General features: G+C 70.4%; 81 protein-coding genes and 1 riboswitch (1 of these 82 only partly in view). Of the genes, 33 read left to right on the top strand and 48 right to left on the bottom strand.

The window, feature by feature from the left end; translation table 11 throughout:
- Positions 1-26: 26 nt before the first annotated feature.
- Complete coding sequence (locus tag POL72_RS33995) at positions 27-2,627, top strand: GAF domain-containing protein (RefSeq protein WP_272100943.1); 2,601 nt, start codon at positions 27-29, stop codon at positions 2,625-2,627.
- 746 nt (positions 2,628-3,373) lie between these two features.
- Here the strand turns inward: POL72_RS33995 and POL72_RS33990 are convergent.
- The 4 genes from POL72_RS33990 to POL72_RS33975 all read right to left on the bottom strand — a co-directional run bounded on the left by POL72_RS33990 (position 3,374) and on the right by POL72_RS33975 (position 9,786).
- The gene (locus tag POL72_RS33990; RefSeq protein ID WP_272100942.1) at positions 3,374-3,685 is read right to left on the bottom strand and encodes a hypothetical protein; all 312 of its coding nucleotides are present in this window, start codon (positions 3,683-3,685) and stop codon (positions 3,374-3,376) included.
- Between the two features lie 811 nt (positions 3,686-4,496).
- Positions 4,497-6,638: a hybrid sensor histidine kinase/response regulator gene (locus POL72_RS33985; RefSeq protein ID WP_272100941.1), complete on the bottom strand. Its 2,142-nt coding sequence runs from the start codon at positions 6,636-6,638 to the stop codon at positions 4,497-4,499.
- A 715-nt stretch (positions 6,639-7,353) separates the two neighbouring features.
- On the bottom strand, positions 7,354-8,469 hold the full coding sequence (locus tag POL72_RS33980) for a prephenate dehydrogenase/arogenate dehydrogenase family protein (RefSeq protein WP_272100940.1): 1,116 nt from the start codon (positions 8,467-8,469) through the stop codon (positions 7,354-7,356).
- A gap of 195 nt (positions 8,470-8,664) precedes the next feature.
- Entirely contained in the window at positions 8,665-9,786 is a 1,122-nt protein-coding gene (locus POL72_RS33975; protein ID WP_272100939.1) for a serine/threonine-protein kinase, read from the bottom strand.
- Between the two features lie 435 nt (positions 9,787-10,221).
- On the opposite strand from POL72_RS33975, the gene POL72_RS33970 reads away from it, so the two are divergent.
- Positions 10,222-15,306, top strand: a complete 5,085-nt coding sequence (locus POL72_RS33970; protein ID WP_272100938.1) for a GAF domain-containing sensor histidine kinase — start codon at positions 10,222-10,224, stop codon at positions 15,304-15,306.
- 23 nt (positions 15,307-15,329) lie between these two features.
- Here POL72_RS33970 and POL72_RS33965 read toward each other — a convergent pair whose 3' ends face one another.
- The 4 genes from POL72_RS33965 to POL72_RS33950 all read right to left on the bottom strand — a co-directional run bounded on the left by POL72_RS33965 (position 15,330) and on the right by POL72_RS33950 (position 19,036).
- Positions 15,330-15,899 carry a cytochrome C gene (locus POL72_RS33965; RefSeq protein ID WP_272100937.1) on the bottom strand — a complete coding sequence of 190 codons (570 nt, stop codon included), beginning with the start codon at positions 15,897-15,899 and terminating at the stop codon, positions 15,330-15,332.
- Between the two features lie 63 nt (positions 15,900-15,962).
- Complete coding sequence (locus tag POL72_RS33960) at positions 15,963-18,116, bottom strand: heavy metal translocating P-type ATPase (protein ID WP_272100936.1); 2,154 nt, start codon at positions 18,114-18,116, stop codon at positions 15,963-15,965.
- 2 nt (positions 18,117-18,118) lie between these two features.
- Entirely contained in the window at positions 18,119-18,727 is a 609-nt protein-coding gene (locus POL72_RS33955) for a hypothetical protein (RefSeq protein ID WP_272100935.1), read from the bottom strand.
- Between the two features lie 48 nt (positions 18,728-18,775).
- Complete coding sequence (locus POL72_RS33950) at positions 18,776-19,036, bottom strand: hypothetical protein (RefSeq protein WP_272100934.1); 261 nt, start codon at positions 19,034-19,036, stop codon at positions 18,776-18,778.
- Positions 19,037-19,619: 583 nt separating this feature from the next.
- Here POL72_RS33950 and tssC point away from each other — a divergent pair.
- Both tssC and POL72_RS33940 read left to right on the top strand, forming a co-directional pair.
- Positions 19,620-21,092, top strand: coding sequence for a type VI secretion system contractile sheath large subunit (gene tssC, locus POL72_RS33945; protein WP_272100933.1), 1,473 nt, complete (start codon positions 19,620-19,622; stop codon positions 21,090-21,092).
- A gap of 91 nt (positions 21,093-21,183) precedes the next feature.
- Positions 21,184-23,298, top strand: coding sequence for a M13 family metallopeptidase (locus POL72_RS33940; protein WP_272100932.1), 2,115 nt, complete (start codon positions 21,184-21,186; stop codon positions 23,296-23,298).
- A 76-nt stretch (positions 23,299-23,374) separates the two neighbouring features.
- On the opposite strand, the gene POL72_RS33935 is transcribed toward POL72_RS33940, so the two are convergent.
- From POL72_RS33935 to POL72_RS33925, 3 genes are all read right to left on the bottom strand, one after another.
- On the bottom strand, positions 23,375-24,550 hold the full coding sequence (locus POL72_RS33935) for a WD40/YVTN/BNR-like repeat-containing protein (RefSeq protein WP_272100931.1): 1,176 nt from the start codon (positions 24,548-24,550) through the stop codon (positions 23,375-23,377).
- Position 24,551: 1 nt separating this feature from the next.
- Complete coding sequence (locus POL72_RS33930; protein ID WP_272100930.1) at positions 24,552-24,830, bottom strand: MoaD/ThiS family protein; 279 nt, start codon at positions 24,828-24,830, stop codon at positions 24,552-24,554.
- 231 nt (positions 24,831-25,061) lie between these two features.
- Entirely contained in the window at positions 25,062-25,280 is a 219-nt protein-coding gene (locus POL72_RS33925) for a hypothetical protein (RefSeq protein ID WP_272100929.1), read from the bottom strand.
- A gap of 72 nt (positions 25,281-25,352) precedes the next feature.
- Between POL72_RS33925 and POL72_RS33920 the strand changes: the two genes are divergently transcribed.
- Positions 25,353-25,508: a hypothetical protein gene (locus tag POL72_RS33920; RefSeq protein ID WP_272100928.1), complete on the top strand. Its 156-nt coding sequence runs from the start codon at positions 25,353-25,355 to the stop codon at positions 25,506-25,508.
- A 27-nt stretch (positions 25,509-25,535) separates the two neighbouring features.
- Here POL72_RS33920 and POL72_RS33915 read toward each other — a convergent pair whose 3' ends face one another.
- Entirely contained in the window at positions 25,536-26,360 is an 825-nt protein-coding gene (locus POL72_RS33915) for a LamG domain-containing protein (protein ID WP_272100927.1), read from the bottom strand.
- A 423-nt stretch (positions 26,361-26,783) separates the two neighbouring features.
- Here POL72_RS33915 and POL72_RS33910 point away from each other — a divergent pair, with 423 nt between their 5' ends.
- The 4 genes from POL72_RS33910 (at position 26,784) to POL72_RS33895 (ending at position 32,834) form a co-directional block, all read left to right on the top strand.
- Positions 26,784-28,499 (top strand): DUF1592 domain-containing protein, encoded by a 1,716-nt coding sequence (locus POL72_RS33910; RefSeq protein WP_272100926.1) that lies wholly within the window; start codon positions 26,784-26,786, stop codon positions 28,497-28,499.
- Entirely contained in the window at positions 28,496-29,797 is a 1,302-nt protein-coding gene (locus POL72_RS33905; protein WP_272100925.1) for a DUF1552 domain-containing protein, read from the top strand. The genes POL72_RS33910 and POL72_RS33905 overlap by 4 nt, the downstream gene beginning before the upstream one ends.
- A 365-nt stretch (positions 29,798-30,162) precedes the next feature.
- Positions 30,163-31,161, top strand: a complete 999-nt coding sequence (locus POL72_RS33900; protein ID WP_272100924.1) for a hypothetical protein — start codon at positions 30,163-30,165, stop codon at positions 31,159-31,161.
- A gap of 185 nt (positions 31,162-31,346) precedes the next feature.
- Positions 31,347-32,834 carry a UxaA family hydrolase gene (locus POL72_RS33895; protein WP_272100923.1) on the top strand — a complete coding sequence of 496 codons (1,488 nt, stop codon included), beginning with the start codon at positions 31,347-31,349 and terminating at the stop codon, positions 32,832-32,834.
- A gap of 236 nt (positions 32,835-33,070) precedes the next feature.
- Here POL72_RS33895 and POL72_RS33890 read toward each other — a convergent pair whose 3' ends face one another.
- The 4 genes from POL72_RS33890 to POL72_RS33875 all read right to left on the bottom strand — a co-directional run bounded on the left by POL72_RS33890 (position 33,071) and on the right by POL72_RS33875 (position 37,956).
- A complete protein-coding gene (locus POL72_RS33890; RefSeq protein ID WP_272100922.1) occupies positions 33,071-34,384 on the bottom strand; it encodes an MFS transporter in 1,314 nt (437 codons plus the stop codon).
- 31 nt (positions 34,385-34,415) lie between these two features.
- The gene (locus POL72_RS33885; RefSeq protein ID WP_272100921.1) at positions 34,416-35,546 is read right to left on the bottom strand and encodes a mannitol dehydrogenase family protein; all 1,131 of its coding nucleotides are present in this window, start codon (positions 35,544-35,546) and stop codon (positions 34,416-34,418) included.
- Positions 35,547-35,715: 169 nt separating this feature from the next.
- The gene (locus tag POL72_RS33880) at positions 35,716-36,729 is read right to left on the bottom strand and encodes a zinc-binding alcohol dehydrogenase family protein (RefSeq protein WP_272100920.1); all 1,014 of its coding nucleotides are present in this window, start codon (positions 36,727-36,729) and stop codon (positions 35,716-35,718) included.
- 195 nt (positions 36,730-36,924) lie between these two features.
- Positions 36,925-37,956: an amidohydrolase family protein gene (locus POL72_RS33875; protein WP_272100919.1), complete on the bottom strand. Its 1,032-nt coding sequence runs from the start codon at positions 37,954-37,956 to the stop codon at positions 36,925-36,927.
- Positions 37,957-39,188: 1,232 nt separating this feature from the next.
- Here POL72_RS33875 and POL72_RS33870 point away from each other — a divergent pair.
- From POL72_RS33870 to POL72_RS33855, 4 genes are all read left to right on the top strand, one after another.
- Positions 39,189-40,277 (top strand): sugar kinase, encoded by a 1,089-nt coding sequence (locus POL72_RS33870; RefSeq protein ID WP_272100918.1) that lies wholly within the window; start codon positions 39,189-39,191, stop codon positions 40,275-40,277.
- Positions 40,274-40,945 carry a bifunctional 4-hydroxy-2-oxoglutarate aldolase/2-dehydro-3-deoxy-phosphogluconate aldolase gene (locus POL72_RS33865; RefSeq protein ID WP_272100917.1) on the top strand — a complete coding sequence of 224 codons (672 nt, stop codon included), beginning with the start codon at positions 40,274-40,276 and terminating at the stop codon, positions 40,943-40,945. The genes POL72_RS33870 and POL72_RS33865 overlap by 4 nt, the downstream gene beginning before the upstream one ends.
- Before the next feature lie 146 nt (positions 40,946-41,091).
- Complete coding sequence (locus tag POL72_RS33860) at positions 41,092-41,724, top strand: glutathione S-transferase family protein (protein WP_272100916.1); 633 nt, start codon at positions 41,092-41,094, stop codon at positions 41,722-41,724.
- 789 nt (positions 41,725-42,513) lie between these two features.
- On the top strand, positions 42,514-42,981 hold the full coding sequence (locus POL72_RS33855) for a nuclear transport factor 2 family protein (protein WP_272100915.1): 468 nt from the start codon (positions 42,514-42,516) through the stop codon (positions 42,979-42,981).
- Positions 42,982-43,037: 56 nt separating this feature from the next.
- On the opposite strand, the gene POL72_RS51390 is transcribed toward POL72_RS33855, so the two are convergent.
- The 4 genes from POL72_RS51390 to POL72_RS33835 all read right to left on the bottom strand — a co-directional run bounded on the left by POL72_RS51390 (position 43,038) and on the right by POL72_RS33835 (position 58,509).
- Entirely contained in the window at positions 43,038-47,228 is a 4,191-nt protein-coding gene (locus tag POL72_RS51390) for an ATP-binding protein (RefSeq protein WP_373372273.1), read from the bottom strand.
- A 137-nt stretch (positions 47,229-47,365) separates the two neighbouring features.
- Complete coding sequence (locus POL72_RS33845; RefSeq protein WP_148313982.1) at positions 47,366-47,764, bottom strand: YybH family protein; 399 nt, start codon at positions 47,762-47,764, stop codon at positions 47,366-47,368.
- A gap of 106 nt (positions 47,765-47,870) precedes the next feature.
- Positions 47,871-53,300, bottom strand: a complete 5,430-nt coding sequence (locus POL72_RS33840; protein ID WP_272100914.1) for a type I polyketide synthase — start codon at positions 53,298-53,300, stop codon at positions 47,871-47,873.
- On the bottom strand, positions 53,287-58,509 hold the full coding sequence (locus tag POL72_RS33835; protein ID WP_272100913.1) for a non-ribosomal peptide synthetase: 5,223 nt from the start codon (positions 58,507-58,509) through the stop codon (positions 53,287-53,289). The genes POL72_RS33840 and POL72_RS33835 overlap by 14 nt, the downstream gene beginning before the upstream one ends.
- A 593-nt stretch (positions 58,510-59,102) precedes the next feature.
- Between POL72_RS33835 and POL72_RS33830 the strand changes: the two genes are divergently transcribed.
- A complete protein-coding gene (locus POL72_RS33830; RefSeq protein WP_272100912.1) occupies positions 59,103-59,279 on the top strand; it encodes a hypothetical protein in 177 nt (58 codons plus the stop codon).
- Positions 59,269-59,625 carry a transposase gene (locus POL72_RS33825; protein ID WP_272100911.1) on the top strand — a complete coding sequence of 119 codons (357 nt, stop codon included), beginning with the start codon at positions 59,269-59,271 and terminating at the stop codon, positions 59,623-59,625. Before POL72_RS33830 ends, POL72_RS33825 begins: the two co-directional genes overlap by 11 nt.
- 3 nt (positions 59,626-59,628) lie before the next feature.
- Here POL72_RS33825 and POL72_RS51935 read toward each other — a convergent pair whose 3' ends face one another.
- Positions 59,629-60,123 (bottom strand): transposase, encoded by a 495-nt coding sequence (locus tag POL72_RS51935; protein WP_373372289.1) that lies wholly within the window; start codon positions 60,121-60,123, stop codon positions 59,629-59,631.
- A 71-nt stretch (positions 60,124-60,194) separates the two neighbouring features.
- Here POL72_RS51935 and POL72_RS33820 point away from each other — a divergent pair, with 71 nt between their 5' ends.
- Positions 60,195-60,332 (top strand): hypothetical protein, encoded by a 138-nt coding sequence (locus POL72_RS33820; RefSeq protein WP_272100910.1) that lies wholly within the window; start codon positions 60,195-60,197, stop codon positions 60,330-60,332.
- Between the two features lie 320 nt (positions 60,333-60,652).
- On the opposite strand, the gene POL72_RS33815 is transcribed toward POL72_RS33820, so the two are convergent.
- The 5 genes from POL72_RS33815 to POL72_RS33795 all read right to left on the bottom strand — a co-directional run bounded on the left by POL72_RS33815 (position 60,653) and on the right by POL72_RS33795 (position 65,955).
- On the bottom strand, positions 60,653-60,802 hold the full coding sequence (locus POL72_RS33815; protein WP_272100909.1) for a hypothetical protein: 150 nt from the start codon (positions 60,800-60,802) through the stop codon (positions 60,653-60,655).
- A gap of 601 nt (positions 60,803-61,403) precedes the next feature.
- On the bottom strand, positions 61,404-63,395 hold the full coding sequence (locus tag POL72_RS33810; protein ID WP_272100908.1) for an RCC1 domain-containing protein: 1,992 nt from the start codon (positions 63,393-63,395) through the stop codon (positions 61,404-61,406).
- Positions 63,396-63,911: 516 nt separating this feature from the next.
- Complete coding sequence (locus POL72_RS33805) at positions 63,912-64,061, bottom strand: hypothetical protein (protein WP_272100907.1); 150 nt, start codon at positions 64,059-64,061, stop codon at positions 63,912-63,914.
- A 404-nt stretch (positions 64,062-64,465) separates the two neighbouring features.
- A complete protein-coding gene (locus POL72_RS33800; protein WP_272100906.1) occupies positions 64,466-65,518 on the bottom strand; it encodes a LacI family DNA-binding transcriptional regulator in 1,053 nt (350 codons plus the stop codon).
- 263 nt (positions 65,519-65,781) lie between these two features.
- On the bottom strand, positions 65,782-65,955 hold the full coding sequence (locus POL72_RS33795) for an MYXO-CTERM sorting domain-containing protein (RefSeq protein ID WP_272101793.1): 174 nt from the start codon (positions 65,953-65,955) through the stop codon (positions 65,782-65,784).
- A gap of 1,226 nt (positions 65,956-67,181) precedes the next feature.
- Between POL72_RS33795 and POL72_RS33790 the strand changes: the two genes are divergently transcribed.
- Positions 67,182-68,783 carry a PAS domain-containing protein gene (locus POL72_RS33790; protein ID WP_272100905.1) on the top strand — a complete coding sequence of 534 codons (1,602 nt, stop codon included), beginning with the start codon at positions 67,182-67,184 and terminating at the stop codon, positions 68,781-68,783.
- A gap of 233 nt (positions 68,784-69,016) precedes the next feature.
- Here POL72_RS33790 and POL72_RS33780 read toward each other — a convergent pair whose 3' ends face one another.
- Both POL72_RS33780 and POL72_RS33775 read right to left on the bottom strand, forming a co-directional pair.
- Positions 69,017-69,610, bottom strand: a complete 594-nt coding sequence (locus POL72_RS33780) for a hypothetical protein (RefSeq protein WP_272100904.1) — start codon at positions 69,608-69,610, stop codon at positions 69,017-69,019.
- A gap of 14 nt (positions 69,611-69,624) precedes the next feature.
- Complete coding sequence (locus POL72_RS33775) at positions 69,625-71,064, bottom strand: PQQ-dependent sugar dehydrogenase (protein ID WP_272100903.1); 1,440 nt, start codon at positions 71,062-71,064, stop codon at positions 69,625-69,627.
- A gap of 536 nt (positions 71,065-71,600) precedes the next feature.
- Here POL72_RS33775 and POL72_RS33770 point away from each other — a divergent pair.
- From POL72_RS33770 to POL72_RS33750, 5 genes are all read left to right on the top strand, one after another.
- Positions 71,601-71,999, top strand: a complete 399-nt coding sequence (locus POL72_RS33770; RefSeq protein WP_272100902.1) for a hypothetical protein — start codon at positions 71,601-71,603, stop codon at positions 71,997-71,999.
- A 474-nt stretch (positions 72,000-72,473) separates the two neighbouring features.
- Positions 72,474-73,850 (top strand): MFS transporter, encoded by a 1,377-nt coding sequence (locus POL72_RS33765; protein WP_272100901.1) that lies wholly within the window; start codon positions 72,474-72,476, stop codon positions 73,848-73,850.
- A gap of 82 nt (positions 73,851-73,932) precedes the next feature.
- Positions 73,933-74,709 (top strand): YoaK family protein, encoded by a 777-nt coding sequence (locus POL72_RS33760; RefSeq protein ID WP_272100900.1) that lies wholly within the window; start codon positions 73,933-73,935, stop codon positions 74,707-74,709.
- Positions 74,709-75,935 (top strand): MFS transporter, encoded by a 1,227-nt coding sequence (locus POL72_RS33755; protein ID WP_272101792.1) that lies wholly within the window; start codon positions 74,709-74,711, stop codon positions 75,933-75,935. Before POL72_RS33760 ends, POL72_RS33755 begins: the two co-directional genes overlap by 1 nt.
- 263 nt (positions 75,936-76,198) lie before the next feature.
- Positions 76,199-77,134, top strand: a complete 936-nt coding sequence (locus tag POL72_RS33750) for a M35 family metalloendopeptidase (protein WP_272100899.1) — start codon at positions 76,199-76,201, stop codon at positions 77,132-77,134.
- A gap of 201 nt (positions 77,135-77,335) precedes the next feature.
- Here the strand turns inward: POL72_RS33750 and POL72_RS33745 are convergent, their stop codons facing one another.
- The 4 genes from POL72_RS33745 to POL72_RS33730 all read right to left on the bottom strand — a co-directional run bounded on the left by POL72_RS33745 (position 77,336) and on the right by POL72_RS33730 (position 82,145).
- A complete protein-coding gene (locus POL72_RS33745; protein WP_272100898.1) occupies positions 77,336-79,015 on the bottom strand; it encodes a methyl-accepting chemotaxis protein in 1,680 nt (559 codons plus the stop codon).
- Positions 78,994-79,548, bottom strand: a complete 555-nt coding sequence (locus tag POL72_RS33740; protein WP_272100897.1) for a chemotaxis protein CheW — start codon at positions 79,546-79,548, stop codon at positions 78,994-78,996. Before POL72_RS33740 ends, POL72_RS33745 begins: the two co-directional genes overlap by 22 nt.
- Positions 79,549-80,445: 897 nt before the next feature.
- The gene (locus POL72_RS33735; RefSeq protein WP_272100896.1) at positions 80,446-81,021 is read right to left on the bottom strand and encodes a YciI family protein; all 576 of its coding nucleotides are present in this window, start codon (positions 81,019-81,021) and stop codon (positions 80,446-80,448) included.
- A 191-nt stretch (positions 81,022-81,212) separates the two neighbouring features.
- The gene (locus POL72_RS33730; RefSeq protein WP_272100895.1) at positions 81,213-82,145 is read right to left on the bottom strand and encodes an AraC family transcriptional regulator; all 933 of its coding nucleotides are present in this window, start codon (positions 82,143-82,145) and stop codon (positions 81,213-81,215) included.
- Positions 82,146-82,287: 142 nt separating this feature from the next.
- Between POL72_RS33730 and POL72_RS33725 the strand changes: the two genes are divergently transcribed.
- The gene (locus POL72_RS33725) at positions 82,288-83,166 is read left to right on the top strand and encodes an NmrA family NAD(P)-binding protein (protein WP_272100894.1); all 879 of its coding nucleotides are present in this window, start codon (positions 82,288-82,290) and stop codon (positions 83,164-83,166) included.
- 233 nt (positions 83,167-83,399) lie between these two features.
- Here POL72_RS33725 and POL72_RS33720 read toward each other — a convergent pair whose 3' ends face one another.
- From POL72_RS33720 to POL72_RS33710, 3 genes are all read right to left on the bottom strand, one after another.
- Positions 83,400-83,825 (bottom strand): ester cyclase, encoded by a 426-nt coding sequence (locus tag POL72_RS33720; RefSeq protein ID WP_272100893.1) that lies wholly within the window; start codon positions 83,823-83,825, stop codon positions 83,400-83,402.
- A gap of 61 nt (positions 83,826-83,886) precedes the next feature.
- Entirely contained in the window at positions 83,887-85,128 is a 1,242-nt protein-coding gene (locus POL72_RS33715) for an MFS transporter (RefSeq protein ID WP_272100892.1), read from the bottom strand.
- Positions 85,129-85,267: 139 nt separating this feature from the next.
- Complete coding sequence (locus POL72_RS33710) at positions 85,268-86,299, bottom strand: AraC family transcriptional regulator (RefSeq protein WP_272100891.1); 1,032 nt, start codon at positions 86,297-86,299, stop codon at positions 85,268-85,270.
- Between the two features lie 258 nt (positions 86,300-86,557).
- Between POL72_RS33710 and POL72_RS33705 the strand changes: the two genes are divergently transcribed.
- Positions 86,558-87,436, top strand: a complete 879-nt coding sequence (locus POL72_RS33705; RefSeq protein ID WP_272100890.1) for an SDR family oxidoreductase — start codon at positions 86,558-86,560, stop codon at positions 87,434-87,436.
- 42 nt (positions 87,437-87,478) lie between these two features.
- Here POL72_RS33705 and POL72_RS33700 read toward each other — a convergent pair whose 3' ends face one another.
- Positions 87,479-89,335, bottom strand: coding sequence for a M20/M25/M40 family metallo-hydrolase (locus tag POL72_RS33700; RefSeq protein WP_272100889.1), 1,857 nt, complete (start codon positions 89,333-89,335; stop codon positions 87,479-87,481).
- Positions 89,336-89,583: 248 nt separating this feature from the next.
- On the opposite strand from POL72_RS33700, the gene POL72_RS33695 reads away from it, so the two are divergent.
- Positions 89,584-90,552, top strand: coding sequence for a methyltransferase (locus tag POL72_RS33695; RefSeq protein ID WP_506377478.1), 969 nt, complete (start codon positions 89,584-89,586; stop codon positions 90,550-90,552).
- A gap of 268 nt (positions 90,553-90,820) precedes the next feature.
- On the opposite strand, the gene POL72_RS33690 is transcribed toward POL72_RS33695, so the two are convergent.
- The 6 genes from POL72_RS33690 to POL72_RS33665 all read right to left on the bottom strand — a co-directional run bounded on the left by POL72_RS33690 (position 90,821) and on the right by POL72_RS33665 (position 99,461).
- On the bottom strand, positions 90,821-91,621 hold the full coding sequence (locus tag POL72_RS33690) for a hypothetical protein (protein WP_272100887.1): 801 nt from the start codon (positions 91,619-91,621) through the stop codon (positions 90,821-90,823).
- Positions 91,622-91,648: 27 nt separating this feature from the next.
- Positions 91,649-94,738: a TonB-dependent receptor gene (locus POL72_RS33685; protein WP_272100886.1), complete on the bottom strand. Its 3,090-nt coding sequence runs from the start codon at positions 94,736-94,738 to the stop codon at positions 91,649-91,651.
- Between the two features lie 182 nt (positions 94,739-94,920).
- On the bottom strand, positions 94,921-95,592 hold the full coding sequence (locus POL72_RS33680; protein WP_272100885.1) for a hypothetical protein: 672 nt from the start codon (positions 95,590-95,592) through the stop codon (positions 94,921-94,923).
- A gap of 96 nt (positions 95,593-95,688) precedes the next feature.
- Positions 95,689-96,450: a hypothetical protein gene (locus POL72_RS33675; protein ID WP_272100884.1), complete on the bottom strand. Its 762-nt coding sequence runs from the start codon at positions 96,448-96,450 to the stop codon at positions 95,689-95,691.
- 225 nt (positions 96,451-96,675) lie between these two features.
- Positions 96,676-98,433: a thiamine pyrophosphate-binding protein gene (locus POL72_RS33670; RefSeq protein WP_272100883.1), complete on the bottom strand. Its 1,758-nt coding sequence runs from the start codon at positions 98,431-98,433 to the stop codon at positions 96,676-96,678.
- Between the two features lie 35 nt (positions 98,434-98,468).
- Complete coding sequence (locus POL72_RS33665) at positions 98,469-99,461, bottom strand: 3-oxoacyl-ACP synthase III family protein (protein WP_272100882.1); 993 nt, start codon at positions 99,459-99,461, stop codon at positions 98,469-98,471.
- A 582-nt stretch (positions 99,462-100,043) separates the two neighbouring features.
- Here POL72_RS33665 and POL72_RS33660 point away from each other — a divergent pair.
- On the top strand, positions 100,044-100,514 hold the full coding sequence (locus POL72_RS33660; RefSeq protein WP_272100881.1) for an ester cyclase: 471 nt from the start codon (positions 100,044-100,046) through the stop codon (positions 100,512-100,514).
- A 75-nt stretch (positions 100,515-100,589) separates the two neighbouring features.
- Here POL72_RS33660 and ggt read toward each other — a convergent pair whose 3' ends face one another.
- Positions 100,590-102,521, bottom strand: a complete 1,932-nt coding sequence (gene ggt, locus POL72_RS33655; protein WP_272100880.1) for a gamma-glutamyltransferase — start codon at positions 102,519-102,521, stop codon at positions 100,590-100,592.
- 224 nt (positions 102,522-102,745) lie between these two features.
- A riboswitch (SAM riboswitch) is annotated at positions 102,746-102,860 on the top strand.
- Between the two features lie 54 nt (positions 102,861-102,914).
- Between ggt and POL72_RS33650 the strand changes: the two genes are divergently transcribed.
- Entirely contained in the window at positions 102,915-104,351 is a 1,437-nt protein-coding gene (locus POL72_RS33650; RefSeq protein ID WP_272100879.1) for an aminotransferase class V-fold PLP-dependent enzyme, read from the top strand.
- Positions 104,352-104,357: 6 nt separating this feature from the next.
- Here the strand turns inward: POL72_RS33650 and POL72_RS33645 are convergent, their stop codons facing one another.
- Positions 104,358-105,374: a lipoyl protein ligase domain-containing protein gene (locus POL72_RS33645; protein WP_272100878.1), complete on the bottom strand. Its 1,017-nt coding sequence runs from the start codon at positions 105,372-105,374 to the stop codon at positions 104,358-104,360.
- A 90-nt stretch (positions 105,375-105,464) separates the two neighbouring features.
- Between POL72_RS33645 and POL72_RS33640 the strand changes: the two genes are divergently transcribed.
- Together POL72_RS33640 and POL72_RS33635 are read left to right on the top strand one after the other, a co-directional pair.
- Positions 105,465-106,418, top strand: a complete 954-nt coding sequence (locus POL72_RS33640; RefSeq protein WP_272100877.1) for a serine/threonine-protein kinase — start codon at positions 105,465-105,467, stop codon at positions 106,416-106,418.
- A gap of 285 nt (positions 106,419-106,703) precedes the next feature.
- On the top strand, positions 106,704-107,177 hold the full coding sequence (locus POL72_RS33635) for a hypothetical protein (RefSeq protein WP_272100876.1): 474 nt from the start codon (positions 106,704-106,706) through the stop codon (positions 107,175-107,177).
- A 65-nt stretch (positions 107,178-107,242) separates the two neighbouring features.
- Here POL72_RS33635 and POL72_RS33630 read toward each other — a convergent pair whose 3' ends face one another.
- Complete coding sequence (locus POL72_RS33630; RefSeq protein WP_272100875.1) at positions 107,243-108,154, bottom strand: LysR family transcriptional regulator; 912 nt, start codon at positions 108,152-108,154, stop codon at positions 107,243-107,245.
- Positions 108,155-108,211: 57 nt separating this feature from the next.
- Between POL72_RS33630 and POL72_RS33625 the strand changes: the two genes are divergently transcribed.
- Positions 108,212-109,219: an aldo/keto reductase gene (locus tag POL72_RS33625; RefSeq protein ID WP_272100874.1), complete on the top strand. Its 1,008-nt coding sequence runs from the start codon at positions 108,212-108,214 to the stop codon at positions 109,217-109,219.
- Between the two features lie 29 nt (positions 109,220-109,248).
- On the opposite strand, the gene POL72_RS33620 is transcribed toward POL72_RS33625, so the two are convergent.
- Complete coding sequence (locus POL72_RS33620) at positions 109,249-109,626, bottom strand: response regulator (protein ID WP_272100873.1); 378 nt, start codon at positions 109,624-109,626, stop codon at positions 109,249-109,251.
- The gene (locus POL72_RS33615) at positions 109,610-111,625 is read right to left on the bottom strand and encodes a sensor histidine kinase (RefSeq protein ID WP_272100872.1); all 2,016 of its coding nucleotides are present in this window, start codon (positions 111,623-111,625) and stop codon (positions 109,610-109,612) included. Before POL72_RS33615 ends, POL72_RS33620 begins: the two co-directional genes overlap by 17 nt.
- 565 nt (positions 111,626-112,190) lie before the next feature.
- Here POL72_RS33615 and POL72_RS33610 point away from each other — a divergent pair.
- From POL72_RS33610 to POL72_RS33600, 3 genes are all read left to right on the top strand, one after another.
- On the top strand, positions 112,191-112,862 hold the full coding sequence (locus POL72_RS33610) for a glutathione S-transferase family protein (protein ID WP_272100871.1): 672 nt from the start codon (positions 112,191-112,193) through the stop codon (positions 112,860-112,862).
- A gap of 78 nt (positions 112,863-112,940) precedes the next feature.
- On the top strand, positions 112,941-114,068 hold the full coding sequence (locus POL72_RS33605) for a metallophosphoesterase (protein WP_272100870.1): 1,128 nt from the start codon (positions 112,941-112,943) through the stop codon (positions 114,066-114,068).
- A 406-nt stretch (positions 114,069-114,474) separates the two neighbouring features.
- Complete coding sequence (locus tag POL72_RS33600) at positions 114,475-114,912, top strand: cupin domain-containing protein (protein ID WP_272100869.1); 438 nt, start codon at positions 114,475-114,477, stop codon at positions 114,910-114,912.
- Between the two features lie 185 nt (positions 114,913-115,097).
- Here the strand turns inward: POL72_RS33600 and POL72_RS33595 are convergent, their stop codons facing one another.
- Positions 115,098-115,343 carry the end of an MBL fold metallo-hydrolase gene (locus POL72_RS33595; RefSeq protein WP_272100868.1) on the bottom strand. The gene runs 852 nt beyond the window's last position, so only the last 246 of its 1,098 coding nucleotides appear in the window; its start codon lies beyond the right edge, outside the window; its stop codon occupies positions 115,098-115,100.

The raw sequence follows: 115,343 nt of genomic DNA, 5'->3' as shown, positions 1-115,343 counted from the left end.
GCCCCGTGATCGCCTCGGAGATGGCGATGAAGTTGCTCTGCAAGCCCGCTGACGAGCGCACGCCGCGTGCGCAGGTGCTGAAGGTCGACATCGACGCCTACGCCGCCCTCCCTGACGCGGAGCGGCGCGCGGTCCACCTGCGCCTCGGGCGCATGGCCGAGGCGCGATCGCAGCGCGAGCGCTCGGACGAGGCGCTCTTCGAGGCCGCGCACCACCTGAACCTCGGCGCGCCCTTGATCGTAGAGCCGCGCGAGCGGGCGGCGCTCGCCGCGATGAACCTCGCCGCGGGCCGCAAGGCGAGGGAGCGGGGCGCGACCCCGGCGGCCGCCGATCTCTTCGAGGCCGGGATCGCGGCGCTGCCGGACGGGAGCTTCAAGCGAGACCACGAGATTGCCTTCTCGCTGCATGCGGAGGCGGCCGAGTGCGCGCACCTCGGCGGTCGGCTCGATCGCGCGGAGTCGCTGCTCGACGTGCTCGCCGCGGAGGCGCGCTCCGATCTCGAGCGGGCCAGGGCGTACGAGCTGCGCATCGCCGTGTACACCACCCAGGGCCGGCTGGATGAGGCGGTGGCGCTCGGAAAGACGGCCCTCGCGATGCTCGGCGTCCCCCTCCCCGAGGACGGGCCGGGGCGCAAGGCGGCCGCGGACGCAGAGCTCGCGGCCGCGCGCGTCGCGCTCGGCACGCGCCGGCTCAAGGATCTGCTCGACGAGCCGGAGGCGTCGGACGCCCGGACCCGCGCGGCGCTCCGGCTCCTCATGGCCCTCATGCTCCCCGCCGCGACGGTGAACCCGCCGCTCTGCACGTTCATCGCGGCCAGGCAGGTCAACCTGTCGTTGGAGCGCGGCCACGGCGGAGCTTCCTCGTACGGCTACATGGCCTACGCCTGGGTCGCGGCGCGGGTGCTCCGCCGTTACGACGAGGCGTACGAGCTCGGGCAGCTCGCGATCGAGATGAACGAGAGGTCCGGACAGCCCGAGCTCTCCTGCCGGCTGCGCGTCGTGCTCGGGGCCCACATCAGCGTCTTCACCGATCACCTCCTTTCGAGCCTCGATCTCTTCCAGGCCGCCCTCGAGGCGGGGCACAGGACGGGCGATCTCACCTACCTGTCCCAGGCGTGCGTCCACACCGCGCTCGTTCGATTCGGGCTCGGCGACGAGTGCGAGGCGGTGCGGGCCGAGGTCGACGGGTTTCTCTCGGTCGTGCGGCGCGCGCGGGAGGAGCTCGCCATCCTCGCGCTGGCCGGGGTGCGCCGCGCGCTCGACGACCTGATGGACGCGACGCGCGCCGGCACGTCACGCCCGCCCAGCCACGGCGATCTCGACGACGCAGGGGATGAAGCGAAGCTCTCGGCGCCAGCATACGGCGCCGCCGCGCGCGTCCACTACGCGCTGCGGCAGCAGATCTGCTTCCTGAACGAGGACCACGAGGGGGCGCTGCGGATGGGCTCGCTGGCCGAGGCGAAAATGCAGGGCGGCGTCGACGATCACCTCGCGACCGAGGTGTTCTTCTACACCTGCCTGACGCTGCTCTCGCCCACGCTGGCGCGCGGCCGGCAGCTGAGCACCGTCTCGGTGGCGAGCTACCGGGATCGGTTCTCGGAGTGGGCCGAGCGGTGCCCGGACAACTACCGTCACAAACACCTCCTCCTCCGCGCGGAGTCCGCGCGCGCCGCCGGCGAGGAGCTCGCGGCGATGAAGCTCTACGATCAAGCGATCGAGTCGGCGAAGGTGAACGGCTTCGTCCGGGACGAGGCGCTCGCCAGCGAGCTCTGCGCGAAGTTCCACCTGGCGAGCGGCAGGGAGAGGATCGCCCACGTCTACATGGCCGACGCCCACGAGGGCTATCTGCGGTGGGGCGCGGCGGCCAAAGCGCGACAGCTGTCGCGAAAATACCCGCACCTCGTCGCGCGCGCCGCGCTCCTCGGGCAGCAGAGCCGTCCGCCGGAGTCCGCGCTCCCGGCGAGCACGGAGCGCCCCACGCCGCTCGACGCGTTCGCCCTCCTCCGCGTCTCGCGCGCGATCTGCGGAGAGCTCGTCCCGGAGCGCCTCTTCGAGCGGCTCCTCCGGGCCCTGAGCGAGAGCGCGGGGGCGCAGCGCGCCGTGCTGCTCCTGGCGCGCGACGGCGCGCTGACCGTCGAGGCCGAGCTCGACGGCGACCGCGGAGGGGTCCGCGTCGGACCTCCGACGCCGCTCGAGGCCGCCGATCTCGCCGCCAGCGTCGTCCAGCACGTCGCCCTGACACAGCAGCCGGTCGCCCTCGCCAGCGCGGCCATGGACGAGCGGTTCGCGGACGACCCTTACCTGCTCGAGGGCGGCCTTCGATCGATCCTGTGCCTCGCCATGACGCATCAGGGCCGCCTCACGGGCGTGCTCTACGCGGAGAACGGCGCGAACGCTGGCGCGTTCCGCGCCGGCCAGGTCGAGCTCTGCGGCCTCCTCGCGTCGCAGGCGGCGGTAGCCGTGCACAACGCGCTGCGCTATCGCGACGCTCAGAGCACCTCGCGCGAGCTCCGTCGCTGCAACGAGGCCCTCGTCGAAGAGGTCGCTCGCCTCACCGAGGAGCTCCGCGCCTGCAACCGCGACGCTAGCCCCACGAGCGAGCTGCGGCGCTGCCACGAGGCGCGCTAGCCCCCCGCAAGCATGTCTTTATCCGGGCTCGTCCTGCCCGACAGGATTCCCCGCCAGGAACTCGCCCAGCAAGGATTCCCCGCCAGGAAGGGAAGGACTTCGGCGCGGCTTTGAGGAGGCGCTGTGGGCGAAGCTCACATCGCGGATCGGACATCTCCTCTGGAAAATCCATGACGTCGGCACCAGAGGGGCCGCAAAACATGCATAGCGTGCACGCGTCCGCGCCAGTGCTCCGTCCGAGATGCGTGCGAGCGCGAAGCGGAGCGCAGTCGTGCGAACAAGGCACGCTGCAGCGCGAAAGGCACGCAGCAGCGCGGTAGAGCGCGCGGCAGCAGCGCAGACGCCGCCCAGCACATAGCCTCTCGAGGCCGGCGCGACGGGCACATGTTCTGAAATCAAAATGCTCGGGACACCACGGGACGGAGGGAAGACACAAAGCATCTTCCGTCTTCGAGCCCACCCGTGATTCCCGAGCCCAGAGCGGGGCGTATCTTCGTACGCTACGGGCTCATCCGCGTCGTTCGGCTCGCTTCAGCGCACGTTCGTACGCCTCGCGCCGGCCTGGCGGCTGAGCCAGCATCGCACGAATCTGCGCATCACGATAGAGCGCCGAACAAAGCCAGACCGAGCCATGCAGCCGCGAAGGCGCATGGGGACGGGAGGTGATGAGTGGCGCTCCAACAGCCTATCCCCCGCCCGCCTTACCGCGGGCTCGGCGAGGGATAGGCGCTATCGACGCGCTCGTCTCAGGCGCCGCCCGCGCCGCCCTCACCCGCGCCGCCACTGCCGCCAGCGCCGCCGGCGCCACCCTCGCCCGCGCCGCCGGCGCCACCTGCGCCGCCCTCGCCCGCGCCGCCCGCGCCGCCCTCACCCGCGCCGCCGGTGCCGCCCGCGCCGCCGGTGCCGCCCGCGCCGCCACTGCCAGTCGTCGCCGAGCTCGTCGTCGTGGAGGAGGAGGTGGTGGTGGTCCCCTCGTCATCGCCGCATCCGGCGCCGATCATCATCATGGTCGCGCCTAGCAGCAGCGCGCTTGCAAAGATGCTCTTCGAAGCGTTCATGGTTCGTTCTCTCCGTTGGGTTGTCCCCCCCAAAGAATGACTCGGTAGAATCCCGCGCCGATCACCGCTCCACACCGCCAAGCGACTCAATCTACGCAAAATCGCGCAAAACGTGCGCCCCAGAGGCGCTATGAGCACGCCGCGTGCGATGGCCCTGTGTCAACTCCGTGGTGATTCCGTTATGGTGGACGATAGGCCACCATACTGGATTACGCAAGCTTTTTGTCTCACTGCATCATCGTTGCATGTGGGTGCCCCCCTGCGAACGCCCACCGGTCAAGCACATTCGCCTACGCGGGCGCGGGCGAACGTGGCGCGTGAAGAACGACGGTGCCTGACAGCACCTCCGCCATAGCGGATTGACCTCCAGAGGTGAGGGCCCCATGAGCCAAAGCCTGCTCGCGTGAGCGACCTGGAGGAGCGGCTCCGTCGCCGCGCAACAGGCGAACAGAGCCCGACTGCAGCGTGGACGCGACACGTCTGGCCCCCGATGGGGGTCGGCTCCCGGTCTGGCCATGAGGACACGTTCGCTTCATGAGTTGCAAGTCCCAGGCCCAATGCCCGTCGGACCTTGGTCCTCGTCCCTGCTCATGAGCGCAGGCCGCTGGGGAGAGACCCGATATCGCTCACGGGCCGGGCCGCGGGAGCGGGCGAGCTCAGGTGGAATGTGCGAGCGATAGATAACGCGAAGACGCCCCCGGTCAAGGAAGCTCACAGGCGCTCACTCACCGCACGGCGCCTCGCTCGCCGAGCGACCGGCGGCGATCACCCCGCTATGGAGCGCCCGAGGACCCTCGTCTCCGCGCGATCCTCACGGGTTGATCTCCTCGCTCGATCCTCGGTCCCGGGCGCAGGGGAGGTCGCCGGCGCGGGCCCGGGCCGCGAGGCTGGCCACGGCGGCCACGAGGGCGGCGGGCTCGATCGGCTTCGTGGCGTGCATGTGGAAGCCGGCGTCGAGCGCGCGCTTCTGGTCCTCCTTGCGAGCATAGGCCGTCAGGGCCAGCGCGGGCAGATCGCCGCCGGCCTGCGGCGGGCGCCGCCGGATGGCGCGGATGAGCTCATAGCCGTCCTCGCCCGGCATGGCGATATCACTCACGAGCACGTGCGGGAGAGCCACGCAGAACGCCGCGAGCGCCTCGTGAGCCGAAGCCACGGCCGTCACCTCGGCGTGGTGCTGGGACAGCACCTCCTGAAGGAGCTCCCTCGCGTCCGCGTCGTCCTCGACGAGCAGGACGCGCAGCCCGCCGAGATTGGACGCGGACTCCGAGCACACGAGCGAGCGCGACCGGCCCTCCCTCGTCAGCGTCGGGAGCGAGCTGGGCTCGACCCCGAGGAGCGGGAGCCGGATCACGAACGTCGATCCTTTGTGCAACCCAGGGCTGTCGGCCACGACCGAGCCGCCGTGGATCTCGACGATATGGCGCACAAGGGACAGCCCGATGCCGAGGCCCGCGTGCGTCCTGCGGCTCGTGCTGTCGGCCTGGCGGAAGCGCTCGAAGACGAGCGGGAGGAAATCCGGCGCGATGCCCTCCCCCGTGTCGCGCACCGTGAGCTCCGCCGTCGCGCCGGCCCGCCGGAGGGAGACGAGGATATGGTCCCCGGGACGCGTGAACTTGAGCGCGTTGGACGTGAGGTTCGAGACGACCTGCTGCAGCCGATCCGCGTCGCCGTTCACCTCGATGCCGGGGTCGAGCGAGACGTCGATCGTGAGCCCCTTCGCCTCGGCGGCGGGGCGGATCGCGTCGATGGCGGTCTCCACGACGGGCGCGAGCGCCATCGGCGCGGCGCTGATGCTCAGCTTGCCCGTCGTGACCCGCGAGACGTCGAGGAGATCCTCGATGAGCTTCGTCTGCGCGGCCACGTTGCGCTCGATCACCTCGAGCCCATGGGACACCCGCTGCTCATCGAACGGCTCGGACCGCAGGAGGTGCGTCCAGCCGAGGATCGCGTTGAGCGGGCTGCGCAGCTCGTGGGAGAGCGTGGCGAGGAACTCGTCCTTCAGGCGGTTCGCCTCGCGCGCCTCGGCGTGCACGCAGTTCTGGATGGCGATGGAAGCGAGCTGCGCGAGCTGCACGAGGACGGTCTCGTCGTCGTCGGAGAACTCGCCGTCGTGCCGATCCGAGAGCTGGATGCTCCCGATGTTCTGGCCGTCGGCCGCGGTGAGGGGCACCGCGAGGTACCCCCGCGGCGGCGGCCGCTGCCCGCCGTTGTCCAGCCACTCCGGGTGCAGCGAGAGCTCTCGCTGCGTCAAACGGAGAGGCCTGTTCCTGGCGCAGACGAGCGCGCACAGCTTGCCGGCGATCGGCGGAGGCGCCTCCTTCTGGAACGTCGTGTACCGCTCCGAGAGCGACACCGCGGTCCGCGCCCGCTCACCGGGTCGCTCCAGCTTCACGAGCGTCATCGCCTGATGGGCGCCGCCGACGTCGCGGGCCGCCTCCGTGATCGCCGCGACCATGGCGTCGAGCGACAGGGCCGAGTTGATCCTGAGCGCGGCGCGGTTGAGCCGCTGGAGCTGCTCCGCGTGCGCGCGCAGCGACTCCGCCTGGAGCTTGATCTTCTGTGTCTTCTTGAAGAGATCGACGAAGACAGACACCTTGGTGCGGAGGACCTCGGGGGCGAACGGGGTCATGATGTAATCGACCGCTCCGAGCGAATAGCTGCGCTCCACATAGACGCGCTCGGTGTGCGCCGTCAGGAAGATGATCGGCGTGTGCAGCGTACTCCTCCGCTTGCGGATGAGCGTCGCCGTCTCGAACCCATCTATCTCAGGCATCTTGATGTCGAGGAGGATGACCGCGAACTCCTCCTGAAGGAGATGGCGAAGCGCTTCCCGGCCGGACGCCGCCTTGACGAGGTTCTCGCCGAGCGGCGCGAGGACCGCCTCCAGGGAGAGGAGCTGCTCAGGCCTGTCGTCAACGATCAGGATGTTGACTCTGCCTACTTCTGCCCTCATCCCGCGTCTCCTTGCCCCCCTGCTCCGTTGTCAGCGCCGCGGCCAGCCTCGCAGCATCCTCAGGAATGGGGCTGTGTCCACCGCTTTCGGGCGGAGTCTGCCGCGTCCGCTCCAGCCCGCTCCAGCGCCCCGTGCGAGCAAGCTTGTGGAAACCACGTCGTCGCGAGGATGCAGCCCACGCCCACGGCGGAGGGTGAGCCCGCCCGCCCGCCGGGGCGACCGCCCAGGCGCCGGACGGCCTTCCCGCAGGCGGCCCTGCGCTGGGGCGCCGGCGCGCAGCTCGCACGCCGGCGACGCTCAGCCCCGGAACGCTTGGCCCCCCGGCATGGCCGCTCCGTAGATCCATTCCAGCCCTCCATGCGCTGCGCCGACGAGCCCGTATCGTAATCGAGGCGCTGTCTTACCTGCGACCCAGGGCTCGCCTGCAGTATCCACAAGGAGGCGCCTGACGCCGCTGCATGATTCCCGCACGCAAACCCTACACCGGAGCACGCCAGCGTGAAAAGAGGAATTCATAGCGCCACCGAGCGCCATCCCTCGAAGAGGCCGAGAGAGAGCGCGAGAATCGGAGAGATGACGAAGAAAGCCGACGCGAGCGACGCGGAGGGCGGTGTGGCGACGCTCTCCCGACCCTCTGGCGATACCCGCTCGACGCACTCGGAGCGCCGAGTGTTCCGATGGTGAAAAGTCCGCCGCCTGCGCCGCGCTCCGCGCGCTAGACGGCGGAGCGCCGCTCCTGGAGCGAGCGCGAGTGCCGGAGGATCACCTCGAAGACCTCGGCGACGCCGTCGGGGTCGAGGCCGAGCTCCTGGGCGCAGCGGCGGCGCGACTCCATCAGCCGCGCCTCGCGCACCGGATCCCGGACCGCCGCCCCGATCGTGGCCTTGGCGCGCCCGGCGCGCTGGACGAGCTCGGCCCTCCGCGCGAGCAGGCCGACGAGCTCCAGATCCAGGTCGTCGATGAGCTCCCGCGTCTCGCGGAGCTCGGGAGAGAGCGCGCCGAGATCGGGGATCGCGAGCGCGGCGAGGTCCTCGGGCGCGGCGTCCTTGGTCGGCACGTCGAGGCTTCGATCGACGGCGACGAGCGCGTCGATGAGGCGGCGGCGCGCCTCGCTCGCGAAGGGGTTCTCGCGGTGCAGCGCGGCGAACAGGTGCCCCGCGTCCACGCGCACCGTCTCGATCGTGTGAGCGATCCCCTGGAACGAGGGCGGCGCGTAGGGCGCGCCGGCGGGCACGCCCGCGTCCATCATGCCCTTCGCGATGAAGAACGCGAGCGCGTGCGTGAAGGCCATCACGCGGTCGTGGTCCTCCGGGGCCTGCTCCAGCACCTGACAGCCGATCCGCTCGAACAGCGCGACGACGCGGCGCACCGCGTCCGGGTGCGCAGGGTTCGGGCAGACGACGACGCGCAGCGGGCGCTCGCCGCGGGCGAGGCTCGCCGGACCGAACAGCGGGTGCGTCGCCACCCAGGGCCGGCTCTCGCCGAGCACCTCGGCCATGGCGCTCGCCGGCACGCTCTTCACGCTGCCCACGTCGGCCACGATCTGCCCCGGCGCGAGGTGCGGCCGCAGCGACAGGAGGGCCTCGCGCGCCGCTGGCACCGGGACGGCGACGATGACGAGGTCCGCGCCGTCCACGAGCTCCGGGAGCGAGGCGGCCCGCGCGGCGCCGCGGATCTCCGCAGAAGGGTCGAACGCGCGCACCGAGATCCCCGCGTCGCGGAGCAGCGACCCGAGCGCCGCACCGAAGCGGCCATACCCGAGGAACGCGACCTTGCCGATGCGCGCGGGCGGAGCGAGACCACCCCCGGAATTTGGGAGAGAATGCGGCATGCGGCGGATACTACGACAGCCGGTCTACGCGGATGTCACGTTTCTCGGCGCAGCCGCGAGGATCCGCGCCCCATCCGTGAGAGACAGGACGGCTCTCCGGCTTCTCCCATCCTGCCGCGCTCGCGGTGACGACGCTTCTCCGGCGAGGGCCGGAGGCGGTGCTCCTGCGCCCGCGGCGGCTCGGCCGGCGCCGGCTCACCTGAGCTGCGTCGCGGCCACGCCGAGGATCGCGAGCAGCGACGCGACGGCGGCGATCAGCGCGATGCGCGCCCTGTGGCGCCCCGTGTCCTGCGCGCCGTGCCGCAAGGTCTCCGGGGCCGCCTCCGAGCTCGGTCCAGCGCTCTCGGGCGGGCGCGGCCTCGCGCTGAGCCCGAGCCCGATCGTCGGGAGCGAGGCGCGGGGGCGCGACGGGAGCGTCGCGCCGAGGAGCCGCGCGGCCCGCTCCACGTGATCCTGGCCCTCCGCCGACGCATGAGGGGCGAGCGCGATCGCCAGCTCGGCCACGCTCGCGGGCCGCCGCGCTGGGTCCTTCTCGAGGCAGCAGAGGAGCACGCGGTCGACGCCGGGGGGAATGTCGGACCGCAGCGCGCTCGGGAGCACCGGCGCCGCGCTCGCGACGCGCGGCGCGAGATCGGCGAGCGAGCTCGCCTCGAACGGCGGCCGCCCGGTCAGGAGCCGGTACAGGATCGCGCCGAGCGACCAGACGTCGGCGCGCGCGTCGACGGCGACCGACGACCGCATCCGCTCCGGCGACATGTAGAGCGGCGCGCCGAGCTCCTCCCCCGTCGGCGCCGGCGCGCCGCCGTCGCTCGCGCAGGGCAGCTCCCTGGACGCGCCGAAGCCGAGCACCTTGAGGAGCGTCGCGCCGCCGGGGGTCGTCGCGAGGAACAGGCGCGCCGGCTCGAGGTCGCGGTGCACGATCCCCGCGGCGTGCGCCTCGGCCACCGCCACGCAGGCCTGCAGCACCCAATCGATGGCCTCCGAGAGCTCGATCCGGCCGCGGCCGCGCAGCAGCTCGGAGAGGTCCTGTCCGTCGAGGTGCTCCGTGACGATGTACGGGACACCCGAGGCGAGCTGACCGACGTCGAGCACCCGCGCGACGTGATCCCCCTTGAGCGCCACCGCCGCGCGCGCCTCCCGGAGCGAGCGCTCCACGCGCTCCGGGCTGCCGTCGGCGAGCAGGAGCTCGATCGCGACCCGCTGAGGAAGCACGAGGTGGCTCGCGAAGGCCACCGTCCCCAGCTCGCCGCTGCCCAAGATCCGGTCGACCCGGTACTTCTCGGCGATCACGTCCCCTGCGACGACAGGTGCGTTCATCAAAGCTCCCCGCAGCGCGCACCGGCGCGGGGGCAGCCGGCCGCCCCCCGTACATGCGCAGATTCATCCTAGCACCTTCGCTCGCCGGATTGGCGGTCGCCGGTCGTCGCCGGAGCTCGAGGCCAGCGCCGTGCTGCCCCTTTCACGCCCCATTCACCCCTTCCCGCGCAGCCAGACGGCCAGGCAAATGGCAGCTGGAGGGCGCCCTCGCGGCGAGGGGGAGGCCGCGCAGCGCGCGCGCCGTCGCGTCGTCGCGTCGTCGCGTCGTCGCGTCGTCGCGTCGTCGCGTCGAGAGGAGGAGGTGATGGCGCCGCGCGATAGCGCGAAGCGCACAACCCGACGTCTCTCCCATATCACGAGACCCGGGACTTCCCGGCTCGCACCAGCACACATCCTGCTTTATATTCTCGCGGCAACGCGCGAGGGGGAACGCGTATGACTCGGGCGGAAGCGACTGACGTCCACCGCTGCAGCCGATTTCTGCTCCGCAGACAGAGGTTTGCCGGGAGGATGGTGGTTCAGAAAACCGTTCGGGGGCGTCATCCAGCCCCGGGCGCGGCGGCCCTCCTTCTGCGCGAGCACGCCTTCCTGCGCCGGCTCGACGTGCCGGGGGTCGTGCGGCCGCTGGCGCTGGACGGCCCGGAGGGCACGCCGGCGCTGCTCCTCGAGGACGCAGGTCCCGAGGACCTCGAGCGCCGGCTCGCGCGAGGGCCGCTCGCGCTGGACGCGTTCTTCGATATCGCCATCGCGCTCGCCGAGACGTGCGCGCGCATTCACGGGAGCGGCGTCGTCCATCGCGCGATCGCCCCGAGCCGCGTCGTCCTCGGCGAGGACGGGCAGGTCACCCTGGTCCACTTCTCGGACGCGGCCGAGCTGACGAGCATGCCCCGAGCCGTGGAGCTCGAGAAGCTCGACGCGCTCCCCTTTCTGTCCCCCGAGCAGCTCGGGCGCACCTGCTGGTTCATCGACGCGCGATCGGACCTGTACGCGCTGGGAGCGACCTTCTACGCCATGCTCACCGGCGCGCCGCCCTTCAAGGACCTCGATCCGCTCGCGCTCGTGCACGCCCACATGGCGAGGAGCCCCGTGCCCGCGCACGTCGTGAGCCCCGGTGTCCCGGCGTCCCTCTCGGAGCTCGTACAGCGGCTCCTCGCGAAGATGCCGGACCTGCGATACCAGAGCGCCGAGTGCCTCGCCCAGGACCTCCACGAGGCGCGGAGGCGATGGCGCGCCACGGGCACCATCGCGCCGTTCGAGCTCGGCCGCATGGACCTCGCGCGGCGCCTCCCGCTGCCCGAGCGCCTGATCGACCGCGAGCGTGAGCTCGCCGTGCTGGGCGGCGCGCTCGCCCGCGCGTCGAACGGCGGGACGGAGCTCGTCTTGGTGACCGGGGAGGCAGGCGTCGGGAAGACCGCCCTCGTCGAGGCGCTGCAGGCCGCCGTCGCCGAGCGGGGCGGGCGGTTCATCGCGGGCAAGTTCGACCTGCGCGCCGCGAACGTGCCCTATGCGTCCCTGGCAGAGGCGCTCCGCGCCCTCGCTGCCGCGCTCCGCGCCGAGCCGGAGGACAGCCGCGCGCAGCTCAGGGAGGCGGTCAGCGAGCGGAGCCGCGCCCTCGGCGAGCTCTGCCCGGAGCTCACCGAGCTCCTCGGGGACGCGCCCGCGCTGCCGGCCGCGGATCCGATGCGCGCGGAGAACTGCTTCCTGCTCGCGATCCAGGACTTCGTGCGCGCTGTGGCCACCCAGCGGCCGCCGCTCGCGATCTTCCTCGACGACCTGCAGTGGACGGACGCCGCGTCGCTCCGCGTCCTCCGCGCCCTCGCCGCGGATCCGCGCAGCAAGCACGTGCTCCTGCTCGGCGCGTACCGGTCGAGGGAAGTCGGCGCCGCGCACCCGCTCCACCAGACCATCGAGGAGATCCGCGGCGCGCAGGTCCCTCCGATGACGCACCTCTCGCTCGGCCCGCTCGGCGTCGAGCCGGTCGTCGCGCTGCTCGCAGAGGCGCTCCGCTGCGAGCCGGAGCGGGCGCGCCCTCTCGCAGAGCTCTTCCTCGCCAAGACGGCGGGCAATCCGTTCTTCATCCGCCAGCTCCTCCGGTCCCTCCAGGAGAAAGGCCTGCTCCTCTTCGACGCGATCCGCTCGACATGGACGTGGGATCTCGGCCGGATCGAGCGGGTCGGGGTCACCGACAACGTGGTCCAGCTGATGTCGGAGTCCGTCCGCAGGCTGCCCCAGGCGGCGCAGGAGCTGCTGCAGGTCGCCGCGTGCATCGGCAGGCGCGCGGAGCTCAGGCTCATCGCGGCGGTGCTCGGCCGATCCGTCGACGAGACGACTGGGGCGCTCGTCCAGCCGCTCCGCGAGGGGCTCGTCGTGCCCGACGGCACGTGCGAGCGCGAGGCGGGGCTCGCGATCCGGTTCGTCCACGACCGGGTCCAGCAGACGGCCTACGAGCTCGGGCCGGAGCAGCTGCGGATGCAGCTGCACCTGCAGATCGGCCGCTTCCTCGAGGCCACCTGCACCAACGGGACGGACGCGGCGCTGTTCGACGCCGCGGACCAGCTGAACCTCGGCGCCGCGCTGCTCGACGCGGAGCAGCGGGACCACCTCGCGCAGCTCAACCTCCGCGCCGGCGTGAAGGCGCGCCGCGCCGCCGCCTTCGGCCCGGCGCTCGCGTATTTCCGCAGCGGCCTCCGCCTGCTGCCGGAGGGCGCCTTCCGCTCGCGCTACGAGCTCTGGTTCTCCCTCCACCGCGACGCGGCGGAGTGCGCCGCGCTGACCGATCAGCACGCGGCGGCCCGCGCGCTCGTGGAGGAGGGGCTCCGCCACGCGGCGTCGATCCCGGAGAAGGTCGACCTGGAGGCGCTCCGGATCATGAGCGCGACGATCACCGGCGAGCACGATCTGGCGCTCAGCTGGGGGCGCGACGCGCTGCGCGCGCACTTCGGGGCCGAGCTGTCGGCGGCGGATCTCGACGCGGAGATCGCGGCCCAGCGGCGGGCCATCGCCGGCCAGCTGGCGGAGCGCTCGCCCGAGTCGCTCGTCGATCTCCCCCGCGTGACGAGCCCGGAAGAGCGGGCCCGCATGAGGCTCCTCGCCGAGATGGTGGCCCCCGCCTGGTTCGCGGATCGGAAGCAGCTCGTGCTCCTCACCTCCCTCGGCGTCCGCTTCGCGCTGGAGCACGGCAACGCGAGCGAGTCGATCCTCTCCTACGCAGGGCACGCGATGCTGCTGGCGGCGGAGGGCGAGCTCTCGAGCGCCCAGGGCTTCGGCCAGCTCGCCGTGGAGCTCGCGCGGAGGTTCGAGGATCGCGCCCAGGAGACGATCGCCCGGTACATGGTCAACGAGTTCGTTCACCCGTGGATCGCGCCGCTCGCGTCGGGCGGGGCGGCGTTCCGCGAGATCGTCGCCCTGGGCCTGTCGTCCGGCGAGCTCCGCTTCTCGTCTTACGCGCGCACGGGGCTCGTGGAGCACTCGTTCGCCGCAGGGGTGGAGCTCGATCTCGTGCTCGTCGACCTGAACGACGGGTTCGCGTTCAGCCAGCAGACCGGCAACAAGTCGACGCTCTTCTACCAGGTCTCCTACCGGCAGATGATCCGGTGCCTCAAGGGGCTGACGAGGGGCCGGAACGTGCCCGAAGACGCCGAGTTCGACGAGCGGGCCTTCCTCGAAGCGATGCAGCGGGAGCCGCCGGCGAAGTGCGTGTATCACATCCTGCGGCTCCAGGCCTCGTACCTGTTCCGGGACCTGGCCCAGGCCACCGCGCACGCCGACGCGGCGGTCACGTCCATCCACTTCCTCGGCGGCTACATCCCGGAGTGCCAGTACGCGCTGTACGCCGCGCTCACGCTGCTGTGGCGGTGCGATGAGGCCGACGAGCGGGAGAGGGCCGCGCTGCTCGCGCGCGCGACGGACCTGCAGCGCGTCCTGCGAGGGTGGGAGTCGGGCTGCGCGGAGAACTTCCTCCCGCGCCGCCTCCTCGTCGACGCGGAGATCGCCCGCGTCGAGCGCAGGTTCGAGCTCGCCGGCGCGCGGTACGACGAGGCGATCGAGGCGGCGACGCGCGGGGGGTTCCTCCACATCGCGGCGCTCGGCAACGAGCTGGCTGGGCGCTTCTACCACGGGCTCGGGCGGGCCCGGATCGCGGCCATGTACCTGCGCGCCGCGCACCAGGGGTTCGCCTGCTGGGGGGCGTCGGAGAAGGCCCGCGCGCTCGCGGAGGAGTTCGGGCTCGGCGGGTCCGGCGACGAGCCCGAGCTCGCGGAGGAGCGGCTCCCGGCGGTCGCCCTCGACGCGCTCAGCCTGCTCAAGGCCGCGGAGACCCTCTCGGGCGAGATCGTGCTCGATCGGCTGCTCGAGAAGCTCCTGGGCGTCTGCCTGGAGGCCGCCGGCGCGCAGTGCGGGGCGCTCGTGCTCGAGGAAGAGGGGGAGCTCTTCGTGCGGGCCCAGGGATCCGTCGCCGCTCCGGTCTCCATCGAGCGCACGCCGCTCTCCCGGTCATGCGAGGTCCCCCGGCAGATCGTCGAGCACGCGCACGGCGCGGGCGAGATCGTCGTGCTCGACGACGCGGACAGCCAGCCGGAGCGCGAGCGCGATCCTCACTTCGCCGAGGGCGGCTCGCGGTCGGTCCTGGTCCTGCCCATCCAGCGGAACGAGGCGCGGCTCGGGGTGGTCTACCTCGAGAACAACCTCACCACGTACGCCTTCACGCGCGCTCGCGTCCACGTGCTGGAGCTGCTCTCCGACCAGATCGCGATCGCCCTCGAGAACGCCCGCCTCTACCGCGAGGCGCAGCACGCGGTGCGCGTCCGCGACGAGTTCCTCAGCGTCGCGTCGCACGAGCTCAGGACGCCCGTCACCTCCCTGCGCCTCGGCCTCCAGGCGTTGCTCCGCCGGGGAGACCACGCGTCCGACGAGCGCGTCGCGCGCGCCCTGCAAAGGATGGATCGGCAGGTGCACCGGCTCGTCCGGCTCATCGACGACGTGCTGGACGTGTCGCAGCTCCACACCGGCCGGCTGGAGCTGCACGTCGAGCAGGTCGATCTCGCGGAGGTCGTGGACGACGTCGTGGAGCGGCTCACCGAGCGCATCGCGCAGTCCGGCTCGCCCGTGAGCGTGCGCGCCGAGCCGTCCGTCGTGGGGTCGTGGGACAGGAGCAGGCTGGAGCAGGTGGTCTCGAACCTGCTCGACAACGCCCTCAAGTTCGGCGGCGGCAAGCCGATCGACGTCTCGGTCGCGCGGAAGGACGGCACGGCGGAGCTCGTTGTGCAGGATCAGGGCATCGGGATCCCGACGGGGCGGCTCCCGCATGTGTTCGACAGGTTCGAGCGCGCGGTGTCGAGCCGCCATTTCGGCGGGCTCGGGCTCGGGCTCCACGTCGTGAAGAGCATCGTCGAGGCGCTCGGCGGCGCGGTGCGCGTGGTCAGCCGGCCGGACGAGGGGGCGCGGTTCACGGTGGAGCTGCCCTGCGAGCGGCCGGCGGCGAGCCACGCGGCGTCGGCGAGGCTCGGCGGCCTGCACGCCTGACGCGAGCCGGCGCGAACCGACGACTACGGCCTGCCCTTCGGCTGCTGCGGGATCATGAGGATGTACGGCGTCGCGGGCTCCTCCCCCGGCGACACCGCGCGGGGCGCGGGGACGCCCTTCTCCCCGAGGCTCCGGATGAAGCGGTACATCGCGACGAGGTCGCCCTCGTGCAGGGTCACGTAGTTGAGCCATGGCATCGGCGGCCGGCCGGCGGCCTCGCGGAACATCCGCACCCAGGCCTCCTCGCTGAGGTTCTGGGTGGAGATCCGGAGATTCGCCGCATAGCTCGTCCCCCACGGACCTCGGTAGCCGACGTCGCTGCCCGTCAGCCACTCCGAGGTCGGGAGCCTGCCGCTCGATCTGTCCCAGCCAGGCGTATGGCAGTCGTTGCATCCGCCCACGAGGATCAGGTACCGGCCGGCTTCCTCCGGGCTCCCCGCCGTGACGCGCGGCGATGCAGGCACCCGTGCCACGGCTGCACAGCCGATCGACACCAGGAGCACCGCGCCGGGCAGCCACTGCACAGTCCGGCGCACCGCGCGCGCCCAGCCCGCGGCGGACGATCTCGATCCGGCGCGCGTTTCGCTCTGCATTCCAACCATTCCACCCCTCGTGCAGCGCGCGTGCCGGGCTGCGGCGCGGCGCGCACGAGCGCGCTAGCGGCCGCCGACGCGGGCCTTCCTCCGCGGCGCGGCCATGAGCGGACGGAGTCCGTTCACGCAGGCGAGGACCGCGGAGCCGTTGTTCATGAGCGTCGCCGCGACCGGGTTGAGGAGCCCAGGAATCGACAGCGCGTACGCGACCGCGTTCACGCCGAGGATCATCGAGAAGTTCTGGTGGATGAGGCGCATCGCGGCGCGCGAGACGTCGATCGCCTCGATGAGCTTCGACAGGTCGTCCTCCACGAGGACGACGCCCGCCGTCTCCCTGGCGATCTCCGCGCCCGCGGACACGCTGATGCCGATGTCCGCGTACGACAGCGCCGGGGAGTCGTTGATGCCGTCCCCGACGACCGCGACCGTGCGGCCCTCCTGCGTCAGCCGGCGCGTGATCTCCGCCTTGTCCTCGGGCAGCATCTCCGCGAAGTAACGGGTGATGCCGAGCTCGAGCGCGACCTGCCTGGCCACCTCGCGGCTGTCGCCCGTCAGCATGACGATGTCCTCGATCCCGCGCGCGCGCAGGCTGCGGATCGTCGCGCGGCTCTCGGCCCGGATGGCGTCGCGGCAGGCGAGCGTGGCGACGTGCCGGCCGTCGACGGCGAGGAAGAGGAGCGATTTCGCCGCCGCCTCGAGCGCCCTCCTCGCGCCGGGCTCGGCGCGGCAGGCGACGCCGAGCTCGTCGAGGAAGCGGGGGCTGCCGAGCTGCACGACCTTGCCGCAGACCCTGGCCTGCACGCCCCGGCCGACGAGGTAGCGGGACTCCTCCCGGTCCGGGATCGTCAGACACCACGCCTCGGCGAGCCGGAGCACGGCCTGCGACACGGGGTGGGTCTGCCGCGCGGACACCGCCGCGGCGAGCGTCGCCGCCTCGCGCTCGGGCAGGGCGTCGTGGACGAGGAGGTCCGTCACCTCGGGGATGCCGGAGGTCAGCGTGCCCGTCTTGTCGAACACCACGGTCGACACCTTCGCGAGCTTCTCGATGTAGGCGCCGCCCTTGATGAGGATCCCGCGGCGCGCCGCCGCGTTCATCGAGGCGAGCACCGTCGTCGGGGCCGAGACCCGCGGGCCGGTGCCGAAGTCGATCGTCAGGATCGCGGACACGCGGCCGAGGTCCCTCGTCGCGGCGAGCACGACCGCCGAGCAGGCGAGGGCCGGCGGGACGAGCCGGTTCGCCACGAGCTCCGCGTAGTTCTGCGCGCGCGTCTCCAGGGCGGGCGCGTTCTCGATGAGCCGCGCCGTGCTCGCGGCGGTCGTGTCACCGCCGACCCGCTCGGCGCGGATGTACAGCTTGCCGTCCTTGATGACGGTCGCCGCGAAGCAGCGGTCGCCGGGGCCCTTGAGCACGGGCATCGACTCGCCGGTCAGCGTCTGCTGATCGACGAGCCCCTCGCCGTCCGTGACCGTCCCGTCGACCGGGATGACCGATCCGGTATAGACGACGAGGAGGTCTCCGGCGACGAGATCGGCCACCGGGATCTGCACCTTCGCGTCGCCGCGGACCACCCACGCGAGGTCCCGCTGGTACTCGAGCAGGCCGCGGATCGCGCGCCGGGCGCGCGCCTGGGTGCGATCGCGGATGTGGTCGCCGAGCGTGACCAGCCAGATGATGCCGGCCGCGTTGATGGCGTTTCCCGTCGCCACGGCCGAGGCGATCGCCAGGCTGTCGAGCAGGTCGACGTTGAGCTTGCGGTCCCGCACCACCGAGTGCCACGCCCTCTTGAGGATGGGCGCGGACGTCGCGGCGATGAACGGGTACGCGAGCAGCGGCGAGACGAAGCCGCCGAGCGAGAGGACCATGCCGACGCTCGACAGGTAGAGCGGGCGCTTCGCGAGGGCGGCCGCGCGGCGCGCCTCCCGGGCGGCGCGCGCGGCGCGCAGCGCCCCCCGCGGGGCCGGCGCGGCGGAGGCCGAGGCGGCGGCGCGCACGATGACGTCGAGGTCGACGTGCCGCGGGTCGTGCTCGACGACGGCGCTCGACGTGCCCTCGGCGATACGCACGGAAAGGACCCCCGGCAGGGCGGTGAGCCCCGCCTCGAGCAGCGGGCCGAAGGCCGCGTCCTTCCCGAGGCGGGGGAGCCGCAGGCGGACCCTGCCCGGGATCGCGTGGACCACCGAGACCGGCTCGGTCCCGGTCGACAGGAGCGCTTCCATCGTCACCCCGCCTCGCCGCCCGTGGGTGCGCCCACGCTCGCGCTCCCGCTCGCGCCCACGCTCGCGAAGAAGCTCTGAATGCGGCCGTGGTTCAGCACCACGAAGAAGTCGACCCCGTACTTCACGAGCGTGATCCAGTGGGGCATGCCCGGGGAGCGCCGCGTCAGCACCTGGAGCAGCCCGGACCCGACCAGCAGCGCCGGGAGCAGGAGCTTGAGGTCGACGTGCGCCGGCGGGACGGCCTGGGACGCCGCGTTCAGCCTGTCCGCGGCCTGGACGACGAAGCGCGCCGTCCGGCCAGGGCTCGGCGGCTCGATGGGCTGGGCGCAGGGCGAGGGCGTGAGCTCATCGATCGGGCGGCAGCTACAGCCCGAGAGCTCGGGGATGTGCGCGAGCTCGGAGAAGACGTCCTCGAGCGGGACGTCGGGCTCGTGCTCGATCGTGAGGCTCGCGGCCCACGCGCTCGCCCGCGCGTCGACGACGCTGGGGCAGGCGCGCGCCAGCTCCGCGATCTCCTCCGCCCTCGCCGGGTCCCTGCGCAGCGCTGGGACGGCGAGGCGCACGCGCCCTGGAACCCAGTGGATGATGACGACCCCTCGATCGCTCGGCATGGCTCACCTCCCGGCCTGCGAGGCCGGGTCACCAGAACACCCCACGCGTCAGCTCCCGGGCGGCTCCATCTCCGCGCGCGACCACCCTTGCGCGCCGCCCGAGCCGGCGCGCTGCTCCTGGCGTGCCATCTCCTCCCTCACCTCGGCGACGAGGTCGGCGACCCTCTCCCTGCCCTCGCCGAGCGCGCCCCTGATCTTGTCCGCGGCGACGAAGCCGAGCGCCATGGCCCTCTTGACGGTCGGACGGGTGATCCTCGTCAAGCTGGCGAGCCCTATACCGATGATGATGCCGAGCCCGAGCCGTTCCATCCCCACTCCTCTCCTCGAAATCCACGACCTACGGCGAGCGAAGGCGCGCCGAACGCCGACGACGCACAGACGCGCGCCGGATGTAAAGACAGAGAATCTGGACCCACACAGACACGGGGCACACGGAGACACAGATAGAGACACGCGATGTCCGCTGTCCCTTCGTGCTCGCACTGCCCATTTCACTCGGTCCCGAGCCGTTCAGGGCGCTGGCACCGCGCGGCTACAACCAGGACGGGCGTCGCCGCGGGGGCGTCGGCGCCCGATCCGGAGTGCGAGAGGGCAGACTCGAACGAAAAGCCCTTGTTTCTCCGGCTTCCGTGGGTGCACCCACATGTGATTTGTAACACTGCAGTCGCGCGACCGCCATGCGCTTTTCATGTCCGGTCGACACCTGACTCGCGTGCTGAGGGAGCGTTCCGCGCGGGCGTCCGAGGCGCGCCGAGCGCGCGCATTTCGTGACCGCGCCGCGCCGCCCCAGGCCGCCCCGCCGCGCCCAGGAGGGGCCCGGCGCGGCGCGGCGCGCGGACGCCGGCGTGTCCGTCGCTTCCAGCCGACGAGCGACCGTGGTAAATTTCTGGACATGCAAGCGGGGCAGCACGAAGAGCCGGTGACGGGGAGCAATGGCTCTCTCCTCGCGGAGCTCCTGGCGGAGACGGGGGTCGGCCCCACGAGCGGCGCCTACCACGATGTGAAGCGGGGCGTGGAGGCGGTCGTCGGCAAGGTGGCGCGCCGCCCGGAGGCCGGCGCGGCGCTGGACAGCGCCCTCATCGACCTGTGGATCGCGGAGATCGACCAGCGGCTGTCGCGGCAGATCGACGAGATCCTGCATCACCCGGTGTTCCAGCGCCTCGAGGCCGCGTGGCGCGGCCTGAAGTTCGCCATCGATCACATCGACTTCCGGGAGAACATCCGTGTCGAGATCCTCAACTGTTCGAAGGACGACCTGCTCGCCGATTTCGAGGACTCGTCCGAGGTCGTGAGGAGCGGCCTCTACAAGATCGTCTATTCGTCGGAGTTCGGCAATTTCGGCGGCAAGCCGTTCGGCGCCGTCATCTCGAACTACGAGTTCGGCCCCGTGCCCCAGGACATCGCGCTCCTCCAGAAATGCGCCGCGGTGGCGACGATGGCGCACGCGCCCTTCCTGGCCGTCGCGGGCCCGCAGTTCTTCGGGCTCAAGGACTACCGGAAGGTGCCGCACCTCGGCGACATCAAGGCGCTCTTCGAGGGGCCGCAGTACGTGAAGTACACAGCGTTCCGCGAGTCCGAGGACGCGCGCTACGTCGGCCTGCTCCTCCCCCGCTTCCTCCTGCGCCTGCCCTACGGGGCGAGCACCGCCCCCATCCGGGCGTTCTCCTACGAGGAGGACGTCGTCGGCAACCACGGGGCGTACTGCTGGGGGGCGCCCACCTACGCGATGGCGACGCGGCTCGCCGAGAGCTTCGCGCGCCACCGCTGGTGCCTGCACATCATCGGGCCGCAATCAGGCGGCACGGTCGAGGGGCTCACGCTCCACGAGTACGAGGCGCTCGGCGCCATCCAGACGAAGATCCCGACCGAGATCATGCTGACCGAGCGCCGCGAGTTCGAGCTCAGCGAGGAGGGCTTCATCGGGCTCACGTTCCGCAAGGACACGGACAACGCCTGCTTCTTCTCCGCGAACTCGGCGCAAAAGCCCAAGTACTTCGGCCAGAGCGAGGAGGGGCGCGCCGCCGAGGTCAACTACCGGCTCGGCACACAGCTGCCTTATGTCTTCCTCGTCAGCCGGCTCGCCCACTACCTCAAGGTCATGCAGCGCGAGCAGATCGGCACCTGGAAGGAGCGCGGCGACCTCGAGCGCGAGCTGAACGGCTGGCTCAGCCAGTATGTCGCGGACATGGATGTCGTGTCGCCCGCCGTGCGCTCGCGCAGGCCGCTCCGCAAGGGGCGCACCACGGTGACCGAGGTCGAGGGGAGCGCAGGTTGGTACCGGGTCCACCTCGAGGTGCGCCCGCACCTCAAGTACATGGGGGCCTATTTCACCCTGAGCCTGATGGGCAAGCTCGACCGGGAGTGAGGCCGGCCCCGCTCCGGGCGGATGCGGGCGAGACCGCGCGGGATCCCGCTGCGGCCGGTCCGCGCCCGGCGGGTCTGTGGTAGAGCGCTGTATGCGCACGCACCGACAGCCTGCCGCTCCCCTCGCGCTCACCGTGGCCCTCTCCGCGCTGGCGGCCTGCGGACCCGCCGCGAGCCCGCCGCCGGCGCCCCCGCCCCCCACCGTGAAGGCGCTGATGCCGCCGGCGCCGCAGGGCCTCCCCGTCGTCGAGACGAAGCTCGAGAGCGTCGGGCTCGACGAGGCCGCGCTCGACCGATCGGCGAACCCCTGCGAGGACTTCTATCAGTTCGCGTGCGGCGGATGGCTCGCGAAGACCGAGATCCCGGGGGACGAGGCCTCCTGGATGCGGAGCTTCAACGAGATCGAGAAGCGCAACGAGGCAGAGCTCCGGCGCATCCTCGAGGACGCCGCGAGCGCCGGCGACCGGGATCCGGTGACCAAGAAGATAGGCGCCTACTACGGCGCGTGCATGGACGAGCCCGCGGTCGAGGCCGCCGGCGCGAAGCCCATCGCAGACCTGCTCGCGAAGGCGCGGCGGGTGCGCGACCCGAAGGGCCTCGGGGCGCTCGTCACCGAGCTCCACCGCCGCCGCATCTGGGCGCTGTTCGACATCGAATCCGCGCAGGACATGAAGGACGCGACGCGCGTCATCGCGCAGCTCGACCAGAACGGGCTCGGCCTGCCAGACCGCGACTACTACCTGGGCGAGGACGACAAATCGAAGGCGCTCCGCAAGACCTACGAGGAGCACGTCGCGCGGATGATGCGGCTCGCCGGCGCGCAGGAGGCGGCGGCGAAGGCGGCGGCGCTCGACGTGATGCAGATCGAGACAGAGCTCGCGAAGATCTCGAAGACGCGGGTCGAGCGGCGGGACCCGACGGGCCTCTACAACAAGCTCGACCGGGCGGCGCTCGCGAAGGCCGCGCCGGCGTTCTCGTGGGACGCGTATTTCCAGGGGCTCGGCCTCCAGGACGTCAAGGAGGTCAACGTGACCTCCGTCCGGTTCTTCGAGGGGCTCTCCCGGCTGCTCACGTCGGTGAAGCCCGCCGCGTGGCAGAGCTACCTTTCGTGGCACATCGTGCGCTCCATGGCGCCCGCGCTGCCCAAGGCGTTCGTCGACGAGAGCTTCACGCTGCAGGCCGCGCTCACCGGGCAGAAGGAGGTGCGGCCGCGCTGGAAGCGCTGCGTGGACGCGACCGACAACGCGCTCGGCGAGCTGCTCGCGCAGCCGTTCGTCAAGACGAGCTTCCCCGGCGCCAGCAAGCCTGCGGCCGAGGCGATGGTGCACCAGATCAGCGACGCGTTCGCGCGCAACGTCCGGGCGCTCGACTGGATGGATGAGGGCACGCGGCAGCGCGCGCTCGCCAAGCTCTCCGCGATGGCGTACCTCATCGGCTATCCCGACAAGTGGAGGACCTACGATTTCGAGGTCGATCCGAGATCGTACGCGAAGAACGCGCTCGCCGCGCGCGCCTTCCACACGCAGTGGGACCTCGGGAAGATCGACAAGCCGCTCGATCGCGACGAGTGGCAGATGAGCCCGCCGACCGTGAACGCCTATTACGACCCGCAGCGCAACCACATGGTCTTCCCGGCCGGCATCCTGCAGCCGCCGTTCTACAGCGTGAGCTCGGCCGCGGCGGTGAACCTCGGCGGCATCGGCATGGTGGTCGGGCACGAGCTCACGCACGGGTTCGACGACGAGGGCTCCCAGTTCGACCAGAAGGGCAACCTGGAGGACTGGTGGTCGAAGGAGGTGGGGGTGGCGTTCAGGGAGAAGACCGCCTGCGTCGAGGCGCAGTACTCGGCCTTCGAGGCGCTGCCGGGGCTGAAGCTGAACGGCAAGCTGACGCTGGGCGAGAACATCGCGGATCTCGGCGGCGTGAAGCTCGCCTTCATGGCGTACCGCGCGATGCGCAAGGGCGCGGCGGAGCAGACGGTCGCGAGCGGCTTCACGGAAGATCAGCAGTTCTTCCTGGCGCACGGGCAGTCCTGGTGCGGCAAGCTGCGCGACGAGGCGCTCCGGCTGATGGTCCAGGTGAACCCGCACTCCCCGCCGCGGTTCCGCGTGAACGGGCCGCTCGCGAACCTCCCGGAGTTCGGCGACGCCTTCAAGTGCGCGCCGGGCACGCCGATGCGGCCGACCAAGACGTGCGCTGTCTGGTAGCCGCGCGCGGCAGGCTCGGTTGAACGAGCCGCCGCGATCCTGATTTGTATACCGATTATCCCGGCCAACCGACCTATCACGCCATGCGTACTGAATAGATCGGCGGCAGGTTATTGGCGACGGTCGTCCAACCCTCTCCGCCGTCATCGCTCACGTAGAGATTGCCCGTGGTGGTGCCGAATGCCACAGCGCCGTCCTTGTTGGCGAGCGCGTGGCGGTAGATGACGTCGTAGGCTTGCTCCTGGGGCAAACCCCGGCGGAGCTGCTCCCAGGTCTCACCGCCGTCCTTCGTGCGAGCCACGAAGAGCGCGCCGTCGACGGTGATTCGCTGCATGTCCGACTTGCCGGGGACGACCCACGCCGTGCGTCCGTCCCTCGCGTCCGCTGTAATGGGAAAGCCGAAATGCACGCCTTGCTCTGGACGGCTCACCTTGCGCCAGCTCTTTGCGCCGTCACTGCTGTAGTAGATCCCAACGTGATTCTGCTGCCAGATATGGTCGGGATCGCCCTCGCATTGCTCGATGTAATGCGTATCGTGGCCCCACTCGGCGTCTGGCTCGGGCGTGTGATCGAGCCGCATGCCGCTGTTGCGCGGTTGCCAGGTCTCTCCACCGTCCGCTGTTTCGATGACGCCCGCCGTGGACACGGCGACGAGGATTCGCTTCGGGTTACGCGGGTCCACCACGATGGAGTGAATGCCCGGGGCGAACTCGCCCCCCTCGGAGGCCGGTGTGCCAAACCATTTCGTCTCGCCTTTGCCCTCGCCTGTGAACAGGTCGCCGCCGCGTGATTCGTGGTTCCAGAGCGGCCGGTTGAGCTCGAAGGAGCCGCCGCCGTCGCGGCTGACGAACAAGCCACCCGGAATGGTGCCCACGTAGACCGCGCCACCCGGGCCGAAGCCGATGATCCAGAGCTTCTGTATCGTGGCCGGGCGCGTGACGATCTTCATGCCGACGCCGAACTCGCTGCCGGCGTCTTCGTACATGTCCTGGCCGATGTAGCGAGCGCCCTCGGGATATTTGATCTGGGCGGGGTTGTCATTCCAGGTCTCGCCCTCATCCGTCGAGACGGACAGCTTGGCTCCCCAATGGCCGAAGCCGAGCAGCGCCCAGAGCTTGCCCGTGTAGGGATCGCGCGCGACATAGTTGACGCCGCCGCCGGCGTGGCCCGCGAGGCGCGGCTTCCACGAGTCGTTCTGCTTTTCGACGATGAACGTGCCTTTTCGCGTGCCTACCAGAATACGGCTTGCCATTTTACCCTCCGCTCAACGCTTGCAGAATGTGGACCTCGTCGTCGGCAGCGACCGCGTCGGTGAGTCCCTTACGGTCGCGGATCATCTGCTTGCCGACGAAGATGTTGACGTGCGTCCGCAAGCGGCCGCGCTCGTCGCAGATGTAGAAGCCGATGCCGGGCGCGAGCCTCTCCAGGGCCGCCACGACCTCACCTGCTGTCGACGCCTCGACGACGAGGTGTTGGCCTTCGAGGTGCGGGAAGAAGGTGTAGAGATGGCGCGTCAGGTGGACAGACGGCATGGTGGGGTTGCCGTACTCCCGAGCTTGTCGTGCGTCAATTGGTTTTCAAGGCCGGCAGGCAAGACGCAGCCACACGCAGAGCCCCGATGTTTTCAGGGCCCAAGCATTCCCGCGCCCGTTCCCGCTTACGCTACCGCCGCCGCGGCCGCGCTGCGTCGAGGTGGGTTGATTCGGTGGGAGCTCGCGCCTTCATTTGGGGAGATGAGTTGCCGCTGAAAAGGGATTGGCACGTTATGCAGGCTCCTCGGGGATCTCGGGCGTGCCGGGCCACGTGATGCCCACCTTCTGAGGCATCTGTCGAGCGAAGACCGTGGTTCGCTTCATCACGTCGTCATGGATGTGGCTCGCGAGGTGCTCGATCGGCGCCCGGACCGCGGGCGGTAAGCCGCGGCGCGAGGTGAACGCGATGTGGACGATGCCCTCGGTCACGTACCGGCTTCCCAGGATCAAGGCTCGCCGGTCGGGCCCGGGGGTCGAGCTGGGGGGCGCGCTCCTCGCGAGCCCGAACTGCGCGTTCGCCCGATGCTCTCGGCCGGCGCGGGGGCGCTGCACGTGTCGGTCGACGGCGAGGCGGCGTGGCCGTACCGGGGTGTCCACAGCGCCCGGTGGGCGTTCTCGGCGGACGCCGGTCTGGGCGCCGAGATCGAGCTCGTGCGGGGGCTCGACATCTATCCGTGAGGAGAGGAGCGCCGCAGGCGAGCCTGCTCATCGGGGATCCGGCGGAGAGCGCTGCGAGAGCTCGGCGACCTCTGCCGGGGCGAGCGCCCGGCTGTAGATGACGATGTCATCGACGTCCGCAAAGAGGAACCGACCCGCGCCCACCCATCGACCGACATAAAGGGTGTTGGAGCCGGGCGCTATCGTCACGTCGATCGGCGCCGCCTGGTCGAGCCGCCCGTCGAGGTAGAGGGACATGGTGAGCGCCTCGCCGTCGACGACCGCGGCGGCGTGCGTCCACCGGCGAGGCTCCATGCAGAAGCAGATGAGGAATTGATAATCGCCGTTCTCCGGCCCTTTCCAGAACCCGAAGTGCATGCCCGGCGGCGACTGCGCGTAGTCGATGTTGATCTCCCATCCGCCGGTGTCCTCCGTGCTGACCACGGTCGCCAGGACCTCGGGCGCGGGCTCGTCGCTCGTCAGGCGCACCCACGCCGAGACGCTCCAGCTCGCGGTGGCGTTCGGGAAGCTGTCGACCGCCATGAACTCGCCCTCGCCGAGGTGCATCGCCTTGCCGAACCGACCGTCTTGCACCCACGTTCCTCCGGTCAGCGCTCCGTCGCGCATGTTGCCAGAGGAATCGCGCACGACCGTGCCCTCTCCCTCGTCGAACGTCCAGTGCGCGACCATGCCCTGGGTCAGCGTCGTGGGGGCCAGCTCGATGGCGTCGAGCGGCCCTGCCTCGCAGGCCGCGAGCCCCAGCAGCGCGAGGGCAGCCAGGCGGCGGGGCGCCGCGCGGCCGGGGGGCCTCGCGGCAGAAGCCGGCATCGCGGTGGTAACCCGGTGCGGGGGCAGCGTGTTCGACCGCTTCATGGTCAGGCCCTCTCCGTAGCAGGACAGAGAAGCGGCGCCGAGGGGCACGGCGGGCCCGCCGGTCCTGTCCCGATCCCGGCCAATCCCCGGTTCCGAGCTTCGGTGTCCTGAGGCACCCGGCGGTGACGCGGCGCAGCGTGCTGCGCTGCAGCATATCCGATCTTCCTGCGTCGCCTCGCAGCGCGCGTTTGACCAGAAATTTGTCATGGAGTGCGAATCGACTGGAGGGTGAGCCGCTTCGGGGGCGAGCCGCTACTGCCAGATGCTCCCTGCGACGGCCGACCTGCTGGTCGCCTGACCATCTCCGCGACGCTGCCGTCGCGAGACGTCGAACCTGCGTCTTTCTCTCTCGAGGCGCCCGCGTCGTTGCAGGGGTGCGTTCGCGGAGCGGATGCGTTCACACGACACGAGGAGATGAACACGATGAGACTTATCTTGCGGACTTGCGCAGGGCTCGTCCTTTGCGCGCTCGCAGCCGCCTCATGCACCGGGGTGCTCGGCGGCCCGGGCGACGCCGAGGAGCGGCCTGGCGGCCCGGGCGACGCCGAGGAGCGGCCTGGCGGCTCCGTGGCTCCTGACCCGAGCTTCGACGGGACCCCGGCGGATCCCACCTCGGCGGGCGTCAAGGTGCTCCGCCGGCTCAGCGGGCGCGAGTACCTCAACACCGTCCGGGATCTGCTCGGAGACACCACGCTGCACCTCAACGATGTGCCCATGGAGAATGACGATCCGGTCCTCGGCTACCATCTGCCCGGCCCGGTCGACAAGCTGAACGCCGAGCTGTTCCGCGACGCAGCCGAGAAGCTCGCCGCGAACGCGGCATCACGCCTGAGCGCGCTCGTGCCGTGCGACGCGCAAAGCGCCGGAGAAGAAGCATGTGCCCGGCAGTTCGTGACGGAGTTCGGCCTGAAGGCGTACCGGCGCCCCCTCTCCGCCGACGAGGTGGACGGGCTGATGCGCCTCTATCAGACCGGGCGAACGGAGATCGAGCTCGACTTCAACGGCGCGATCATCCTCCTCGTCGAGGCGATGCTGCAGTCGCGGGGGTTCCTGTACCACTGGGAGAACGGACAGGAGCCAGCGATCGTCGAGGGGAAGACGGTGAAGCTGGACGGCTATGCGCTCGCCAGCCGCCTCTCGTACTTCCTCTGGGGGACGATGCCTGACCAGGCGCTGTTCGACGCCGCGGCCGCGGATCGGCTGGCGAGCACGGAGGACGTGGCCCGAGAGGCGCGCCGGATGCTAGGCGATCCGAGATCGCGCGACGCCGTGGCCGACTTCTTCGAGGACTGGCTCGACCTCTCGGCGGCCGCTCGCAAGCCGAAGGACGCCGACGTCTACCCCGAGTTCGACGATGCGCTGAAGCGGGCGATGTCGGAGGAGGTGCGGCGCTTCGTCGCCGGGGTCGTCCTTGATGGCACCGGGCGCTTCGAGGAGGTGCTGACCGGGACGAGCTCGTTCGCGAACGAGCCGCTCGCCGCGGTTTATGGAGTGAGCGGGCCGAAGGGCGAGGAGATGCAGCCCGTGTCGCTCGACCCGGCCCAGCGGTCAGGCATCTTGACCTCGCCTGCGTTCCTGACCGTGACCGGCGCGGCCGACGGCTCGCACCCGGTCAGGCGAGGGAAAGCCATCCTTAACCAGATCCTGTGTCAGACGCTCCCGCCGCCGCCGAACGACATCCCGGAGCCGAAGAAGCCAGATGAGGGAGGTACCACGCGAGAGCGCTTCGCGGAGCACTCCCAGCTGGCGTGCGCGAAGGGCTGCCATGCGCGCCTGGATCCGCTCGGCTTCCCGTTCGAGAACTACGACGGCATCGGACGCTTCCGGACCATGGACAACGGAGAGCCGGTCGACGCGACGAGCACCGTCGAGCTGGACGGCCAGGTCCACGCCGTGGCCGACGCGCGCGGGCTCAGCCAGGTGCTCGCCTCGAGCGAGACGGTCCACAGCTGCTTCGCCAAGCAATGGCTGCGCTATGCGCTCGGTCGAGGCGAGACGGGGGACGACAAGGCCTCGTTCGAGTCGGTGGTGGATGCCTTCGAGGGCGCTGATCAGGACATCCGCGAGCTGATGGTGGCGCTGGTGAGCTCACGTACGTTCCGCTTCCGAGCGATCATGGAAGGAGAGGTGCTGCAATGAACCAGGCGCGATTCTCACGACGAGCACTGCTCCAGGCGCTGGGCGTGGGGGCGGCCATGCTGCCGCTGCTGCACGCCGAGCGCGCGGCCACGGCGGCGCCGAGCGCGTTCCCGAAGCGCATGATCGCTGTGACCTGGACCAACGGCATCTTCCAGCAGAACTGGCTGCCGGGCAACGACGACCTGAACGCGGCGCGCCTCCCGACCATCCTGGAGCCGCTCGAGAGCTGGAAGTCCAAGGTGCTGATCCCCCAGGGGGTCGACCTGAAGGTGATGCTGGACGCGAACCGGACGTACGACGGGCACTTCAGCTATGGCGCGCTCTTCACCGGCGTGAGCCCCGCCCCCGGGGTCAGCGACGGCGTCGCGCCGTCGATCGATCAGATCATCGGAGACGATCTCAGGAGCAAGGGGGTGAGTTCGCCGCAGCTCAACCTCGGCTGCCGCCCCTATGGCTTCTCGACGAGCTGGGCGGGGCGGAATCAGAAGAACAACGCCGAGACGGATCCCTACCGCCTCTTCAACAGGCTCTTCGGAGGGGCGAGCCTGCCGGCAGCCCAGATCGACAAGCTGCGCAAGCGCAGGCAGAGCGTCCTCGATCTGGTGGGGACCGACCTCGAGCGCTTCGGCCAGCGCCTCGGGACGGAGGACCGGCTGAAGGTGCAGGCGCACCTGGACTCGATCCGCGCGCTGGAGCTGGACCTCGAGGCGGCGGCCTCGCAGCGCGCGTGCACGCCGCCCGCGATCGGCGAGGGGGGGATCAACTACAATAACATCAACGACTATCCGAAGCACGTCGACCTGATGATGAAGCTGGCCGCGGCAGCCGTGAAGTGCGACCTGGCCCGGACGGTCACCCTCGATCTCATCGACGACGGCGGGGGCAACAGCCTCACGTTCCCGTGGCTCGGCATCGGCAGCCCCGACTACCACGCCATCGCCCACGAGGGCGCGAACAACGCGACCCAGAAGACGGCGATCGATCGGTGGTTCTACGAGCAGGTCGCCACGCTCGTGGCGCAGCTCGCCGACTCCTCCGAGGGGGACGGGAGCGCGCTCGACAACAGCGTCGTCGTCGTCGCCAACGACATGAACGAGGGGAACTACCACGCCGTAGACAACATCCCGTTCCTGCTCGTCGGGAGCTGCGGGGGGTTCTTCAAGACCGGGCGGAAGGTCAAGCTGGGGAGCATGCCGCACAACAAGCTGCTCGCCACGCTCTGCCACGCGATGGACGTCCCGGTGAGCAGCGTCGGCGAGGGGTACGGCGGAGACTGCGACGCGTTCTTGAAGGCTTGACCGACAAGCGAACCTCCGGGGCGATTCGCTCGGGTCGTACACCGGTGCTCCCGAGAGCGGAGCGCCCGAGCCGGGCGACCAGGCGTGGCCTGTCTACAGCTCCGCGCCCTCGTGCATGGCGAAATTTCAAATTCATCGAGAAAAAGCACGGCGCCCGCGCTTGTGGTCATTGAGTCCACGCTGCTCTCACGACCCAACTGCGGGAACTGCCCTGGGCTGACAGAACATCCTTATCGAGCGCTCTGCGCGCGCCGAGGGGGTCTTGACATCACCCCCATGACAAACGTATCAAGGTTGGTCCGCTTGCTTGGCTCTCGGAGAGCCGGAGGTCCACCATGCATCGTGTTCACGCTGTGAGCCTTACCTTGGCCCTCATTGCATTCCACGTGGGCTGCAATTCAACCTCCTCGGACTCGAGCTCCGGTGGAGGCGACGGAAGCGGTGGCGCGACCAGCACCGGTACGACCGGCAGCGGCGGGGCTGGCGGCGACGGCGGGGGCCTCACGAGCAGCTCGTCGAGCGGCGGCGGGCAAACCGGCTCGGGCGGCGCCGGGCAAACCGGCTCGGGCGGCGCCGGGCAAACCGGCTCGGGCGGCGGCGGGCAAACGGGCTCGGGCGGTGACGGGCAAGCCGGCTCGGGCGGCGGCGAGACCTCCCTGACGGGCTGCGCGTCCGGCAGGTACATCCTCTGCGAAGATTTCGAGGACACCGACGTGGGCGGCGTTCCGCAGGGCTGGACCAAGCATGGTGAGCCGGTCGCGGTCGCCGACGATCAGGCCGCGCACGGCAAGCACGCGCTGAAGATGGGCCCCGTCGCGAACGGGGAGCGGCGCATCTATCACGACGCTTCTCAGCTCGGGAGCGGGCACTGGGGCCGTATCCGCTACCGGGTGCAGCGGCCGGTGCCTGACGCGTTCGTCCATTCGACGCTCGTTGCGCTGTACGGCAACGGCCCCACGACGGGCGCCCAGGAGGTCCGCGTCGTGGACACGGTGAAGGAAGACAAGGACGGCTGGGACAATGACGGCAACGGGTCGCACATCCAGTACCTCTACAACGTGCAGCCCGCGGGGGCGGAGTTCGGCAAGGGGAGCGCGTACCGCTGGTACTATGAGGACCAGTGGCACTGCGTCGAGTGGCACATCGACGGTCCAACGCAGCGCTACGACTTCTACCTGGACGGCGAGCTCCTCGACCAGATCAGCATCGCGAACGGGCCGGGCAACTACTCGGGCTCGGAGATCCCGGACGCGTTCAGCGAGGTCCGGGTCGGGTGGAACAACTACCAGAGCGCGCCGCCGGGGTTCACCGCGTGGATCGATGACGTCGCGCTGGACGACGAGCGGATCGGCTGCGAGGAGTGAAGTCCTGCTCGTAGATCGCGCCGAGGATCCGCGCTACTGCGCGTATATCCCTGTCGGTCCCCTTCGGGATGTGGACCCGCCGCACGGGCGGCGCGCGGTACGTGCCGGGCTCCGCGCGTTCGAGCAGCGACCTGAGGTTGCCCTCCAACTTGCCGCGCCAAACGACGCCGGTTACCATCGATGAAATGAGCGTGGCAGCCTCCCTGTTGCAGATCGATCCCCGAGATGATGTGGCCGTCGCCGTGCGCGGCCTGGCCGCCGGCGATTCGGTGGCCGACGCGATCACCGCCCGCGTCGACATCCCGGCCGGACACAAGGTGGCGCTGCGCGCGATGGCCGCTGGCGAGCTGGTGCGGAAGTACGGCTGGCCAATCGGGCGGGCGACAGTGGACATAAAGCCGGGCGATCACGTGCACACGCACAACCTGGCCACCGCGCTCTCCGGCCTCGACACCTACACCTACGAGCCCACGACCCCTGATCCCCTTCCCGCCACCGAAGACCGCACCTTCATGGGCTACCGGCGGAAGGACGGGCGGGTGGGGACCCGCAACGAGATCTGGATCCTATCGACGGTGGGCTGCGTCGCGCGCACCGCCCAGAAGGTGGCCGCCGAGGCGGACAGACGCTTCAAGGGCCGGGTGGACGGAGTCTACGCCCTCACCCACCCCTTCGGTTGCTCCCAGCTGGGGGGCGACCTCGATGCCACCCGCCGGATGACCGTTGCCCTGGCCGGCCACCCGAACGCGGGCGGAGTGCTGATCATCGGCCTGGGCTGCGAGAACAACCAGCTCGGCCCGCTCCTCGAGAGCGCCCCGCACCTCGATCCCGATCGCCTGCGGTCCTTCACCGCCCAGACGGCCGAGGACGAGCTCGAGGCGGGCCTCGAGGCCGTCGAGGAACTGGTGAGGATCGTCGAGCGGGACCGCCGCGAGCCCTGCCCCGTCTCCGACCTGGTGATCGGCCTCAAGTGCGGCGGCTCGGACGGCTTCTCGGGGCTGACCGCCAACCCGCTTGTGGGTCGCATCGCCGACAAGGTCTGCGCCGCCGGTGGCTCGGCCATCCTGACCGAGATCCCGGAGATCTTCGGCGCCGAGCGCCTGCTCATGACCCGCGCCGAGAGCGAGGCGGTCTATGAGGGCATCGTCGGCGTGGTGAACAACTTCAAGAGCTACTTCATCGCCCACGGCGAGCCGGTGTCGGAGAACCCCTCGCCCGGCAACATCGCCGGCGGCATCACGACGCTGGAGGAAAAGTCCCTGGGCGCGGTGCAGAAGGCCGGCCGCGCCCCGGTGACCGAGGTGGTCCACTACGGCGGGCAGATCCGCGGCACGCCTGGCGTGGCTCTGCTGGAGGCCCCCGGCAACGACGCGGTCTCGTCCACAGCGCTCGCAGCCGCCGGCGCGACGGTCATCCTCTTCACCACCGGCCGGGGCACGCCCCTCGGTTTCCCCGCGCCGACCCTCAAGCTCGCCACCAACTCCAGCCTGGCCCAGCGCAAGCAGCGCTGGATCGACTTCGACGCCGGCCGCATCGCCTCGGGCGAATCCATGGACGCGGCCGCCGACGCCCTGATGGACCTGGTGTTGGCCACCGCCTCCGGCCGTCCAACCCGCGCCGAGGAGAACGGCGAGCGCGAGATCGCACTTTGGAAGCGGGGCGTCACCCTTTGAGCCTACGACGCCTGTCGGAGGCCAGGCTCGGCCTCGTTCCGCCGCACGTCGAACGGCCCGCCTAGAAAACCGATCAGCTTGAAAACCAGAGGAATGAGCCGCCAAGACGCCAAGAGGCGCCAAGAAAACAAGAAAACCTTGGCGTCTTTTGGCGTCTCGATTTCTCGCTGTCTGCGTGCGGATTCAACCCGCTTGTCGCTCTAGCCTCCTCCGGTTACCGAACCGGATGGACGACCTCATCCTGCGCTCGTAGGCGAGCTATCTCGGTCAATATCCAGGCTGGGGTACCTCGCGGCGATCGGCGCCGACCTGACCTGGAGCGGCTCGATCTTGCCGACGATGACGAGGTAGCTGAACGCGCCGAGCAGGCAGAAGCCGCCCGCCACGACGAGCGGGATCGTGAACGATCCTTGGGTCAGCGAGACCATCACGCCGGTGAACGTCGTGATGACGATGCCGGCCAGGTTCGACGCAAAGTTCTGGATGCCGCTGATCGAAGCCACGTGGCGCGGCGTGGGCGCGACGTCGCCGGGAAGGGACCAGACGCTGGCGCCGGCGAACGCAAGGCTCGCGTAGGATATGCCGAAGCAGGCGAGCATCAGATAGATGTTGGAGGTCAACGCCGACAGCGTGATCGTCGACGACACCAGCATGCCGCCGACCATGCAGGTCTTGCGCGCGGCGGTGAGGCTCCAGCCACGGCGATAGAGCGCGTCGGAGACGAAGCCGCCGATCCAGCCGCCCGGAATCGCCATCAGCGCGGGGATCATGCCGAACGTGCCGAGCGACTTGAGCGAGAAGCCGCGCGTCTGCACGAGGTAGCTCGGGAACCACGTGATGAAGAAGTAATTGGTGAAATTGAGGCAGAAGAAGCCGAGCATCATGCCCCAGAGCGTGCGGTGGCGGAAGAGCGACGCCCACGTCACGCTGTTCTGCGCGTCCTCGGCGGGCGCTGCGTGGACGACGTCCTGCGCGCCCGTCATGTCGCCGTGCGCGGGGCTGCGGTAGATGACGACCCAGCCGAGGATCCACACCGCGCCGAACAGGCCCGTGATGATGAAGGCCGCCTTCCATCCGAACGAGTCGATGATGAGCGCGACGAGGGGAATCGACAGCGCCGAGCCGACGCGCGCACCGCTGTCGAAGATGCCCGTCGCGAGCGCGCGCTCGCGCGGCTTGAACCATTGGCTCACGAGCTTGGCGCAGGCCGGGTAGGCGCCGGCTTCGCCCACGCCGAGCAGCAATCGGCAGCCGAACATGGCCGCGACGCTCGATACGCCGGCGGTCGCCGCGGTGAACAGCGACCACCAGCCGACGGCGATCGGCAGCGCGATGCGCGCGCCCACACGGTCGACGAACCAGCCGAACGGCATCTGCATGAGCGCGTAGGTCCAGAAAAAGCCGCTCATGATGAACCCCATCTGGGCGGGGCCGATCCCGAGCTCCTTCTCGATCTGGGGCGCCGCGACCGCCAGATTGGCGCGATCGATGTAGTTGACGGCGACCGCGAGAAAGCACAGGAAGAGCACGACCCAACGCATCTTTCTCATCTACATGTCTCCTTTGGGCAGCCTCACATGCTCATGCGGGCACGGCCGTGCGAAGCGCCGCGTGCAGCCGGGGCTGATCGAGGTTCAGGCCGAGCTCGCGCGCGAGCTCGATCACGGGCCCGAAGCGGCGCCGCTTCTTTTCGCCATGGTTGCGCGCGATGTCGGAGAGCCGGTGATCGAGGAACGGGTTCTGGAAGCGCTGGCGCACCTCGTCGAGGTAGGCGCGCGCGGCAGCGCCCTTGCCGAGCGCGTCGAAGACGGGGACCACCTCGTCGCGCCAGAGCGCCTCGAGATCGGCGCGCAAGGCCGGATCGCGCATCGCGCGCAGCGTGTTCTCGTCCGAGGGGCGCCCGTCCAGCTGCCAGCGCTCGGCGAGGTAGGTGTGCCCGAGGTTCAGGAGCAGCAGCTTCAAGCGTTCGTAATGGAGCAGGTCGTCCGTCACGATCATCGCTTCATGCTGGCACGGCAGCACCATGCCCTCGCGCCGCTCGATCGCCCAGAGCGCGTAGGGCTCGGCGATCGCGCCGACGGGGCGGATCGGCTCGGAGACGATCCGGTCGACCAGCGAGTTCACCCAGATGCACGTGTGCTCGATGTAGCGCAGGAAGGCGGCATCGGCGCCCCATTGGCGCGCGAGGCCGGCGACGAGCGCGCGCAGCGTGTCACCGTTGTTCGAGACGAGCTCGCAAGGCAGCAGCGTGAGCGGCGCGGCGCCCGCCTCGAAGCGTGCGAGCAGCAAGGTGACGAGCTTCGCGGCGAACCCGCGCGGCACGCCCGCGCCGGGCGCGAGCAATGTCGCCGTGTCCTCGGGCAAGCAGGCGTATCCGCTGTCGCTCGTGTTCGAGATCACGACGCGCGCATCGTTCGCGAAGCGCTCGCGCACGAGCGGCCAGTCGGTGTTCGCATCGAGCGCTTCCGTGATCGAGCTGCATTCGATCGTCGTATCGACGACCTGTTCGCGGCGCAGCCCGCGGATCCGCACGGGGTAACGCCCCTGCGCGCGCAGCGCGTCGATGCGCGCGCGGCTCTCGGGGTTCGACGTGGTCTGCACCACGGTGATGGTCCCGAGCGCGCGGCCGGCGCCGAGCGCCTCCGAGATGAAAAAGTCCGCGTGAGCCTGCAGGAACCGGCTCGTGCCGAACTGAAGAATCGGATTGCCCATGTCAGTGCTCCGGCGGCTCAGCAGGCGCGTACCCATACGAGGATCCCGGTCGCGCTCGGCAACACGGTCGACCCGGGGTCGCGCTTCGAGAGCAGGTTCTTCAGCTGCAGAAACCGATGGATCGTCTTCATCCGAAATCCCTTCAGTGAAGGCGCTGAATCGCGCACGCTCACGACATGCTCACCATGATCTTGGACGTTCGACCGGGGTGGGCTGCCCAGTCGGCGAGCGCCTCTGGCGCGCCTTCGATGGGGATCGATCTCGAAATCAGGATGTTCGGGTCGAACGTGCGTCGCTCGAAGAAGGCGATCACGTCCGAGAACTCGTTCAGGCAGTTGCGCGAGCCGAGGATGTCGAGCTCCTTCATCACGAACAGCCTGGTCTCGTAGCTCACCGGCTCTTTGCCGTACCCGATGTACACGACTCGGCCGCAAAATTTCACCCAGTCCACGGCGTTGCGGTAAGTCGCGGTCGCGCCCACGGCTTCGATGACGACATCCGGCCCGTCGCCGTTCGTCAGGTCCATCACGCGTTGGCGTGCATCGGCGTCCCCGAGCACCGCCTCCCGCGCGCCGAGCGCCCTGGCGAGCGCGAACTTTTCGTCCTGCGTGTCGAGCGCGATCACGCGCGCGCCGCGGCTCACCGCGCCGGCGATGGCCCCGAGCCCCACGCCGCCACAGCCCATCACCAGCACGGTCTCGCCGGCCTCGACGCGCCCTCGCGCGGCCGCGTGAAAGCCTACCGAGAACGGCTCGACGAGCGCGAGCTCCGTGAGGTTCAGCTTCCGTGACGTGAAGAGCTTCTGGTACGGGACGGCCACGAGCTCGGTCAGCGCGCCGTCGCGCTGCACGCCCATGGTCTTGTTGTCGCGGCAGGCGTTGCGCCGTCCCGCGCGGCACGAGGGACACCCGCCGCACGCCGTGTAGGGCGTGAACGTGACGTCGGTACCGACGCGCCAGTCCGCCTCGACGCCCGAGCCGAGCTCCACGATGGTGCCGGCCACCTCGTGCCCCAGCACCCGAGGGTACGTCACCATCGGGTTCTTGCCCAAGAACGTGTTCAAGTCGGAGCCGCACAAACCGACCCGTTGCACGCGGATCAACACCTCATCGTGCGCCGGTTTGGGCTCGCGGATCTGGCTCACCTGTGCAACCGACGGACCGGTGATCGTCAGGGCTTTCATGCTGTCATTGCCTCGCTGAGCGACTTCGTTCACTCGCGGCTCTCACGGCGCGCTCCGCAGCCGGGGCCGCTTCGTCCTGCCAAAGAACAGAGCTCCATGTCGAATGGCCGAAGCCGAAGCGACGTGGCGTTGCTTTACGATCGGTGAGCGGGGCGGCGGGCGCCGCCTTCGCCGTGGCGCTCGGGACGCCGCTGTTCAGGGGTGACGCGCGTAGAACTTCTGCGCGTTCTTGTACATGACCTTGTCACGCGCTCCCTGACCAAACTCCTTGAGGTAGAGCTCGGCGACCTCGATCTCCGACGCGAGGCTGCCGCCCATGTCGACGACGGGCCAGTTGCTGCCCCAGATCAGCCGGTCTTCGCCGAAGGCCTTCATCAGCACGTCGAAGTGCGCCTTGTACGCCGCGAGGTCGGTCGGCGCCTTCCAGGGATCGTCCTCGGTGGCGGCCGGGTTGTACATGTCAAAGAACGACGAGAACTTGATGTAGATGTTCGGGTGCTTGGCCAGCCGCTGAACCGCGTCGACCCAGGCCGGATCCGGCGTCGGCCCTTTCGCGCCCGCCAGGTGGTCGATGATGATACGGAGCTTGGGCACCGCGGTCGCGAGCGCCTCGACCTTGTCCTTCGGGTTCAGGGTGCCGCGGCTGATGATGTCGAGCGTCATGCCCTTGGCCGCGAGCTCCTCCAGCGAGGCGAGCTGCTTGGCGTCGAGCGTCAGCTTCGGGCTCCAGAGGAAGCCGCGAATGCCGACCACGCGCGGGTCCGCGGCGAGGCGCGCCAGATCGGCGCTGAAGCTCGGCGAGCCGATCTCGAGCTGCGCGACGAGGAACTTGAAGAAGTCGTTGCCCTTCGTCATCTCGAGGACCTTGAAGTTGTCGTCGACGACGGGGCTGGCTTCGACGATGCCGGTGCCGATGACGCCATTCTGCTTCGCGATGGCTTCATACTCCGGGGGCAACACGTCGCGGTAGATCGGCTTCTGCTTGGCTTCCGGCCAAACGACGCCGCCCGGACGCGTGACCTGGTAGAGATGGATGTGCGTGTCGAGGATCGGACCATGCTTTTCCGCCGGCACGGCCAGCGGGGCCGCCGCTTTGCTCGTGTCGCCCGCCGTCCCGGGTGGCGTCGCGGTGGTCGCGGAAGAGGATGCACACGCCGCGAGCGGCGAGAGCGTCATCATCAGGCACAGCTTGGCGAGAGTCGTCGGAATACTCGTGAGTATTTTCATGGTGCAGTCTTTTTGGAGTCGGTGCCGAACTCGATCCCGAGAGCGAAGGTGCCGCTGCGCATGACGACCCCCTCATGACAAAGCCGAATAAGGAGGCCACAATGTGAACGTTCACATTATCGATGTCAACACCAATTCGCCCTGCGGCCAAGCTCGGACTCGGTGGCGGGCAACTCTCTTCCGGAGCGGCGCGGCAAGAGAGGCGAGCACCGGGCCGCGGTTATGTTCGATGTGGTTTCCAATTTCCAATCCGCTCGCCCCCGACTGAGGACCTATCCCAGCAGGGACCCTCTGGGCTCTGGGGAGACTTACATCGCTCTCCGGATGGGTTGCCAATGAGGAGCGCTCGATGCGCGCGGGAGCGCGTGCTCGAAGCAGCGGGTCACCTCCGACGTTCCGGTGGTCGCTGTCGCGGGTGAGCTGGGCGACTCGGTCTCAGTGGTCGCCGTCGGCCAGCACGACGGCGGGGCGGCGGCCACCCGCCCTCTCCTCGACCTGGGTCATGGGCGCCGCGGCCGACCGCCGCTGCGCACCCATCGGGATCGAGGATGGCGTCGCGCCCTTCCATTTTCGTTGACACCCGTAATGTGAACGCTCACAATTCGTCGTCGGGTGTCCTTTCGCTCTCCCCTGAGCAGGCCGCCGTGCGCGGCCCTTCGTCCCTGAGATCGGGCTCGATTTCTGCACCGACTGCGTTCGCCCGGTTGTCGTGGGCGCGAGCAACGGCGAGGTCGCGGGGGCATCGCCCGCGCTGGGTGCGAGGTCTCACCTGCGACCCGCACGCGTACCGGTCCACCGGGGATCTCAGCCGTGGGGAACGGGAAAGCAAAACGATTCAAGGAGTTCAAGGGCGAATCGCCACGCTCACCTCGGCTGACAGAAGGTTCCCTATGCGATCCGACACCAACCCTGGAAAAGCGACGCCAGAGGACTATTCGAACAATTTTCCAACATAGTCGCAGCGCAGCGCCGCACGCTGCCGGCTCGCTTGCCACGCGCACGGCGTGGGGCATCGGAGATCGTGTCGAGAGCCTTGTCGAACGGTCGACTGGTTCAACAACTCGTCCATGCATCGAAGCGGCCGCGTTCACTCCACAGCCTGCGGGGCAGAGCTCGGTCGCCTCGACATCCTCGTGAACGACGCGGGGCGGATCCGCAGGTCGTCGGCCGCCCAGCGCTCGGCCACGGGCCGGTCGTCGACGGCGGCTGGATGAGCCGTTGAGGAGAAGAAGATGCAGATTCGCAGTGCAAAAGGTTGCCAGTGGGACCAGGTGAGCCTCGGCGAGGTGATGCTGCGCCTCGACCCGGGTGAGCGCCGCGTCCACACGGCGCGGACGTTCGACGTCGGCGAAGGCGGGGGAGAGTACAACGTGGCGCGGGGGCTCCGGCGCTGCTTCGGGCTCCGCACCGCCATCGTCACGGCGCTCGCGGACAACGCCGTCGGGCGCCTCATCGAGGACCTGATGCTCCAGGGCGGGGTCGACACGTCCTTCCTGCGCTGGGTCGACTACGACGGCGTGGGCCGGGACGTGCGCAACGGCCTCAACTTCACCGAGCGCGGGTTCGGGCCCCGCGCCGCCGCCGGCTGCTCGGACCGCGGCCACAGCGCGGCGTCCAAGCTCAGGCCCGGGGACGTGCCGTGGGAGACCCTCTTCGGCGAGCGCGGCGCGCGCTGGTTGCACACAGGCGGCATCTTCTGCGCTCTCTCGGAGACCACGGCCGACGTGGCGCACGAGGCCATGGAGGTCGCGCGCGCGCATGACGTACGGATCTCCTACGACCTCAACTACCGACCCTCGCTGTGGAAGAACTTCGGCGGCCAGCGGCGGGCGCGCGAGGTCAATCGCGCCCTCATGCCGTACGTCGACTGCGTGTTCGGCAACGAGGAGGACTTCGTCGCGGGCCTCGGCTTCGAGGTGTCCGGCGTGGACAGCAGCTACAGCCAGCTCGACACGAACGGCTTCCGCCGGATGATCTCCGAGGTCGTCGCGGCGTATCCCAACATCTCGGTCGTCGCCACGAGCCTCCGGACCGCCAAGACCGCCAGCGTGAACGGCTGGGGTGGTATCCTGTACTACAAGGGCGAGCTCCACGAGGTCCCGCAGCGAGACATCGAGATCCTGGACCGCGTGGGCGGCGGCGACTCGTTCGCTTCGGGGATCATCTATGGCCTCTTGACCGAGCAGAGCCCGCGCTGGGCGCTCGAGTGCGGCGTCGCGCACGGCGCGCTGGCGATGTCGACCCCGGGGGACACCTCGATGGCGTCGCTCGCCGAGGTGCGGAGGGCCATGAGCGGGGCCGGCGCGAGGATCGAGCGATGAACAGGGAGCAAGTCGTCCGCCGCGTCGAGGAGATCGGCGTCGTCCCCGTCGTGCGCGCGCCGCGCGGAGAGCTCGCCGTGCGGGCCGCTCGCGCGCTGTGCGCGGGGGGCATCGAGGTCATCGAGATCACGATGACCGTCCCCGACGCCCTGTCCGTCATGCGCGAGATCGCCTCGCGGATGGGGGACCACGTCCTCGTCGGCGCGGGCACCGTGCTCACCGCGGACGCGGCCCGCCGGTGCATCGAGGCCGGCGCCGAGTTCATCGTGAGCCCGGGGCTCGACCTGGAGGTCATCCGCGCGGCGCACGATCTCGGGAAGGCGGTATTCCCGGGGGCGCTCACGCCGACCGAGGTGATCACCGCGTGGAACGCCGGCGCCGACACGGTGAAGCTGTTCCCGTGCTCCGCCATGGGGGGCGCGAAGTACCTGCGCGCCCTGCGCGCGCCGCTCCCGGAGGTGAAGATGATGCCGACCGGCGGGGTCAACCTGACGACAGCCAGGGATTTCATCGAGGCCGGCGCCGTGGCGCTCGGGGTCGGCGGCGAGCTCGTGGACGCCGCGGCGCTCGCGGCGGGCAGGGACGAGGTCCTCACGGAGCGCGCGCGTGAGTTCATGTCCGTGGTCGGCGCCGCGCGTGCAGAGCTCAAGAAGGGCGCGCGGGCGTAGAGAACAGCTCCGGCGGGCAGCGCTCAGGAGCTCTCCTCGATGGAGCTGCCCGCCGCGACATGGAGTCGCCGGGGCCCTCGACGCGGCCGGCCAGGGTGTGCACGGCCTGGTAGCCGCGCGGGGCAGGCTCGGTTAAACGAGCCGCCATGATCCTGATTGGCCAGTACGACTCTCCCTTCGTGCGCCGCGTCGCCGTGGCGCTCCAGCATTACGGGCTCGCGTACGAGCACCGCCCGTGGTCGGTGTGGGCCGACGCGGAGTCCATCGCGAGGTACAACCCGCTTCGGCGGGTCCCCGTGCTCGTGACGGACGGCGGGGAGCCGCTCGTGGAGAGCGCGGCGATCCTCGACGCCCTCGACGACCTTGTGGGGCCCGAGCGCGCGCTCCTGCCGCGCTCGGGCGAGGCGCGCCGCGCAGGGCTGCGGGTCTGTGCGCTCGCCACGGGGCTCGCGGACAAGGCGGTGAGCCTGCTCTACGAGCACGTGCTGCGCACAGGCGATCGCCGGAGCCCTGTCTGGGTGGAGCGCTGCACCGCGCAGATCGGCGAGACGCTCGACCTGCTGGAGCGGGAGCGCGCCGCCCGGAGCGGCGACACCTGGTGGCTGGGCGACTTCAGCCACGCCGACATCGCGGTCGCCTGCGCGCTGCGCTTCGTCGGCGAGGCGCACCCGGCCCTCACCGACGCCGCGAAGCGGCCGGCGCTGGCCGCGCACGCGGCGCGCTGCGAGGCGCTCCCGGTATTCGCGGCGGTGGTACAGCCGCTCCACGTGGCCGTGTAGCGCCGCGTGCCAGGAATCCCGCCAGGATTTCTGCGACAGCGAGAAGGGGCCGGAAGATAGCTCGGCATTTCCAACACTTTCCGTCTGTCTTTCCGCCGAGCGGGGCTCGGCCGTGGCCCAACGCGGCGGTCGCGGTGGAGCGCGCCGATCTCCCGCTGTTCTGCGCGGCGGTCTGCGGCGTCGGTCTGCAAGGCGCGTTCGTGCAGCAGTATCGCTTCGCGATCCTCGAGGGGCAGCCGAGCAGCAAGGGCGCCGGGCCTGCTGACCATGATCCAGCTCGCCAGCGCCGCTGGCATCGTCCCCGGCATCTCGCTCTTCGGCCTGCTGGAGGGGCGGACGTCCAGGTACATGCCCGCTGCCCTGCTGATGCTCGCGGCGCTCCAGCTCATGGCGGCGCTCTCGTTCGCGGCGTACGGGCCGCAGGAGGCGCGCGCCGCCGAGGCCTCCGCCGCGCCGGACGCGCGCGCCCGCGCGCTGTACTTACCTGCCCTCGCTCTCGGTCGGCGCCCTCCTGAAGCGGATGTCGATCGCGCAGCTGCAGGGCGTGGGGCTGCTGTTCCTGCTCGTGGGGTTTCTGGTCAGCTGGGTTCCGGGGTTCGAGGGGGCACCTGGTCGGCTGGCGCTGGTCGGGGTCGTGTGGTGTTACGTGTTCGTGACCGCGACGACCCTTGTCGCGCGCAGCCGCCCGGGCTCCGAGCGCTTTCGCGCGCAGGGCGTCGCGCGTCGCCTCCGGGGTGCTGTATGCTCGGCCGAGATCAGGCTCGGATCGGTACGGGAGCAGCGGAGCGCATGGAGTCCTCGGAGAGAAAGCCGGCAAGTCCAGAAGACTCGGTTCGCCAGATGCTCGTCGAGTTCGCGCGCGCCTTCGAGCGAGGCGACGTGGACGCGTTATGCGACATGTTCGTACGTGACGATGCCCTGATCTTCTACGGCACACACGACAAGCTGCACTTCACGCGCTGGGCCGAGGTCGAGGCCTCGTTCCGGCGGCAGAGCGAGATCCTGAAGGACCTCGTGTGCAGGATCACCGGCGATGTCCAGGTGCGTCTGCTGGCCGGGGGAGCGGCCGCCTGCGCCGGGACGGCCGGCTTCGGTATCCACGCCACCATGGGCGGCGTGCGCTTCGACCTGCCCGCGCTCCGACTGACCTGCACGGTGGAGCGCCACGGGGATCACTGGCGGTTCGTGCAGCTCCACCTCTCCGTGTCGGACAGGCCGTTCCTCGACAGCGTGGGCCACGTGCTCGAGAGCGCCTGAGAGCGCCTGAACGCCGCGCCGCCACACCACGCCGGTGCGGCGGCGCGGCCCGCGCCTCACGTGGGGACGTCGCTCGACTCCGCCAGATCCCGGAGCGCCCTCTCGCTCCGGCGCAGCGCCTCCTCGGTCCGCTGGACCTTCAGCGCCTCCTGCTCCAGCTCGCCGCGGAGCACGGTGTTCTGCAGCGACAGCGCGGCCAGGAACTCGAGGAGCGGCAGCCGGCGCAGGATGAACGCGCCGTGGACCAGCCGGTTCTCCAGGTAGAGGAGGCCGCCCACCTCGCCGGGGTTCTTCATGAGCGGCATGCACAGCACCGACTTCGGCCGCTCGCGCACGAGGTACTCGTCCCCGGCGAAGGCGCCGCTCGCCCCGACGTCGCTGAGCACCACCCGCTCCCGCGTCCGCTCGACATAGTTGACGATCGACGCCGGGACGCGGGTCGCGAGCGGCGCCGTGCTCCGCTCGTACACGCGGATGCTGATGCCGTCGCGGTCCACCACGGCCTCGGCGGCGAGCCGCAGGCCGTCCCCGGTGAGCAGGAGACAGCACCGCTCCGCCCCCTCGTGCTCGACGACGAGCCGCATGAGCGACTCCATCATCTCCTTCGGCGTCATGTCGCTCGAGAGCGACCGCGAGACCTTCACCGCGGTCTGCGCGTCGATGGCCTCCGCTGCCATCGTCATGACGCCGCTGCTCGTCGCGCGGCGCTGCTCCTGGTTCAGGACGAGCGCATACCGCTGCTCGAGCTGCCTCACCTTCTCGCTCGCGCCCCAGCGCGAGTACGACGCCACCGCCTCCCGCAGGTAGAGCCCCGGCAGGCCGCTGTAGCCGCGATCCAGGTAGAACCGGGCGGCGAGCTCGCTCGCGAGCGCCTCCTGGTGGATGAACCGGGACTCGCGGAAGGCCACGATCGCCTTATCGTAGAGCGCCGCGGCCTCGTCGTGCCTGCCGTCGACGCGCGCGCGCTCCGCCGCTACGAGCGCGTGTTTGCCGGCGAAGTTGTCGGGGCAACTCTCGGCCCAGACGCGCAGCTGCTCCTCGTGGCCGGCGAGCGACCGCCGGAGCCCGGCCTGCTCCTCGGCCGGGGCCCCGGAGAAGCGGGCCGCCCGGGCGAGGGCGCCGAAGTAGTGGTACTCGGCCGAGAACAACATCCCGTTGCCCCCCGAGATGTTGCGCTCCGCCTTCTCCGCGGCCAGGGCCGCCTCGTCGGGGTTGGAGGCCAGGAGGTGCTGCGCGGTCTTCATCACGTAATGGACGAGCCGCACGCTCGGGAAGCTCTCCTTCTCGAGGCGGTCCTCGAACGCCTGCTCGTCGAAGTCGTCCGCGCTCATCGTGCCGAGGTGGCGCGTGGCGCCCCTCATCGCCTGGACCAGGCGCAGCATGCTCGTCACGGCGTCCGCGGCGAACGTGATCTTCGCCTTCGTCGCGTAGTCGAGCGCGCTCACCGCGACCTTGTACGCCTCCTCGATCGGGTCGCCCCGCACGATCACGTTCAGGGTGAGCTGGATGTTGCTGAAGCTCCCCCACGTCAGGTTCCCGACCTCGTTCGCGGCCTGGATGCTCACGCGCTGGCAGGCGATCCCGGTGTCGATGTGGCGCGTCCAGACCGAGATCAGACAGCCATAGAGGTTGGCCACCTCGGGCTTGTAGACGAGCGCGTTCATCTTCTCGGTCAGCTCGTAGCCCACCCTGCCGATCCGGTCGCCGTCCTGGTACGCGCCGAGCTTCTGGCAGAGCGCCTTGCCGAGGCACGTGTACCCGATGCCGGTCGGCTCCGCGTTGCCGTGGAGCAGGCTGAGCCGGACCATCTGGCAGACCAGGAGGTCGTTGAGGTTCGGATCGGTGTAGAAGGTCGAGGCGTACATCACGGCCATCACGCCCATCGCCGCGAGCATCGGCGGCGCCGTCATCCTCGGCTGGCCGAGGATCTCGTCGGCCGTGCGATCGCGGAGCGCGTCGCGCAGCGCCGTGATCTCCGCGACAACCTCCTCGTCGGCCGGCTGCCTCCCGAGCTTGATGCCGAGCAGCGCGAGGCACTCCAGCCCGACGCCGATGCACGCGTCGTGCTCGGACCGGGCCATGTGGTTCTGCATCAGGACGCGGTAGGCCGCCGCCTTGTCGAGCTGCGTGCGCGCGCGCTCGAGGAGCACCGAGCAGAGGTCGATGGACCGATCGAACTCCCCGTTCACGCACGCGCTCTCGGCGAGATCGAGGTGCAGCGCGAAGGCGAGCAGATCGTCGGCTCCCGCCCAGTCGTCCTCCCCGATCAGCGCGCAGCCCGCGGCGAAGTAGGCCACCGCGGAGCCGTAGGCCCCGGAGGCCCTCGCCTTCCTGCCGGCGCGGAGGTTCAGCTCGGCCGTCCTGCGCCGCTCGCCCGGATCGGTGATGAAGGAGGCGCCGATGTTCAGCTGGTTCGTGATCTCGAACAGCCGGTCCTCCAGCGCCTCCTCCGGCGTCTGGACGAGCAGCAGGCGCCCGATGCGCAGGTGCGTCGAGGCGTGGTTGCCCTCGCGGATGAGCAGGTACGCGGCCTGCTGCACGCGGTCGTGGAGGAACTTGTACGTGCTGCCTCGGCGCGCCACGAGCCCCTCGCGGATGGCCGGGGAGATGGCGGCGTGCGTCGTCTCGGTCGACTCGCCGTACATGGCCGAGAGGACCTCGGCGTCGAAGCGGGCGCCGAGGCACGCGGCGAGGGAGAGGACCCGCTGCGTCTCGCCGTCCAGCCGCCTGAGGCGGCCCAGCACCAGGTCGACGACGTTGTCGGTCAGGTTCTGCGCGGCGATGGCCTCGATGTTCCAGCACCAGACGGCGCTCACGGGATCGACCCAGACCAGCTTCTGGCGATAGAGCTCCGTCAGGAACTGGCCCACGAAGAACGGGTTGCCGCCCGTCCTCTGGACGAGGAGCCTGGTGAGCTGAGCCCCCAGCTCGTCCTCGCAGCGGAAGGTGTCCATGACGAGCTCGAGGACGTTCTCGTGCGGGAGCGGGTCGAGGCTGAGCGTCGAGACGCGCGCGCCCGTGGCGTGGATCTGCCGGAGCACCTCCATGAGCGGGTGCGACGGGGTCACCTCGTTGTCGCGGTACGCCCCGATCACGAGCAGGTGCCGCTTCTCGGGCGCCGCGACGACGTCGCGGATGAGCCTCAGGCTGGCGGGATCTGCCCACTGCAGGTCGTCCACGAACAGCACGAGCGGGTGCCGCTTGCGCGCGACCACGCCGAGGAACGCATGGAACACGCGGACGAAGCGGCTGCGCGCCTCGTTCGGCGCGAGCGGCGGCACCGGCGGCTGCTCGCCGAGGATCAGCGAGAGCTGCGGGATGATGTCGATGATGACCCGCCCCTCCTCGCCGAGCGCGTCGCTCAACCGGTGCTTCCACCCCGCGAGCGACTGCGGGCTCTCCGTCAGGATCTGCCGGACGAGCTCCCCGAACGCCTGGGCGATCGTGCGGTAGGGGATGTCGCGCTGGAGCTGATCGAACTTCCCGGAGATGAACGCCCCGCGCTCGCGGACGATGGGCGCCTGCACCTCCTTCACGAGCGAGGTCTTCCCGACGCCCGAGTACCCGGCGACGAGCACGAGCTCGGCCGTGCCCGTGGCGACCACACGCTCGAACGCCTCGAGCAGGATCGCGCGCTCGCGCCTCCTGCCGTAGATCTTCGTCGGGAGCTGCAGCCGGTCCGGGATGTCGGCCGTCCCGAGCGGGAACGAGTCGATCATCCCGAGCTCCTCCAGCTCGGTCTGGCACATGAGGAGATCCGACCAGAGCCCGCGGGCGGTCTGATAACGCTCCTCCGGAGACTTCGCGAGGAGCTTCATCACGATCTCGGAGACGATCCGGGGCACGTCATGCACCAGCTCCGCGAGCGGCACAGGGGCCCTCGCGATGTGGGCGTGCGCCCACGCGGGCGCGTCCTCGGCGTCGAGCGGCAGCTTGCCGGAGAGCAGCTCGTACAGCGTGACGCCGAGCGAGTAGAAATCGGCGCGCTCGTCGATCGGCCAGTCGACGCGGCCCGTCCGCTCCGGCGCGATGTAGGGCAGCGACTCCGGGTTGATCTTCGTCTCGTCGGAGAGGCCGAGATCGCCGCGCACCACGGCCAGCCCACCGTCGAGCGACACCTCCCCGCTCTCCGGGTGCACGGAGAGGTTCGCGGGGCGGATGTCCAGGTGAAGGGTGCCTGACTTATGAAGTTTCGACAGCGCAGATGCGATCTGCACCGCGTGCGTGAGGAACCGGCGAAGATCCATGAGAGCCCTGGTGATCGTCGATAGGACAATCCTGAGTGTACGGTACTCGAAGCAGGATCCCTGTCAACGTTTCCTCCGGCCTCGCCGGCGAGGCGCCGGCCGCCGGAGCGCTTCGACCCGCTCGGCGCGGACGTCGATCACGACGCGTCAGGGATCCTCGTCGTGTGGTGCACGAGGGCTTTCCATTCACCGCCCTTGAGCTCCCAGACCGCGGTGAAGGCGATGGTGTTATCGAGCTTGACACCGCCCTTGAGCTCGGCGCGCGAGCGGTAGACGCCGCTCACGATAGCGACGTCCCCGCCGACGATACGCACGTCGCACTGCCGGAGCTCCTGCGTGTACGTCAACATGCTGTCGACGAGCTTCAGGTACTCGTCCTTGCCGCGCTGCACTCCGTTGTAATCGACGTACCGCCAGCCTTCGGCCAGGTGGCGATCGAGGAAGCCGTAGTCCTTGACGGCCCCCACCGCCTTCGTCCACGCCTTGAGGAGCGCGACGTGCTCCTCTCTCGCCTGCTCCGCGGTGATCTTCGACATTCTCCACCTCCGCCGCGCGCCCTGGCCGCACTCGAGCCCGCGCGACCGCGCGGGGGCGTCGCCGCTCCACACCCATGGTAAAGAGCCCGCCGGCCGGGCGTCAACATCAGCCCTGATGTCCCGCCGTCTCGAGGACCGCGCGCAGATGATCGGCCATGACTTGCACGTTCGGCGGCAAATTCATGGTGATGTGATTGCCAGGGACCTCGTGGACAGTTAGCTGGCCCTGGATCAAATCGAGCCATCCCCGCGCCGGGTTGTTCACGGTCATGGCGTCGCGCTCGCTCGCCTCGAAGAAGAGCACGTCACCCGGGTAGGGGCGGGGGACATAGCGCAGCATCGCCTGCAGGTTGGCGGTGACGATCTTGCGGAACGTGGCGAGCTCCTGGAGCGCCAGCTTCGGGAACATCCGGGAGACACCCTTCTTGCGCTGGAGCACGTGGAGCAGCTGCTCGTCCGGGGAGAGGTGCCGGATCTCCTCCGCGGGGACGGGGAGACTCGCATCGCCGCTGATCAGGTAGGCGAGGCGCTCGGGGGTGTCGAGATCCTCGGGGAACACCGCCGAGGGCGCGGGCGTGTCGATCATCATGAGAAGCGCGACGCGCTCGCCCCCGGAGATGAGCTGGTGCGCCATCTCGAAGGCGACGACCCCGCCGAAGGACGACCCGCCGAGCACGTAGGGGCCCTCCGGCTGGATGTGCCGCCGTACCGCCTCGAGGTAGCGCGCGGCCATCTCCTCGACGCGGGTCAAGGGCGGCGCCTTGCCTTCGATGCCCTGCGCCTGCAGCCCGTACACGGGCTGCGCCGGGTCCAGGCAGGTGGCGAGATCGTGGTAGAAGTAAACGTGCCCTCCGACCGGGTGCATCAGGAAGAGCGGCCGCCCGGTGCCGGGCTTGATCCGCACGAGCGACGCGGGCAAGAGGCGCGCGGGAGAGCGCCTCGACAGCGAGGTGGATGAGGGCGAGTCGGACTGCGCGATGAGCTCGGCCAGGGCCGCCACGGTCGGCGCGTTGAGCAGGCTGTGGCCGGGGAGATCCATGTTCACGACGCTGCGCAGCCGGGAGATGAGCTGGACGGCGAGCAGCGAGTCGCCGCCGAGCGCGAAGAAGTCGTCGTGGACGCCGATCCGCTCGATGCCGAACAGCTTCTCCCACGTCTCGGCGACGGCGCGCTCCAGCGGATCGCGCGGCGCCACGTAGGCCGTGCCGAGGTCGGGCCGCGGGTGGACCGATCTCGGGATGCCCTCGGACTCGACGTCCCGCGAGGGCGGCGCGATCGAGCTGGCCGAGGGGCGCTGCTTAGCCTGCGCTTCCCGCTTCAGGACCAGGACGTGGGGCGTGGGGCTCGTGAGGACGCGCATCCAGGCGTCGAGCGCCTCGTCGCGCGAGATCCCCTCCTCCGCGGCGGCCGCGCCGCCCTCGCTCGAGTCGGCCGCGGGCTCGGGATCCTTGCCGCGCGAGGCGTCCTGCCGCTGCCACGGGTCCCACTCGATCGCGATCGTGAGCGGGCCGTCACCGGCGGCCCGCCGCTGCGCGAAGGCGCCGAGGAAGGCGGTCGCGGCGCACTGGCCCGCGAGGCCCGCCCCGCGGGCGCCCGCGGTCCGCGCGGCGCACAGCGCGACGAAATCGGGCCGGAGGCCCCGGAGCGACTCGTCGAGGACGAGCGCGCCGTCGAGCTTCGGGGCGAGGAGCGCCTCGCCCTCCTCGCGCGTCATGCGCTGGAGGGGCACGGCGCGGCGGGCGCCCGCCGCGTGGATCACGCCGTCGATCCGCCCGAAGCGCTGGAGCCCCTCGGCCACCGCGCGCTGCATGTCGTCGAGCCGCGTGACGTCGGCCGTCACGAGCAGCACCTCGGCGCCCAGCCGCTCCATCTCGAGCACCGCGCCGATCTTGCGGCGTAGCGCGTCGAAGGCGCCCGCGCCGGCGAGGCCGTCCCAGGCCTCCCGGGGCGGGAGCGCCGTCCGGCCCGCGAGCACGAGCTTCGCGCGCGCGACCTTCGCGAGGTGCTCCGCGAGGGCGGAGCCGACGGCCCCGAGCCCGCCGGCGATCAGGTAGACGCCGCCCTCCCGGAGGCGCGGCGGCAGGCCCTCGGCGCGGTCCATGCGCGCGGGCTCGAAGATCCGGACCCAGCGCTCCCCGTTCCGGTAGGCGATGACGGGCTCGGTCTGCTCCAGCGTGACCTCGGCGAGGAGCTGGTCGATGAGCCTCGCCTCCTGCAGCGTCCGCGGCTCCGGCAGGTCGATGTCGACGCTGATGCACGAGACGTTCGGGTACGCCCTGGGGATGGCCTCGCACGGGCCGAGCAGCGTGGCCTTCTCGGGGCAGAGCACGGCCGCGTCGGTCACCTTCTGCATGTGGCTCGTCACGACGCCGAGCCGCACCTCGTCGCGAATCCCCGCGTCGCCGATCCCCTGGGCCAGCGCGACGAGGCTGGCGAACCCGAGGCGCTGGGCCTCCGCGAGGCGGCCGGCGTCGAGCGGCGCGCGCGCGGGCTTGGTCACGCCCCACAGGAACATGATGCGCGAGGGGGACACGCCCGCCGCGCGCAGCGCGCCGAAGAGGGACGCGTGGTCCGCGCGGCTCGCGGGGGCGACGGTGAACTCGCCCTCGCCCGTCTCGGCGAAGCCCTCGCCCGGCCGCACGGTGATGACCTTGTAGCCGTCCCGGCGGAGCCGCATCTCCATCCGGGCGCCCAGCCCGTAGCTGTCGGCGAAGACGACGCAGCACTGCGCCCTGGCCGGCCGGGCCGACGCCTTCATCGACCCCGACAGCACCGAGCGCTTCCAGGCCAGGAGGTGGATCAGGCCGGCCGGCTCCGGCGCGCTGCGCGCCGGCCGGCGCGCGGCGCTCGAGGGCGGGTCGATCCAGTACCGCTTCCGCTCGAACGGGTAGGTCGGCAGGGGCACGCGCCGGCGGGGCTCGTGGGTGTAGAAGCCCGACCAGTCGACGCGGACGCCGGAGAGCCAGAGCTGGCCCAGCGTCTCCAGCAGGAACCCGATGTCGGACTGGCGGTGGTGGACGTGCCGGATCGACGAGAGCATCACCCGGCGGGCGCCCCGCGCGGGGTGCTGCTTGGCCAGGGTCGCGAGCACCCGGCCCGGGCCGACCTCGAGCAGGGCGCGCGTCGGATCGGCGAGCACCTCGCCGAGCCCCGCCATGAAGCGCACCGGCTCGCGCACGTGCCTCGCCCAGTACCCGGGGTCCTGCGCGTCGGCCGCGGACAGCCAGGTGCCGGTGACGTTCGACGCGATCGGGATCTTCGGGGCGCTCGGGCGCGCGCGGGCCACGATCGCGGTGAACGACGCGAGCATCGGCTCCATCATCCGGGAGTGGAACGCGTGCGACGTCTGGAGGCGCGTGCACTCCAGCTCGCGCTCGGCGAAGAGCCGGTCGGAGAGCGCCTCGACGGCGTCCTCGGGCCCGGCCACGACGCAGGCGGCCGGCCCGTTGACGGCCGCGAGCGAGAGCGCGCCGCCCCCCTCGTCGAGCAGCGGCTGCACCTCGGCCTCGGGCAGCGGGACCGCGAGCATCGCGCCCGGCGGCATCTCCTGCATCAGCTTGCCCCGCCGGGCGACGATCTTCAGCGCGTCCTCCAGCGAGAAGACGCCCGCGAGGCAGGCCGCGACGTACTCGCCGAGGCTGTGGCCGATCATCGCCGCGGGCCGGATGCCCCACTCCATCCAGAGCGTGGCGAGCGCGTACTCGATCACGAAGAGCGCGGGCTGGGCGAAGCGCGTCTGCTTGAGCAGCTCCGCGGCCGCCGCCTCCCGCCCCGGGGGCGGGTAGATCACCTCGCGGAGATCGAACCCGAGCTCGGGCTGGAGCATGGCCGCGCAGAGATCGACGCCGGCGCAGAACGTGGGCTCCCGCTCGTACAGCTCCCGCGCCATGCCGGCGTACTGCGTGCCCTGCCCCGGGAACATGAGGACGACCGGGCGATCGATGGCCTCCTCGACGTGCGCGAGGACCCGCCGCTCCCCGAGCGTCGACAGCAGGCTCACCGCCTCGTCTGTGTCGTTGCAGACGAGCATGCGCCGGTGCGGGAACGTCTTGCGGCCGACCTGGAGCGTGAACGCGACGTCCGGCAGGCTGACGTCCGGGTGCGCCTTGAGGTACCCGACGAGGTTCTCGGTGATCGTGTCGAGCGCGGTCCTCGTGCGGGCGGAGAGCAGGAGGAGCTGCCAGGACCGCCCGCCGGGCGCCGCCGCCGCGTGGGGCGCCTCCTCGAGGATGGCGTGGGCGTTGGTGCCCCCGATGCCGAACGAGCTCACGCCGGCGCGGCGGGGCCCGTCGCCGGGCTCCCAGTCCGCGAGCGCCGCGTTGACGTAGAACGGGCTGTTCGCGAAGTCGATCTCCGGGTTCGGCGTCTTGAAGTGCAGGCTGGCCGGGATCTGCCGGTGGCGGAGCGCCTGCACGACCTTGATCACGCCGGTGATGCCGGCGGCGACGTCGAGGTGCCCGACGTTCGGCTTGACCGAGCCGAGCGCGCACCAGCCCTTGCGCTGGCCGCGGGACCGGGCGCGGAACGCCCGGGTGAGCGCCGCGACCTCGATGGGATCCCCGAGGCGCGTGCCGGTGCCGTGGGCCTCCACGTAGCTGATCGTCTCGGGATCGGTGTTCGCCATCGCCAGGGCCTGCGCGATGACCTGCGCCTGCCCCTCCACGCCCGGCGCGGTGAACCCGATCTTGCCCGAGCCGTCGTTGTTGACGGCCGAGCCCCGGATCACCGCCTCGATGTGATCGCCGCTGTCGAGGGCGTCCTCGAGCCGGCGCAGCACGATGACGCCCGCGCCGTTGCCGACCACCGTCCCCTGCGCCTCGGCGTCGAACGCGCGGCAGCGCCCGTCGGGCGAGAGGATCATGCCGTGCCGGTACAGGTAACCCGACCGCGTGGGGACGTTGATGGCCACGCCGCCGGCCAGCGCCATGTCGCACTGGTAGGTGAGCAGCGCCTGGCAGGCCATGTGGACGGCCACGAGCGAGGTGGAACAGGCGGTCTGGACCGCGACGCTCGGCCCGCGGAGGTTCAGCTTGTACGAGGTCCGCGTGGGCAGGAAGTCCTTGTCGTTGGCGACGTAGACTTGGTAGTCCATCGCCTTCCTGAGCTCGTGGTTCGGGTAAAGGTTGCTCAGGAAATACGTGTCGTGGCCGCTCGCGCCCGCGTAGACGCCGATGGTCCCCTTGAACGCCTCGGGGTTGTACCCGGCGTGCTCGAGCGCCTCCCACGCGCACTCCAGGAAGAAGCGGTGCTGCGGATCCAGGATCTCGGCCTCTCGCGGGGTCATCCCGAAGAAGGCCGCGTCGAACCACTCCACCTCGTCGAGCACGGCCCGCGCGCGGACGTAGCTCGGGTCCGAGGCCACCTCCGGGGGCACGCCCGCCGCGGCGAGATCCTGATCCGAGAGCGCCGCGATCGACTCGACCCCATCGCGCAGGTTCTGCCAGAAGGCGTCGACGCTCCTCGCGCCCGGGAAGCGGCCGGCCATCCCGATGATCGCGATTTGGTCCTCCGGGACGGGTTGATCAAGCGGATCCATTCTGTCTGCTCTTGGCTGCCTGCTTCTTTCGTTTCAGGATCTCTCGCTGCTTCAGCGCCCGGGCGTCGGCCTCCGAGAGGTCGCTCCCGCCGCCGCTGCCGCTCGCGAGGAACGCGGCGAGATCGGTGACCGTCGGGCGCGCGAACAGATCGACGATGGAGAGATCGCTGCCGAACGACTCCCGGACGCGCTCGTGGAGGCGCATCAGGAGCAGCGAGTGGCCGCCCAGATCGAAGAAGTTGTCCTGCACGCTCACGCGCTCGATGCCGAGGACGTCCTGCCATATCGCGGTGAGCCGCTCCTCGAGCGAGCTCCGCGGCGCCACCAGGGGCGCGCTCTCGGGGCGGAGCTCGACGGGGGCCGGCAGGGCGCGGCGGTCCACCTTGCCGTTGCCCGTGAGGGGCAGCGCGTCGAGCAGCACGATGGCCGAGGGGTGCATGTAGTCGGGCAGCCGCCGCTGCGCGTGATCGCGGATCGCACGCTCGAGCCCGCCGGTCGGATCCGCCATGAACGGGCGCGCGCGGGCCCCGGCTTGCGCGGGCGGCGCCGCGGCCCTGCCGCCGTGCGGGACGACGTACGCCACGAGGCGCCGGTCGCCCGAGCGCGCCGGCTGCGCCACCACGACCACCTCGCGCACGGCCGGGTGCTCGCCGAGGACCACCTCGATCTCGCCGAGCTCGATCCGGTAACCGCGGACCTTGACCTGCTGATCCATGCGGCCGAGGAACTCGAGCTGCCCGTCCGGCATCAGGCGGACGCGATCGCCGGTCCGGTACAGCCGCCCTCCCGGCTCGCCGCCGATGGGATCGTGGATGAACCGCTCCGCGGTGAGCTCCGGCAGATCGAGGTAGCCGCGCGCGAGGCCCTCTCCGCCGATGCAGAGCTCCCCGGGGACGCCGGCCGGGACCTCGTTGAGATCCCGGTCGAGCACGTGCACCCTCGTGCCGGGGATCGGGCTTCCGATGGGCACCGTGTGGCCGACCGGGCGCTCCACCGCGGCGCAGCAGGCGAACGTCGCGGCCTCCGTGGGCCCGTAGCCGTTGATCATCCGGCACCCCGGGAGCTCGGCGAGGACCCGGTTGACGTGCTGCGGGGACAGGACGTCCCCCCCGGCCACGATCTGGCGCAGGCCGCGCAGCGCCGTGATCCGCTCGTCCACGAGGAGGTGGAAGACGCCGGCGGTGAGCCACACCGTGGTCACCCCGTGCTGCCGGATCACGCGATCCAGGTCGTCGAGCGACGCGGGCGCGGGGGGCATGACGACCAGCCGGCCGCCGTTGAGGAGCGCGCCCCAGATCTCGAACTGCGACGTGTCGAAGGAGATCGACGCGAGCTGCAGGAAGACCTCGTCCGGCGCGAAGCGCGCGTACGTCGTGCCCTTGACGAGCCGAGCCACGCCCCGGTGCGGCACGGCCACGCCCTTGGGCCGGCCGGTGGAGCCCGACGTGTACATGACATAGGCGAGTTGGTCCGGCGTCGCCAGCTCCGTCGGGTTGTCGTCGCGCGCCCGGCCGATCTCCTCGGGATCCGCGTCCAGGCAGAGGACGCGCGCGCGGCACCCCGGCAGCACCGCGCCGACGCGCACCTGGGTGAGCATCACGCGGACCCGGGCCTGCTCCAGCATGAACGCGAGGCGCTCGGTGGGGTAGGTCGGATCCAGGGGCACGAAGGCGAGGCCCGCCTTCAGCACGCCGAGGAGCGCGACGATCATCTCGATCGACCGGTACATGCACACGGCCACGCGGTCTTCGGGCGCGAGGGCCCCCTCGTCGGTGCGCGCGAGGGCCCCCTCGTCGGGGCCGGGCGCGGCCCCGGGCCCCGGCGCCCCCGGCGCGCGGAGGCCGAGCAGGGTGTGCGCGAGCTGGTTGGCCCGCCGGTTCAGCTCCCGGTAGGTGAGCGACGTGACGTTGCCCGCGCCGTCGTCGAAGACGACCGCGACGGCCTCGGGAGAGCGCTCGACCTGGGCCTCGAAGAGGCGGTGAATGCACGCGTCCGACCCGGGGCCGGCCGGGGCGGTGCCCCACGCGCGGAGCGCGCTCCGCTCCTCGGGCGTGAGCAGCGGCAGCGCCGAGAGGCGCAGATCGACGTCGCGCGACGCGCCCTCGAGCAGGGCCTCGTAGTGGCCCGCCATCCGCTCGATGGTGCGGGCGTCGAACAGCGCGGTGCTGTACTCGATGCGCCCGATGATGCCGTCCTCGCGCTCGTCGAGCTCCAGCATCAGGTCGAACTTGGACGCGCCCGTGTCCACGTCGAGCTGGCTCAGGGTCCAGCCCGGATCGAGCGCCGGCACGGGCGGCTCCAGCACGAAGGCGACCTGGAACAGCGGGTTCTGGCCGGGGACCCGCTTCGGCTGGAGCGCCTGCACGACGCTGGCGAACGGCACGTCCTGGTGCGAGAGCGCGGCCTGGCTCACCGCCCGCACGCGCCCGAGCAGCTGCCGGAACGTCGGGTCGCCGCGCAGGTCGGTGCGCAGCACGAGCGTGTTCAGGAAGAAGCCGAGGAGGTCCTCGGTCTCCGGCGGGTGGCGGCACGACGCGGACGTGCCCACGACGACCTCGTCCTGCCGCGCGTACCGGTAGAGCATCGCCTTGAAGGCCGAGAGCAGGACCACGAAGAGCGTGACGCCCTGCTCCCTGGCCAGCGCCTTCAGCCGGAGCGTGAGCTCCCGCGACAGGGCGACGCAGTGGCGGGCCCCCGCGAGGCTCGGGGCGGCCGGGCGCGGCCTGTCGATCGGCAGCTCCAGGGTGGGCAGGTCGGCGAGCTGTCGCCTCCAGTAATCGAGCTGCGGCTGGAGGGCGCCGCTCAGCTGCTGCTCCCGCTGCCAGACCGCGTAATCGGCGTAGTGGATCGCGCGCTCGGGCAGCGGCGACGGCCTGCCCACGGCGAACGCCTGGTAGAGCGCGTGGAGCTCCCTCGGGAGCGCGTCGAAGATGGAGACTCCATCCATCAGGATGTGGTGCACCACCACGAACAGCACGTGGTCGGCCTCGTCGAGCCGGACCAGCGTGGCCCGGAACAGCGGGCCGCGGGCGAGATCGAACGGGCGCCGGGCCTCGTCTGTGGCGAGCGCGACGGCGCGCCCCCACCGCGCCTCGGCCGGCAGCGCGGTCAGCTCGACGACCGGCAGATCGAGCGGCGCCGGGGGCAGGATCTGCTGCACGGGCTCGCCGCCGACGACCGCGACGACGCTCCTCAGGATCTCGTGGCGCCTGAGGAGCTCGTCGAGGGCGCGCCCCAGGACCGGGACGTCGAGGGGCCCGCGGAGGCGCAGGGAGAACGGCTCGTTGTAGAACAGCGCGCCCGGGTGGAGCGAGGCGTGGAGCCAGATCTGCCGCTGCCCGTGCGAGAGGGGGATGGGCCGGTCGCGCGGCGCAGGCCGGATGGCCGCGGCGGCCGGGCGCTGCTTCGGCCGGGGGAGCGACTCCACGAGCTCGGCCAGCGCGGCGACCGTGGGGGCGTCGCACAGGCTCTGCAGGGAGAGCTCGACGCCGAGCGCGCGGCGCAGCCGCGACAGCACCCGCGCGGCGAGCAGCGAGTGCGCCCCGAGGTCGAAGACGTCGTCGTGGACGCCGAGGTGCTCGATCCCGAGCGCCTCGGCCCACGCCGCGGCGATCGCCGCCTCGATCTGGTTGCGCGGCGCGAGGGGCTCGCCGTCGCCGCGATCGGGCCGGGCGGCGTCCGGCGGCGGCAGGGCCGCGCGGTCCACCTTCCCGCTGGGGCCGAGCGGCAGCGCGTCGAGCAGCACGAACGTCGACGGGATCATGACCTCGGGGAGGCTCTCGCGGAGGAAGCTGCGCAGCGCGGGCACGACGGCCCGGGGGGCGGCCGGGGGCGCGTCCGGCGCGTCCGGGCGCGCGACGACGTAGGCGACGAGGCGGCCCTCGCTGGCGACGGCCACCGCCGCGCGGACGGCGGGGTGGCGCCCAAGCGCGGCCTCGACCTCGCCGAGCTCGACGCGGTGGCCGCGGATCTTCACCTGCTGGTCGACGCGCCCGAGGAAGGCGAGATCGCCGCCGGGCAGGCGGCGCACCACGTCCCCCGTGCGGTAGAGCCGGGCCTCCGGGGTGGAGCTGAACGGATCGGGGACGAACCGCGCCGCCGTGAGCTCGGGCCGTCCCAGGTAGCTCCGGGCCAGCCCGGGTCCACCGAGGTAGAGCTCGCCGGCCTCGCCGTCCGGGACCGGGCGCATGGCATGGTCGAGCACGTAGCAGCGCGCGTTCCTGATCGGCCGGCCGATGGAGAGGGGCTCGCCGGGGTCCCGAACCGGGTCGAGCCCGTCGGCCATCGTGGCGCACACGGTGAACTCGGTGGGACCGTAGGCGTTGATGAACCTGCGCCCCTGCGCCCAGCGCGCGGCGAGGTCGGCCGGGCAGGTCTCGCCGGCGACGATGAGGGTCCGGAGCGCGGGCAGCGAGCGCTCCGCGCCCTCGGGGAAGGCGGCGAGCGCGGAGGGGGGGAAGGTCGCGATCGACACCTCCTCCGCGCGCATCCGATCGAGCAGCGCGGGCCCGGGGATCATCTCGGCCTGCGCCCCCATCACCAGGGTGCCTCCCCGGGCGAGCGTCATCGCGATCTCCCAGACCGACGCATCGAAGCTGAGGGACGCGAACTGGAGCACGCGGCAGCCCGGCGCCACGTCGAATCGCTCGGCCAGCGCGCGGGTGAGGTTGGTGAGGCCGCGGTGCGTCAGCAGCGTGCCCTTGGGCCTGCCGGTCGAGCCCGACGTGTAGATGACGTAGGCGAGGTCGTCGGGGCCCGTGGTGTCCGGCGGGTCCTCGCCGCTGAAGCCCGCGGTCAGATCGCGATCGCCGTCCAGGAGGACCACGCGCGCCCCGTGGCGCGGCAGCGACGGGAGCAGCCGCGCCTGGGTGAGCAGGACGGGCGCCCCGGCGTCCTCGAGCATGAAGGCGACCCGCTCCCGCGGGTACGCGGGGTCGACAGGGACATAGGCGCCGCCGGCCTTGAGCGCCGCGAGCAGCCCGATGAGCGCCTCCAGGGAGCGCTCGGCGCAGAGCGCGACGAGGACGTCGCGGCCGACGCCCAGGCTCCTCAGGTGGTGCGCGAGCTGGTTCGCGCGGCGATTCAGCTCCTGATAGGTGAGCCGGTCAGGGCCGAAGGATGCGGCCACGACGCCGGGCGTGCGCCCGGCCTGGAGCTCGAACGAGCGGTGAATGCTGGCGTCCTCGGAGCTGAAGTCGTGATAGGTCATCTCGTGTGTGGTGGTAGGAGTCTCTTCAGGGGCAGAACATCAGCCGCCGTGTGCGAGCCCGAGCAGCGACGCGAGGGCGTCACGCATCTCGTTCAGAACCGTCCCAGGAGCACCGGAGTGAGCTCCAGGGCGGCAGCCGGTGACACGGGCGCGCCCCCGACGTTTCAGGGGCGCGGTCGGCACGGATACCATGCTGCATCACGCTGGTACTCACGCTTCGATGGGCGAGTCCATCGACGCCGTGGCAGGGTGACGGTCCACAATTCAAGGCTATTCGCAGCGCAGCCGATTACACACAACCGCGGAATGAAGGTCAAGCGGGACGTACGGCTTTTTTCGGCGTGAAGGGGCATGTGGTCGCGGCGCTGCGTCATGAGGCGATCGCTCCCGGCCGGCAGTCGTGGCCCGCGTGGCCCGCGTGGCCCGCGACGACCGCGCCGGGCTCGCACACCGCGACGGAGCCCGCCGCGAACGAGGCGTCGGGAGCACTCGTAATCAGGTGGTGATCGACGATGTCCCGATTGCCGATCGTACGGGTTTCATGAATCCGCCTGCTCGGCTTCGACTACCCCGTCGGTGTGGACTCGACGACGATGGTCGTCGCCCTCGGTCCCGGCGGGCGCTGGAACAAGACGCCCATGACAGCCGACGAGCTCGCGCGCAAGCTTGGCAAAAAGGCGTTTCGTCGGATCACATGGCGCGAAGGTACGGGCAAGAAGCTCGCGTCGCGGTTCGCCTTGCGACGCGTTCGGCTCGCCAATGACGATTGACGATGGCATCCCGGTCGAGGAGCACGAACCGCTGTGGCTGCTCATCGAGTGGCCGTTCGGCGAAAGCGATCCCTCGAAGTTCGCGGTCACGACGCTGGGGACCAAGATGTCCAAGAAGCAGATCGTACGCCAGTACAAGGAGCGCTACCGAACTGAGCAGGCCTACGAAGAGATGAAGGGCGAGCTGGGGCTCGATCACTTCGAAGGGCGGCGATTCCGAGGCTGGCACCACCATGTTTCCGTCGTCCTGTGCTGTTACGCCTTCATCGTGGCCGAGCGTGATCGGTCTTTTTTTCCCTCGGCAGACGCCGAAGGTCACGCCCACCCGCTCCGCTTCGCGGCCTGAGCGTCACTTCGCCGACTCGCTCGCGACCGTTCGCCGCGCGATCGCTCGCGCCTTGATCGCGTGGCTGCCTCGTTGCCCTGCGTGCCACCGCCCGCCGTTACGCCGCAGCGCGCATTGGTTCGTGTCCGCGCCGCGCTGACACAGTAGTGGTAGGCTCTTCTGGCTTCGCAGGGCGCGGTCCGATGCGCTTGCGCGCCAACGTGGGCGACTCGCCGAGGCGAGCACGCCAGCGTACTTGACGGTGTGAAAGCGCGGCGGCGGAACGCTGGCTGCGAGGCGGCACAAGAGCGAGAGCGGATCCATGTCCACAAGGGCAGTCCCGTCAGCGAAGGCGCGCCTCCGCGACAGCCGCACCAGGCCGTCCTGCTGCGGCTCGACGCGCTCCTTTGCGCTCGGGGGTCGCAGCACGTAACGCAGCAGCGCCTCCCTCGCCGCGGCATGGTGCGCACCGGCGCGCGTCGCTGCGTGCAAGGTGAAGCCATCGAGCGCAGCGCACAGCGGCTTGTCGTACGCGAGCGCGCTCGGACAATACGGCGAGAGCCCGCGGAGCCATTGCGGGGCGACGACGTGTGGCGCGGCTCTCGTCCCGAGACGGCGGAGGCACAGAGCGCTGCCTCGGGCTCGTCATCCTCCTCGACGTCGTGCTCGAGCTCGAGATGCCCGTGCCGCCGGAGGTAACGGAGCATCCGCCCGACGGCGTGCTCTAGGACCTGACCGACCTCGCGCTCGCAGGTGACCGAGTTCGTTCCACACGAGCTCGGTGCCGTCTTCGTGATAAGCCCCGTCGAGGAAGACCACGTGCAGATGCGGATTGAGCCGCATGTCGCCGGACGTGCGTTGCACGTCGGTCACCGCGCCGCTCTTGACCGCGCCGCACGCGCCTCGGCGTGCGGCGCGGTCAGGAGCGCTTCGGCACGCAACCACTGCGCGCGGGCGATCCCAGTAGAGCCCGCGGGCACTGGCGAGCGGCAAGGCTCCGGCAGCGAGTCGACGCGAGAGGCGAGCTCGACGTTCGGCCCAAGCTTGCTCACCCCTCCGGTGCCACCGGCAGCCCGAGCAGCCGACCGATCGCCTCGTGAACGACCCGGACCGCCACCTCATCCCCGAGGGCGACGGCGCGGCTCAGGGTGCTGGCGAGTGAGGCGACCACGGCCGCCCGAGGCGACGGATCGGTCACGGCGAGCTCCCCAGGCCCGGGGCTTGACTCTTGGGCCCGGGTTGGGCCCACGCCTTCCAGGGGGGTGCGATCCGTCGTCACGCCCTCCCAAAATCCCCAGGGATCCGACGAATCGCGACGGTTCGCCCCCGCGGAATCGTCCCGCCAGAGAAACCGGTCGATAGCGAGCGGTCGCTGGAAATAGCAGCGATTTTCGTAGTTTCCGCCTGCTTCGCCGCCGAGGGCGGCTCCGGTGTGGCCCAACGGGGCGCTCTGCGCCGCCGCGTCGCCCGCGGTGAAGGGCTCGCGGCATCACCGGTCCCACCGTACAGCAACCCATAGATGGGCCTTTTGCGGCACCTTGTGAGCCGACTTCTTGCTGCCATCCGGAGCCTGGAACCCCCTCCGGTGGCATCCGTATGCCCATCACCCGGGGCGCCACCCAGCGGGCGCACGCAGGGCGGACCAAGGGCGCGTAGCGGCGACCGGCAGGTAGCGCACCCTTGACGCGCCCGAGTACGCCCGCACCATCGCGTCCGTGGTGGGCGCGCAGCCGCGCAATGATGGCCATCATCCAAGCGGTCTTCATGGCCATCAATGAGCTGGCTCGGCAACACCGCGCTCACCAGTGCGGCCACACCTCCACCGGGACCCCGACGGACGATCCTACATCGTGGTAGCCGAGCTGCCCGCTGTCGTTGTCGCCCCAGGCCCAGCGGGTCCCGTCGGCGCGCAGCGCCAGCGCGTACATGTCGCCCGCGGCGATGGCGGTGATCTGGTCGAGGAGCACGGGCACCGGGGTGGGATGCGGCTGCGACCACGAATAGCCCGGGTTGCCGAGCTGCCCGCTGCCGTTGCTCCCCCAGGCCCGGGCGGTGCCGTCCGAGCGCAGCGCCAGCGAGTGCCCCATCCCCGCGGCGATCGCGGTCACCGCGTCGAGCCCCGCGACGGGCACCGGCACCGCGCTGTCGGCCGCCACGCCCTGCCCGAGCTGGCCCTCGGACCCCTCGCCCCAGGCCCGCACGGTGCCGTCCGAGCGCAGCGCCAGCGAGTGCCAGGTCCCCGCGGCCACCGCGATCGCCCCGTCGAGCCCCGAGACCTGCACCGGGACCGCGCTGTCGGCCGACGCGCCGTCGCCGAGCTGCCCCTGCGATCCCTCGCCCCAGGCCCACACCGTGCCGTCGGCGAGCACGGCCAGCGCGTGGATGTCGCCCGCCGCGATGGCGACGACGTTGCTCAGGCCGGGCACGGGCGCCGGGGTCGCGCGCCAGCCGACGGTGCCGTCCCCGAGCTGGCCGGAGGAGCTATCGCCCCAGGTCCAGACCGTGCCGTCCGACCGCAGCGCCATCGAGTGATATCGCCCCGCCGCCACGTCGATCACCTGGTCGAGGCCGGGCACCACGACGAGATCGGGGATGGTCGTGGTGGTCCCGAGCTGGCCGCCGTAGTTGGTGCCCCAGGCCCGGACGGTGCCGTCCGCGAGCAGGGCCAGCGAGTGCCCGTAACCTGCGGCGGCGTCGGTCACGCCGCTCAGCTCCTGGACGAAGAACGGATCTCCATAGACCCCGGCGTTCTGGTAGACGCTGACCTGGTAATCGCCGTTGTCGCCCCAGCCCCAGATCGTGCCGTCGGAGCGCACCGCGAGCGAGTGCGCGCTCCCCGCCGCCAGCGTCACCGGCGCGCAGGCGGGGTTCACCAGCCCGTCGCAGTTCTCGTCCTGGGGGCTCGCGCACCACTCCACCTCGTCGGGCACCCTCTGGCCGGTGCACCAGCCATAGCCCGTGCCCTGGGCGTTGCAGGTGCGCACGCCCGCGTGGCAGACGCCCACGCCCTCGGTCCCCGCGGGGCCCTGGTAGCACGGCACGGTCGACCCCGGGACGCAGACGCACCCCGCGCCCTCCTCGTTGGCCTGCCCGTCGCAATCGTCGTCCGCGGCGCTCGTGCACGTCTCGACCGAGGGCAGCACCTCGCCCGTGCAGGCCTCGTAGCCCGTCCCCAGCGCGTTGCAGGTCTGCGTGCCCGCGTGGCAGGCGCCCACGCCCTCGGTGCCCGCGGGGCCGCCATAACAAGGCTGCGCCGATCCCGGGACGCAGGCGCACCCCGCGTCCTCCTCGTTGACCTGCCCGTCGCAATCGTCGTCGGTGATCGTGCCGCACGCCTCGGCCGAGGGCAGGACCTCGCCGGTGCACGGGCCATAGCCCGAGCCCAGCGCGTCGCAGATCATGAAGCCCGCCGCGCAGGCGCCCACGCCCTGGGTGCCGGCCGGGCCGGTGTAGCAAGACGCCAGGGCGTCGGGCTGGCAGAACGTGCTGGGCTCTCCCCCGCCATGCCCGCCGGCCCCATCGCCGCCCTGCCCCCCCGCGCCGCCCTGCCCGCCGGCGCCGTCGCCGCCCTGCCCGCCGTCGCCGCCCTGCCCGCCGTCGCCGCCCTGCCCGCCGTCGCCGCCCTGCCCGCCGTCGCCGCCCTGGCCCTCGCCGCCGTGACCGCCGCTGCTCGTCGTGGTGCTGGAGCCCGTGGGCCCCGGCTTCGGCTCCTCGGCGCTGTTCTCGCAACCCGCGCTGGCCGCGGCCAGCCAGGTGCCGAGCATCACCGCCGGGATCTTCAACGTTCGCATGAATTTCCGCTCTCCGTTCAGGTGGGCGCGGACAGAGCAAGATGGGAGCCAGCGCTCGAGGCTTCCTGGACAGGCGTGAGATCCCGGGGAAAATGCCCGGCAAGCAAGGTGTTGCTTGCGCCGAGTCTGCTCAACTTGAGCAGACTCGGACCAATCCGCCATCTCCCCGAGGAGGTCCGGCCATCTCTCCGAGGAGGTCCGGCCATCTCTCCACCTCCTCGAGGAGATTCGACCACCTCCCCGATCTTTTCTACGATTGAGCCGAACATGATGGTGAGCATCGATCTGTCCCCCGAGGCCGCCCGCCTCTCGCCGCCGCTCGGGTCATGAGCACCGAGGTCTCCAGGCTCTACGTCCTGCTCTGCGGCTACGAGATCCTCGGGAAATATGTCGGCGCGCGAGAACGCAGAGCGCCCGCGCGGGCGATCCCAGTAGAGCCTGCGGGCACTGGCGAGCGGCAAGGCTCCGGCAGCGAGTCGACGCGAGCGGCGGGATCGACGTTCGGCCCAAGCTTGCTCACCCCTCCGGTGCCACCGGCAGCCCGAGCAGCCGACCGATCGTCTCGTGAACGACCCGGGCCGCCACCTCGTCCCCGAGGGCGACGGCGCGGCTCAGTGTGCCGGCGAGCGAGGCGATCACGGTGGCGCGAGGCGACTGATCGATCACGGCGCTCTCCCCGGACCCGAGGCTTGACGCTTGGGCCCGGGTTGGGCCCACGCGTTCCGAGGGGGTGCGATCCGTCGTCACGCTCTCCCCAAATCCCCGGGGAAGCGACGGATCGCGACGGTTCAGCGCCGCGGAACAGTCCCGCCAGGGTTCTCCCTCCCCTCGGATCGCCGTGGTTGCCTCGCTCGCCGGCATCCTGAGCCGCGCCGTCGCCCTCGGGGATGGCGAGGCGGCCCGGGCGGTGGGTTCCCGAGGCGGACAACAACAAGGCCCCAAGCCCTCTATACCCCGACGAGGACAAGCGCCTCATGGCTGCGGTGGATATTCCACTGCCTTATCGGATCTATCACGGGTTTCTGATCCGTGAGCGGATGCGTGCAGACGAAGCTGGCAGGCTGGAGCGCTCATCGGTTCCGGGGGACCGCGGCGGTGCTCTTGCGCAAGATCAGCTCGGCATCGACCACGAGGCGCGAGCAGGAGCGGCGGCCGCTCTCGATCTGCCCGAGCAGCAAGTGGAGGCACCTGCGCCCCAGCTCGGAGAAGTCCTGGCGGACGGTGGTGAGCGGAGGCGTGAAGTAGGCCGCCTCCGGGATGTCGTCGAAGCCGACGACGCTAATGTCCCGCGGCACCGCGCGTCCGCTCTCGTGGAGGTAGCGGAGCACGCCCAGGGTCATCTGGTCGTTGGCCACGAACACGGCGGTGACGCCTGGCGTGCGCGCCAGCTGCGGGGCGAGCTCGTAGCCCGAGCGTGCGCTCCAGTCGCCGCGCAGGAGAGGCGGCGGCTCGACGCCCGCGGCCTCCAGCGTCGAACGCCAGCCCTCGATGCGCTGCTCGGCCTCGAGCGACTCGACCGAACCGGCGATATGCCACACCGTCCGGTGACCCAGGTCGAGGAGATGGCGGGTCGCGGCCGCCGCGCCGCCGTGCTGGTCGACGGCGACCACCGGGACCGAATCGTCCGGCCCCCCCTCGACGGCGACCACCGGCACGTCGGAGGTGACGTGGCGGAGCGCGTCCACCGCCGACCGCAGCGGGGCGATGACCATGATGCCGTCGGCGCCCTGATCGCACAGCCTCTTCACCGCATCCACCACCGGCGCGCGGCTGAGCGATTTCAGGCTGACGACGCTGACGCCGTACCCGGCGTCGTGCGCCGCCGTCTCGAGCCCGTGGAGCGTCGACGCCGGGCCGTAGTGCGTCGTGTCGAAGCTGACCACACCGAGCGTCCGCGAGCGCCCGGTGACGAGCGCCTGCGCCACGGAGCTCGGGCGGTAGTCGAGCTGGCGGATCGCGTCGAGCACGCGCTCCCGCGTGTCCCGATGCACGTGGGGGCTGTCGTGCAGGACCCGCGAGACCGTCTGGTACGAGACGCCGGCGAGCTTGGCCACATCGACCATGACCGCGGCCCGGCGCCCGCCTCTCTTGATGCGCCCCTCGGGAGGAGAGTTGTCGTCCATCGGGGCCAAGCTTAGTCGCGCGCGGGGGGAATGGTATCGACATCCACCACGACCGCACCCCGGCGCCCGCCTCTCCTGATGCGCCGCGCGAGCGGAGCCCTGCCATTGGCCGGGCCCGATCTCGGCGGCGGAGGGGCGGATCGGCGTGAACGTCCCCCGTCGGGCCTCGTCCTCCGGCTTTGCCCTGAGTGGGTCGTCAGCCGCCGGTGGTCGCGCCGCTCGCCTCGATCCGGACACGCTCAGCCCCCGCACGCGTCGGCGATTCAACTCGCACCTGCCTTTCGCGCACGCCGCTGCGCCACGACCGCGCCCAGCGCGACCAGGGCGGCGACCGCGCCCGCCGGGGAGCTGGGCCCCGATTCGACCCGGCAGGCGCGCCCGCCCTCGTCCTCGCTGCCGTTGTCCGCAGGGGCGGCGCCAGCGTCGCCCGTGGCCATGGCGCCGGACGGAAACACTGTCGCACCACAGAGCGATGGTGCCATGATGAGGACCTTGCGTTGGATCGATATTGTGCTCATGACCATTCTTCGACCTCGCCGCTCTCCCGAAGCTTCGTCAGGTGTCGCCAGACAGCTGGTCTCGGAGGTGATCTCGTCGATGAACCGCTTCACGGTGGCGGCGGACAGGTCACCCGTGCCGTGGGCCTGGCAGCCAATGGCATCGATGGAGGCGCCCGCCTCCTTGGGCCGGCCCGCATGTCACGCCGTGGTTACCTCGAAGGAAGCAACGTTCACCGAGCCCCCTAAAGGCTGCGTGGCGTGATTGAAGATGCCGGAGCGATAGCCCAGGAAGTATTGTTAATCCTTGTTCATGTTGAGCGTGTTGCCCAGGCTGGTGAATCGGGTGCCGTCCGTGCTCTAGGAGAATCGCGCTTGCGCGCCGCCCATGTCTGTGCGGACGTTGGCCTCCACGCGTGGCCAGATCGTGTTGCCGGCTCCCCCGGAGCCCGGTGCACCCATCAAGAGCACGTTGTGCCTCTCCGCGGCGGCGATGTTGGGGCCGCCTTCTCCCGGTCGCGTGGCAGCTCGGACTCGCCAGGTCGTTGATCGGAGCGGGCGCGTCGTCGGCCCGCCGCGCTCCCAGGGGTTGGCGGTCCCTGGGTCGTGCCAAATCCATGGCGAAGCGGCTCGTGACGACGCGGTTCGGCCTACGGGGATCTCCACGTCTATCGCACTCTGACGCCTCGTCTTCGTGGCCTGCTACTGTCGACGCGCCCTTGCTCGCCCGTTCGGTGCCGGCGTCAGGCCGAGCAGCCGACCGATCGCCTCGTGAACGACCCGGGCCCCCACCTCATCCCCGAGGGCCCTCGATCCCCGCCACGATGTGCCCGAGGCCGCGGCCGCCTCTGCGAAGGGGCCGAGATGGAACGTGCAGAGTCCACCTCGTAAACCGGATCGCTCGGCGCTCGAAGGAGCTCAGCGAAGAGGCAAGGAATGGAGGGTGGATCACGCAGCGTGTGGGTGCATGGGCGGGCAATGCCAGGACGGCTGCCGGTGTGCCACGGCACGTGGTCGTCCAGGAGGCGCTGCGTCGGCGGCCGCGATCGTACGGCGGTTCAAGGCTCGAGCCACGCCGAGCTCGGCGGAAGCTCCGCTGTCTGCGGACGCGCCATGGGGTCACCGAGGCCAACACCGTAAGGAGATCTTGCTCTACGCTGCTCCCGATGCCTAGCGACGCTCCTGTCGATCTCTACTCGCTCGCCTTCACCTGCAGCGTCGATCCGCTGCTCTTGCTCGACGAAAGCGGCCGGATCCTGGCGCTGAACCCCGCCGCCGAGCGCCTGTCCTCCACGCCCGGGGCGACGGCGCGCGGAGCGCCCGTCGATGAGGCGCTTCGGCCCGATCCGCCCCTCGGCGCGCTGCTCGAGCAGGTGCTCCGCGATCGCGCCCCGCGCGCCCTGCCGCCCGACTTCACCCTCCACCTCGCGAACGAGCGCGTCGTCCTCGCCGAGGGGAGCCTCAGCCCGCTCGTCGACCCCGCGGGCGCGTGCGCCGGGGTGCTCCTCGCGCTGCGCGGCGTGACCGAGCAGCGCCGGGCCGAGCTGGCGGCGCGCGATCGAGGAGCGCGCATCAACGACGCCATCGAGGCGCTCGACGTCGGCTTCGTCATCTACGATGCCGAGGATCGGCTCCGCTTCTTCAACACGGCGTACAAGTCGCTCTACCCCGAATGCGCCGCCGCCATGCAGATAGGCAATGCGTTCGAAGACGTCGTCCGCGAGGGCTGCCGGAACGGGATTCACCTCCACAGCGGCCTCAGCGAAGACGAGTGGGTCGCCGCTCGCCTCGCGGAGCATCGCAGCCCCGGGGACGTCTACATGCGGCGGTTCGGGGACCGCTGGATCGCCCTCAAGAGCGGCCGCCTCGCCGACGGCAGCTTCGTCGGCCTGCGGATCGACACCACCGCGCTCAAGGAGGCAGAGCTCGCCCTCGAACGCGAGCGGCAGTTCATCCGCCTCGTGCTCGACACCATCCCGATCGTCGTCACGGTCAAGGATCGGGACGGCAAGATGAAGCTCGTCAGCAAGAGCTATGCTGAACTGTACGACACCACGGTGGACGCCGCGGTGGGCAAGACCGTTACCGATCTGCCGCGCTCCCACGCCGAGCTCTCTGTCATCGGCGAGATGGACCGGGAGGTGCTCTCGCGCATGCAGCCGGTCTCGAGGGTTCACCCCGTCACGCGCCCGAACAGCAAGGCGCGGTGGATGTCCGTCGTCAAGGTGCCTCTCGTCGAGCAGGACGGCACGACGCACATCCTCGCCATTGGAACGGACATCACGGCGCAGCGGGAGCACGAGGAGCACATGACCGCCACCATCGCCGAGCTCGAGCGGCAGAAGCAGGCCATCGCCGCTCAGCTCGCGGTCATCCAGCGCCAGCAGGCGCTCATCCGCGCCCTGTCCACGCCCATCCTCCAGGTCGCCGAGGGCGTGCTCGCCGTGCCCCTCATCGGCGCGCTCGACAACGCCCGCGCGTCCGACGTCACCAGCAAGCTCCTCGACGAGGTCGTGCGCACTGGCGCTCGCTTCGCCATCATCGACGTCACCGGCATCGAGAGCGTCGACGCCGCGACGGCCGACCACCTCGTCCGCATCGTCCGCGCGATCCGCCTGCTCGGCGCGAGCGGCGTCCTCACCGGCATCGGGCCCGCCGTCGCCCAATCCATGTGCGGCATCGGGGTCGACCTCTCCGGCGTCACCACGCACGGCAATCTGCGCGCCGGGATCGAGGTCTGTCTCCGCTCGCTGTCCGCACGGCGCTGAGCGCCGCCGGCGCCTCCCCTCCTCCGCGAAGGCGACGGGGAACGCCGTGCAGCTCCTGCGCGGCGAACGACCCGGCTCACCACCATCGATCTCCGCCACGAGGCAAGCACGTGTGCACCGGCGCGCGACCCCGGTGCTCTACATGCACCGTGCTAGAATTCTGCCGTCAGGTCGGGGTCGATGACCACCGTCGAGCCCGTCGGCGCGGTCCGCTTGGCCCTGAACCTGTGCCCTCAGACCCGCTCGCCGTAGAGAATCGAGACCGCCGCCATCTCCAGCATCAGCTCCTTGAGGATGAGCTGGTCGGTGGACTTCTCGGCCTCGACATCGAAGGCGAGGTCGCGCAGCTCGTGATGGGCGAGGGCGAGGCCCAGCTGCTCGGCAATGGCGAAGGCGCCCATGGCGTCGAGATTGAGCATGAGAAGGTGGTGGAGGTCCTTCCAGTTGCCCCTGGCACCCCCTGCGAGCCCCTCGACGGCGTCGAGCGCCCTGCGCGCCACGTCCATCACGACGCCCGCGAGGCCTCGCGTCCCCTCCGCCGCCTCGCGGCCGATGGTGCGGGGAAGGCGGTGGGCCACCTCCTCGTGCCTCCGCGCGCGGTCGAGGATCTCCGAGAGGAACTGGCGGATGTTGGGCTCCTCCACCTTGGGGACGGCGATCTCCAGGGCGTTGCGGAAGGCCGTCTGCGCCGTGATGACATGGGCGAGCCACCTGGCCGCACGATCGAGGTGCGCGTCCCAGGTCTCACCGTGGAGATTCAGGAGGTAGGGGCCTTCGATCGCCGCGGGTCCGGGGCCCTCGGGATCGGCCGCTTCGATTCCATCCATCCTATTTCCCTCCCTCACCGCCTGGTCACGCGCCAGATGACGCCCGTATGGGCGTAGGCGACCACGTAGCTGCGGTTTGCCGTGTTGTTGCCGAAGTCGAGCACATAAAGGCTCTTGCCATCCGGGCTGAACGCGCAATCCACGGGCCGCTCGATTCCACCGCTGCCCGGCGTGCCGGAAGCGGGACCGGGAGCTCGGTTTCGCAGGAAGGGCTCACCGGCGCCGGCCGCGATGTCGCAGCGGACGACCTGGAAGCCCCGGCCCAGCGCAGCCTCGCGGTTGGTGTTGAGCGGCGCATAGGTGCCGAACTGGCAGACGAACGCGTGGCCGCGGAAGCCGAACGCGTCCGAGCGGCTGAAGGTGAGCTTGCCGAGCGCCGTGTGCGGCGGGAACAGGAAGACGGCGGGGCCGGCCCAAGGCGGCGGGTTTTCAAGAAAGGGCTCGGCCGCTTTACCCCGGATCGGCCGGTGGAGATCGTGCCAGACGGGGAGGCCGTCGCCGCAGAGGTCCGGATAACCGAACCACTCGGGCTCCTTGACCTCTCCGGGCGGCACCCGAGCGTTCTTGATCCGCCAGATGCGGTCCGGGTCCTCGCCGATGGAGCGCTCGCCCTTCTCCTCGAAGTCGTTGTCGGTGGCGTAGAGGTGGCCGTCTTCCCCGAAGGCAAGTCCAAAGGGGTTGCGGATGCCCCAGGCGAGGAGCTCGAGCTCGCTCCCGTCGGGCCGCGAGCGCCAGACGGCCGAATTGCACTTGAGCTCGCCCTTGACGACCTGGCCCCTCGTCACGGGCGTGCCGAAGGGCTGGAAGGGTCCGGTTTCGGCATAGTAGGGGAACGGCAGGCGTGGATCGCGCGCCCATACGGTATTGCCGGTGAGCGTGACGTCCTGGCCCGGCACGTCGTGCGCGTGGGGGTGCTTGGCGAGGTCCACGGTGAAGCCCTCGGGCACCACGACGCCCTGCAAGCCCACGGAGCCCTGGCCGAAATACATCATCCCGTCATGCGGCCCGAAGATCGGCCCCCCAGGCTCGTGCCAGCCGCCCGAGGGGATCCCGTCCACGAGGACGATACGCTCCCTGGTCCGCAGGTCATGGCGCGTGACCCGCATGTTGTAGCCGCCCTTGAGCGAGACGTAGAGATAGCCGCCCCGAACCGCCATACCGCGGGGACCGCCCAGGTCCTCCACCGCGAAGACCTCCGGGGCCCGTCCCGGGGCCATGCGCCAGATACGCGGTGTCATATAAGGTCGGGTGGGCCAGGTGCTGCCGCCTTCGGCGAAGAAGAGCGTGCCGTCCTCGTCGAAGCAGAGGGCACAGGGGAAGGATAACCCCGCCACGACGGGCTCCACCTCGTAGCCCTCCGGGACCCAGACATCCGCGGCATCCACGCGGCGGCGCACGGGCGTGGGAAGGTCCTTCAGCGCGTCCATCGAGACGCGCGTCATCTGCGGCTGCATGGAGTCCCCCCTTCGCGTCCGGCCCCCTCCGACGGGGTCGGCTGAACGAACGTGGCGCATCCAAGACGGCCGTCGAGGGGAATCGGCCCTCTCCACGCGTCCGATGAGCATCGGTTATGGATGTACAGGTTTGCCCGAAGAGCATTGAGCCGGACGGACAGCTGGGGTCCCAGGGCAGGGAGCCGCAGCCTCCCGAGCTGGGGGCTCGCCACGACGAGCCGAGCGCCGCCGCTGGCTCGGTGGTCCGTCGACGCGAAGATGCGCAGCCCCTGCGGCGTGCGCGGCAGGTTGTAGCTCTCGCGCCAGGTCGACAGCACGCCGCCTGACGCGTCCAGCAGGGCCCACGACACGGTGGCGAGCAGCGTCTCGCCCCCCATCGTCACCACCTGGAGCCCGCGGTGGCGGCAGGCCGTGCAGCCGTCACTGCCGCCGCCATGGATGACGCGCGACGCACGCTCGACCGCCCGCACCTGGACTGCGGCCCGCGGTCACGACCCGACGCCTCGCGCGTTGGGGCGAATGGACAGGAGGTACCGATGGACGACGAGCCCTGTGGACGCGATCTGGCGAACAACGCGGTGGTCCCCGAGCGGCTGGCGGAGCTGTTCCGACACGTGGCAGACAACCTGGAAGCCCACGCGGCCTGGGTGGGCAGCGCCACGCCCGAGGCCCGCCTCGAACACGACGCGATGCGCCGGGTGGCGGCCGGCTACCGCGGGATCGGCGACGCGGCGGGCCGCGCCGCGGAGGCGATGCGGGCTGCGGGCGATCTGCCCGCCGCCCCCCACGACCTCGCGCGCTTCGACCGCGGCGCGTTCGAGGCATGGATGCGCCGCAAGATCGAGCTTCAGCGCGGTTTTGCGGCGCTGCTGCTCGAGCACGCCGAAGCCTCCGAGCGCGTCCTGCGCTCCATGGCGGCCGACGATCACGGGTGACGGCCGCGCGCTGCGTCAGACCATCAGCGCATCGAGCTGCCCGGGGAGCGGATAGGCGCTTCAAGTGCCTTCCAGAGAGCCACCCATTTTTGGCTCACCCAATCGAGCTTGCACGACGCCACGCCGGCCCAGTTTGCCCAGCGCGCCGCAAGGGAGCATCCACGCTCAACATGACCGGTGACCTGTCGCGCCCCTCGGGAGAGCCCGACCCCGCGCGCGGCGCAGCGTATGCATCGTGGGTGCATGGGCAGCGCTCCCGGCGCTGAAGGGGGAAATCATGACAACGAGGGGGCCCGAAGATCGCGAAGGGTTCGCAGAGCGGGACGAGACCGTCTCGAGCCGCACGGCATCCGTGCTCCGGCGGTGACCGCCCCTCCGAGCGAGCCCCTCCCGCGGACGCGCTCCGCACGCCGGATCGGCGATGCGCTGCTGCAACAGCTCGGAGGGCGAGCGCAGGCCAGGGTGATCGTCCTGATGGCGTTGGTGCTGTCGCTCGACAGCGCCGACGCCGGCGCGATCGGGGGTATGGCCACGCCGCTGCAGCGGTCGCTCGGCATCGACAGCACCAAGCTCGGCCTGTTGTTCACGGTCGAGTCCGTCGTCGCCGCCGCCGGCACCATCGTGTTCGGCTGGCTGGTCGATCGCAGGGCGCGGACACGGCTCCTGGCGCTGACGATCGTGCTGTGGGGCGTGGCGATGGTCGCCTGCGGCGCCGCGACCTCCTATGCCGTCCTCCTCGCCGCGCAGGTCGCGCTCGGCGCCGTCATCGCGGCCGCGCAGCCCGCTGTCGCGTCCCTCGTCGGCGACTACTCTCCACCTGATCTGCGCGGTCGGGTGTTCGGCTTCATCCTCTCGGGCGAGCTGATCGGCACGGCGATCGGCGTCATCGCCGCCGGACTGTTGGCCGAAATCTCGTGGCGCCTCGGCTTCTGGGCCCTCGCGCTGCCGACGCCCCTTCTGGCGTGGGCCATCCATCGCCTCCCCGAGCCGGCGCGCGGCGGCGCGAGCTGGCTCCTGCCAGGCCAGGAACGCATCGAAGCGCGTCCGGGCGCGGCGGCGTCACGCGACGAGGGGCCGTGGCGCCGCCCGGCGCAGAGCGTCGGCGCCAGGGCGCGCGCCGCCGGCGTCGAGCCGCGCGAGCGCCTCGTCCGCGACGTCGACCCGCGCAAGCGGTCGTTTGTCTGGGGGCTCGGCTACGTGCTCCGCATCCCGACCAACCTGGTCCTGATCATCAGCTCCGCGCTCGGCTACTACTTCTTCGGCGGGCTGCGCATCTTCTCCATCGAGCTCCTGACCGGCCGCTACCACCTCAGCCACCAGGCGGCCCTCGGCGTCGCCGCGATCGTGGGCTCCGGCGCGGTCCTCGGCGTCTACGCCGCCGGCAAGGGCGTCGATGGGCTGCTTGCCCGCGGGCACGACACGGCGCGCATCTGGGTGGCCTCGTGCGCGTACCTGGCGAGCGCGGCGCTGTTCCTTCTCGGCCTGCTCTCCGTCGCGCTCGCCACAGCGCTGATCCTGTACTTCCTCGCCGCGTTCGCGCTCGCGGCCGCCAACCCTCCTCTCGACGCAGCGCGGCTCGACATCGTGCCCTCGCACCTGTGGGGTCGCGCGGAGGGCGTCCGGATGACGGTACGCAAAGCGGCGGAGGCCGCCGCGCCGGTGGTCTTCGGGTACGTCGCCGAGGACGTCTTCGGCGGCGGTCCGTCACCCCTGCGCGCGACCTTCTCCGTCATGCTCATCTCGCTGTGCGGAAGCGGGCTCATCAGCCTGATCGCGCTCCGGACGTACCGCCGCGACGCCGCCAGCGCCGACGCGCTCACCGAGCGAGCGCGCGGGCGTGGTCGCCGCTGAGCCCCGGGCGCGACGATCGCGCGGTGTCACGGCGCGATCCTCGTGGCGCAGCGGTTGCAAAAGTTGCAAATCGCGCGGCGGCGTGGGCAGGCCGGTGAACGTGATCGACGCGAGGTTCGGCGTGGCTGCCGCGCTCGCCTTCGTGTCCGGGGCCGTCGACGTGATCGGCTGGCTGTCGCTCGATCACCTCTACACGGCGCACATGACGGGCAACAGCGCCGCGCTCGGCCAGGCCATCGCCCGCGGAGATGCGCGCGCGATCGTGACGCGCGGGCTCCCGGCCGTGGTCTTCATGGCGGGCGTGGTGGGCGGCGCCACGCTCGCCGAGGCCTGCATCCATCGCGGCGTGCGCGCCGCCGTCGCGCCGGGCCTCGCGCTCACCGCGGCCCTGCTCGTGGGCTTCCTCGCCGGGGTGAGCGTGACCGCGTACGCGGGGCCGGTCCCGCTCGAGCCAGCCTGGGCGTTCGACCTGCAGGCGTCGCTCGTCAGCCTGGCGATGGGGGTGCAGACGGCCACGTTCCGCCGCATCGACGGCGTGACGGTGCGCACCACGTACATCACTGGCATGCTCACCAACTTCGCCGAAGAGCTGGCCCAGCTGCTCGCCAGGCCTCGCGATGCTCCCGTCGACCTGCGCTCGACGGCGCGACACCTCGTGGCCACGGGGCTGATCTGGCCGAGCTTCGTTGCGGGCGCCGCCGTGAGCGCGCTCGCGTACGCGCGCTGGCGCGCGCACGCGCTGGCGATCCCGGTCCTGCTGCTCGTCTCGCTGGTGGTGCTCGACCTCGCGTGGCCCATGGGCGGGCCCAGCGGGACGGCCGCGTGGCGGCGAGAGCAGCGGCGCCGGAGCGGCGAGTGATGCGGCCGGCGCGGGCGCGGCTCTCGAGCGCGGAGCGACGCCTCCTCCTTCTCCTCGGCGCCCCCGGCCTGGGACTGTCGTTGTCCCTCACGGTCATCTCCACGTACCTCCCCGTGCTCGCGCGCGAGTTCACGCGATCGCGCGCCGGCATCGGCGCGCTCGTCGGCGGCGAGGGGCTCGTCGCCCTGCTCGTCCCCCTCTGGATCGGCGGCTTCTCCGATCGCGTCGACACCCGGTTCGGCCGCCGTGTCCCGTTCCTGATGGCGACAGCGCCCGTCGCGGCGATCGCCCTCGCGCTCATCCCGTTCGCGCGCTCCCTCCCCGTCATGGCCGTGGAAGTGTCCTTCTTCTACGCCGCCTATTTCACCTACCTCGCGCCCTATCGCGCGCTCTACGCCGATCTCGTCCCCCTGAACCTGAGCGGCCGCGCGCAGGGGATCCAGGGCATCTTCAGCCAGGTGGGCCTCGGATCCGCGCTCGTCGGCGGGGGGGTGCTCCTCGAGCTCTGGCGGCCGCTGCCGTACCTCGTCGCGGCCGCCGCCTTGCTCCTCGGGACCGTGCTGCTGGTGCTCGGGCTGCGTGGGACCCCAGGGCCGCCCGCGGTCCCACAGCGCGACTCCCGCTCGCCCGCCGCGGAGGTCTGGGCGCTGCTCCGTGACCACCGCGCCATCCGCGCCCTCATGATCGCCAACGCGCTCCTCTCGCTCACGCTCGGCGGCTTGAAGGCCTTCGTCGTGCTCTGGCTGACCGAGGGGCTCGGCAAGAGCATGAAGTTCATCGCCGGCGCGATGACCGTCGTCGCCGTGGGGGCCCTCGTCGGCGCGCTCGTGAGCGGCCACCTCGCGGACCGGCACGGCGCGGCGCGCGTCCTCGCGCGCACGCTCGTCGTCTTCGGGCTCGGGCTGGCCCTCCCCGCCTTCTCCAGCTCCACGGTCCTCCTCGGCGCGGAGCTCCCGCTCATCGCCTTCTGCGGCGGGGCAGCGAGCACCCTGCCCTACGCGATCCTCATGCAGCGGATGCCCGCTCGAAGCCACGGCGCCGCGGCGGGCCTCTTCGACGTGAGCGGCGGCATCGGGACGCTCCTTGGGCCCGCGCTCACCGGCGCGGCCATCGATCTCCTGCGCCCGCTCTTCGCCTCCACCGAGGGGTACGCCGCGATGTGGCTCGTGCTCAGCGCGTCCACGCTCGCGAGCGTCGCGATGCTGCGGCGCGCGCGGAGCGGCTGACGCCCGGGCGTCGCGCGCGCGCACGAGGAGACGGGGCGCCGCGGCTCGGGAAGAAATAGATCGCCGCCTTGAACGATCCTCCTGCCGCCGGGCACTCCTTCGGAGCTCGCTCCAACCTGATGGAGCACAAGCGCGATCCGATGAAGGCGGAGACCATGGACGTGAACAGGAGAAGAGTCCGCATGGATACGATCCACGGCGACGCGGCAATGAGAACATCTCGCCGCCGAGCCAATGCTGCTGCACCGCTTTGGCCTGCGGTGATGGCGCTCCTCTTCTCGGCGGCCGCCTGCAACGACGAGGCAAACGACCCGGAGGACAGCGGCGATCTCGGCGAGATCCCGGCCACGATGACGCCGGTGTTCCTGAGCGAGGACGAGGCACGTGAGGAGATCACTCGCCGAGACGAATTCGTCTCGGCCATGAGCGCGTTCGATCTGGAGAGCAGGACGGGCGCTCCTCAGCCCGTCGCGGTCGAGGACTACCTGGGCGTCGTGCGGAAGCATGTCCTCGCGTTCTCCGAGGCCGAGGAGGAGAACGTCGGCGAACAAGTGAACGCCGTCCTCGACCGGATGGCGGAGCGCGGCCTGCGTCCCCCGGCGAATCCCCCGGAGGTCCGCTTCGTCCGCACGGATGGCGAGGAAGAAGGAGCGTCGGCTGCCTACACGCGGAGCGGAACGGTATTCCTCTGCGATCAGTTCTTCGCCCTGGATCCCGCCCTTCAGATCCATACCGTGGCGCACGAGCTGTTTCATATCTGGAGCCGCGCGAACCCCGACGTCGTCCGCTGGCCGGCGCATGAGGCGCTCGGCTTTTTCCGCGTCCAGGGCCTGACGCTTCCGCCGGGCCTGGCGGACAGGAAAATCACGAACCCTGATGATCCGCTCCTCGAGGAGGTCATCCACGTTTCCTTCGACGGCGCGCCGGTGGACGTGGCCCTCGCCACCATCGCGCGCTCGGACTACGAAGGTGGATCGTTCTTCGACTATCTGGATCTGTGGCTGGTGGAGCCCGAGAGCGGCGCGCTTCACTCCCTCGAGTCCGCGGAAGGTCTGTTCGAGCAGCTCGGGACGACGACCGAGTACATCCTCTCCGCCGAAGAGATCTCCGCGGAGCACTTCGCCATCGGCCTCCTCCAGGACGTAGAGATCCGCGATCCTGAGCTCATCGAGGCGGTCCTGCTGCCGTTCAAGCCGTGACGCGGGCGAGGCGGCCCCCGCTGCTGTGCGTTCCTCGTGCCGAGTCGGGGCGACGGCGAGCCAAGGCACGCCACCTTTCCACGATGCGTCGGGGCGGCACGACGGGGTAAGGTCGGAGCTCAAGGCGCTCCGCGCTGAGGTGGCTGTCAGCGGTGAAGGGGGCTGATGACGCCGGCGCCTCGCCCACGTCTCCGACAGGATCTAGAATGGGACGAAGTCCTGATCGCCCGCGGCGCGCGGCGCGCGCCCGTTGCTCGATGCGCCGCCGCTCGGGGGGCCCTTCTGCGGCGCCCTCCACAGCGCCCTGTCGCCGCGGCGGTCCGGTAGTCGCCCCGGCGCCGCAGGCCTGTGGCCCGGGTCGCCGTCGCTCTCCTGCGCGAGGCGGAACGACGCCATCACGTTCTGGAGCTGCTCTGCCTGTGCCGAGAGCTCGGCCGCCGTGCTGGCGAGCTCCTCGGAGATCGCCGCGTTGCGCTGCGTGGCCTGCTCTATCAGCTCCACCGCACCGCTGATCTGGGTCACGCCGTTCGACTGCTCCCTGGATGCCATGGCGACGCCCTGCACCAGCTCCGCGGTCTCCCGGATCGACGGGACGAGCTCCGCGATGAGCTGTCCCGAGCGCTCCGCGACGACGATGCTCGACGCGGCGAACGAGCCGATCTCCTTCGCCGCATCCCGGCTTCGCTCGGCCAGCCGCCGCACCTCCGTGGCGACCACGGCGAAGCCCCTGCCGTGCTCGCCCGCGCGAGCCGCCTCGATCGCGGCGTTCAAGGCGAGCAGGTTCGTCTGGTACGCGATCTCCTCGATGATCACGATCCGCTGGGTGATCGACTTCATCGCCTCGACCGTCTCCCGGACCGCCTGACCGCTCTGCTCCGCGTCCCTCGTCCTCCGGTGCGCCGTCTCCTCGACCTGCTTGCAGTTGGCGGCGTTCTTCGCGATCGTGCCGCTCAGCTGCTGCAGGCTGGTCATCGTCTCTTCCACGGACGCCGCCTGCTCGCTGGTGCCCTGCGACAGGCTCTGCGCCGTCGCCGAGAGCTGCACCGAGACCGAGGAGACCGAGACCGCGCCGCTCCGGACTTCGCCGATGAGGCCCGCCAGGCGCTCCGACATGGCCTTCACGGCGCCGAGCATCTGGCCGAACTCGTCGGAGCTCTTCACCGTGACGTGGCCCGTGAAGTCGCCCCCGGCGATGCGCTGGTGGATCGACACCGCCTGGGTGAGCGGCAAGAGGATCATCCTGCTGAAGACGACGGCGAGCACGGCGGCGACGACGATCGCGAGCAGACCTCCTATCTGCAGCGTCACGTACATCGTCTTGATGAGCGCGTTCGTCGCCGCCTGCCGCTGGCCGAGGAGGGAGGTCTCCTCGTCGTCGATCTCCTTGAGCGCCGCGCGCATCTGGTCCATGAGGATCTTTCCGCGCCCCTTCCTGACCTCCTCGACGGCGCGATCCGCCGGCGCCCTCGCCTCGTCCGCGCTGCGGCGCTGCTGGATGATCGGCTCCAGCACGGAGGAGAGCCACTCGTCGTGGAGCTTGTCGATCTTCTCGAGGCGCGCCTGCTGGCGCGGGTTGTCCCTGGTGAGCTCCCGGGCACGGCTCAGGCTTTGCTCGAACCGGTCGCGCCCGCCGCGGTACGGCTCCAGGAACGCTTCCACCCCGGTGATGACGAAGCCGCGCTCTCCTGTCTCGGTGTCGAGCAGCGACTTCATGATCTCGCTCGTCGTGAGCATCACCTCGTACGTGTGCTGGTCCCATGAGCGGGCCTCGTCGAGCTCCGAGAACCTCTTGTAGGCCGTGCCCGCCAGTCCGAGGACGAGGACGACCATGGCGGCGAATCCGAGGTAGAGCTTCCGGCCTACTCCGATATGCGCAAGCATGATGCGTGCTCCGGGCTAGATGTGGTGCGGCTTCCTTCGAGCCCCGCCGAGGGGCCGGGCGTCGTCGAGGCCAGGAGCTCCGCCGGCGAGAGGATGCGGTCGATGTTGAGCAGCAGCACGAGCTTCTGGCCCACCTTCGCCATCCCGAGCAGCTGATCCACGCGCACCTGCGCGCCAAAGGCCGGCGTGTGCTCGATCTCGTCCTCGGAGAGCGTGAGCACATCGCCCACGCCGTCGATGAGCAGGCCGAGGCGGGTGCTCTCGCCATCGAGCTCGGTCTCGACGATGAGGACGCACGTCCACCGGCTCACCCTCGTCGGCGGCAGCCCGAGCTTGACCGCGAGATCGATGACCGGCACGACGCGGCCCCGAAGGTTCATGGCGCCGACGATGCACGCTGGCATCATCGGGACCCGCGAGATGACGCTGTGCTCGACGATCTCCCGCGCCCGGAGGATGTTCACGGCGTACTCGTCCCCCGCGATGATGAAGGAGATATATTGCGACACGGGGCTCGACGCGTCGGGAATCATGACGCCTCCATGGAGAGAGATGGAAAACGGGCGCCCTGCGCACCGGGGCGCCGGCTCATCCTGGGCTGCCTCCGGCGGCCGATGGACATCGTCGGGCCCCCCCTCGATCCGATTCAGCGGACATAGGATGGCCGTGCCATTGCGTATGAGCACGACTCCCCCTCTTCCACCTACCTGCGGGGCGTCTCCCCCGAGCAGGATCACCCTACCACGAGAGTAGGCGGAATCTCCAATAGAAATTTTCAACACGCACGTATCTGGTCCCTGTCGGTCGCGATGATTTGCCGGCGCGCCCGGATCCTCTCCATGAGGTTCGAGGCCACGACTCTGGTGGTATGCAGGCGGGCAGGCGCTGGCGCTGGTGGGCCTGCAGCCGGCGCGCGCATCCTCGAGTGGAGGCGCCATCCCCGCAGCGACAGCGATCGCGCGCGGAACAGGCGCGCGAGCTCCGCGACAGGGAGCTCATGGAGGTCGAAGGCGGGTGGAAGGAGGCAGCAGGGAGGCAGGTAGCAGGGAAGCAAAGGATGTGCGCCGCGACGACGCACAGCAAGCCTGAAGGAGCGACGCGCGGGTGCGTTCGAATGTCGAGCCCAGGGGGAGCTCGTGGCGCTCGAGCACACGCCCGCCGAATTCGCGCTCCTGGACGAGGGAGACGCCTGATGCGGTGCGCTCGATGCGCAGCGCTCCCCGTTGCTCGGGCCGGTCCAGGTCCTTCCCTGGTGTGACGCCGGGCCGCCTCACGGTCGCGACCGGGCGTGAAACCTCGCTCCGCTGTCAGGACGAACGAGCGTCGGCTCTCCCGGTCTCAGGCGCGGCGCGCGCGGCGAGCATGGGGCGGAACGGCGAGCGATCGACAAGGCGGCGCGCCCTTCGGCCACGTTTGCCGGATGCAGGTATTCAGCTGCCATGAGTCACTCTCCCCTTCGAGAGCGACGCGCTCCAGGCAGGCGCGACTTCCTCGATGATCTTCCTGAACTGTAGCGGGATATCCGAGAGCTCCGTCATCTGGTGAATCGTGAGCACCTCGTCGCTGCCGAACCCGACCGGACACCGCAAGGCCCATTCGATCGCCTCCTCCTTGGAGTTCACCTCGATAAGGTAGAACCCGCCGACCAGCTCCTTCGACTCGGTGAAGGGCCCATCGAGCACGGCGCGCTTTCCGCCGACGATCCCGATGCGCGCGCGGGCCCCGCTCGGGTTGAGCCCTTCGGAAGCGATCAGCACGCCGGCCTTCGTCATATCATCATTGTATTTCATGTAGGCGGCAAATAGCTTCTCGTCGATAGGCGCATCCGCCTCGGCTTTCGGATCGTTCGCGCCGGGCGCCTTCGCATCGTCCTCGGCTCGTCCTGCGGTGATCATGAATCGCATCGTCGTCTCTCCTGGAGGTTCGAAGCGGGGGACCAGCGGGCCTCGACCGGGTGTCCCCCTGCCTTCACCGTGAAGACGAACGAGGGTCGGTCGGATCGACACGCCCGGCGAATCTTTTTGTCGTGTGCGCTAAATGACCGAAATCAAGCGACTTTGGGCAGCCTAGCGGCCGCTGGCGGGTCCACGGACACGCCGCAGATCCCCATCTCCACGGCGCTGGCCTGGGCCGCGCAGCTGGCAGCTCAATCAGATCGCGAAGAGCTCCGGCGTGCACGGCGGGTCGGCTCGAGCGCTCACGGCGCGCCGCCGAGCCCCGGCGCCTCCGCCCGGCTGCGCCGGAACGACGCCGGGGCCACCCCGCGGCTGCGCTTGAAGGCCCTGCTGAAGGCGAACTCCGACTCGTACCCCACCCGGCGCGCCACCTCGGCCAGGGAGGCCTCGCTCTGGAGCAGGATCCGCGAGGCGAGCCCCATGCGCCAGCGGGTCAGGTACCCGAGCGGCGGCTCGCCCAGCTCGGCCGTGAACCGGCGGGCGAACGCCGCGCGCGACAGCCCTGCCTCCCGGGCCAGCGTCTCCACCGTCCAGGGGGCCGCCGGGTCCGCGTGCATGCTGGCCAGCGCCCGCGAGAGCGCCGCGTCCTTCAGCGCCGGCAGCCACCCGGGCGCCGACGCGGCCACGCCGTCCGCCCACGCCCGCAGGATGTACAGGAACAGGGCGTCGAACAGGTGCTGCACCAGCACCTCGCTCCCCGGGCCCGGCCGATCCAGCTCGGCGGTCACCAGCGACATGACCGCCGAGAGCGGCGGGTTCGCCCGCACCTCCTTCGCGGCGAAGTGCACGACCGGCGGCAGCCCGCGCAGCATCGGCTCGGCGAGCTGCGCGTCGAGGCAGTAGGCGCCGCACACCATGGTCGTCACCGGGCCCCCGGTGGGCAGAATGGATCGCCGCTCGAGCAGGCGCTCGAGCGGCTCGGCCCGGCCATCGCGGGCGTGCACCAGCTCGTGCGCCAGCCCCTGCGGCAGGAGGCAGAGATCCCCCTGGTGCAAGGCCAGCGGCGCAGCGCCCTCGCGCCGCAGCCAGCAGGCCCCCTCCGTGACGATGTGGAACGTCACCTGCGCGCGGGCCTCGAGGCGCATCCCCCACGGCGCCGGCAGGCGGCTCCGGGCCAGCAGCACCCCTTTCGTGCTCAGCACGCGGCACCACTCCGTGAGGACGTCGGTCGACATGGCTCACCGATCGTACAGGGCGGTGAGACGATCGGACATGAAATAAAGACATACTCGTATGGATCATCTCTCCAAGCATCCCAATACTGCCGTGCATCCGGACGTGGCGAACATCCACACACGCCGGCAGGAGGAGAGAGAGATGGGCACCAGCAATGGCAGCGGCGGCGGCAACAAGATCCTGGTCCTGACGAGCACCGGAACGGTCGGGAAGCTCCTGATCGAGCAGCTCACCCAGGCGGGGGAGCAGGTGCGCGCGGGGTCCCGCGATCCCGCGAAGGTGGCGCCGGTGCGCGGCGTCGAGGTGGTGCGCTTCGATTACCGCGATTCCAGCACCTTCGCCGGGGCCCTGGAGGGGGTGAACCGGGTATTTTTGCTGTCGCCCTCGGGCGAGCTGTCTCAATACGATCTGCTGGTCCCGTTCCTGGAGACGGCGATCTCGGGCGGTAAGCGCAAGATCGTGCTGCTGACCGCGTCCGGCGTGGAGTACGACGACAGCCAGCCCCTGCGCCGCGTGGAGCTCTTCCTCGAGCGGTCGGGGGCTCCTTACGTGATCCTGCGCCCGACCTGGTTCCTCGACAACTTCCACACGTTCTGGCGCGGGCCGATCGTCCACGCCGGGGTGCTCCCCATCCCGGCGGCGGACTCCAGGACGGCCTTCATCGACGCGAGGGACATCGCGGCCTCGGCGGTCGCGGCGCTGCGATCGGACAAGTTCGACAAGAAGGCGTTCACGCTCACCGGCCCGGAGGCGCTGACCTACGCCGAGGCGGCCGCGGCCCTGTCCAAGGTGTCGGGGCGAGCCATCCAGTACGTGAACACGGACGACGCGTCCTTCATCCAGGGAGCGCGGCAAGCGGGGATCTCCGAGGGATACGCGAACTTCCTCGCCGGGCTGTTCGGGTTCGTGAGGCAGGGCGCCGCGGCGCAGGTCAGCGCGGGCGTGACCACCTTGACCGGCCAGCCCCCGCGCACCCTGGCGCAGTACGCTCAGGACCACAAGGACGCCTGGAAGGCGTGAGCGCGGCCCGCGACCTATAGACGGTGCGGTCCGGCGAGATCCGTCGTCGGACCGCACCCTCGACTCCATTGCTCGGCGCTCCACGAGGATCCCTGAGGGTCGAGGGCGGCGCCCTCGAGAAGGCAAACCAGGCCGAGCTCGACCGCGGGAGCGTGGTAGCTCGACTGGCACAGCTGCCAGATCAGCCGATCATCGAAGCCAGAGGCGTCGAGCGCGGCGCACATGACCTCGACCTATTGCCCCGGCGCCGGAAGGAGGCCCAGCTGCTGCCTTGTGCGCAGATCGTCGCTGTGCGCCCAGTGCTCGGCCACCCTCTTGCCGACGTAACGCACGATGTGGGTTCCGCTGGACGCGATCGCGCGGTTCGTCGCCGGGATCCCGTGGTACGCGCCGCGGTGCGTGCCGGTGAACGAGACGCGGGCGACCAGCTTGTCCCCCTCCGCGATCAGGTCCTCTATCGTGATGTGAAAATCGGGGAACGCCTCGAGGAACATCGCGAAGGTCGCCTTGAGCCCCGCGAGCCCCGGCCCCTGCTGCGGCGGCGCCGCGTGGTCGACAACGTCGTCGGTGAAGTACGCGTCCGCCGCGGCGACGTTCCTCCGGTGCCACACCTCCTCGACGTACTCCCGATACAGCGACTTGAGATCGTGCGTGCTCATGGCCAAAGCTCCTTCTTCGTCTCTTCGATGAAATGCGCGGTGCGCCGTGCGCGGTGCGCAGTCAAACCCGCGCCGTCTCCTCGAGCTCCTTGCCCCGCGTCTCCGGGAGGAACCACAGGATGAGTCCCAGCGCGATCAGCGGAAAGATGACCGTCGCCGACATGGCCGGTCCCCAGCCGACGCGCTCCGCCGCGATGCCCAGGAAGACCGGCGAGAGCATGTACGCGGTCCGGCCGAGCAGGTTGTTCGACCAGGCGAGCGCGTCGCTCCTGAGGTGCGTCGGGAACAGCTCGGTCGTGTACGCGTTCAACACGGGGAGCACGGCGCTCCCGCCGAAGATGCAGAGCGCCAGCGCGGCCGTGAGCCCCGCGTGCGAGCGGAGCGAGTACCCGCCGAACACGCCGGCGGACGCCAGCGCGAAGGCGATCACCGCGCCCTTGCGGCGGCCCACGGCGTCGAGCAGCTTCCCCGACGTGAAGACGAACGGCATGGCGACGATCGCGGCGATCATGATGCTGGTGCCCACCTGACCGTCGGTGAGCCCGCGCTCGCGGGTGGCGAACGTCTTCCAGAACGTGACGGCGTTCTGGACGCAGACGAACATCAGCCCCCAGATCAGGGCGAGCTTCAGCATCCTCCCGCGGTACTCGGAGCTGAGGATGCGCGTGAACGGCTGTGCTTCCTCGTGCCTCCGCTCGAGCGCGAGCCGCTCGAACCGCGCAGTCTCGCGGAGGCCGCGCCGGGCCAGCGCGACGAGTACCAAGGGGATGGCGCCGACGAAGTAGATGGTCCGCCACCCGAGTGAGGTCGAGAGGAACAGCGGCACGAGCCCGGCGCACGTGATGGTGCCCAGGCTGGAGAACGCCTCGATGAGGCCGATCGCCAGCCCGCGCCGGTCCTTCGGGAACTCCTCGGCCGCGTAGACCACGCTGACCGCGTACTCGGCGACGAGGAAGACGCGCGCGAGGAGCTGGCAGCCGGCGAACACGAAGACGTTCGGCGCGAGGCCCGTGAGCAGGGAGAACAAGGTGTAGCCCGCGATGGTGATCGTCAGGAGCCGCCGCCGGCCCCAGTGGTCCGCCTTGCGGACGAGGAGGAAGGCGAGCATCGAGCCAAAGCTGATGACCCCGATGAGGAGCCCTTCCCCCTTCGCGGAGAGCCCCATCTCCGCGCCGAGGTTCGGCAGGATCTGCGTGATCGCCAGTCGGTCGTAGCCCTCGAAGAACGAGGCGACGCTCAGGAACGCGAGGAGCCGCCACTGGTAGGGGGTGAGCGGCGTCTTCTCGACATCACGGGTGGCCATGAAAGTTCTGCTCCTCTGATTCCAGGCGAGAGCTCGCGGGCGCGACGGCTCCGGCCCTCTGCGGCGCGCCAGGACTGGCACGCTCCCCCGCCGGCGGCCTCGGCCTATCAAGTTCCGCGCCGAGACCGGCGGCGGGCGCTCACGGGAGGCGCCGCTTCAGCCGCATGCCAGAACGGCGAGAGAGGGCGCCGCCGTCGAGGGCCGACTGCTGAGGGCGCAGCAGCGGCTGCTGTTCGCGTGTTGCGGTTGCAACATCGGCGGCTCGATGGTCGTCCCGGTAGGCCGACGGCGACGAGCCCACGAGCCGCTTGAAGGCGAACGAGAACGCGGCCTCCGAGCGATAGCCGACCTCCGCGGCCACCTCCGCCACCAGGGCCGACCCTGACCGCAAGAGGACCTTCGCGCGGTACATGCGCCAGTCCGCGAGGTATTTGCCCGGCGACACGCCCATCTGCTCGGAGAAGCGCGCGGAGAAGGCCGCCCGCGACATGCCGGCCTCCTGCGCCAGCGCGGGCACCGACCAGTCGAGCTCCGGGCTCCGGTGCATCCGCGCGAGCGCGCGCCCGATCTGCGGATCGGCGAGGCCGCGCAGCCATCCGCGCTCGTCGGCGGGCACGTCGCGGAGGTACGCGCGCAGCGCCTGCACGAGCAGCACGTCCGAGAGGCGCGCCGTCACGATCGCCGCGCCCTCGGCCGGCGCGCTGACCTCGGCGGCGATGCACTGCGTGTGCGCCTGGATGAAGGGGCCGATCCGCTCGTCGCCGCGCAGGTGGAGCACGGGCGGCAGCGCCTCGAGCGCGGGGTGCCCGAGGGTGCCGAAGCGGAACTGCCCGCACACGATCGTGGTCGGCAGGCCGGCCCCGCCGTGCTCGATCGCGCGCCCCGGCGACGCGCCCCGGACGAGCTCCTCGATGGGGCTCGCCTTGCGCGGCCTGGGCGCGTCGCGGAGCACGTGCCCGCGGCCGCTCGGCATCACGACGAGATCGCCGCTCGCGACGGCGGCGGGCGCCCGCCCTCCATCGACCTCGAGCCAGCAGCTCCCGCGCGTGACGATGTGGATGCCCCGCCCGCCGGCCGGGAAGCGGAGCGCCCAGGGCGCCGTGAGCTCCAGCCGCCAGTACGACACGCTCTCGAGGCGGAGCTCGCCGACGATTTCGCTGAGGAGGTCCATGCTCTCCGCGCCAGGATAGAGGACCCGAGACGGTCCATCAATCCGACGCCACCGTGGACGATCTCGAAAGGGAACGAGCCAAAGTCGCATGGATGCGCCAGCGCATGGCCGCTACAGATCGGTGCATATCCGGCGCTCCGGCCCCCGCTGGCGGGCCGGAGCGGATCTGGCGCAGCGTGCAGTCAACGCCGCACGCCCCGCGCCGCGACGACCTTTCATGGGTACCCCTGTACCCCCGAGACCTCAGGAGAGATCTTCATGAGCAGCGCTTCTCCTCGCATCGTCGTGATTGGGAGCACCGGCATGCTCGGCGCCCCCGTGACCCAGGAGCTCGTCGCCGCCAATTTCGCCGTGACCGCCCTCGTCCGCGAACCCGAGGCGACCCGCGCGAGCAAGCGGCTGCCGGCGGGCGTCGCGCTCGTCGCGGGCGACGTCAGCGACGTGAAGGCATTGACGGCGGCCTTCCGCGGGCACGACATCGTCTATGTGAGCCTGGCGGTGCCGATCACCGCATCCGCGAACGCGTGGCGCGTCGAGTCGGAGGGCATGAAGAACATCGTCGCCGCCGCGCGCGAGGCGGGCATCAAGCGGATCGCCTACCTGTCTTCGCTCCTGCACCGATACGACGGCTTCCGCTGGTGGGTCTTCGACATGAAGCGGGAGGCGCTCTCGATCCTGAAGGAGAGCGGGATCCCGAGCACGGTCTTCTTCCCGTCGAACTTCATCGAGTCGATCCCCTACCGGAGCCGCCAGGGCAGCCGGATCAACCTCGCCGGCAGCCCGCGCGAGAAGGCGTACTGGATCTCGGCGCGCGACTACGGCAAGCAGGTCGCGCGCGCCCTCGCCCTCCCCGGCGACGCGTCGCGAGAGTACGTGGTGCAGGGGCCCGAGCCGCTCACCATCAAGGAGGCGGCGGACCAGTTCGCCAAGCACTACACGAAGGAGAAGCTCTCCGTCGGGGCGGCGCCGCTCGGGATCTTCAAGGTGCTCGGGCTGTTCTCACCGACGTTCAACTACGTCTGGCACATCTCCGACGCGATCAACAACGCGCCGGAGCCGTTCCAGGCGGAGTCGACCTGGAAGGAGCTCGGCAAGCCGGAGACGACGGTCGCCACCTTCGCCGCCTCGTTCCAGTGACGGAGAGCGGCGCGACGGCGCCGCTCTCCCGCCAGCGCGCCGTCAATGGTCGTGGCCGTCGTCCGTCACGGAGGAGCGCTTGCGCGCAGAAGAGTCGTCGCACACGCCGGCGACCGGCTCCGGGTGCTCCTCCTTCGCTTGCTTGATCTCCCGGTCGACGACGCTGCAAAGGATCTTGGTGCTCAGCGCGAGATCGCGGACCGGCGCGGCCTCCCTGATTCCATGGTAATTGACCGGGGCGCCGAACGTTGTGTCGAACAGGGCGCCCGCGGCGATCGCCTTGACGTACGCCTTCGCGTCGGTGCCGGCGCCCATGGCCACCGCGGGCGCCGGCTCGCCGGTCACCTCCTCGAACGCGCTGCTGATCCGGCTGAAGGTGGGGCCGTCGACCCGGCGAATATCCGGCGCGATCCGGGTGGCGGTCTCGAACGTGATCGGCGCGCCGCCGGAGGTGGCGTTGAACTCGTCGACGATCTGCCCGAAGATGCCGGCGAACTCGCTCGCGTCACCGCACAGGAGCCCTTCGCTCTCCCCATCCCACGGCTGGCTGTGGTGGCCTATCGCGTACCGGATGTCGAGGTTGAGCGTGATCGCCCCGGGCTCCGGCTCCGTGTAGAGCCTGGTCAGCGCATAGGTGGTGCCGTTGCCCTCGGTGAACACCTCGTCGTGTCGCTCGAGCAGCTCGGGGTGAGCCTCCCCGAATGTCCTCGTGCCCCAGGTGGACTTGATGAACCTGCACATCCGGGCCACGTCGTTGTCGACGATCACCTCCTCCTCCGCGAGCGCGCCCAGGAAATTGGTGAGGGACACGAGCGGATTGGCGCCGTTCGCGCGGTTCTCCTGCGGCACGGACGCGTGCTGCGCGCCCGCCACCAGGGTCGTCAGCTTGATCGCGTCCGGCAGGCCGGAGGTGTCGACCGTGAGCTCGGCCCGCCTGTACGACGGATCGTCGAACGGATGCTCGGCATACTCCGCCTCGATGTGCAGGGCGAGCTCCTCGAGCGCCTCGGGTGAATCGCTGCGGAGGATCGCCTCGGCCCGATCGGGGAGCTGGTTGACGGGGCCGGAGGGGGTGTTCAGCGAGTCGATCCACACGCCCGCCGTGGGCGGCGCCTCGCGCGGGAGCGTGAACACGGGGCGCTCGATGCCCTTCTCCGCGCGCACGGCCCAGAACGTGTCGAAGATGATCTCGAGATCCGCCGCCTCCTCGGCGTTCTCCTCGCGGTACCGCCGCATCGACATGGCGCCGATCTCCTCGGTGGTGTCGAAGATGAGCTCCACCGTGATGTCGTCGAGCAGGGGGCTGCCGTCGTAGGCCCGGGCGATGTCCTTGAGCACGAGGAACGTCGCCAGCGCCGGCCCCTTGTCGTCGATGGCGCCGCGGCCGACCCATAGATCCTGCTCGCCGCCGTGCTTGGTCGCGCCCCTCGACTTCGTCAGCACGAACGGCTCCCACACGTCGGTGTCCCCCGGAGACACCGTATCGAAGTGCGTGTTCAGGGAGATCTTGCGGGGCCCATTGCCGAGACGCAACCCGAAGACCCAGTAGTACCTGGGCTCGGCCGCGTTGCCGCTCTCGACCTTCCACTCCCACGGCTCGATCCTGTGGGTCTTTTGCCCCTCGTTGAACTGCTGCGCCTGGGCCTTCAGGTCATCGACGATCGCCTGCATGCTGGTGACGAACGCGTCCTCGTTCGCGAACTGCTCGGCGCGGTAGGTCTCGGCGGCGACCAGCCTGGCCAGCGCGTCGAAGCTACCCTCGAACTCGGCGTCGACGTCAGCGCAAGCCGGCCCGGCGGCGGAGGGCGCCGGGCTCAAAGCATCGTCGTCCCGGCAAGCGCTGTACGCCAGCGCGGCGACGACAATCCAGCCCACATGAACCAGTCTACTCAACCTCATACAGCCTCCAGAATGGATTCGACTCGCATGAATCCAGTTGAACTGCGCAGACACGACCGCGTCTGCTCGCCACCTCGCGAACCAAGGGCCCAGGGGGCGAGTGCCGCGAACAAATGACAGCTATGATTCTGACTTTTCGAGAGCGCCTGTGATTCTTATATGCAATACATAGGTGTGCCCCCGAAGCACGAACACAGGTGATCCATATGACGCAAGAGTTCGATCACAACGCGATTGTACGACTGGGAATGGCTTACGCCGAATCGAAGACGCTGCTCAGCGCCGTCGAGCTCGGCGTGTTCACGGCGCTCGCGAAAGAGCCGCTCGATTGGCAGACGCTGCGCGAGCGGATCGGCATCCACCCCCGCGCGGCGCGCGATTTCTTCGACGCGCTGGTGGCGCTGCGCGTCCTGCAGCGCGAGGACGGCCGGTACTCGAACACACGAGAGGCGGACCTCTTCCTGGACAAGACCAAGAAGTCGTACATCGGCGGAATGCTGGAGATGTCGAACGCGCGGCTCTACGGGATCTGGGGCTCGCTCACCGAGGCGCTGCGCACGGGCGAGCCGCAGAACGAGATCGGGGCGCGCGAGGACATCTTCACGTGGCTCTCCAAGACCCCCGAGAAATATCGTGAGTTCACCCAGGCGATGACGGGGCTCAGCCTGCCGTCGGCGCGGGCGCTCGCGGCGAAGTTCCCGTGGGGTCGCTACAAGACGTTCGCCGACGTCGGCACGGCCCAGGGCGGCTTGCCTGTCCAGGTCGCGCTGGCCCACCCGAAACTGACCGGCATCGGGCTCGATCTGTCGCCCGTGCAGCCGGTCTTCGAGGACTATGTCCGGGAGCACGGGGTCGCGGATCGGCTGCGCTTCCAGGTGTTCGACCTCTTCAAAGACTCGATCCCCAAGGTGGACGTGATCACCATGGGTCACATCCTCCACGGGTGGAAGCTCGCGGACAAACGGGGCTTCATCAAGAAGGCGTACGACGCGCTCCCCGAGGGGGGCGTGCTCATCGTCTATGATGCGATGATCGACGACGAGCGCCGCGAGAACGTGGCCGGGTTCATGATGAGCCTCACCATCCTCCTCGAGACGCCCGAGGGATTCGACTACACGAGCGCCGATTGCGCTGGATGGTTTCGCGAGCAGGGCTTCCGCGAGGTCCGCGCGGAGAAGCTCATCGGCTCGGATTCGTTCGTCGTCGGCGTGAAGTGAAGAGCGCGCCCCGCTGGAGCGAGTCCAGCGGGGCGCTGCGCTCCGCCCTCCGCGAGCTCCGCCGGCCAGGGATCCGGAGAGAGATTTCAACGCAAAGACGCAAAGACGCAAAGGCGCGAGAAAGAGCAGATTATTTGTATTTTTGCGTCTTTGCGCCCTTGGCGTCTTTGCGTCAACATCTCGCTTGGTTCGCGAGACAGATCCCTGGATGGATCTGTGACACGCCGAACTGGCCGCTCGCGTCGCCGAGACCATGGTGCAAGCGGCGTTATCGCAGCTCCTCCGGGAGTGACGTGAGCACGCAGAGGCCGGTCTCGGCGTCGCAGGTCACGCGATCGGCGAAGTCCGGGTTGATCCCGGAGCCGAACGCGCGGCCGTTCGCCAGGTCGGGGTGCGGATCGCAGAGGCTCGGATCCGGCACGCCGCCGGGCGCGCACTCCACCGCGGGATAGAGGCCCACGACGCTGTAGGACGCAGAGCAGCCGTCCTGCGTGTACGTCAGCTCTCCGACGATCTGCGTGCCCGGGTAGGCGGCCGTCACGTAGATGCGGAAATTGCTCCATGCATAGCTGATATCGACGGCCGGGTGCTGCGTGGGCGGCGTGCCCTCCGGCGCGTCGGGAGGCGGGGGCTCCTCGTACGCCGGGATGCTCAGCGTGGCCTCCGTGAACGAGGGGACCGCGCAGACGTCGCTGCCGTCCGGATCGACGGAGGCGAAGTCTCCGAGCGCGTCGAGCGCTGTCGGGCCGAGCTCCACCTGCGCGCCCTGGGCCGCGAAGGCGGGAAAGGCGATCCCCGAGGCCCGGACCGCGAGGTGGGCCCTCGTCGGATCAGGGCGCTGCGGGTTCCCGGCCTGCCGGGGGTTGTACTTCTCGATGCCGATGATCTCCCCCTTCAGCGTGTCGCACGCGCCCTCGCCCCGCTTCGAGCCGGGCTTCAGCGTGTACTTCGCGGCGAAGCCGCCGTGGGCCGCGGTGCAGGTGACGCGCCGCTGCTCGCAGGACGCGGAGAGCGTGAGGAGCGCGAGGAGCGCGAGGAGCGCGAGAGATGTTCCGAGGATTCGTCTCATGGTCGTGTGTCTCTCGGGGCCATCGCCCTAGAAGGTCACCTTGGCGCCGATCCTGAACGTGCGCGGCGCCTGATATGCAACAGGCTTTCCGAAGTTCGGGTTCTTGTTGATCGGGTTGAACGTCGAGCCATCGACGTTCTTGAGCTGCCCGAGATCGCCCTTCGTCCCGTTCACGATCGGAAGGACGGAGGCCACCGTGTACCGCTGGTCCACGGCAGTCGCCGCCTGGAAATTGAAGATGTTGAACGAATCGACCGTGACGGTCAGCGTGCTCTCCTTGGCGAGCTGCACGCCCACGCCGACGTGGGCATCGACGGAATGCGCCCAGGGGAGGCGCTCGCCGCTCCCGCGCTCGAGGATGTAGACCTGATCGGGGCCATAGAGCGGGTGCGAGCCGAGGTGGCTCGTCGGCCCGCCGGAGGCGGACCGGTACGTCCCGCCCACGCTGACGATCACGCGGTGATGAACCGTGAAGTCCTTGGCGCCGAAGACCTTGAACTGGTGCCTGCGATCCCCGGGGAGCGGCCCCGTGCGGTTCGGCAGGAGCGACACCAGATCGAAGTCCGAGTTGACGTTCGGATCGAGCTGCCCGGTCTCGGGGCGGAAGAGCCCGGCCCAGTTGCCGCGCAGGTAGGAGATCGTGTAGCTCGCCTGCGCGAGCCACGCGTCGGCGAAGGCCTTCTCGGCATGGACGGTGACCGCATCGTAGTCGCGCGTCGGCTTCGGGAAATCCTTGGCGACGCCGTAGCCTGGGTTGCCGATGAGGTACGTCCTCGCCTCGTCCCGGCTGATGTCCTCGATGACCTGGTTCTGGTAGCGCTTCGTGTACTGCGCGCCCACGCGCAGCCGGGGATAGATCTCGACCTCGCCGCCGAGCACGATCTCGTCCGTCGATTGCGGCTCGAGGTCCGGATCGATGCCGCCGTCGCCCCCGATGACACGCCACTTCTGGTTGGGGCTGTACGGGGCGGCCGTCGGGATCAGGTTCTCGTTCCGATCGCACGCGTCGCGCTGCTGCGCGCGGTCCCGGGGATCGCACACCGCCGCGGCGTGAAGCGTGAAGACCTGCCGTTCGCCGGGGAACGCGCGGTCGATGATGTTGAGCGGCACGCTCTCGTAGAACCGCGCGTAGTTCACGAACAGCTTGGAGCGGCCGGCCTGCGTGAAATCGTAGATCACGCCGACGCGCGGCGACCACTGGTTGGGGAGGGCTATCGCCAGCTTGTCGTCGCCTCCATACAGCAGCTGCGCGTCGTAACGGACCCCCGCATTCAGCGTGACCTTGTCGAGGATGCTCCAGCTGTCCTGCACGAAGCCGCCGATCGTGGTCGATTTCGACACCGTCTCGAACTTGTCGAGCGGCACGCCCTCGTCGGGGTTGGCGATGAAGCCGAGCCGGCGGAAGCCGGTGAACGCGGCCCCGTCGGTCGTCTCGGCGAAGACGTTGCGCCCCGAGTGGCCGCGGGACGACGCATAACGCATCAGCTCGAGGTCGGCGCCCGCCTTGACGATGTGGTGGCCGAGGGCGGTGAACAGGCCCGTGAACACGGCCTTGCCCTGGTACCTGTCGAGCGTCGTCTCGCTGAGCGCCCCCGGCCCGCCGCTGAAGTACGTCGCGACGGGGCACCGCTCGGCGGCCTGCGTGCCCGCGGGGTCGCATTCGCGCGTCGCCTCGGACGGCTCGAAATCGTTGATGGAGTGGAACCCGGGATCGCTCCTTTGCCAGTGGACCTGCGCGATGTCGGAGAGCCCCTTCCCGCTCCCGATCCTCGTGCCGTCGGCGGCGCGGATCGCGTTCTCCTCGTGGTGGACGCCGAGCGTGACGTCGAGCAGGTACGTCTTGTTCTGGAACGCCGAGGACCACTTCAGCGCGCCGTCCGTCGCGCTCGACACGTACCTGTGCGCGAGGGCGCCGAAGCTGCCGTTGATGACGTTGTTGCTCGAGCTGTTGTTCAGCTCCACGGTGCCGTCCTTCGGGCTGATGCCGAAGTCGCCGTCTCCCCCCGACGTCGTGGGCGAGCCGTAGACCGACAGCGAGACGGTGTTGTCCGGGTCGATCAGCCACGTGAGCTTGCCGAGGTACTGGACGCTCTGCTGGGTGGCGTAGTAGACCCGCTGAGTGCCGGGGATCGGGTCGGACCTGCCAAAGCGCAGCTCGCGCTCGAGGCGGTAGCTCGCGGCCGAGGGAGAGACCCCGGCGAAGAACCAGAGCCTGTCCTTCAAAATCGGGCCGCCGATCTCGACGCCGACGTCCCGGAGCGACGAAAGCCGGGTGTCGGTCGTGATCGTGCTCGCCTCGCTCTGCACCCCCGTCTGCGACGCCTCGAAGAGGCCCGGCGTGATGCTGAAGAACACCGCGCCGTGAAACTCGTTCGAGCCCGACTTCGTCACCGCGTCGAGGTAGCCGCCGGTGGCGCGGCCGTACTCCGGCAGGTAGCCGCCGGTGATCACCTTGACCTCCTTGATGAACTCCACGGACAGCGGCGTCCCGATGACGCCGAAGGCCGGGTTGTTCACCGACAGGCCGTCGATCACGTACTGGTTCTCCGGCGACGTCGTCCCGCTGATCGACACGCCGTAACGGTCGGCGCTCGCGCCGGGCGCCACGTCGGCGAGCGCCTCGAAGGAGCGGGTCGCGGCGCCCTTCGCGCCCGTGGGGATGAGCGGGATGCGGCTCGCGAACTCCGAGCCGACGTTCACGCCGGTCGCGCTCGACCCGACATCCACGATAGGCGCGCTGCCGACGACAACGATCTCCTCGGCCTTCAGCGCCTCGGGCAGCAGCTCGCTGTTCACCCGGATGGTGCTGTCGACGCGCAGCTCGATGCCGCCGCGGCTGTACGGCCTGTATGCGTCCTTGTCGAGCCGGAGGGTGTACGTGCCCGGCGGCAGGTTCGGGATCCGGAACTGGCCGGAAGGGTCGGTGACGACCAGCTGCTCTCCCTGGAGCGCTGGGGAGGTCACGGTCACGACGACATCGGCGGCTGGCTGCCTCGTCGACGAATCGAGGACCGTGCCTGTCAGGACGCCGGAGCCGGTGGCGAAGGCCGAGGTCGGGAGGAGCAGGCTGGCGGCCGCAGCCAGCCGCGCGGCCCAGACACCGCGCCTTTCATGCATGAAGTTCACAGATCTCCTATCAGGGTGTGAGGGCCGCCGGCCCGCCGCCGGCCCACCGCCGGTGGCGCGCGCGACGGCCGTCGCGAGGCCGCCCAAGAAACGCGAACAGAGAAGCGCGAGCAGAGGAGCGCACGGGGATGGGGCCGGCCTCGCCATCGGGGTGGGAATAAAAGCGGGCGGCGCTACAGCTTGGAGTACCGGTGCTCCAGGATGGCCTTGAAGTTGGCGATCTCGATCTTGTGGATCGCGTCGAAATGGGGCCAGATATCGCCGACCCAGGCCCGGTCCGTCCGCGCGCGGGGCTTGCTGATGTAATCGGGAAGCTCCCCCGTGGCCCTGTCGTAGTACGGGTGTTTCACGTTGGTCCAGAGCACGATGGTGCCCGGCTTGCGAATGGTGGGCCTCGCGTCGACGAAGCGGAAGTGGTACCGCATCCACAGCTCGTCGCCCTGGTCCCAGGCGCAAGGGTAATCGACGACGCGGCTGTCCGGGTAGGCCTCGGCGCGAACGTAGATCGACGTGTCCTTCGCGAGGAACTCCTTCCCCTTATAGAGGCCGCCGCCGATGTGGTGGAGGCTCCGCAGGCTGAACGTCCACTCCTCCAGGCTGTAGACGTTCGCCGCGTACTCGTACGCCACCTCGACCGGGACGTGGATGTACTCGCCGAGGTGGCAATACTGGCCGAAGATCTCCTCGTGCGAGTACGTCGGCTTGGTGATCCCCTCCAGGTGCTTCACGCACTCCTCGATGGAGTGATCCTCGGAGACGTACAGGCCGGGGATCTCCCTGCTGGAGACCCCGTTCTTCACGAGCCCGGATCGGCTCCACGGCCCTCTGTCGTCATGTGCGGTCATCGTGCTCTCCTTCAATTCGACATCACAATCACATCACGTCGTACGCTGGCCTGCGCGGCGCCGGCTCGCGTCGCATCTCATCGGCTGGACGCCGCGCTAGAACGGCGACAGCCCCACGGTCACGTCGGCGGTCGGGAACTCGTTGTAGCTGTCGAGCACCGAGAACTCCGCCGTCGAGCCGCCGATCAGGGTCCCGAGCGGGTTCTGCGCGCGGGTCTCGAGGGTGGCGTCCGCGCCGCCGAAGAAGAGGTTCGAGATCACCGTCGACTGCTTGACGGGGCCTTGCCAGGTGGACACCCACCAGTTGGCCACGAACGGCGCCGGGGGCCCGCTGGGCGTCGCGACCGTCCCGTCGACGACCAGGCGAGGGTAGCCAGGGAACGGCACGCTCACGTGGAGGTCGCCGACGCCGCCCGAGAACGCGAGATCGTAGTCGAGCGACGGGACGTACTGAACCAGGAAGCCGGCTTGAAGCAGCTTGTACGCGAGCAGCGCGTGGTCGGTGTAATACCAGAGCGTGTAGCTGTTGACGTCCCCGGTCCCGTCGGGCGGAACGACGGCGAGGCCAACCTGGACGACCGAGCCCGGCGTCGGCGTGCCGCCGTTCACCGAGATGCCGTCGGCGTGCGACGTCCTCACGACGATCGGGGTGACGGGCCCCCCCTCACCGGCGAGCACGAACTCCTCCGGGACCAGGGCATCGGCCTCGTCGGTCGGGACGAGATCCAGGCCGATCGTCTCGACGACGTTCGTCAAGCTGAGGCTGAACCCCCGGATCTCCTGCTGTGCTTCAGCGGTGATCTCGGGGTCGGCGGCCTCCACGGCGCAACCGGCGGTGAAGACGCTAGCGAGAAGCAAGGAACTCACGGAACCGCGCAGATACATCAAAGCCTCCTCATGTCACCGACTCCAGCGCCGGCAATCAACCAATGATGACTCGACCTCGAACAACAACAATGGACATAATTCAAAATCAACACGCCTCGATTCATCGAAGCCACTGGGCGCAACAAGGCCTTTCGAGACTCTCCAGGAAACGCGAGCTCGCTCGAGATCTCCGCGCGACGAGGCCTCCGCGCGCTGTCATGCCGCGAACGCCGACGTCGGTATCGTCGGCGCGTCCGCTCCGAGGAACGGCGCGAAAGGCGGGATCTCCTCGCGCAAGAGCCGCAGATCGAGCACGCCAGGCACGTCGCGGTGGTTGTCGCGATAATCGCTCAGGCGCTCGCGCAGCTCCTGCGGCGTGGACGCGGAGCCCACCCAGAGCCGGTCGCCCGGGGCGAGCCCGCCCGCGAGGGCCGCGAAGTCGACCTCCGGATAACGAACGGCCTCGATCCGGGACTCGAAGAGGAGCTGTTGACGCGTGACGCACATCCCGTGCATCGCGTTGTTGAACACGACGAACAGGATGGGCAGGCCGAGATCGACGGCCGTGTGCACCTCCAGGCCGAGCATCAGGAACGATCCGTCGCCGCAGATGACCGTCGTCCGCGTCCCGGGCTCCGACCCGAGCTGCGCGCCGATGGCGCCGGGGATCGAGTAGCCCATTCCCCCCATCCCGAGCGCGATCGTCGATGTCGAGCCCTCCGGGACGGGGAGGTAGTGCATGGCCGCGGCGGCGCAGTTGCCGGCGTCGAGCACGACGTGGCCCTTCGCCGGCAGGAACTCCGCCAGGATGGCCAGGGCCTCGCTCTGCAGGAGCGTATCGGGCCCCGCGGCGCCCGGGTCGTCGCCCGGGATGGCCGGCGCGAGGCGGGGCTCGTAGCAGCGCCGCGTGTACCCTTCGATCGGAGGGAGCGGTGACATCGGGCGCCTCTCCAGGAGATCGAGCAGCGCGCGGAAGGCGCGGCCGACGTCCGCATACAGGGTGATCTCGGGCTGAAGGACGCGGTGGATCGCCTCGGGATCGACGTCGATGACGACGAAGCGCTTGTCCTTGAAGCTCTTCTCGACCGCGGCGCGCGTCATGACGTCGAGCGTCGCGCCCGCGGCGATGACGAGATCCGCCTCGTCGCGCAGGTACGCGTGCGCCGACGGGTGTCCCGCCGCGCCGACGGTCCCCAGGTACAGCGGGTCGTCGTTCGGAAAGTCGGCGCGGGCCGACATCGTGGTCACCACCGGGAGACCGACCGCGCGCGCGAACGCCTCGACCGCGCCGGCGTCGTCGGAGCGGCGCACCCCCTGGCCGACGAGGAGCAACGGGCGGCGCGCGCTGCGGATGGCCTCGAGCAGCGGCATCACCTCGCCGATCCCGACCGGCCGCGATCGGCAGAAGCTCTGGAGATCAGAGGGCCAGTCGACCGGGGGCGGGCTGACCTCCTGATCGAAGAGGTCCCGGGGCACGAGGAGCACGGCCGGGCCCTGCCGGCCCGACGTCGCCGCCACGACCGCTTCGCGCAGCATCGGCCAGAAGTCGTGTGGGCTCCTGATCTTTCCGACGTACTTCGAGATCGAGCGCCAGAGCAGGACGGCATCGACGCAGTTGCCGATGCCCGACGAGTCCTGGAACGCCCCCCGCCCCTCGAGCGACGTCGGGGGCTGGCCGACGATCGCGAGCACGGGGACCGCCTCGGCGTAGGACTCGGCGATCCCGACAGCCAGGTTGAGCATCCCGCCGCCCGACGTCGCGCAGCAGACCGAGAGGCGCCTGTGGACCCTCGCCCTGCAGTCCGCCATGAACGCGGCGCCCATCTCTGTCCTCGCGAGGACGGAGACCAGCTTCCCTTGCCCGTGCCGATGAATGGCGTCGTGCAGGTGCTCGATGTTCGCGCCGCTCACTCCGAAGACGTATTGAACGTCCCAATCCCTCAGCATCTCGACCAACGCGTCGGCCAACTTCATACAGCGTGTACCTTCCGTGCGTGGACCTCGGGCGACTACTGCCAGCGCAGCACCATCGAGCTCACGAAGTCTCCGCCGTTCGAGAATGTCCCGAGCGCGACGATATCGCCGCGTCGAATGCGGCCGCTCTCCAGCGCGTCCGCGAGCGTGACCGGAATCGAGCCCTGGAACAGGTTGCCATAACGCGACAGGGTGTCGTGCGTGCGCGGAGGGAGGATCCCTATCCGGGCGCGCCACTCCTTGAGGAACGTCTCGTTCGGCTGGTGGGTGATGAGGAGGTTGACGTCGCTCGGCGACAGCCGGGCCTCCGCGAGGCACCGCCCCACCGCGTCAGGCACGAGCTGCAGCGCGTTCGTGCGGATCGCCTCGACCATGTCCCTGGAGAAATTGACGGTGATCGGGCCGCAGCCGCGCTCCCAGTAGTTCTTGAACACCCCGTCGACGACGTCGGGCTCGAAGCGGAACAGGCCGTAGTGCTCGCCGTGGGAGCGCTCGTAGCGGGCGATGATCGACGCCTCGCCCGGCATCACGAGCGTGGCCGAGGCGCCGTCGCCGAGCACGGACGACCGGCGGGACTTCTGGAACTCGGGCAGGCGAGAGATGAAGTTCGTCACCGTCACCACGACGACGCGCTTGTACTGGCCCGACTCGACGAACGCGCGGGCCGTATTGAGCCCCGACAGGTACGAGGAGCAGCTCGTGTCGATGTTGAGGATCGTCGCCTGCCGGGCGCCGACGCGGTGCTGGATCGCAGGGCCGATGCCTGGCCAGAACGTGTCGGAGAAGATGCAGGAGCACACGAGGAGATCGATCGTCTCGGGGAGGATCCCTGTCCTCTCGAGGAGCCGCTCGACGGCGCGCACGCCGAGGTCCTCGGAGAGGTAATCCGGCGAGGCGAACCTCCGCTCGTGAACCCCGCTGAAGAAGGCGTTGTCCGCCAGCGCGTCCTCGGAGCTGCCCTCGGGCGGCTCGTTCACGACCCGGCGCTCTGGCATGAAGCTGACAACATCGATGATCTGAGCCGCCATAATCCAATTTCCCCGGCGCAGGCGGGTCGACGCGGCGCTCGAGGAGCGAGCGTCGAAATGCTGCTACGGCGAGCGACCCAAAGCGGCGCGCGGAGCCAATCACCGCTCCCCGGGATGACCGAGGCCGCCGACACCTTCGCTCGACTCGCGGCCAAGTAAACAAGGAACGTGCCGCACAGCTTGCTGCCCCTCGCCGCGTTCGGCCTCTCGACACGCCGATTTGTCGTCTGGACTTGTCGGGCAGATTTCGGCCCTACTTCACCGACGGCAATGCCGAGCGACCGCAATGGATTCTGCGTGGACGGAATCAGTGTCCGCGATCCATCGCGGGAAGCGATGGCCGCTGCTGCTAAAGCATCAGCGTTACTTATCGACTGCTGCCCCGGCAGCACCCGCGTGCGGCGGGCCTCGCCCTGCCGCTCTCCCGATGGCGGCGCGCTGTGCGCCTCGTTCGGACGAGCGGCGGGGAGGTGCGCCGGCGGGCGCGGTAGCTGCCCGCTGGCGCGCACATTGCCAAGCGGCACGCCCTTGCTATCCGGGGGCGGTCAATCCGCCGTCCCACCCGACAGAGAAGAGGCAACCATGGCGAACATCGATGCCGTCATTCCGACCGCCCCTGCCGCGGCCGCGGCGACCGCGGTCCAGGCGGAGCGCGCGGCTTTGCTGACGTTCTACCGCGCCTTCAGCGAGCGGCGGCCGGAGCTCATCGACGAGGCGGTGACCCAGGACTGGGAGGACATCCCGCTGCCCCCCGGTCAAGGGGTGGGCCCGGAGAGCGTCAAGCCCATCCTGCGCGCGTTCTTCAAGGCCTTTCCCGACGTGAAGCTCGAGGTGCTGGACATCCTCCAGGAGCCAGGCCGGGCTGCGGTCCGGTCTGTCCTCACGGGGACCCATCGAGACACGTTCTTGGGGGTGGCGCCGAGCGGGAGGGAGATCAGCGTCCCGTGCCACGATTTTCATGCGCTGCGGGAGGGCCGGATCGCGCGGACGTGGCACCTCGAGGACTGGTTCACCGCATTGGCGCAGATCGGCGCGTGGCCCCCGGCGCCCTGAGCGCCCCGCCTCGGGGGTGCTCGGGGCGGCCGTCGGGGCCGGGCGCGGGTGGCGGCGGGCGCGTGGGCGCGGCGCTCACCGCTCCTTCTCGACCATCGCGCTCCCGCCGTGGCGCCGGACCGGCTCGGCGACCGCGGTCACGGTCCCATCGCCGTTGAAGCGCAAGGCGGTGGCCGCGCCGATCTCGCCTCCCATCGTGCCTGCGTCGGAGAGGACGTGGCCCAGAGACGCGAGCCCCTCGGCCTCCGGGGCGCTCAGGAATGCCGTCTCCGCGTCGGTGGCGCCGTTGCCCGAGTTGCGCTGGGAGAGGCGCGGCGCCGCGAGCGCCTTGTCGATGGGGAGGCCCAGATCGATATGACCGACGAGGATCTGGAGCACCGTGGTGATGATGGTGGACCCGCCTGGCGAGCCGAGCGCGAGCTCGGGTTTGCCGTCCTTGAGGACGATCGTGGGGCTCATGCTGCTGCGCGGGCGCTTGCCCGGCTCGACCGCGTTGGGGTGCGGCGAGCTCGGGTCGGGCGGGATGTTGAAGTCCGTGAGCTCGTTGTTCAGCAGGAAGCCGTACCCCGGGACGACGATGCCATTGCCGCCCTCGTACTCGATGGTGCAGGTGTAGGACACGATGTTCCCGGCCGCGTCGCTGACCGTGATGTGCGTCGTCTCGTTGTCGTGCGCGTCCTTCGGGCCGGCGCCCCCGCGCCTCGCCGCCGGGGCGCCGCCGGGCGCGGGGCTCGGATCGCTCTGGAATGCGTAGGGGTCGCCCGGCGCCGCCGCGGCCGAAGGGGCCTCGGCGAGATCGATGAGGGCGCGCCGCGCGTCGGCGTAGTCCTTCGAGAGCAGCCCCTTGACGGGGGCGTCCACGAACTCGGGATCGCCGAGGAAGGCGCCTCGATCCGCGAACGCGAGCCGGGAGGCGCCGAGGTAGCGGTGCAGCACCTCGACCGGCGTGAGGGTCGCCGTGTCATACCCCTCGAGCAGGTTCAGCGCCTCCGCGACGGCGATCCCGCCGCTGCTCGGGAGGCCCAGGCCGTAGATGGTGGTGTCGCGGTACGTCGTCGAGACCGCGGGGCGGACGCGGGCCTCGTAGCCCTGGAGGTCCGGGAGCTCGATCACCCCCGCCCGGACGTTGAGCGCGCTCCCGGGCTCGACGGGAGGCGACTTCACCGCGGCGACGATGGCCTCCGCGACCCGCCCTTCGTAGAACGCCTTCTCTCCCCCCTCGGCGATGAGCCGGTAGGTGCCGGCCAGATCCGGGTTCTTGAAGATCGTGCCGACGGGCCACGGCTGGCCGTCGGGCCCCAGGAAGAGCTTTTTGGTGCTCGTGATCGCCTGGAATCGCGCGAGGTTGCGGCCTGTCTGCTCGAAGAAGGTCGCGTCGACGTCGAACCCCGCCTCGGCGACCTGGATGGCCCGCTTCAGCACGTCTCCGAGCCCGAGCGTTCCATGGCGGCGGAGCGCCTCGCTCCAGCCCCGCACCGTGCCGGGCACGCCGACCGACAGGCCGCTCGTGACGAGCTCATTGAAGGCGATCGGCGCGCCGTTCTCATAAAAGGACCTCGCCTCGAGCCGGGACGGCGCCGTCTCGCGGTGATCCAGGGCGATCACCTTGCCCTCGCCGGCCAGGTAGACGAGCATGAAGCCGCCGCCGCCGATACCGCAGGAGAACGGGTCAGTCACGCCGAGCACGCCCGCCGCGGCGACCGCGGCGTCGACGGCGTTCCCCCCTCGCTTCAGGATCTCGATGGCGGCCAGCGTCCCGCGGAGATCGACCGTCGCCGCCGCCCCCCGCCGCCCGGTGGCCGTCGGCGCGATCTCCGGGAGCTGGGCGAACGGGTCGTCCCCGGCGGCGTCCGGCTCCGCGCCTGCGTCGCCCGACGTGGACGACGCGGACGACGTGGACGACGTGGAGCCGCCGTTGCCCACCGGAGCGAGCCTCTCGTCCGGGCTGCAGGAGCTGCAGGAGGCGCAAAGGAGGAAGAGAGCGAGAAGGAGTGTGCGTTTCGTCATGGGTTCTCTCGGGATGCGCTGGAGGACGCAGGGCCCACGGTCACACCCCGCTTCGTGCGGCAGAGTCGGCCGTGAGGGCCCTGTCCAGGAGCCACGATGTGCGGCATCGCATTGCCCCGGAGATTCACAATGCAACCACCGTACCGGCGTTCGCAGCCGAGCGGGCCGGTGCAATGTCGAGTCTGTACTTGCCACAACGAAGCAATCGAGGTAATGGTTCGGCAGGTCATGAGCGCCAGCGCGTAGCCCCGGCTCGCTGGCCGACAACCCTCCGAACCGCGGTGGGGTGTCCCGGGTGACGACCTGGCCGGCCGCATGTGCGGCAGGCAAGCGCGGACTCTGGTCGCCCGGAGTCCCCTGGACTCGCGAGGTGGTATGTCGATCGCTTCCATCGTGGATTCGCGCCCTGACGCGGGCGCGCCGGCGCCGTCCGATTTCGGCGCTTTCCCTTTACCCGTCGTCGGGGCGGACCTCTCGGTGCCGCTCGTCACCGGCGAGCAGGTGGGTTATGTGAACCTCGATTACGCGGCCAGCGCCCCTTGCCTGCGCTCGGTGCTCGACGCTGTCGCGGCGCTCCTTCCCTGGTACAGCAGCGTGCATCGCGGCGCGGGGTTCGCGTCCACCGTGACGACGGAGCTCTATGCCGCCGCCCGCCAGGAGGTGGGCGCCTTCGTGGGAGCGCGCGCCGAGGATACGGTGGTGTTCACGAGGAACACCACCGACGCGCTCAACCTGCTCGCCGCGGCGTTGCCCGAGGACACGACGGTGGTGACGTTCGCCTCGGAGCACCACGCCAACCAGCTGCCGTGGCGGCGCGGTCGGTGCGTCGTCCTCCCGGTGCCCGTGAGCGCGGAGGAGGCGGTCATGCGGGCCGAAGACGCGCTGCGCGACGTGACCTCGCGCCATCGGTTGCTCGCCGTGACGGGGGCGAGCAATGTCACGGGCGAGCTGTGGCCGGTCCCGGAGCTCGCCGCGGTCGCCCATCGCCACCGGGCGCGGCTCGCCGTGGACGCGGCTCAGCTCGCGCCCCACTGCGCGATCGACATCGCCGGGATCGGGGCCGATTACGTCGCGCTGTCCGGTCACAAGCTCTATGCCCCCTTCGGCGGCGGCGTTCTCGTTGGCCGCGGGGACTGGCTCGATGCCGCGCGTCCCTACTTAGCCGGCGGAGGCGCCGTCCGGCGCGTCACGCGCAACGACGTCGAATGGGCGAGCGGCCCGCACCGCCACGAGGCCGGCACGCCCAACGTGGTCGGTGCGGTGTCGCTGGCGGCTGCGTGCCGCGCGCTCTCCGCGGTGGGCATGTCCGCCGTGGCGGCGCATGAGGCGAGCCTGCTCGACCGCCTCACGCGCGGTCTCCACGCCTTGCCGGCGGTCAAGCGACTCGCGATGTGGGGCCCGGCGAGCCCCCGGATCGGCGTCGTGACGTTCAATGTGCGGGGGTTCCATCCCGGCGCGGTCGCCGCGGTCCTGAGCGCCGAGCACGGCATCGGCGTCCGGGACGGCTCGTTCTGCGCGCACCCGCTCATGATGGCGCTCGCCAGGAATCGCGCGCCGGAGGCGAGCGACGACGCGGCGGTGCCTCTCGCGGTGCGGGTGAGCTTCGGCGTCGGCACCAGCGCCGCGGACGTCGATCGGTTCCTCCTCGCGCTCGCCGATCTCGTCGCCCAGGGTCCCCGCTGGCGTTATCGCCTCGACGCAGGGCGATACGTCCCCGATCCGGATCCTCGCCCGCGCCCTGCGCTGGCCGGCCTCCTCGCCGGAGGCGCGGCAGGCGCGGCGGACGGGCCCCTGGCGAGCCAGCTCGCGCCGTGCCAGGCGCCCCTCTGAGGCGGATCAGCCCCCGGGCGCGCGGCCCACGGCGAGGGCGCGCCGCGCGAGCGCGCGCAGGTCGGCGAGGGTCGCGCCCTCCAGCGGCGAGGCCTCGGCGTCGACGTCCTCGCCGCGCGCCGGCGCATCACCCCGGCCGAGCGCGTCGAGGAGCCAGCGCGCCGTGAGGACGTCGCCGCCGAGCCACGCGCGCGCCGGCGAAACGTGCGGAACCTCGGAGACCACCGCGGCTTCGATCCAGCCGATGGGCACGCGCGCCAGCGCCGCGGCGGAGACGCCCGGCGGCACCGGGTCGTCGGGCTCGGTCACGGGCTGGAAGCGCTCGGCAGCGAGCTCGGGCGCCTCGCCGCCGCCGATCAGCGGGAGCGCGGCGCGGAGGGCGACCCCCTCGACGACGGCGCGCGCGATCTCTTCGAGCGAGAGGCGCGCCGGAAGGACGTCGCACAGCGCGGCCGGGGCCTTGCCCAGCCAGCGGTCGACGACGCGCTCGTCCGGCGCCGCGAGATCCGGAGGGATCGCGAGCGCCGCGTCGAGACCCGCGAAGACCTCGATGAGGACCGCGCCGTCCGGCGTGGCGTCGAGGCCGAGCAGCGCGGCGGGGCGGTGCTGCAGCGAGATCCACTCGCGCCCGAAGTAATGCGCTGGCGCACCGGCGCGGGAGAAGCCCTTGAGAAAGCCGCGCACGTTGCGGTTGAGGAGCGTCCGGGCCGTGGCGTCGGGCGCGAGCGCGGCGGCGTGCGGCAGCGCGAGGGTCCACACGACGCCGCGCCCGCCGAGGAAAGCGGCGGTGCCCGTCGTGGTGCGCCGCAGGACCTTCGCGCCGCGCGCGGCGCAGGCCGCAAGGTCGACGACGCGCGCCGCGCGCTGGGCCGCGCCCAGCACCACGGCGGGCCCCTCGACGAGGCTGGCGGCGAGCCACGGCGCTCCCTCCGCCGCGCGGGCGCGCGCGAGGAGCGCTGGGCCGAGCGCGAGCGCGTCCTCGAGAGGACGATGAACCGGCGGGAGCGAATGCATGGCGGGCATCGAGTGGGTCTCCTTGGCGTGAAGCTCGGCGCGCGGAGGAGCCCTGCGGGACGAGGCCCTGCGGGGAGCCGCCGGTGGTAACATCGCTCCATGGTGACCGAAGAGGAGCTGGCAGAGCAGCGCGTCGGCACGCGGATCGGCCCCTGGGCGGTGGAGAGCGTCCTCGGGGTCGGCGGCATGGCGAGCGTCTTCTTTTGCCGGCGGGCTGACGGGTGCGTGGCAGCGGTCAAGCTCCTGCACGCCGAGCTCGCCGAGATCGAGGCGGTGCGAAAGCGGTTCTTGCGCGAGGGGCCGATCGGGAGCGCGCTGGCCGCCGTGGCGCCGCTCTGCGAGGGGCTCCCCCAGGTGCTGGAAGCCGCGGCCACGGACGACGGCCTCGTCTACATGGCCATGGAGGTGCTCGAGGGAGAGACCGTGTTCGACCGCATGGCCCGGCACGGGACGCTCCCCGTCGGCCAGGTGATCGCGCTCGCCGAGCGGGTCCTCGACGTGCTGATCGTGGCGCACGAGCACGGCGTCGTTCACCGCGATCTCAAGCCCGAGAACCTCCACATCGGCAACGACGGGCGCGTGCGGGTGCTCGATTTCGGCCTCGCGCGCGTCCTCGACCCGCTGCTCGAGGACGTCGCCGGGATGCCGGAGATGACGAAGACCGCGACGGGCGTGTCGATCGGCACCGACGATTACATGGCGCCGGAGCAGGCCCTGGGCCTCATCGCCGAGATCGACGGCCGGACGGACCTCTTCGGCCTCGGAGCGACGATGTTCCGGCTGCTCGCGGGACGCACGATCCACGGCAACCTGGACGACGCGCGCCTGCTCATCGCGGTCGCCACGGAGAGGGCGCCGCCCCTTTCGCTGCACGCCCCCACGGCGCCGCCCGGCCTGTGCGCCGTTGTCGACCGCGCCCTCGCCTTCCTCAAGCAGGAGCGTTATCCCGACGCGAGGACGATGCGCGCCGATCTCGCCGCCGTGCGCGCCGGCCGCGAGCCGCCTTATGCGACGGCCGCGGCGCGGCAGCCGCGCGGGGCGACGGGGGCGTAGGGACCAGGGGCAGGCAGCGCTCCAGGTAGAGCCAGAGGGCGGGACGGCCGGAAGAAAGATCAAGGATCTCCCCGCCTTCGCGGCACCCCTCTCCCGGCCAAGGCCGGTTGCACTGGAAGGGTGAGCGAGCTTGGGCCGGACGTCGAGCCCGCCGCTCGCGTCGACGCGCTGCCGGAGCCTTGCTGCGCGCTTGCCAGCGCCCGCAGGCTCTGCGGAGATCGCCCGCGCGCGGCGCTGCCGATGGGTATCGCCGCGTCCCCACGACGAAACAAACAGGAGATCACGATGAAAATCCGCGTGCTCGCGCTCCCCCTCTTCATGTTCACGAGCGCGGCTTCGGCCAGCGCCCCGCCGCCGAACTTCTCGCAGCAGGTCTATCTGTGCAACAGCCATCTGCAAGCGAAGGTCGATATCTCCTTTGGCCAGACCACCAGCACCGCGACCGTCCAGTCCCAGTCCGGGCAGGTCAAGGACAACCCGTTCGTGCCAGGCATCGAGAGCGGTATGGAGTACGCCGTGTTCGTCGCCTCCTCGGTCAAGCCCAGCTCGACCGCGTCCTGGTCGACGCTGAGCGCGCAGCAGGCCGGCCTGGTCGGCACGCCGCAGGCCCCTATCTCCACCGGCAACAGCACGTTCTTGAACTCGTCATCTTGCCAGATCCAGGGCACGGTGATCATCTCGACCGGCTGTCCCAGCGCCAGCGGCATGAACCAGGACTACAAGACCATCGAGCGCACCTGGGTCGGCTGCGGCCTGTGATCGCAGGGCCTTGACTCGATTTCCTACGGTGGAGCCCGCCCCGGCCCGAGTCGTCACACGGCCGGTCATCTCTTGCTCAGCGGCCGCGCGATCTGGACGATCTTCTCCCGCGCGAACTTGCACGCCTCGTCGTCGTCCGTGGCGGCGGGCCAGAGCAGCTCCATGTACCCGGGCTGGACATCGAACGGCAGGGGCTTGGTCCGGAGGTGCGGCCTGACGGCGCGGATGTCGTCGGCGACGATCTCGGGCACGGTCGCCAGCATCGCGGTGCCGTCGATCAGCGCGCCCAGGTTGGAGAAGGTCGCGACGGAGCACCGGATCCTCCGCGTCTTGCCGAGCAGGTCCTCCACGAAGCCGCGCAGGTCCCCGTTGTACGAGACGATGACGTGATCGTGCGCGAAGTACTGGGCCTCCGTCAGCTTGCGCAGGCGCGCGTGGCGCGGGTCGTACAGGCAGGTGAAGCCGGTCCTCAAGAGCCGCTGCCGGCGGACGTTCGAAGGTAGATCGTCGGCGACCGAGATCGCCGCGTCGACGCCGCCCGCGAGCGCCGCGCCCACGGTGCGGAACTGCACGGGCACGGCGACGACGCGCACGCGCGGCGCCTCGCGCTCGAGCACGCGCAAGAGCGGCGGGAGCAGCCACACCTCGGCCGTGTCGGAGAGCCCGAGGCGCAGGGTGCGTTCGCACGTCTTCGGGTCGAAGGTCGGCGGCGCCAGCGCGGCCTCGATCAGGGCGCCGAGGTGCGGCCTCAGCGACGCGCGCAGCCGTTCGCCGCGGCTCGTCAGCGCGAGCCCACGCCCGCTCCGCACGAAGAGCGGCGCGCCGACCGTCGTGGTCAGGCGCCGGAGCGCGGCGCTCACCGCCGGCTGCGTCAGGTACAGCCGGCTCGCCGCCTCGGTGACGCTGCCTGCCTCCGCGACGACGGCGAAGACGCGGAGCAGGTTCAGGTCGAGGTTCCTTCCATAAATATCAGGCATATCGAGAATACATAGTATTCATTGGAGCAATGAAACGCGAGCGCCTAGGGTGACGGCATGACGACGACGAACACCACCAAGCTCGGCAAAACTGGCCCCTCCGTCTTCCCCCTCGCCCTCGGCTGCATGAGCATGGCCGGGGGCAGCCCCTACGGCGCGAGCGACGAGGCGGAGAGCATCGCGACCATCCACGCGGCGCTCGATCGGGGCGTGAGCCTCCTCGACACCGGCGACTTCTACGGCATGGGCAAGAACGAGATGCTCGTCGGCAGGGCGATCAAGGACCGGCGCGACAAGGCCGTGCTCAGCGTGAAGTACGGCGGCCTGCGCGCGCCCGACGGCACCTTCCTCGGCTTCGACGCCCGCCCGATGGCGACGAAGAGCTTCCTCGCCCATAGCCTGTCGCGCCTCGGCGTCGACTACATCGACGTCTACCGGCCCTCGCGCCTGGACCCGGCGGTGCCGATCGAAGACACGATCGGCGCCATCGCCGACATGGTGAAGGCGGGCTATGTCCGCCACATCGCCCTCTCCGAGGTGGGCGCGGAGACGATCCGCCGCGCCGCGAAGGTGCACCCGATCGTGGACCTCCAGATCGAGTACGCGGTCGTGAGCCGCAGCCCCGAGGCGACGATCTTCCCCGCGCTCGCCGAGCTCGGCATCGCGGTCACCGCGTACGGCGTGCTCTCGCGCGGCCTGCTGGCCGGGAGCAAGCCGTCCGGCGCGGGCGACATGCGGGCCCACCTGCCGCGCTTCTCGGGCGAGAACGCCCGGAAGAACCAGGCCCTCGTCGACGCCTTCGCTCGCCTCGCCCAGGGGCGCGGCGTCACCCCCGCGCAGCTGGCGATCGCCTGGGTCCGCGCCAAGGGCGCCGCGCAGGGCGTCACGGTGATCCCGACGATGGGCGCGCGCACGCGGAAGCAGCTCGAGGATGCCCTCGCCGGCCTCGAGATCGCGCTGGCGCCCTCCGACCTCGCCGAGATCGAGGCCGCCGTCCCCGCGGACGAGATCGCCGGCGCCCGCTACCCCGCGCCCATGATGGCGATGCTCGACAGCGAGAAGTGACCTCGCGATAGCGGCGGCGGCTCACGAGCTCATCGGGTCTTGGCGACCACGGCGAGGAGGGTGTCGAGATCGATCGGCTTCTTGAGCAGCGCACACGCGTCCACGGTGGCCGCTTTGGCCTCCAGAGAGTCGACGCCCGACAGGATGGCCACCGGGATGTCGGCCAGCGCGGGCTCCCGTCGCTTGAGCGCGAGGAACTCCCAGCCATTGATCTCCGGCATCATGAGGTCGAGCAGGATGATGCTCGGGCGGAGGCCGCGGCGGAGCAGATCCAGCGCCACCGCGCCATTTTCCGCGCACACGACCTCGTAGCCGAATGCCTGCAAGAGCTCCTCCACGACGGCGCGAAATCCGCTGTCGTCGTCGACGATCAGGACACCGTCGTGATGATCATCCTGCGGGCTCATCGGGACCTCCAGCCGGCGGAGACACCTCGGCCGGCAGAGCGTCGCGGCGCCGGCGCAGGGGGAGCTCCACGATGAAGGCAGCCCCCGCACCGAGCTCGCTCTCGACCCGGATCGAGCCATCATGGGCGTCCACGATCTGGCGGCTGATGTACAGCCCCAGGCCGAGCCCGCCGTAGTGCTGCGCCGAGACGCCTCGCTCGAAGCGTTCGAAGATGTACGGCACGCAGCCCGCATCGATCCCGATGCCGCGATCGGCGACGACCAGCCTGGCCACCTCGCCCTCGGCCGCGACGCTGATCTCGATCGGCTTGCCCCTCCCATACTTGATGGCGTTCAGCACCAGGTTCGTCACCACCTGCTCCAGACGGGCCCTGTCCCACATACCCACCACGGGAGCGTCTGCCCGCCAGCTCACTGCACTTCCTGCCTGCTTCAGCTCCACGTCGAAGCTCTCCACGACCTCCTGCGAGAGCGCCCGGAGATCGACGTCTCCCAGCTTCAGATCGAGCTTGTCTGCCTGGATCCGAGCCACGTCGAGCAAATCTTCGATGAGCCTGACGAGCCGCTGGCACTGCCGCTCGGCCATCCTGGCCAGCTTCGTCGCGCCGGCGGGGAGCGTCGTCGCCTCGCGCATCAAGCCTTGCACGGCGAGCTTCAGGCCCGCGATGGGGGTGTAGAGCTCATGTGAGGCGATCGACAGGAAGTCGTCGCGCATCCGCACCGCTGCTTCGGCGGCGGTCCGGGCCCTCTGCTCGTGCTCCAGGACCAGGGCGCGCTCCGCCTCGATCTTCTTCCGCTCCGTGATGTCCGTGGAGATGCCGCCCACCGCGTACGGGACGCCGGCGACGTCGCGCAGAGGGAACTTGATGGTGAGATAGGTGTGCACGCCGTCGTCCTCGGGCATCACCTCTTCGTCCTTCAGCGCCGTCCCGGCGAGGAGCGCCCGCCGGTCGAAAGCGCGAAGCGCCTCGGCGTGCTCCCGAGAGAACACGTCATCGTCGCTCTTGCCCACGATGGCCTCCCGAGCAACGCCGAACAGCTCCTCGAAGCGGCGGTTGACGAGGAGGTAGCGCCCCTCGATGTCCTTGACGGCGACGATGGCCGTCGAGCTGTCGATGATGGCGCGCAGGAGCGCCTGGCTCGTGCGCAACGCCTCCTCCGCGCACCTGCGCTCCTCCGCGACCTTCCGCAGCACCGCCTCCGTCCGCTCGTGCTCGGCGATCTTCTGCCTGAGCTGGGCGTTGGCATGGCGCAGGTCGGCGGTGCGCTCGGCGACCTGCTGCTCCAGCCGCTCTTTCGCCCGGGCCTCTTCTGTCAGGCGAGCATCGAAGGCGAAGATGGATTTCAGGTCCATCTCGATCACGTCGCGACACTGCTCCATGAGCGCCTGGTAGGCCTTGCTGTAATGGTTCGTGCGGTCATCCAGCACGCAGATGGTTCCGAAGATATCCCCTGTGGGCCAGGTGATCGGGAAACCGAGGTAGGATATCATCCCGAGCTCGATGTCCGGGTTCGACGTCCAATTCTCGTCTTTCGAGGCGTCAGGGACCAGCAGCGGCGTTCGGGTCTTCATCACGGTCTCGCAGTAGAGCCCAGTGTCGAGGCGCGCGCGTTCGTTGGGCGCGTAAGGGTTCCCCTTCGACTCGCTGGAGGCGCAGACGACGATCTCGGGCGGCTCGACTCTCATGATCAGAGCGGCCGGGACGCGCAGGATCTCCGCGAGGAGATCGGTCATCTCCTGCCACTTGCGAGCGATGTCCGCCGGGATGTCGGTCGCGGCCGTGCTCGACTGGGTTCTTCGGCCGCTCCCCGGCGGAGGGCTCTTCGTCCCGAGCTCGTCCGTACGTTGCTCCGGCGGGCAGCCCGAGGCGGCCTTATGCGGCCCGAGGCCCGCGCGCTCGGCGCGCTCCGCGGGCGCGGGCTCGCCCGGCCCGCGGTGGCGGGCATGGTCGACAACGAGCGCGCCTGGCTCCGTGTGTTCGTCGGGTCCTGTACGCATGCTCCCCCACGATGACGAATCGTGCGAAGGGCCATCGGGTTGTCAAGCAATCCACAATTACGCTCACCGACGCCCCCCAGCGATCCGGCAGGCAACGTACGCGCCCCGGACCTGGTGACGTCACGCCGGGCCGGCACGTCGCCGCTCGGGCGAGCGCGGCGGCTCCCGGGCGCCGTCCCGCGCCGCCGCGATGGCCTGCTCGTGGAGCCGGGCGGCCTCCAAGGCTTCCCCCACGGAGCCGGGCGATCTCGGGGCGGATCAGGGCGTGCTTGTGAAGGAAGCCGTCGGGCCCGCTCCCCGCCCGCGCGCCAAGCTGCCGCTCGCGCTCCAGGAGCCGCTCAGGGACGGGGAGCGCCGCCTGCGGGAAGGGCCCCCGCCTCGTCGCAGCCGCGGAGGGACTGGCCATGTTATACCTCGCCCATGTGCACCAAAGGACGTGTCGCGCAGGTGCTGCTGCTGCCCCGCCACGAGCGAGCCCGGATGGCAGAAGAGTGCTCTCCAGTGTGAATGCCCGGCGCCGGCACGTCATCGACGCATAGAGCCAGCTGGCAGGAAAGGACGCTCCATGAAGCTGTACTTCAGCCGAAACTTGAATCCACGGGTCGCCGTCGCCGTGGCGCGCTACCTCGATGCACCCGTGGAATACGTCCACGCGGCTCCTCTCGACCCCTCACAGCAGGAGAAGTTTCGAGCGCTGAATCCGAACCTGCGCGTGCCCATCCTGGTCGAGGGGGACCATTCGCTCTGGGAAACGGACGCGATCGCGTGCCGTCTTTCGCAGCTCACGGGCTCTGAATTCTGGCGCACGGGCACCGCGCAACCGGAGATGATCCGCTGGTTGAGCTGGGGCACGCACAACTTCGTCGCCGCGTGCGACAAGGTCCACTTCGAGCGCGTGACGAAGCAGCGCTACGGGCTCGGTCCCATCCGCGACGACGTCGTGGCGGAGGGGCTCTCGGGGTTTGCCGAAGCGGCGACGCTGCTCGAGCAGGTCCTGAGCGGCAGGGACTGGCTCGTCGGGAGCGCGGTTTCGTATGCAGACTTTCGCATGGCGTCGGTGCTTCCGTTCGCGGATCTCGCCGGCCTTCCGCTGGCGGACTACCCGCACGTCGCGGCCTGGCACGCGCGCCTGTGGCAGCTCGACGCCTGGCGCGATCCGTTCGCGGGGCTCGACGCCCCGGAGCTCCCGGAGGTGCCGCGCGCAGATGTCCCAGGAGCGAAGCCTCAGTCGGTCTGAAAGCCGGGAGGGCCCTGCTGTCGAAGCCGTCGAGGACATGCTACAACTCGCGAACATGGCCAATGCCACCGGTCGAACATGGTGACGCCCCGGCGCATCTTCGTGATGGGCGACCCGCAGGCGCCGATGGCCAAGGTGATGGCCGTGCTCGCGACGCACGCTTTGCTCGGCGCGGACGGCCGGCTGGCCGACGACGTCGTGCTCGTGTCGATCGGCGATCACTTCGATTATGACCTCGATGATCCGGTGGGCGCGGGCGCGGAGGGGCTCCGCACGCTGCGCTGGCTGGCGAGCCACGATCCTGCGCAGGTGAGGCTCCTGTTCGGCAATCATGACGCTGCGCGGGTCATGGAGCTCGCCGGCCTCGACGACGTGCGGTTCGCTGCGGCGCGCGCGCTCGGGCGCTCGATCAGCGAGACCAGGCGGCGTGAAGGCGCCGAGGCCGCCGCCCGGCGCCAGCGCGACGAGTTCGCGGCGCAGTTTCCCGATGTGGCGACCTCGGGGCTCGCGGCGCGCGACTACGCGTCGTTCAGCGAGTCCCAGCGCGAGCTCGTCATCGAGCTGCTGCTCTGCGGCCGCCTTCATCTCGCGCTCTCAGGCGTGCTGCCCGACGGCCGCGCGGTGCTGCTGACCCACGCGGGCGTGACGACGCGCGAGCTCGCGATGCTTGGCATGCCGGACGAGCGCGATCCGCATCGACTTGCGGCGGCCCTCGAGCGACAGATGCGCGCCGCGGTCGACGCGCGGCGCACGGAATGGCAGCGCGGCGAGCGCACGCCGCTTTCGCTCGAGCCTCTCCACGTCGCAGGCGCCGCAGGCAACGAGGGTGGCGGCCTCCTCTATCATCGACCTGCGCACATCGATCGCCCTGGCGGCGACCCGGCATGGGAGCTCGATCCGGCGCGGCCACGGCGCTTCGAGCCGCGGTCGCTCCCGCGCGGCCTGCGACAGGTCGCCGGTCACACCGGTCACAGGAAGTGCAAGGCGGAGCTCGGTCACGACTGGCTCACGGCGGCAGCGTACCGGAAGGAGATCGGAGGGATCCGCACGCTGCGCGTCGACGGCGACGTCGTCGTGTACGACCTCGGAATCCTGGACGATCGGCCCGGAGCGACGGACCTCTACCTGATCGACGGGGAGATGCGGTTTGCCGCAGCCACCGATTACGCTTTGCTCCCGCTCGCCGAGCTGATCGTCCCCTCGTGAACCCGATGCGGGTGGTTGCCGCTCGCTCTCGACCGGTTTTCTGGAGGGCGGTGCAGGTCGAGCCGGTCTCGCGGCCTGAGCGCGCTGCGGTGGTTTCGCCGCCATCTCGATGTCGGGCGCGGGATCACGGAAGAGGCGGGTAAAGCATCAAATCACCGAGCATCTCGCGATCGATCCGGGCGGCGCCGTTCCCCTGCTCATCGACCGCACGTTCGTGCTGAGCGAGAACCTCGCGATCCTCGGATATCTCGCCGAGACGTTCCCTGGAACGCGGCTCCTCTGCGACGGCACGCCGCGTGCTCGCGCGAAGGTGATGCGCTGGGCAGCGTTCCTCGCATGCGCGCCGACCCGGCCGTGCAGACGGCGCTCGCGATCGACGAGCCTCCTGATCGACCACGAGGATCCCATGCTCCAGAATCTCCGTCTCGCCTCTCGCACTTGGACGTTCGTGAAGAGCGCCGTCATCGTGGCGACCGTCGCGGTGGGCCTGCTTGCCCGCCCCGCGGCCGCCGTGCACGAGCCGATCGTCACGCCGCTCCTGACGAAGGAGCTCGCCAACATCCCCGGCAAGGAGGTGCTGATGCTCACCGTCGTCTACCCCCCCGGCGGCGCCGATCCGGTGCACCGTCACGACGCCCACGGCTTCATCTACGTCCTCGAGGGCTCGATCGTGATGGGCGTGAAAGGCGGCAAGGAGGTGACTCTCACCCCTGGCCAGACCTTCTACGAGGGGCCCAACGACATCCACACCGTCGGCCGGAACGCGAGCACCACGAAGCCCGCGAAGTTCCTGGTCGTGCTCGTGAAGAACCGGGGCGTGCCCGCGCTGCTGCCGGTCAAATGATGGTCCTCGCGTGGGATACCTGAGGACCTTGTCTCCCGCCGAGGTCGACCTCGAGGGCGCGAAGCCGGTGACGATCGGATCGAGCGCGCTCGAGGCGCTCGATCCGATCGTCATCGAGGGAGAGGGGCCATGCGCGTTATCCATCCGCGGGGGGGAGCCCGTCCGTGCGTTCTCGCGGCGTCGCGCTACTTCCTCTTCGCGTCGTCGACGTAGGGGGCGGGCACCCAGCGGTAGGACGCTCCGTCTCTCCGGACGTGGCCCAGCCCGGGAAACGGGGCGTGGGTGTGCGCGACGAGGTAGCCCTTGTCGGCCGCGTCGGCGAGCGCCTTCTTGCGCGTCTCCACGGCCGTCGGCGCGTTCACGTCGAAGGCCACCGCCACCGAGGGATCGTCGAACTGAACGGCCATGATGTGGACGAGGTCGCCCCACAG

The sequence above is a fragment of the Sorangium aterium genome (genome assembly GCF_028368935.1).
Classification (GTDB): domain Bacteria; phylum Myxococcota_A; class Polyangia; order Polyangiales; family Polyangiaceae; genus Sorangium; species Sorangium atrum.
The sequence above is the reverse complement of the archived record's forward strand: the minus strand, read 5'-3'. Positions and strand labels throughout refer to the sequence as shown.

What these genes read in the sequence shown, in the direction of transcription:
- POL72_RS33630 (WP_272100875.1), bottom strand. Translation starts at nt 108,154, where the DNA reads ATGCCTGATATTTATGGAAGGAACCTCGACCTGAACCTGCTCCGCGTC.
- POL72_RS33975 (WP_272100939.1), bottom strand. Translation starts at nt 9,786, where the DNA reads ATGAACGCACCTGTCGTCGCAGGGGACGTGATCGCCGAGAAGTACCGG.
- POL72_RS33770 (WP_272100902.1), top strand. Translation starts at nt 71,601, where the DNA reads ATGGACGACGAGCCCTGTGGACGCGATCTGGCGAACAACGCGGTGGTC.
- POL72_RS33810 (WP_272100908.1), bottom strand. Translation starts at nt 63,395, where the DNA reads ATGCGAACGTTGAAGATCCCGGCGGTGATGCTCGGCACCTGGCTGGCC.
- POL72_RS33985 (WP_272100941.1), bottom strand. Translation starts at nt 6,638, where the DNA reads ATGAGGGCAGAAGTAGGCAGAGTCAACATCCTGATCGTTGACGACAGG.
- POL72_RS33840 (WP_272100914.1), bottom strand. Translation starts at nt 53,300, where the DNA reads ATGGATCCGCTTGATCAACCCGTCCCGGAGGACCAAATCGCGATCATC.
- POL72_RS33860 (WP_272100916.1), top strand. Translation starts at nt 41,092, where the DNA reads ATGATCCTGATTGGCCAGTACGACTCTCCCTTCGTGCGCCGCGTCGCC.
- POL72_RS33740 (WP_272100897.1), bottom strand. Translation starts at nt 79,548, where the DNA reads ATGATTCCCGACGCGTCGAGCCCCGTGTCGCAATATATCTCCTTCATC.
- POL72_RS33980 (WP_272100940.1), bottom strand. Translation starts at nt 8,469, where the DNA reads ATGCCGCATTCTCTCCCAAATTCCGGGGGTGGTCTCGCTCCGCCCGCG.
- POL72_RS33710 (WP_272100891.1), bottom strand. Translation starts at nt 86,299, where the DNA reads ATGGACCTCCTCAGCGAAATCGTCGGCGAGCTCCGCCTCGAGAGCGTG.
- tssC (WP_272100933.1), top strand. Translation starts at nt 19,620, where the DNA reads ATGCAAGCGGGGCAGCACGAAGAGCCGGTGACGGGGAGCAATGGCTCT.
- POL72_RS33950 (WP_272100934.1), bottom strand. Translation starts at nt 19,036, where the DNA reads ATGGAACGGCTCGGGCTCGGCATCATCATCGGTATAGGGCTCGCCAGC.
- POL72_RS33685 (WP_272100886.1), bottom strand. Translation starts at nt 94,738, where the DNA reads ATGCATGAAAGGCGCGGTGTCTGGGCCGCGCGGCTGGCTGCGGCCGCC.
- POL72_RS33620 (WP_272100873.1), bottom strand. Translation starts at nt 109,626, where the DNA reads ATGAGCCCGCAGGATGATCATCACGACGGTGTCCTGATCGTCGACGAC.
- POL72_RS33715 (WP_272100892.1), bottom strand. Translation starts at nt 85,128, where the DNA reads ATGGCCACCCGTGATGTCGAGAAGACGCCGCTCACCCCCTACCAGTGG.
- POL72_RS33600 (WP_272100869.1), top strand. Translation starts at nt 114,475, where the DNA reads ATGCTCCAGAATCTCCGTCTCGCCTCTCGCACTTGGACGTTCGTGAAG.
- POL72_RS33690 (WP_272100887.1), bottom strand. Translation starts at nt 91,621, where the DNA reads ATGAGACGAATCCTCGGAACATCTCTCGCGCTCCTCGCGCTCCTCGCG.
- POL72_RS33920 (WP_272100928.1), top strand. Translation starts at nt 25,353, where the DNA reads ATGCTCTCGGCCGGCGCGGGGGCGCTGCACGTGTCGGTCGACGGCGAG.
- POL72_RS33730 (WP_272100895.1), bottom strand. Translation starts at nt 82,145, where the DNA reads ATGTCGACCGACGTCCTCACGGAGTGGTGCCGCGTGCTGAGCACGAAA.
- POL72_RS33970 (WP_272100938.1), top strand. Translation starts at nt 10,222, where the DNA reads ATGACTCGGGCGGAAGCGACTGACGTCCACCGCTGCAGCCGATTTCTG.
- POL72_RS33615 (WP_272100872.1), bottom strand. Translation starts at nt 111,625, where the DNA reads ATGCGTACAGGACCCGACGAACACACGGAGCCAGGCGCGCTCGTTGTC.
- POL72_RS33990 (WP_272100942.1), bottom strand. Translation starts at nt 3,685, where the DNA reads ATGAACGCTTCGAAGAGCATCTTTGCAAGCGCGCTGCTGCTAGGCGCG.
- POL72_RS33705 (WP_272100890.1), top strand. Translation starts at nt 86,558, where the DNA reads ATGAGCAGCGCTTCTCCTCGCATCGTCGTGATTGGGAGCACCGGCATG.
- POL72_RS33825 (WP_272100911.1), top strand. Translation starts at nt 59,269, where the DNA reads ATGACGATTGACGATGGCATCCCGGTCGAGGAGCACGAACCGCTGTGG.
- POL72_RS33960 (WP_272100936.1), bottom strand. Translation starts at nt 18,116, where the DNA reads ATGGAAGCGCTCCTGTCGACCGGGACCGAGCCGGTCTCGGTGGTCCAC.
- POL72_RS33725 (WP_272100894.1), top strand. Translation starts at nt 82,288, where the DNA reads ATGGGCACCAGCAATGGCAGCGGCGGCGGCAACAAGATCCTGGTCCTG.
- POL72_RS33695 (WP_506377478.1), top strand. Translation starts at nt 89,584, where the DNA reads ATGGCTTACGCCGAATCGAAGACGCTGCTCAGCGCCGTCGAGCTCGGC.
- POL72_RS33660 (WP_272100881.1), top strand. Translation starts at nt 100,044, where the DNA reads ATGGCGAACATCGATGCCGTCATTCCGACCGCCCCTGCCGCGGCCGCG.
- POL72_RS33875 (WP_272100919.1), bottom strand. Translation starts at nt 37,956, where the DNA reads ATGAAAATACTCACGAGTATTCCGACGACTCTCGCCAAGCTGTGCCTG.
- POL72_RS33605 (WP_272100870.1), top strand. Translation starts at nt 112,941, where the DNA reads ATGGTGACGCCCCGGCGCATCTTCGTGATGGGCGACCCGCAGGCGCCG.
- POL72_RS33915 (WP_272100927.1), bottom strand. Translation starts at nt 26,360, where the DNA reads ATGAAGCGGTCGAACACGCTGCCCCCGCACCGGGTTACCACCGCGATG.
- POL72_RS33720 (WP_272100893.1), bottom strand. Translation starts at nt 83,825, where the DNA reads ATGAGCACGCACGATCTCAAGTCGCTGTATCGGGAGTACGTCGAGGAG.
- POL72_RS33670 (WP_272100883.1), bottom strand. Translation starts at nt 98,433, where the DNA reads ATGAAGTTGGCCGACGCGTTGGTCGAGATGCTGAGGGATTGGGACGTT.
- POL72_RS33905 (WP_272100925.1), top strand. Translation starts at nt 28,496, where the DNA reads ATGAACCAGGCGCGATTCTCACGACGAGCACTGCTCCAGGCGCTGGGC.
- POL72_RS33880 (WP_272100920.1), bottom strand. Translation starts at nt 36,729, where the DNA reads ATGAAAGCCCTGACGATCACCGGTCCGTCGGTTGCACAGGTGAGCCAG.
- POL72_RS33680 (WP_272100885.1), bottom strand. Translation starts at nt 95,592, where the DNA reads ATGACCGCACATGACGACAGAGGGCCGTGGAGCCGATCCGGGCTCGTG.
- POL72_RS33940 (WP_272100932.1), top strand. Translation starts at nt 21,184, where the DNA reads ATGCGCACGCACCGACAGCCTGCCGCTCCCCTCGCGCTCACCGTGGCC.
- POL72_RS33755 (WP_272101792.1), top strand. Translation starts at nt 74,709, where the DNA reads ATGCGGCCGGCGCGGGCGCGGCTCTCGAGCGCGGAGCGACGCCTCCTC.
- POL72_RS33625 (WP_272100874.1), top strand. Translation starts at nt 108,212, where the DNA reads ATGACGACGACGAACACCACCAAGCTCGGCAAAACTGGCCCCTCCGTC.
- POL72_RS33830 (WP_272100912.1), top strand. Translation starts at nt 59,103, where the DNA reads ATGGTCGTCGCCCTCGGTCCCGGCGGGCGCTGGAACAAGACGCCCATG.
- POL72_RS33790 (WP_272100905.1), top strand. Translation starts at nt 67,182, where the DNA reads ATGCCTAGCGACGCTCCTGTCGATCTCTACTCGCTCGCCTTCACCTGC.
- POL72_RS33895 (WP_272100923.1), top strand. Translation starts at nt 31,347, where the DNA reads ATGAGCGTGGCAGCCTCCCTGTTGCAGATCGATCCCCGAGATGATGTG.
- POL72_RS33835 (WP_272100913.1), bottom strand. Translation starts at nt 58,509, where the DNA reads ATGACCTATCACGACTTCAGCTCCGAGGACGCCAGCATTCACCGCTCG.
- POL72_RS33795 (WP_272101793.1), bottom strand. Translation starts at nt 65,955, where the DNA reads ATGGCCACGGGCGACGCTGGCGCCGCCCCTGCGGACAACGGCAGCGAG.
- POL72_RS33750 (WP_272100899.1), top strand. Translation starts at nt 76,199, where the DNA reads ATGGCGCTCCTCTTCTCGGCGGCCGCCTGCAACGACGAGGCAAACGAC.
- POL72_RS33665 (WP_272100882.1), bottom strand. Translation starts at nt 99,461, where the DNA reads ATGGCGGCTCAGATCATCGATGTTGTCAGCTTCATGCCAGAGCGCCGG.
- POL72_RS33885 (WP_272100921.1), bottom strand. Translation starts at nt 35,546, where the DNA reads ATGGGCAATCCGATTCTTCAGTTCGGCACGAGCCGGTTCCTGCAGGCT.
- POL72_RS33870 (WP_272100918.1), top strand. Translation starts at nt 39,189, where the DNA reads ATGCAGATTCGCAGTGCAAAAGGTTGCCAGTGGGACCAGGTGAGCCTC.
- POL72_RS33775 (WP_272100903.1), bottom strand. Translation starts at nt 71,064, where the DNA reads ATGCAGCCGCAGATGACGCGCGTCTCGATGGACGCGCTGAAGGACCTT.
- POL72_RS33965 (WP_272100937.1), bottom strand. Translation starts at nt 15,899, where the DNA reads ATGCAGAGCGAAACGCGCGCCGGATCGAGATCGTCCGCCGCGGGCTGG.
- POL72_RS33955 (WP_272100935.1), bottom strand. Translation starts at nt 18,727, where the DNA reads ATGCCGAGCGATCGAGGGGTCGTCATCATCCACTGGGTTCCAGGGCGC.
- POL72_RS33890 (WP_272100922.1), bottom strand. Translation starts at nt 34,384, where the DNA reads ATGAGAAAGATGCGTTGGGTCGTGCTCTTCCTGTGCTTTCTCGCGGTC.
- POL72_RS51390 (WP_373372273.1), bottom strand. Translation starts at nt 47,228, where the DNA reads ATGGATCTTCGCCGGTTCCTCACGCACGCGGTGCAGATCGCATCTGCG.
- POL72_RS33800 (WP_272100906.1), bottom strand. Translation starts at nt 65,518, where the DNA reads ATGGACGACAACTCTCCTCCCGAGGGGCGCATCAAGAGAGGCGGGCGC.
- POL72_RS33780 (WP_272100904.1), bottom strand. Translation starts at nt 69,610, where the DNA reads ATGGATGGAATCGAAGCGGCCGATCCCGAGGGCCCCGGACCCGCGGCG.
- POL72_RS33765 (WP_272100901.1), top strand. Translation starts at nt 72,474, where the DNA reads ATGGCGTTGGTGCTGTCGCTCGACAGCGCCGACGCCGGCGCGATCGGG.
- POL72_RS33930 (WP_272100930.1), bottom strand. Translation starts at nt 24,830, where the DNA reads ATGCCGTCTGTCCACCTGACGCGCCATCTCTACACCTTCTTCCCGCAC.
- POL72_RS33995 (WP_272100943.1), top strand. Translation starts at nt 27, where the DNA reads ATGAAGTTGCTCTGCAAGCCCGCTGACGAGCGCACGCCGCGTGCGCAG.
- POL72_RS33865 (WP_272100917.1), top strand. Translation starts at nt 40,274, where the DNA reads ATGAACAGGGAGCAAGTCGTCCGCCGCGTCGAGGAGATCGGCGTCGTC.
- POL72_RS33700 (WP_272100889.1), bottom strand. Translation starts at nt 89,335, where the DNA reads ATGAGGTTGAGTAGACTGGTTCATGTGGGCTGGATTGTCGTCGCCGCG.
- POL72_RS33635 (WP_272100876.1), top strand. Translation starts at nt 106,704, where the DNA reads ATGAAAATCCGCGTGCTCGCGCTCCCCCTCTTCATGTTCACGAGCGCG.
- POL72_RS33610 (WP_272100871.1), top strand. Translation starts at nt 112,191, where the DNA reads ATGAAGCTGTACTTCAGCCGAAACTTGAATCCACGGGTCGCCGTCGCC.
- ggt (WP_272100880.1), bottom strand. Translation starts at nt 102,521, where the DNA reads ATGACGAAACGCACACTCCTTCTCGCTCTCTTCCTCCTTTGCGCCTCC.
- POL72_RS33935 (WP_272100931.1), bottom strand. Translation starts at nt 24,550, where the DNA reads ATGGCAAGCCGTATTCTGGTAGGCACGCGAAAAGGCACGTTCATCGTC.
- POL72_RS33855 (WP_272100915.1), top strand. Translation starts at nt 42,514, where the DNA reads ATGGAGTCCTCGGAGAGAAAGCCGGCAAGTCCAGAAGACTCGGTTCGC.
- POL72_RS33645 (WP_272100878.1), bottom strand. Translation starts at nt 105,374, where the DNA reads ATGCCCGCCATGCATTCGCTCCCGCCGGTTCATCGTCCTCTCGAGGAC.
- POL72_RS33845 (WP_148313982.1), bottom strand. Translation starts at nt 47,764, where the DNA reads ATGTCGAAGATCACCGCGGAGCAGGCGAGAGAGGAGCACGTCGCGCTC.
- POL72_RS33910 (WP_272100926.1), top strand. Translation starts at nt 26,784, where the DNA reads ATGAGACTTATCTTGCGGACTTGCGCAGGGCTCGTCCTTTGCGCGCTC.
- POL72_RS33640 (WP_272100877.1), top strand. Translation starts at nt 105,465, where the DNA reads ATGGTGACCGAAGAGGAGCTGGCAGAGCAGCGCGTCGGCACGCGGATC.
- POL72_RS33745 (WP_272100898.1), bottom strand. Translation starts at nt 79,015, where the DNA reads ATGCTTGCGCATATCGGAGTAGGCCGGAAGCTCTACCTCGGATTCGCC.